Source organism: Anaerolinea thermolimosa (genome assembly GCF_001050195.2).
GTDB classification, from domain to species: domain Bacteria; phylum Chloroflexota; class Anaerolineae; order Anaerolineales; family Anaerolineaceae; genus Anaerolinea; species Anaerolinea thermolimosa.
Map to the genome: position 1 here is coordinate 798,515 of NZ_DF967965.1, position 115,343 is coordinate 913,857.

At 54.1% G+C, this 115,343-nt stretch carries 93 protein-coding genes, 1 tRNA gene, 1 other RNA gene and 1 riboswitch (1 of these 96 cut by a window edge); of the genes, 55 read left to right on the forward strand and 40 right to left on the reverse strand.

What is annotated here, in order from left to right; all coding sequences use genetic code 11:
- The 5 genes in view from ATHL_RS03725 to ATHL_RS03745 are tightly spaced (at most 34 nt apart) and all read right to left on the reverse strand, a layout consistent with a single transcriptional unit that may run on beyond the window.
- Positions 1 to 220, reverse strand: partial view of a class I SAM-dependent methyltransferase gene (locus ATHL_RS03725; protein WP_062189937.1) — the start only. The gene continues 533 nt to the left of window position 1, outside the view; 220 of the gene's 753 nt are visible here — the first part of the coding sequence; its start codon is at positions 218 to 220; its stop codon lies off the left edge, out of view.
- Entirely contained in the window at positions 217 to 1,389 is a 1,173-nt protein-coding gene (locus ATHL_RS03730) for a radical SAM protein (protein WP_062189938.1), read from the reverse strand. The genes ATHL_RS03725 and ATHL_RS03730 overlap by 4 nt, the downstream gene beginning before the upstream one ends.
- 13 nt (positions 1,390 to 1,402) lie before the next feature.
- Complete coding sequence (locus ATHL_RS03735) at positions 1,403 to 2,788, reverse strand: radical SAM/SPASM domain-containing protein (RefSeq protein WP_062189940.1); 1,386 nt, start codon at positions 2,786 to 2,788, stop codon at positions 1,403 to 1,405.
- A gap of 6 nt (positions 2,789 to 2,794) precedes the next feature.
- Complete coding sequence (locus ATHL_RS03740) at positions 2,795 to 4,486, reverse strand: hypothetical protein (protein WP_062189943.1); 1,692 nt, start codon at positions 4,484 to 4,486, stop codon at positions 2,795 to 2,797.
- Between the two features lie 34 nt (positions 4,487 to 4,520).
- A complete protein-coding gene (locus ATHL_RS03745) occupies positions 4,521 to 4,874 on the reverse strand; it encodes a hypothetical protein (RefSeq protein ID WP_062189944.1) in 354 nt (117 codons plus the stop codon).
- Between the two features lie 166 nt (positions 4,875 to 5,040).
- Here ATHL_RS03745 and ligA point away from each other — a divergent pair, with 166 nt between their 5' ends.
- From ligA to ATHL_RS03760, 3 genes are read left to right on the forward strand one after another with little or no spacing between them, the layout of a single operon-like run.
- Positions 5,041 to 7,077: an NAD-dependent DNA ligase LigA gene (ligA, locus tag ATHL_RS03750; RefSeq protein ID WP_062189946.1), complete on the forward strand. Its 2,037-nt coding sequence runs from the start codon at positions 5,041 to 5,043 to the stop codon at positions 7,075 to 7,077.
- On the forward strand, positions 7,074 to 8,273 hold the full coding sequence (locus tag ATHL_RS03755; protein ID WP_062189948.1) for a class I SAM-dependent rRNA methyltransferase: 1,200 nt from the start codon (positions 7,074 to 7,076) through the stop codon (positions 8,271 to 8,273). The genes ligA and ATHL_RS03755 overlap by 4 nt, the downstream gene beginning before the upstream one ends.
- A 14-nt stretch (positions 8,274 to 8,287) precedes the next feature.
- Positions 8,288 to 9,295, forward strand: a complete 1,008-nt coding sequence (locus tag ATHL_RS03760) for a pyruvate kinase (RefSeq protein ID WP_062189951.1) — start codon at positions 8,288 to 8,290, stop codon at positions 9,293 to 9,295.
- Positions 9,296 to 9,336: 41 nt separating this feature from the next.
- Here ATHL_RS03760 and ssrA read toward each other — a convergent pair.
- Positions 9,337 to 9,728: a transfer-messenger RNA gene (gene ssrA, locus ATHL_RS03765) on the reverse strand.
- A 187-nt stretch (positions 9,729 to 9,915) separates the two neighbouring features.
- On the opposite strand from ssrA, the gene ATHL_RS03770 reads away from it, so the two are divergent.
- Genes ATHL_RS03770 through ATHL_RS03785 form a run of 4 tightly spaced genes read left to right on the forward strand, consistent with a single transcriptional unit; the run spans position 9,916 to position 15,368 of the window.
- Positions 9,916 to 10,848 (forward strand): magnesium transporter CorA family protein, encoded by a 933-nt coding sequence (locus ATHL_RS03770; protein ID WP_062189953.1) that lies wholly within the window; start codon positions 9,916 to 9,918, stop codon positions 10,846 to 10,848.
- Positions 10,849 to 10,901: 53 nt separating this feature from the next.
- Positions 10,902 to 11,654: an ABC transporter ATP-binding protein gene (locus tag ATHL_RS03775; RefSeq protein ID WP_062190115.1), complete on the forward strand. Its 753-nt coding sequence runs from the start codon at positions 10,902 to 10,904 to the stop codon at positions 11,652 to 11,654.
- Positions 11,651 to 14,206 (forward strand): FtsX-like permease family protein, encoded by a 2,556-nt coding sequence (locus ATHL_RS03780; RefSeq protein WP_062189955.1) that lies wholly within the window; start codon positions 11,651 to 11,653, stop codon positions 14,204 to 14,206. The genes ATHL_RS03775 and ATHL_RS03780 overlap by 4 nt, the downstream gene beginning before the upstream one ends.
- A complete protein-coding gene (locus ATHL_RS03785; RefSeq protein ID WP_062189957.1) occupies positions 14,199 to 15,368 on the forward strand; it encodes a lipocalin-like domain-containing protein in 1,170 nt (389 codons plus the stop codon). The genes ATHL_RS03780 and ATHL_RS03785 overlap by 8 nt, the downstream gene beginning before the upstream one ends.
- Before the next feature lie 68 nt (positions 15,369 to 15,436).
- Here ATHL_RS03785 and ATHL_RS03790 read toward each other — a convergent pair whose 3' ends face one another.
- The 4 genes from ATHL_RS03790 to ATHL_RS03805 form a co-directional block, all read right to left on the reverse strand.
- Complete coding sequence (locus ATHL_RS03790; protein ID WP_062189959.1) at positions 15,437 to 16,048, reverse strand: class II aldolase/adducin family protein; 612 nt, start codon at positions 16,046 to 16,048, stop codon at positions 15,437 to 15,439.
- On the reverse strand, positions 16,045 to 17,838 hold the full coding sequence (locus ATHL_RS03795) for an aldehyde ferredoxin oxidoreductase family protein (protein ID WP_062189961.1): 1,794 nt from the start codon (positions 17,836 to 17,838) through the stop codon (positions 16,045 to 16,047). The genes ATHL_RS03790 and ATHL_RS03795 overlap by 4 nt, the downstream gene beginning before the upstream one ends.
- 147 nt (positions 17,839 to 17,985) lie before the next feature.
- The gene (locus tag ATHL_RS03800) at positions 17,986 to 19,908 is read right to left on the reverse strand and encodes a GGDEF domain-containing protein (protein WP_062189963.1); all 1,923 of its coding nucleotides are present in this window, start codon (positions 19,906 to 19,908) and stop codon (positions 17,986 to 17,988) included.
- A 93-nt stretch (positions 19,909 to 20,001) separates the two neighbouring features.
- On the reverse strand, positions 20,002 to 21,015 hold the full coding sequence (locus ATHL_RS03805) for a LacI family DNA-binding transcriptional regulator (protein ID WP_062189965.1): 1,014 nt from the start codon (positions 21,013 to 21,015) through the stop codon (positions 20,002 to 20,004).
- 186 nt (positions 21,016 to 21,201) lie between these two features.
- Between ATHL_RS03805 and ATHL_RS03810 the strand changes: the two genes are divergently transcribed.
- On the forward strand, positions 21,202 to 22,593 hold the full coding sequence (locus tag ATHL_RS03810) for a uroporphyrinogen decarboxylase family protein (RefSeq protein WP_062189967.1): 1,392 nt from the start codon (positions 21,202 to 21,204) through the stop codon (positions 22,591 to 22,593).
- The gene (locus ATHL_RS03815) at positions 22,590 to 23,660 is read left to right on the forward strand and encodes a GTP-binding protein (protein ID WP_062189969.1); all 1,071 of its coding nucleotides are present in this window, start codon (positions 22,590 to 22,592) and stop codon (positions 23,658 to 23,660) included. The genes ATHL_RS03810 and ATHL_RS03815 overlap by 4 nt, the downstream gene beginning before the upstream one ends.
- On the opposite strand, the gene ATHL_RS03820 is transcribed toward ATHL_RS03815, so the two are convergent.
- The 6 genes from ATHL_RS03820 to ATHL_RS03845 all read right to left on the reverse strand — a co-directional run bounded on the left by ATHL_RS03820 (position 23,657) and on the right by ATHL_RS03845 (position 29,499).
- Positions 23,657 to 24,691: a Gfo/Idh/MocA family protein gene (locus tag ATHL_RS03820; protein ID WP_201797928.1), complete on the reverse strand. Its 1,035-nt coding sequence runs from the start codon at positions 24,689 to 24,691 to the stop codon at positions 23,657 to 23,659. The genes ATHL_RS03815 and ATHL_RS03820 overlap by 4 nt on opposite strands.
- Before the next feature lie 43 nt (positions 24,692 to 24,734).
- Positions 24,735 to 25,439 carry a deoxyribose-phosphate aldolase gene (gene deoC, locus ATHL_RS03825; protein WP_062189973.1) on the reverse strand — a complete coding sequence of 235 codons (705 nt, stop codon included), beginning with the start codon at positions 25,437 to 25,439 and terminating at the stop codon, positions 24,735 to 24,737.
- 23 nt (positions 25,440 to 25,462) lie between these two features.
- Entirely contained in the window at positions 25,463 to 26,449 is a 987-nt protein-coding gene (locus ATHL_RS03830) for a glycoside hydrolase family 130 protein (protein ID WP_062189975.1), read from the reverse strand.
- A 181-nt stretch (positions 26,450 to 26,630) separates the two neighbouring features.
- Positions 26,631 to 27,653, reverse strand: a complete 1,023-nt coding sequence (locus ATHL_RS03835; RefSeq protein ID WP_062189977.1) for an SIS domain-containing protein — start codon at positions 27,651 to 27,653, stop codon at positions 26,631 to 26,633.
- An 11-nt stretch (positions 27,654 to 27,664) separates the two neighbouring features.
- Positions 27,665 to 28,705, reverse strand: a complete 1,041-nt coding sequence (locus tag ATHL_RS03840; RefSeq protein WP_062189979.1) for an amidohydrolase family protein — start codon at positions 28,703 to 28,705, stop codon at positions 27,665 to 27,667.
- A gap of 11 nt (positions 28,706 to 28,716) precedes the next feature.
- Positions 28,717 to 29,499, reverse strand: coding sequence for a DeoR/GlpR family DNA-binding transcription regulator (locus tag ATHL_RS03845; RefSeq protein ID WP_062189981.1), 783 nt, complete (start codon positions 29,497 to 29,499; stop codon positions 28,717 to 28,719).
- Between the two features lie 260 nt (positions 29,500 to 29,759).
- On the opposite strand from ATHL_RS03845, the gene ATHL_RS03850 reads away from it, so the two are divergent.
- Genes ATHL_RS03850 through ATHL_RS03875 form a run of 6 tightly spaced genes read left to right on the forward strand, consistent with a single transcriptional unit; the run spans position 29,760 to position 38,304 of the window.
- Positions 29,760 to 32,012: a sensor histidine kinase gene (locus tag ATHL_RS03850; RefSeq protein ID WP_062189982.1), complete on the forward strand. Its 2,253-nt coding sequence runs from the start codon at positions 29,760 to 29,762 to the stop codon at positions 32,010 to 32,012.
- Positions 32,009 to 33,067, forward strand: a complete 1,059-nt coding sequence (locus tag ATHL_RS03855; protein WP_084001154.1) for a response regulator — start codon at positions 32,009 to 32,011, stop codon at positions 33,065 to 33,067. The genes ATHL_RS03850 and ATHL_RS03855 overlap by 4 nt, the downstream gene beginning before the upstream one ends.
- 57 nt (positions 33,068 to 33,124) lie before the next feature.
- Positions 33,125 to 34,570 carry a tetratricopeptide repeat protein gene (locus ATHL_RS03860; RefSeq protein ID WP_062189987.1) on the forward strand — a complete coding sequence of 482 codons (1,446 nt, stop codon included), beginning with the start codon at positions 33,125 to 33,127 and terminating at the stop codon, positions 34,568 to 34,570.
- Positions 34,571 to 34,597: 27 nt separating this feature from the next.
- The gene (locus ATHL_RS03865) at positions 34,598 to 35,260 is read left to right on the forward strand and encodes a hypothetical protein (RefSeq protein ID WP_062189988.1); all 663 of its coding nucleotides are present in this window, start codon (positions 34,598 to 34,600) and stop codon (positions 35,258 to 35,260) included.
- A gap of 6 nt (positions 35,261 to 35,266) precedes the next feature.
- Entirely contained in the window at positions 35,267 to 36,541 is a 1,275-nt protein-coding gene (locus tag ATHL_RS03870; protein ID WP_062189990.1) for a MiaB/RimO family radical SAM methylthiotransferase, read from the forward strand.
- A 59-nt stretch (positions 36,542 to 36,600) separates the two neighbouring features.
- The gene (locus ATHL_RS03875) at positions 36,601 to 38,304 is read left to right on the forward strand and encodes an alpha-glucosidase (protein ID WP_062190117.1); all 1,704 of its coding nucleotides are present in this window, start codon (positions 36,601 to 36,603) and stop codon (positions 38,302 to 38,304) included.
- 86 nt (positions 38,305 to 38,390) lie between these two features.
- Here the strand turns inward: ATHL_RS03875 and ATHL_RS03880 are convergent, their stop codons facing one another.
- Together ATHL_RS03880 and ATHL_RS03885 are read right to left on the reverse strand one after the other, a co-directional pair.
- Complete coding sequence (locus ATHL_RS03880; RefSeq protein ID WP_062189992.1) at positions 38,391 to 39,350, reverse strand: L-lactate dehydrogenase; 960 nt, start codon at positions 39,348 to 39,350, stop codon at positions 38,391 to 38,393.
- Positions 39,351 to 39,392: 42 nt separating this feature from the next.
- A complete protein-coding gene (locus tag ATHL_RS03885; RefSeq protein ID WP_236822322.1) occupies positions 39,393 to 39,569 on the reverse strand; it encodes a twin-arginine translocase TatA/TatE family subunit in 177 nt (58 codons plus the stop codon).
- A 205-nt stretch (positions 39,570 to 39,774) separates the two neighbouring features.
- Between ATHL_RS03885 and ATHL_RS03890 the strand changes: the two genes are divergently transcribed.
- Entirely contained in the window at positions 39,775 to 40,764 is a 990-nt protein-coding gene (locus ATHL_RS03890) for an SDR family oxidoreductase (RefSeq protein WP_062189996.1), read from the forward strand.
- On the opposite strand, the gene ATHL_RS03895 is transcribed toward ATHL_RS03890, so the two are convergent.
- A complete protein-coding gene (locus ATHL_RS03895; protein WP_062189999.1) occupies positions 40,747 to 41,406 on the reverse strand; it encodes a TetR/AcrR family transcriptional regulator in 660 nt (219 codons plus the stop codon). The genes ATHL_RS03890 and ATHL_RS03895 overlap by 18 nt on opposite strands.
- 127 nt (positions 41,407 to 41,533) lie before the next feature.
- Here ATHL_RS03895 and ATHL_RS03900 point away from each other — a divergent pair, with 127 nt between their 5' ends.
- The 5 genes from ATHL_RS03900 to ATHL_RS03920 all read left to right on the forward strand — a co-directional run bounded on the left by ATHL_RS03900 (position 41,534) and on the right by ATHL_RS03920 (position 48,120).
- A complete protein-coding gene (locus tag ATHL_RS03900; RefSeq protein WP_062190001.1) occupies positions 41,534 to 42,259 on the forward strand; it encodes an ABC transporter ATP-binding protein in 726 nt (241 codons plus the stop codon).
- On the forward strand, positions 42,240 to 43,337 hold the full coding sequence (locus ATHL_RS03905) for an ABC transporter ATP-binding protein (RefSeq protein WP_084001155.1): 1,098 nt from the start codon (positions 42,240 to 42,242) through the stop codon (positions 43,335 to 43,337). The genes ATHL_RS03900 and ATHL_RS03905 overlap by 20 nt, the downstream gene beginning before the upstream one ends.
- Positions 43,334 to 45,742 (forward strand): ABC transporter permease, encoded by a 2,409-nt coding sequence (locus ATHL_RS03910; RefSeq protein WP_062190002.1) that lies wholly within the window; start codon positions 43,334 to 43,336, stop codon positions 45,740 to 45,742. The genes ATHL_RS03905 and ATHL_RS03910 overlap by 4 nt, the downstream gene beginning before the upstream one ends.
- Before the next feature lie 24 nt (positions 45,743 to 45,766).
- Entirely contained in the window at positions 45,767 to 46,951 is a 1,185-nt protein-coding gene (locus tag ATHL_RS03915; protein WP_062190004.1) for an HlyD family secretion protein, read from the forward strand.
- Positions 46,952 to 47,100: 149 nt separating this feature from the next.
- Entirely contained in the window at positions 47,101 to 48,120 is a 1,020-nt protein-coding gene (locus ATHL_RS03920) for a uroporphyrinogen decarboxylase family protein (protein WP_201797929.1), read from the forward strand.
- 102 nt (positions 48,121 to 48,222) lie between these two features.
- Here ATHL_RS03920 and ATHL_RS03925 read toward each other — a convergent pair whose 3' ends face one another.
- Positions 48,223 to 49,425, reverse strand: a complete 1,203-nt coding sequence (locus tag ATHL_RS03925) for a cupin domain-containing protein (protein WP_062190008.1) — start codon at positions 49,423 to 49,425, stop codon at positions 48,223 to 48,225.
- 235 nt (positions 49,426 to 49,660) lie between these two features.
- On the opposite strand from ATHL_RS03925, the gene ATHL_RS03930 reads away from it, so the two are divergent.
- Positions 49,661 to 50,572 (forward strand): DMT family transporter, encoded by a 912-nt coding sequence (locus tag ATHL_RS03930; RefSeq protein WP_084001156.1) that lies wholly within the window; start codon positions 49,661 to 49,663, stop codon positions 50,570 to 50,572.
- A 46-nt stretch (positions 50,573 to 50,618) separates the two neighbouring features.
- Complete coding sequence (gene rnhA / locus ATHL_RS03935; protein WP_162787565.1) at positions 50,619 to 51,101, forward strand: ribonuclease HI; 483 nt, start codon at positions 50,619 to 50,621, stop codon at positions 51,099 to 51,101.
- A 47-nt stretch (positions 51,102 to 51,148) separates the two neighbouring features.
- Here rnhA and ATHL_RS03940 read toward each other — a convergent pair whose 3' ends face one another.
- Both ATHL_RS03940 and metA read right to left on the reverse strand, forming a co-directional pair.
- Positions 51,149 to 52,441 carry an O-acetylhomoserine aminocarboxypropyltransferase/cysteine synthase family protein gene (locus tag ATHL_RS03940; protein WP_062190012.1) on the reverse strand — a complete coding sequence of 431 codons (1,293 nt, stop codon included), beginning with the start codon at positions 52,439 to 52,441 and terminating at the stop codon, positions 51,149 to 51,151.
- A gap of 13 nt (positions 52,442 to 52,454) precedes the next feature.
- On the reverse strand, positions 52,455 to 53,372 hold the full coding sequence (metA, locus tag ATHL_RS03945) for a homoserine O-acetyltransferase MetA (RefSeq protein WP_062190014.1): 918 nt from the start codon (positions 53,370 to 53,372) through the stop codon (positions 52,455 to 52,457).
- 112 nt (positions 53,373 to 53,484) lie between these two features.
- A riboswitch (SAM riboswitch) is annotated at positions 53,485 to 53,586 on the reverse strand.
- Between the two features lie 73 nt (positions 53,587 to 53,659).
- Between metA and ATHL_RS03950 the strand changes: the two genes are divergently transcribed.
- The 13 genes from ATHL_RS03950 (at position 53,660) to guaB (ending at position 72,358) form a co-directional block, all read left to right on the forward strand.
- Positions 53,660 to 54,733 carry a LacI family DNA-binding transcriptional regulator gene (locus ATHL_RS03950; RefSeq protein ID WP_062190016.1) on the forward strand — a complete coding sequence of 358 codons (1,074 nt, stop codon included), beginning with the start codon at positions 53,660 to 53,662 and terminating at the stop codon, positions 54,731 to 54,733.
- 180 nt (positions 54,734 to 54,913) lie between these two features.
- Positions 54,914 to 56,116: a glycoside hydrolase family 130 protein gene (locus tag ATHL_RS03955; RefSeq protein WP_062190018.1), complete on the forward strand. Its 1,203-nt coding sequence runs from the start codon at positions 54,914 to 54,916 to the stop codon at positions 56,114 to 56,116.
- Positions 56,094 to 58,499, forward strand: a complete 2,406-nt coding sequence (locus tag ATHL_RS03960; RefSeq protein ID WP_062190020.1) for an alpha-L-rhamnosidase-related protein — start codon at positions 56,094 to 56,096, stop codon at positions 58,497 to 58,499. Before ATHL_RS03955 ends, ATHL_RS03960 begins: the two co-directional genes overlap by 23 nt.
- Positions 58,500 to 58,690: 191 nt before the next feature.
- Positions 58,691 to 61,627 (forward strand): phosphoribosylformylglycinamidine synthase subunit PurL, encoded by a 2,937-nt coding sequence (gene purL / locus ATHL_RS03965; RefSeq protein ID WP_062190022.1) that lies wholly within the window; start codon positions 58,691 to 58,693, stop codon positions 61,625 to 61,627.
- Positions 61,624 to 62,397, forward strand: a complete 774-nt coding sequence (gene purQ / locus ATHL_RS03970) for a phosphoribosylformylglycinamidine synthase I (protein WP_062190024.1) — start codon at positions 61,624 to 61,626, stop codon at positions 62,395 to 62,397. Before purL ends, purQ begins: the two co-directional genes overlap by 4 nt.
- 16 nt (positions 62,398 to 62,413) lie before the next feature.
- Positions 62,414 to 63,412, forward strand: a complete 999-nt coding sequence (locus ATHL_RS03975) for a phosphoribosylaminoimidazolesuccinocarboxamide synthase (protein WP_084001157.1) — start codon at positions 62,414 to 62,416, stop codon at positions 63,410 to 63,412.
- On the forward strand, positions 63,409 to 63,900 hold the full coding sequence (gene purE, locus ATHL_RS03980) for a 5-(carboxyamino)imidazole ribonucleotide mutase (protein ID WP_062190025.1): 492 nt from the start codon (positions 63,409 to 63,411) through the stop codon (positions 63,898 to 63,900). Before ATHL_RS03975 ends, purE begins: the two co-directional genes overlap by 4 nt.
- The gene (locus ATHL_RS03985; RefSeq protein WP_084001158.1) at positions 63,897 to 65,045 is read left to right on the forward strand and encodes a 5-(carboxyamino)imidazole ribonucleotide synthase; all 1,149 of its coding nucleotides are present in this window, start codon (positions 63,897 to 63,899) and stop codon (positions 65,043 to 65,045) included. Before purE ends, ATHL_RS03985 begins: the two co-directional genes overlap by 4 nt.
- Positions 65,038 to 66,462 carry an amidophosphoribosyltransferase gene (gene purF, locus ATHL_RS03990; RefSeq protein ID WP_062190027.1) on the forward strand — a complete coding sequence of 475 codons (1,425 nt, stop codon included), beginning with the start codon at positions 65,038 to 65,040 and terminating at the stop codon, positions 66,460 to 66,462. The genes ATHL_RS03985 and purF overlap by 8 nt, the downstream gene beginning before the upstream one ends.
- Positions 66,463 to 66,475: 13 nt before the next feature.
- Positions 66,476 to 68,749: a phosphoribosylamine--glycine ligase gene (gene purD, locus ATHL_RS03995; protein ID WP_084001159.1), complete on the forward strand. Its 2,274-nt coding sequence runs from the start codon at positions 66,476 to 66,478 to the stop codon at positions 68,747 to 68,749.
- The gene (gene purN / locus ATHL_RS04000; RefSeq protein WP_062190029.1) at positions 68,746 to 69,372 is read left to right on the forward strand and encodes a phosphoribosylglycinamide formyltransferase; all 627 of its coding nucleotides are present in this window, start codon (positions 68,746 to 68,748) and stop codon (positions 69,370 to 69,372) included. Before purD ends, purN begins: the two co-directional genes overlap by 4 nt.
- Positions 69,365 to 70,864 carry a bifunctional phosphoribosylaminoimidazolecarboxamide formyltransferase/IMP cyclohydrolase gene (gene purH / locus ATHL_RS04005; RefSeq protein WP_062190031.1) on the forward strand — a complete coding sequence of 500 codons (1,500 nt, stop codon included), beginning with the start codon at positions 69,365 to 69,367 and terminating at the stop codon, positions 70,862 to 70,864. The genes purN and purH overlap by 8 nt, the downstream gene beginning before the upstream one ends.
- Before the next feature lie 12 nt (positions 70,865 to 70,876).
- A complete protein-coding gene (gene guaB, locus ATHL_RS04010) occupies positions 70,877 to 72,358 on the forward strand; it encodes an IMP dehydrogenase (RefSeq protein ID WP_062190033.1) in 1,482 nt (493 codons plus the stop codon).
- Here the strand turns inward: guaB and ATHL_RS04015 are convergent.
- The gene (locus ATHL_RS04015; RefSeq protein WP_062190035.1) at positions 72,355 to 73,671 is read right to left on the reverse strand and encodes a glycoside hydrolase family 140 protein; all 1,317 of its coding nucleotides are present in this window, start codon (positions 73,669 to 73,671) and stop codon (positions 72,355 to 72,357) included. The genes guaB and ATHL_RS04015 overlap by 4 nt on opposite strands.
- Before the next feature lie 108 nt (positions 73,672 to 73,779).
- Here ATHL_RS04015 and yqeC point away from each other — a divergent pair, with 108 nt between their 5' ends.
- On the forward strand, positions 73,780 to 75,138 hold the full coding sequence (gene yqeC / locus ATHL_RS04020) for a selenium cofactor biosynthesis protein YqeC (protein ID WP_084001160.1): 1,359 nt from the start codon (positions 73,780 to 73,782) through the stop codon (positions 75,136 to 75,138).
- A 75-nt stretch (positions 75,139 to 75,213) separates the two neighbouring features.
- Here yqeC and ATHL_RS04025 read toward each other — a convergent pair whose 3' ends face one another.
- The 10 genes from ATHL_RS04025 to ATHL_RS04070 all read right to left on the reverse strand — a co-directional run bounded on the left by ATHL_RS04025 (position 75,214) and on the right by ATHL_RS04070 (position 85,778).
- Positions 75,214 to 77,022 (reverse strand): M3 family oligoendopeptidase, encoded by a 1,809-nt coding sequence (locus tag ATHL_RS04025; RefSeq protein ID WP_062190039.1) that lies wholly within the window; start codon positions 77,020 to 77,022, stop codon positions 75,214 to 75,216.
- 15 nt (positions 77,023 to 77,037) lie between these two features.
- Positions 77,038 to 77,625: a TVP38/TMEM64 family protein gene (locus tag ATHL_RS04030; RefSeq protein WP_062190041.1), complete on the reverse strand. Its 588-nt coding sequence runs from the start codon at positions 77,623 to 77,625 to the stop codon at positions 77,038 to 77,040.
- Positions 77,626 to 77,785: 160 nt separating this feature from the next.
- Positions 77,786 to 78,889: a Gfo/Idh/MocA family protein gene (locus ATHL_RS04035; RefSeq protein WP_062190043.1), complete on the reverse strand. Its 1,104-nt coding sequence runs from the start codon at positions 78,887 to 78,889 to the stop codon at positions 77,786 to 77,788.
- A gap of 10 nt (positions 78,890 to 78,899) precedes the next feature.
- The gene (locus ATHL_RS04040) at positions 78,900 to 79,544 is read right to left on the reverse strand and encodes a ThuA domain-containing protein (RefSeq protein ID WP_062190045.1); all 645 of its coding nucleotides are present in this window, start codon (positions 79,542 to 79,544) and stop codon (positions 78,900 to 78,902) included.
- A complete protein-coding gene (locus ATHL_RS04045; RefSeq protein WP_062190047.1) occupies positions 79,541 to 80,284 on the reverse strand; it encodes a sugar phosphate isomerase/epimerase family protein in 744 nt (247 codons plus the stop codon). The genes ATHL_RS04040 and ATHL_RS04045 overlap by 4 nt, the downstream gene beginning before the upstream one ends.
- A gap of 77 nt (positions 80,285 to 80,361) precedes the next feature.
- Positions 80,362 to 81,552, reverse strand: a complete 1,191-nt coding sequence (locus ATHL_RS04050) for a Gfo/Idh/MocA family protein (RefSeq protein ID WP_062190049.1) — start codon at positions 81,550 to 81,552, stop codon at positions 80,362 to 80,364.
- Between the two features lie 45 nt (positions 81,553 to 81,597).
- Complete coding sequence (locus ATHL_RS04055; protein WP_062190051.1) at positions 81,598 to 82,599, reverse strand: sugar phosphate isomerase/epimerase family protein; 1,002 nt, start codon at positions 82,597 to 82,599, stop codon at positions 81,598 to 81,600.
- A gap of 39 nt (positions 82,600 to 82,638) precedes the next feature.
- The gene (locus tag ATHL_RS04060) at positions 82,639 to 83,367 is read right to left on the reverse strand and encodes a ThuA domain-containing protein (protein WP_062190053.1); all 729 of its coding nucleotides are present in this window, start codon (positions 83,365 to 83,367) and stop codon (positions 82,639 to 82,641) included.
- A gap of 35 nt (positions 83,368 to 83,402) precedes the next feature.
- On the reverse strand, positions 83,403 to 84,422 hold the full coding sequence (locus ATHL_RS04065; RefSeq protein ID WP_084001161.1) for a Gfo/Idh/MocA family protein: 1,020 nt from the start codon (positions 84,420 to 84,422) through the stop codon (positions 83,403 to 83,405).
- A 9-nt stretch (positions 84,423 to 84,431) separates the two neighbouring features.
- The gene (locus ATHL_RS04070) at positions 84,432 to 85,778 is read right to left on the reverse strand and encodes a GH1 family beta-glucosidase (RefSeq protein WP_062190055.1); all 1,347 of its coding nucleotides are present in this window, start codon (positions 85,776 to 85,778) and stop codon (positions 84,432 to 84,434) included.
- Between the two features lie 269 nt (positions 85,779 to 86,047).
- Between ATHL_RS04070 and ATHL_RS04075 the strand changes: the two genes are divergently transcribed.
- Positions 86,048 to 86,596 (forward strand): hypothetical protein, encoded by a 549-nt coding sequence (locus tag ATHL_RS04075; protein WP_062190057.1) that lies wholly within the window; start codon positions 86,048 to 86,050, stop codon positions 86,594 to 86,596.
- Positions 86,597 to 86,634: 38 nt separating this feature from the next.
- On the opposite strand, the gene dcd is transcribed toward ATHL_RS04075, so the two are convergent.
- From dcd to ftcD, 3 genes are read right to left on the reverse strand one after another with little or no spacing between them, the layout of a single operon-like run.
- On the reverse strand, positions 86,635 to 87,189 hold the full coding sequence (dcd, locus tag ATHL_RS04080; RefSeq protein WP_062190059.1) for a dCTP deaminase: 555 nt from the start codon (positions 87,187 to 87,189) through the stop codon (positions 86,635 to 86,637).
- A gap of 31 nt (positions 87,190 to 87,220) precedes the next feature.
- The gene (locus tag ATHL_RS04085) at positions 87,221 to 88,879 is read right to left on the reverse strand and encodes a CapA family protein (RefSeq protein ID WP_062190061.1); all 1,659 of its coding nucleotides are present in this window, start codon (positions 88,877 to 88,879) and stop codon (positions 87,221 to 87,223) included.
- 60 nt (positions 88,880 to 88,939) lie between these two features.
- Positions 88,940 to 90,481 carry a glutamate formimidoyltransferase gene (gene ftcD, locus ATHL_RS04090; RefSeq protein ID WP_084001163.1) on the reverse strand — a complete coding sequence of 514 codons (1,542 nt, stop codon included), beginning with the start codon at positions 90,479 to 90,481 and terminating at the stop codon, positions 88,940 to 88,942.
- A gap of 155 nt (positions 90,482 to 90,636) precedes the next feature.
- Here ftcD and ATHL_RS04095 point away from each other — a divergent pair, with 155 nt between their 5' ends.
- From ATHL_RS04095 to ATHL_RS04175, 17 genes are all read left to right on the forward strand, one after another.
- Positions 90,637 to 91,302 carry an SOS response-associated peptidase gene (locus ATHL_RS04095; RefSeq protein WP_062190063.1) on the forward strand — a complete coding sequence of 222 codons (666 nt, stop codon included), beginning with the start codon at positions 90,637 to 90,639 and terminating at the stop codon, positions 91,300 to 91,302.
- Positions 91,303 to 91,341: 39 nt separating this feature from the next.
- A complete protein-coding gene (locus ATHL_RS04100) occupies positions 91,342 to 96,798 on the forward strand; it encodes a PAS domain S-box protein (protein WP_062190065.1) in 5,457 nt (1,818 codons plus the stop codon).
- A 57-nt stretch (positions 96,799 to 96,855) separates the two neighbouring features.
- Positions 96,856 to 96,928: transfer RNA gene (locus tag ATHL_RS04105), tRNA-Glu, on the forward strand.
- A 214-nt stretch (positions 96,929 to 97,142) separates the two neighbouring features.
- A complete protein-coding gene (locus tag ATHL_RS04110; RefSeq protein WP_062190067.1) occupies positions 97,143 to 97,436 on the forward strand; it encodes an antibiotic biosynthesis monooxygenase in 294 nt (97 codons plus the stop codon).
- Positions 97,437 to 97,773: 337 nt separating this feature from the next.
- Positions 97,774 to 98,280, forward strand: coding sequence for a Na(+)/H(+) antiporter subunit B (locus tag ATHL_RS04115; RefSeq protein ID WP_062190069.1), 507 nt, complete (start codon positions 97,774 to 97,776; stop codon positions 98,278 to 98,280).
- Complete coding sequence (locus tag ATHL_RS04120) at positions 98,277 to 98,588, forward strand: NADH-quinone oxidoreductase subunit NuoK (RefSeq protein ID WP_062190071.1); 312 nt, start codon at positions 98,277 to 98,279, stop codon at positions 98,586 to 98,588. The genes ATHL_RS04115 and ATHL_RS04120 overlap by 4 nt, the downstream gene beginning before the upstream one ends.
- Before the next feature lie 3 nt (positions 98,589 to 98,591).
- Entirely contained in the window at positions 98,592 to 100,340 is a 1,749-nt protein-coding gene (locus tag ATHL_RS04125) for an NADH-quinone oxidoreductase subunit 5 family protein (RefSeq protein ID WP_062190073.1), read from the forward strand.
- Between the two features lie 4 nt (positions 100,341 to 100,344).
- Positions 100,345 to 101,856, forward strand: coding sequence for a complex I subunit 5 family protein (locus ATHL_RS04130; RefSeq protein ID WP_062190075.1), 1,512 nt, complete (start codon positions 100,345 to 100,347; stop codon positions 101,854 to 101,856).
- 11 nt (positions 101,857 to 101,867) lie between these two features.
- Positions 101,868 to 102,179, forward strand: coding sequence for an NADH-quinone oxidoreductase subunit A (gene ndhC / locus ATHL_RS04135; protein WP_062190077.1), 312 nt, complete (start codon positions 101,868 to 101,870; stop codon positions 102,177 to 102,179).
- Between the two features lie 24 nt (positions 102,180 to 102,203).
- The gene (locus tag ATHL_RS04140; RefSeq protein WP_084001164.1) at positions 102,204 to 102,704 is read left to right on the forward strand and encodes an NADH-quinone oxidoreductase subunit B family protein; all 501 of its coding nucleotides are present in this window, start codon (positions 102,204 to 102,206) and stop codon (positions 102,702 to 102,704) included.
- Positions 102,704 to 103,204, forward strand: a complete 501-nt coding sequence (locus ATHL_RS04145; RefSeq protein ID WP_062190079.1) for an NADH-quinone oxidoreductase subunit C — start codon at positions 102,704 to 102,706, stop codon at positions 103,202 to 103,204. Before ATHL_RS04140 ends, ATHL_RS04145 begins: the two co-directional genes overlap by 1 nt.
- Positions 103,188 to 104,366: a hydrogenase large subunit gene (locus tag ATHL_RS04150; RefSeq protein ID WP_062190081.1), complete on the forward strand. Its 1,179-nt coding sequence runs from the start codon at positions 103,188 to 103,190 to the stop codon at positions 104,364 to 104,366. Before ATHL_RS04145 ends, ATHL_RS04150 begins: the two co-directional genes overlap by 17 nt.
- Positions 104,363 to 105,283: a complex I subunit 1 family protein gene (locus ATHL_RS04155; protein WP_062190083.1), complete on the forward strand. Its 921-nt coding sequence runs from the start codon at positions 104,363 to 104,365 to the stop codon at positions 105,281 to 105,283. The genes ATHL_RS04150 and ATHL_RS04155 overlap by 4 nt, the downstream gene beginning before the upstream one ends.
- Before the next feature lie 12 nt (positions 105,284 to 105,295).
- Positions 105,296 to 105,733 (forward strand): 4Fe-4S binding protein, encoded by a 438-nt coding sequence (locus ATHL_RS04160; protein WP_062190086.1) that lies wholly within the window; start codon positions 105,296 to 105,298, stop codon positions 105,731 to 105,733.
- The gene (locus ATHL_RS04165) at positions 105,690 to 106,235 is read left to right on the forward strand and encodes a hydrogenase maturation protease (protein WP_062190088.1); all 546 of its coding nucleotides are present in this window, start codon (positions 105,690 to 105,692) and stop codon (positions 106,233 to 106,235) included. The genes ATHL_RS04160 and ATHL_RS04165 overlap by 44 nt, the downstream gene beginning before the upstream one ends.
- Before the next feature lie 111 nt (positions 106,236 to 106,346).
- The gene (locus ATHL_RS04170) at positions 106,347 to 107,252 is read left to right on the forward strand and encodes a cation diffusion facilitator family transporter (RefSeq protein WP_062190090.1); all 906 of its coding nucleotides are present in this window, start codon (positions 106,347 to 106,349) and stop codon (positions 107,250 to 107,252) included.
- 141 nt (positions 107,253 to 107,393) lie between these two features.
- On the forward strand, positions 107,394 to 108,290 hold the full coding sequence (locus ATHL_RS04175) for a cation diffusion facilitator family transporter (protein ID WP_062190092.1): 897 nt from the start codon (positions 107,394 to 107,396) through the stop codon (positions 108,288 to 108,290).
- A 38-nt stretch (positions 108,291 to 108,328) separates the two neighbouring features.
- On the opposite strand, the gene ATHL_RS04180 is transcribed toward ATHL_RS04175, so the two are convergent.
- The 4 genes from ATHL_RS04180 to ATHL_RS04195 form a co-directional block, all read right to left on the reverse strand.
- Positions 108,329 to 110,194 (reverse strand): S9 family peptidase, encoded by a 1,866-nt coding sequence (locus ATHL_RS04180; RefSeq protein WP_062190094.1) that lies wholly within the window; start codon positions 110,192 to 110,194, stop codon positions 108,329 to 108,331.
- A gap of 58 nt (positions 110,195 to 110,252) precedes the next feature.
- Positions 110,253 to 110,831: a SixA phosphatase family protein gene (locus ATHL_RS04185; RefSeq protein ID WP_062190096.1), complete on the reverse strand. Its 579-nt coding sequence runs from the start codon at positions 110,829 to 110,831 to the stop codon at positions 110,253 to 110,255.
- A 200-nt stretch (positions 110,832 to 111,031) separates the two neighbouring features.
- The gene (locus tag ATHL_RS04190) at positions 111,032 to 112,747 is read right to left on the reverse strand and encodes a NapC/NirT family cytochrome c (RefSeq protein WP_062190098.1); all 1,716 of its coding nucleotides are present in this window, start codon (positions 112,745 to 112,747) and stop codon (positions 111,032 to 111,034) included.
- A 160-nt stretch (positions 112,748 to 112,907) separates the two neighbouring features.
- Positions 112,908 to 115,106 (reverse strand): cytochrome c3 family protein, encoded by a 2,199-nt coding sequence (locus ATHL_RS04195; RefSeq protein WP_062190100.1) that lies wholly within the window; start codon positions 115,104 to 115,106, stop codon positions 112,908 to 112,910.
- Between the last annotated feature and the right edge of the window lie 237 nt (positions 115,107 to 115,343).

The window sequence follows — 115,343 nt, forward strand, 5'->3', positions numbered from 1 at the left end:
AAGCAAAGCGGGCTTTGGTTACCTCGATGTCAACGCCCACAAGCCGGGTGGGTTTCGCATAGGCGAGAAGGTCTTGAAGAATGACCCCTGTACCACAGCCCACTTCTAATACTGAGCGGGCCTCAGCCAGGTTGCATAGGTTGTACAGGTAGTTTCTCAGAGATTGTGTCCAGCCGGCCTGTTGGGTGTATCGCCGGTGCCAGTCTGGAAGAGAGATCATTCCTCCCTCTGCCGAACGTTTTTCCAGATCATTTCCCAGGAGTCGCGCAGGAGGTTGCCGAGCACCCCGGGTACCCCCTGACTCAACAATACATCTCCATCTGGTTCCACATAGATCCAGGCTTTTCCTGCACCATGAGGGATTTCGCCATTGGTCTGAGCGAGCTCCAGCGAAACAGGATTGAATCGCGAATAGGGGACGGGTAAATCCCAAACCAGGGTTAGGCCTCGTTCTGCAATGATCTGCCTTGCCGTGGGGAGCAAATCCAGCAGTTCTCTTGAACCTGCGCTGAGCGAAACTTTTTGAACCCCCATCGAGGCCAGCCGGTCTACGATGGATGCAAACCGAGGCTCATCCCGCGAGGTAAGGGTCAGGTGGACTGCAATGGCAAGGTCTTCAGCCAGGCAGTCGCGCAGGGCTTCCCATGAGGCTTCATCCACAGGATCAAGAATAAGCATCATGTGGTCCAGGCCGGCCTGCAGCATTCGATGGAGGTAGTCGCGTTCGGCAAAGCGCAGGCCATTGGTGATGACTCCGGTGACCATGCCAAGCTTACTTGCAAAACCAACCAGATCGGGTAAATCGGGGCGCAGGGTTGGCTCTCCGCCTGTGAAAACCACGTGAGGAATTCCGGCATCCCAGGCCTTTTGCAGAATGACTTGCCAGTCTGAGTGGGGAAGTTCGTCTTTGACTCGATCTACCGGTACATATTGCTGGTAACCAGAGTCGGGGAGGCGATAGGTGAGGGCACAATCCAGGCGGTATGGGGCGGAGATGGCGCCTGAGTAGGGTTCCTCACGGTCGAAGTCCAGATAGGTTACCGGATCGAGATCGGGCACTTCGATCAGGGCCCGCAGGCGTTCAACCAGATTCTGGTAATCAGCCAGAGCCCGGGTTTCTTGAATGTTATACCGTCTGGCGACCTGTGCGGCGACCTGTTCAGGCGGAGTGTTGTAAATGAGATGGTAGATATACTCTGCGGCGGTTTGATTGAGATGGATGACCGTACTCCCATTGAGGATGAGTACGCCCCAGCCATCGGGCTCGATGCGAAGGTGCAGCCGGTAAGGAAACTCAGCATCAGGGGGGGCGGTGTAGGTATATACCCCGGAAGGAAGGGGCCGGTGAGGCGGGAAAAAGCGTTCGACAAGGGTGCGAAAGGCGTTCATAGAACCTCGCAGATCAGCTGAATCTCAAAGAGGCTGGTTGTGAAACAGGGATGGACGAACGAGAAAGAGGACATCCACCCCCACACATCTCAAGAATACTGCATTCCTGGCAGGCAGCCGGGAGATTACGCCGTTCTCTCAGGCTGACCGCAAGCGGGTGATTCCAGATGCCCTCCCAGGGATCGTTGGGAAGATACCCCAGAGGCTGATAATAAGACTGGCAGGGCAGAACTGCGCCATCGGGTTCGATGCACATTGCATAAAGAGCAGCCGTGCATCCTTTCACCCCCAGATCGAGCAAAACTGGATCGAATTCACAATACCGGGTGGGGGTATACCAGATGAGGCGCTGACCGGTTTGGGCCACCCTTGCTCTGGCGGTTTGAAGCAGTGCGGGAAGGCTGGCTTCCGAAAGGCCGGTACCCACAGCGGCTCCCTTTCCAGAGTAAATCAGGGCATTTAACCCGATGGTAGGAACCCCCAGTTCGGCCAGGAAGGAGAGCGTTTGATTCAGGGTAGGACTGTTGTGGGTAAGCAGGGTGGTGTTGGTCATGACATAAAGCGGAGAGGCCAGTGCGTTGCGAATTCCCTGAACCGTCTCCTCCCAGGCTCCACGGGCGCAGACCATGGCGTCATGGATCTGTGGGTCGTGGCTTTCCAGGGTGATCTGGATGTGGTCAAGTCCGGCTTGAACCAGGGCGTGAACAAAGGCAGGGTCTTTCAATCGGCGTCCATTGGTGTTGACGCCGGTGATTTGCCCATTTTGTTCGGCATGGGCAATGAGTTCAGGCAGGTCGGCGCGTAGAGTTGGTTCACCCCCGGTAAAAACGATGTGGGGAATGCCGATCTGCCAGAGGAGATCCAGAATGCGCTTCCATTCTGTGGTGCTCAATTCAGGGAATTGGCGGGGCCGGGCATTGTAGCAGTGAGCACATTCATTATTGCAACGGTAAGTCAATGCCAGGTCCATACGGTAGGGCGCGAAAGGCGCGGACTGGAAGGGCATGGTGGTTTCCAGATCGAGTTCACAGAGGGGGCAATGCTCGCCTGGTTCTGTGAGGAGATCGATCCGGGTGGAGATCTGGGTGTAATCTTCCGTCAGAGTCTGGCGCGGCGCATGATACCAGTTCTGTAAGGTTTTCAATGCCTGCTGAAGGGGAACTTTTTTCAGCGCCAGGTACGCCATACGAGCGGCTGTAGGGTTGAGCTGGTAGGCGCGGCTGGCGTTCACCAGGAGCAAACCACGCCCATCAGGTTCAATACGTAAATGGATGCGAGCCTTGCCGGCAGGTGTATCCCTTTTGAAGTGATACACCCCACTGGCTGGCGGTAATATGGCCGGATGAGGAGAAAGCCAGCGCGTTAAGCGGGAGGAGATATGAGACAGTTTTCCTATCATGCTGGTTTATCGGCCACCACCGGCGCACGCGCAGGCACAGCCTGCACAGGCACAGGCGCAGGCACAGGAACGCCCACCCCCACCACCTCCGCCTTTCCAGGTGGAAGAAGTAGTTTGAGGAACAGGGTTGGTCTTATTGGTGATATTTCCTGTGAAACTGGTGAGGTCTCCAATGACCCCTGCAGAGAAGCTCTGCACGCCGCCGACGATCGAGGCGGCAAAATCTGCTCCGGGGAGGGTAGGCATCGAGGAAGACGCGGGTGCCTGTCCGACCTGGGCGGGCGCACGGCTTACAGGGGAACTTCCGGTGGAACGACCGAAACCCGGATCGTACCTTCCCCACCACATGGGGACGACGACAGGCCCACGGCTGAGCACTTCGCGTGAGCGATCGTCGAAACGGCGGTCGAGCATCGTCCAGTCCATATTTTCGTCAAAACGCTGCATGCGTACTTCGGGCGTGTCGGCGGCCTCTACCTGTTCCCAGGCTTTTTGCATGATGTCTTTATAATAGTCAACGGTTTCCTTCCGGCTGAAGCCACGCATTTTTTCAGAAACCGAGCGTACTAAAGCGATCATCATGTCCTGTAATTTCTGACGTCTTTCCCGCGGAGATTCCTCAGCCATGGCGGTGAGGAAGTCCTTTTCGTAAGATCTTAACTCGACTTCCGCAGGGAGTTCGTGGATTTGCAATTTCAGAGGGTCACGGCTGATGACCGTGGCGGCTCCCTTCTTGATCACTGAAAAGAGAATCATGCTGAGGATTTTATCCATCGGCTGTTCCATTAAGATGGCAGCCTCGACAGCGGTTAGGCCTCGCTTAATTCCGTTGCCTTCGAGAGATATTTTTGGTGGAAGGTACTGGAGCTTTCGCTTGCGGTTGGAGACAACGGAGGCCCAGATGACTAACCCCATAAAGCCGAAGAAACCAAGGCAGAACAGAGCTGGACACAGGCTATCCCAGACATCCTTCGTCACGATTGGTTCGGTCACCAGTGCGGCTGCGGGTACGGCACGTTGTGGGAAGGCGGCTCCAAAGATGTACTGCGTCTCGGTGTCCGCGTTATTGGCCTGCCAGCGGTAGAAGATCCGTCCTTCCTGGGTGAAACCCGAGGTGGGTTCTTCAGTACCCGGCCAGGATTGGGGAGTGAACCAGCGAGGTTCATCAGCGTTTAAACCAGGAGGCAGAATAAGAGAGACGGTTACGTCTGTTTTTCCGTGCACGAACTCACTTCCAAAGGAGTTTGGGGAAAACTGGAAGCTTGCGTACGGTTCGGGAGCGTTTTCTACTTTGTTGGTTTTATAGAGCATCTTCTGGATACCTGAGATGGTTATCCTGAAAGTGCCCTGGCCACCCGGTGGAATGGCACGTGAGCCCAACCCAATCGCAACGCCGGGTTTAACATAGGGGGATTCCTCGATGCTGGATACCGGTTGCCCATTGATATCAGCGGTGACATTGTTGAGGCTGTAACTGTAGGTCGGAAGGCCGATATCGATGTAATCAATTGGCGCCCCTGATGGATCATTCACAAACACATACAGGTAAGAGACCGTTGCCGATCCATCGGCTTCAATGAGGAGGGTGACTTCTTCACGCTCGACCTGAAAGCTCAGGTTCTGAGCCGAAGCTGGAGTGGTGACAGAAAACAGGATGAGTAAGGTGGCTAAAAAAAGCCAGATGCGTTTTAACAACATTTTCCCTCCCGGTGTTTTTATCCCGTGCGGCCCTTTACCACTTTGGGTCTTCGGTCAGTTGATAAACTGTATGGCAGTAAGGGCAGGTCACCATGGGTGCCCCATTCACCACCTTGATGTTCTCAGCGGTCAGAGTGCCCCCGCAGGATTTGCATTTGATCGTGTCCATTCCCACATTGCCGGGGAGGTCGATTTTCAATGTCACCTGAGTGCCGGCCTCAGCTTTGGCTTTTCGAGATATCAGGTAAAGGATTGTGAGTCCAATGCCGGCGCTGAGCACACCGACGACAATCCAGCCGGGTTGCGGGGTTGAGCCAAACGCCCCCCAGATGAATAAAACCCCGAAGAAAATAAGGATCGCTGCCACAATATAACCGATCGTTTTCATCCCTGACCTCCACGTTTGAAGATAGTGTAGCATCATCAAATAGGGAGTGCAATAAGGTGAGGCAGTGATGAACGTCATGGATTTATCAAGATTCGCCAGGAATGGTACAATTGTTCTGACAGATGGTCGAATCGGTGTATGATTTCAGGGGCTACGGGGAGGCAGCATGACCGAAGATTCAGAATTTGAAGAGCTTCAGCGGTTAAAGCGAGAAATCCATTTCCATAATTATCGTTATTACGTTCTGGATGCACCGATCATCAGCGATTATGAATATGACCGTCTCATGCAGCGCCTGAAGGAGATTGAAGCCAGGCACCCGGAATGGATTACTCCCGACTCTCCCAGCCAGAGGGTGGGTGCCGCCGCTGCGGAGAAATTCGTTAAAGTACGCCACCCTGCGCCAATCCTGAGCCTGGGAAACGCATATGGAGTGGATGAACTGAAAGCCTGGATCGAGCGTCTGATCAGGCTGGATGAGCGGGTTCGTTATGCAGATTTTGTGGTGGAACCAAAAATCGATGGTCTAACCGTGGTACTCACCTATCGGGATGGGGTGTTTGTGCAGGGAGCTACCCGTGGCGATGGTGAAGTGGGAGAAGATATTACTGCCAATTTACGTACTATCCGGGCGCTGCCGTTGCGCATACCGGTTGATCCTGAAGGCCCCCAACCCCCCGGTTTTTTAGTGGTTCGGGGTGAAGCATTCATGTATATTCGAGATTTTGAGGCTCTCAATCAAAGGCTGGAGGAGGTAGGTGAACGAACTTACCTCAACCCGCGAAACACTGCCGCCGGGTCACTGCGCCAGCTTGACCCGGCCCTCACAGCCAGCCGACCTCTGACCCTGTTAACCTACGCTATTGTTGCTGCCGATGGCCCCACTCCACAGACCCAGTGGGAATTGCTCCAGTATCTTCGCAGGCTGGGCCTGCCTGTCTCCTCTGACGTTGAATACTGTGCTAACCTGGATGAAGTGCTTGCCGCGGTAGAACGCTGGTGGGTAAAGCGTGATACGCTGCCTTATGAGGCGGATGGAATTGTCATTAAAATCAACGATTTAAAGCTTGCCGCCGAGCTGGGGTTTGTGGGGAAAGACCCACGCGGGGCACTGGCGTTCAAGTTCCCGGCGCGTGAAGTGACTACCAGGTTAATCGATATCGGCGTGAATGTAGGGCGCACAGGGGTGCTGACACCGTATGCCATTCTGGAACCGGTGGAAATTGGCGGGGTGGTCGTCAGGCAGGCAACGTTGCACAACTTCGATTACATTAAGGAGAAAGATATCCGGATCGGTGACCGGGTGTTGGTGAAACGGGCCGGGGAGGTCATTCCGTATGTGATTGGCCCGGTGGTAGAGGCACGCACCGGAGATGAAAAAGAATTTATTCCCCCTGCTACATGCCCTGCCTGTGGGCAACCGGTTGAACACCTGGAAGGAGAAGTGGCCTGGTATTGTGTAAACCTGGCGTGTCCGGCGCAGCTGGTTCGCAATCTGGAGCATTTTGTTTCGCGCGGCGCGATGGATATCGTAGGGTTGGGAATTAAGATTGTGGAACAGCTGGTGGAATCGGGGCTGGTTAAAAGCCCGGCAGATCTCTATACGCTGACGAAGGAAGCGCTTCTCAAGCTGGAAGGATTTGCCGATAAAAAGGCGGAAAATCTTTTGCAGGCGATTGAGGCTTCCAAGAGCCGACCGCTGGCACGGTTGATTAACGCGCTGGGAATTCGCGGGGTGGGAGAAGTGATGGCCGCCGATCTGGCGCGAGTATTCCCCGACCTGGAAACGTTATCCAGGGCAACCGTGGAAACGTTAATGACGATTGAAGGGGTTGGGCCGAATACAGCCCAATCTATCGTTGATTGGTTTGCCCGCCCCGGTAATCGGGAATTCATTCAGCGCTTGAAACAACTTGGAGTGTGGCCGGTGAGTCGAATGGAAGAGGAAGAAAAGGAACGGCCAAAGCCGCTGGCGGGGTTGACCTTTGTGGTGACTGGCACGTTACCCAGTTTTACCCGCGAGGGGATCAAGGAATTTATTCAACAACAGGGTGGTAAGGTGACTGACTCGGTGAGTAAAAATACCAGTTATCTGGTGGCAGGTGAGGCTGCTGGCTCCAAGCTGGATAAGGCACGTCAGCTAGGGGTGCCTGTAATTGATGAAGCGGGCTTCATGGCTCTGGTCGGGCAACGATCGAAATGAAGGCGACCACACCAGCGCTGATTTTAAAACCCGGCCGGGAAAAATCCCTTATCCAGCGGCATCCCTGGGTATTCTCGGGTGCAGTGGACAGGGTAGTGGGTGAGCCAGCGGCAGGGGTAACCGTTGCGGTGTACAGTGCAGGAGGGGAATTCTTAGCCTGGGCCGGGTACAGCCCTGTTTCTCAAATTCGGGCGCGAGTATGGTCATTCCAGAAGGAAGAGGAAATTGGCCCGGACTTGTTCCGTGAGCGGCTGAAATCTGCACTCCGATGGCGAGAAAAACTCATTTCTCCAGAAGAAACCAATGCCATGCGGCTGGTACACGGGGAATCGGATGGGCTGCCAGGGCTGGTGGTTGATCGATATGCGGATGTCCTGGTGGTACAGATTTTGAGCAGTGGGGCCGAATACTGGCGGAGAGATCTGGTGAGCTTGCTGGTGGAGTTAACCGGTATTGAAACGATCTTTGAGCGCTCGGATGTGGATGTGCGCGGTCTGGAGGGCCTGCCTGAGCGTACGGGACTGTTATCCGGCAGGAACGCCCCGGAGCGATTGATGATTTACGAGGAAGGTATTCGGTACGAGGTTAATGTGCAGACCGGGCAAAAAACCGGTTTTTACCTTGACCAGCGGCGCAACCGTGCTCGCCTTAAGGCTTATGCTGAGGGTAGAGAGGTGTTGAATTGTTTTTGCTACACCGGAGGATTCACTCTTTCGGCGCTGGCGGGAGGGGCCAGTCACGTCCTCTCGATTGACAGCTCCGGGGAGGCGCTTCTGGCAGGCCGGCAAAACCTGGCATTAAACGGCTTGCCGGAAGATCGGGCGGAATGGCTGGAAGGGGATGTTTTTCAGGTGTTGCGAAAATTCCGTGACCAGGCACGATCGTTTGACTTGATCGTGCTTGACCCGCCTAAATTTGCTCCCACTGTGGCTCAGGCTGAACGTGCTGCCCGTGGATATAAGGATATTAATCTGCTGGCGTGCAAACTTTTGCGGCCCGGCGGGGTGCTTTTCACTTTCTCCTGTTCGGGGGGGATTTCGCCGGCGTTGTTTCAAAAAATAGTGGCAGGCGCGGCGGTAGATGCCGGTGCTGAAATGATGGTTGTGGAACGGCTTGCCCAGGGGCCAGATCACCCGGTTAGCCTGTATTTCCCGGAAGGGGAATATCTTAAAGGCCTGGTGTGCGTGAAACAGTGACCGGGAAAGATGCGATGGATTATTCGATTGTAGCCACGCTGGGTCCGGCAAGTTCTTCTGAAGAAACCTGGCTGGCCATGGCGGAAGCAGGGGCCACGGCTTTTCGCCTGAATACTTCTCATCTTTCACTGGATGAGATTGACGCCTGGATGATAAGATTGGCTGCGTTTCGCCTGAAATTCGGGATATGGCTGCCCGTAGTCCTTGATTTGCAGGGGAGTAAATGGCGCCTGGGAGAGTTTCTGCCATTTGAGTTAAAGGAAGGAAAGCTAGTCCGAATTGTTCCTGCAACAAAGGCGCAGATCCCCGACGCCCTGCCTGTTCCTCATGCGGATTTCTTTCGCGCGGTGAGGTTTTCGGCGAAAGAAATCCTTCTTAATGATGCCCGATCCATTCTCCGAATATCCTCATGGGATGAGGACGAGGTAGTTGCCCGGGTTTTGCTGGGCGGATGGATTGAACCGCGAAAAGGAATTACCCTCTCAGGAGGAGACTTTCGCACAGAGGGATTATGTGAGAAAGACCGTGCGATTCTGCAGAGAATTCCATCGGAGGAATGGATTCACTTTGCCATCTCTTACATTAAAGATGCCATGGAGATGGAGGTTTACCGGTCTCTGATGGGAGAGGAACGTTACCTGATTGCCAAGCTGGAGCGCAAAAGCGCCGTGGAGGGGGCGAAGTCAATCTCTCAACATGCAGATGCTCTCTGGCTTTGCCGGGGTGACCTGGGAGCCGAACAGGGATTACCCGCCATGGCCGAGCTGGCCTATGGTTTTGAGATGAACCTGGGTGAGTTTAAAAAGCCCGTGTTTGTCGCCGGTCAGGTTCTGGAGCACCTTACACACCACACAACCCCAACGCGGGCGGAAGTAGTGGCCCTGTATCAGGCGATCAAAGCAGGGTATGCAGGATTGGTACTTTCCGATGAAACAGCTATCGGGAAGAATCCGGTGGAGGCCTGTCGGGCGGCGGCAATGTTTCGATCTTTTCAGCCCGCGACAGGCTCGAGGGATGGATAAAATGAAAAGCGGCGGATGATAACTCGAGTCCGCCGCTTGCAGAGTGGAGATGGCGGGAATTGAACCCGCGTCCGAAAGATTCGATCCGCAGACATCTACGAGCGTAGCTGCTCCTGAATCTCACCGGCATTCCCAGGAACAGCAGACAGGAACACCGGCCAGTCACTCAGGCCCGAAAGCCCTCTTTTGCCCGTTACGTGACACTCACGGGCAGCACCCTGACTTTGTCACGCCTGCTCGACCTCCGGCCAGGGAGCGGGGCCGGCAGACGTCACCCCGAGGGGTGATTTGCCACCGAAGGCTGGATTAAGCAGCCAGCGGGAGGGCGGAGTAAGTGCGGTTGGCACTTGATTTTTTGTACTGATTTTACGAGGTCGGTACCTCTCGGCTCGCAGTCTGGAATCAGCCTCTCCCGTCGAAGCCGATCATCCCCGGACACTTTGATTATATCATAACTCTACTCTGTCGGATCAACCGCAGGGCAACAAAATACTGAAGTGACACAGGTGGACCAAAAAAGGGAAAAACCGGTGAAATGGAAACAGGGGCAAAAAGGGGGTTATCAGGTAGAATCAGAATTTGCGCCGTGAGGCGTACATTTCTCAGGTGGGAGGGCGCTCATGATTACTATTTACAAAAACACTGAAACCGGCCTGGAAGTGATCCCCGAGGTGGTAACAGGTTGCTGGATCAATGTCATTGATCCAGCGTCATCCGAAATTGATGAACTGCTGGAGATGGGTATTCCGCGTGACTTTATCACCTACTCTCTCGACCTGGATGAGCGCTCGCGTACCGAAAGAGAGGATGACGGCACGCTTCTCATTCTTCTGCGGATTCCGTATTTTCAGGGAGTGAAAACCGATATTCCCTACACAACCATCCCGCTCGGAGTGGTTATGAGTAATCGGTTTGTGGTGACGATTTGTCGTATGCAAAACGACGTCACGACCGAGCTGAGTTCCGGGCGGCTCAAAGGGCTATCAACTGCCAAACGCAACCGATTTGCCCTGCGGATCCTGCTGGCAACCGCCAATCGCTACCTGGCCTATCTGCGAGAAATCAATCGTATTGTAGATACTCTTGAAGATCAGATCACGATTTCTCAGCGCAATCGTGAAATTCTCGAATTGTTGAAGTACCAGAAGAGTCTGGTGTATTTCAACACGGCGATCAAGTCAAACGAGGTGATGATGGAGCGCCTTCAGCGCTGGCAGATTTTCAAGGCGTTTCCTGAAGATGAAGATTTGCTGGAGGACGTGATTACTGAAAACCAGCAGGCGATTGAAATGGTGGGGATTTCGAGCAACATTCTCAGCTCGATGATGGATGCGTTTGCTTCAATCATTTCTAACAACCTCAACGTGGTGATGAAATTCTTAACCTCAATCACCATCGTGATGAGCATTCCGACCATTGTCACCAGCTATTTTGGCATGAATGTACACCTGCCTTTTGAGGATCATCCGCTGGCGGCGCTTTATGTAGTGTTGATCTTTCTGGCCTTTTCAGGCATTGTCATTTATCTCTTCATGAAGCGCGACTGGTTTTAGGTCGGATTATACAAAACTTGTCTGATTTGCATTCCGGCTGGTACAATGCGAGCATGAGCAGGCCTGTACCGGAAAAAATCACTCTAAGGGAACAACCACCCTCCATGGAGCCGTTGGATGCTCCCTATTTGTTGATTCGAGACCTATGTAAGCATTACCCTGAAGGTGCTCAGGTCCGTACTGTTTTGCAGGGGGCGAGTTTAGCCGTATGCAAGGGGGAGATGGTAGCTATTCTCGGGAAAAGCGGCAGCGGGAAGACCACCCTGCTGAACCTTATCAGTGGAGTTGATCGCGTAGACTGCGGGGAGATTTTCCTGGAGGGGGTTCGCCTGACCGGTATGGATGAAGCGGCGCGAACGATCTTCCGTCGACAGAGGATTGGGTTTGTCTTCCAGTTTTTTAACCTCATTCCCACTCTGACCGTTTGGGAAAATATCATCCTTCCACTGGAGTTGAACGACCTGACTTCAAATGCGGATTTCAACCGGGCGCGTGGATTGCTGGCTGAAGTTGGACTGGCAGGACGCGAGAAGGCTTTCCCGGATCGTTTATCGGGAGGGGAGCAGCAAAGGGTAGCGATTGCTCGTGCGCTGGTGCATAACCCCGCACTGGTGCTGGCGGATGAGCCTACGGGGAATCTGGATGAAGAAACCGGCCAGCAGGTGATGGCCTTGCTCGATCGTCTGACCCGTGGGTCAGGAAAGACCATGATTCTGGTGACACACTCGGCAGAGGCGGCTTCTTTTGCTGATCGGGTCTTTTCATTACACGAGGGCCGCCTGGTGGCGGTGAATGGACACAAATGAAGCTTGCAGGGCTTTTTCCGTCCGTGTTGTGGATGGTGGGGTTACGTTATCTCCTGCGCCATGCCCGGCAGAGCGCCTTGATGATCCTTGGAGTGGCCCTGGGTGTGTCCGTGGTCATTTCAATCGACCTGGCCAACGCCAGTGCAGCGCGGGCTTTTGAGCTCAGCACTGAAACCCTTACCGGTAAAGCCACTCACCAGATTGTCGGCGGCCCGCCGGGTGTGCCCGATGCGGTTTATACCAGGCTCAAGCTTTCGGGGTTTTCGTATCCGATAGCCCCCGTGATTACCGAGTATGTTTCTTCACCCCGGCTGGGAGGGTACCCTCTACAACTTCTGGGGATTGATCCGTTTGCGGACAGAGCTTTTCGCTCCTTTCTCGGCCAGGAAGGCAGCCTCTCACTGGATGCCCTGGCGGCTTTTCTGAGTCACCCCGGCGCAGTGATCCTTTCGCGGTCTCTGGCGGAGCGCTATGACGTGGCTATTGGACAAAAGCTCCCCCTGGCTGTGGGAGGGCAGATCCGGCAGGCGGAGGTGGTGGGCCTTCTGGACGCCGCCGATGATTTGAGCAGGCGTACCCTGGAGGGGGTCATTCTTGCTGATATTTCTACTGCTCAGGAATTAACCGGTAAAGTGGGCTTTCTATCCCGGGTAGACCTGATCCTTCCGTCGACGGAACTGCCCGAATTAAAAACACTGCCGAAGGGCCTGCTGGTTCTGCCGGCATCTTCTCGCAGTGCCACCCTGGAACAAATGACGGCGGCTTTTCGGGTCAACCTGACCGCGCTCAGTTTACTCGCGCTGGTGGTGGGGCTGTTTCTCATTTACAATACCATGACCTTTTCGGTGGTACAGCGACGGGACCTTTTTGGAACCCTGCGTTGTTTAGGAGTCAGCCGGAGAGAAATTTTCGGCATGGTAGTGCTTGAAGCTGTTGCTGTGGGCCTTGTTGGATCTCTGGCCGGGGTTGGATTGGGCATACTCCTTGGGAAGAGCACTGTTCAGCTTGTCTCTCAAACGATTAACGATTTGTATTTCACCACGACTGTCCGAGCGGAAGGAATAGCCGTAAGCAGCCTGGTTAAGGGAGCGCTGGCTGGTCTGCTGGCCACGGTGATTACTGCCGCAATTCCTGCATGGGAGGCCGCCTCAGTGCCGCCGCGGGTGGCTTTGCTTCGTTCTGGTTGGGAAAGCACAACCCGTGGGAGGGTGTGGTGGTCTGCTCTGGCTGGAGGAGGGTTGATCGGGGTTTCTGTGCTGGTATTTCGGGCTCAGGGCGGCGTGCTTACCGGGTTTGCTGGAACGCTGCTTGCGGTGCTTGGAGCCGCTTTATTGACCGGACTGGCGGTCATGTTACTCGTTAAACTTGTCTCCCCATTAACAGGACGCGTTTTCGGGCTGGTGGGGCGTGTAGCACCGCGGAGTTTACTGGCCTCGCTGAGCCGGATTTCGGTGACGGTCACGGCGCTTATGGTAGCGATTGCGGTGACCATAGGGGTTTCGATCATGATCGATAGCTTCCGCAAGACGGTGATTCTCTGGCTGGATGAGACCCTGCACAGTGATATTTATCTTTCAGGGCCTATCTACACCGCTGCCATGCCCATGTCGCCGGTTGCGCCGGAAGTCATAGACCGTTTACGCACCTGGCCAGGTGTGGAGCGTGTGGATACGTTGCGATCAACCAGTGTTCAATCGCGGGTGGGGGAAGTCAACCTGTCGGCCACGGATAATTCAACGGTAGGGTACGAACGGTTGTTTGTATTCCTGGATGGAAAGCGTGACCAGGTCTGGGAACGCCTGCTGGCGGGTGAGGTGTTGGTGTCAGAACCGCTGGCCAACCGACTGGGTATTCGAAACCCCGGTGAGGTCATTGAGGTTAACACTCCACAGGGCTGGCATTCGTTCCGGGTAATGGGGGTTTATTACGATTATGCCTCCAGCGAAGGAACCATGTTGATGGCCATGAAACCCTACCGTGAGCTCTGGCAGGATAAGGCGGTAACTTCGGTAGGATTGCGGCTGGCAAGCGGAATCGACGCCGACCAGGTGGTGCGAGATTTACAGGATGCCCTGGCCGCTGAACAGCCGCTGGTTATTCGGGCGAATCGTACCCTGCGCCGGGATGTATTAATGGTGTTCGATCGAACCTTTACCATCACGGTTGCCCTGCGGATTCAGGCCACTGTGGTCGCTTTTATCGGAGTGTTGAGCGCACTATTCCTGCTCCAGGTTGAAAAACAGCGCGAAACTGGTATTTACCACGCGCTGGGATTCACCCCTGCTCAGCTTCGGCGTATGGTGTTTTTAGAAACCGGACTGATGGGGTTGGCTGCTGGACTGCTGGCCATGCCGACGGGTTACGCGCTGGCGGTGATTCTCATCTATGTGATCAATAAACGTTCCTTCGGGTGGACACTTCAGCTCTCTGCCGAGCCAGCCGCCTTTTTACAGGGATTGCTTGTGGCACTGGTAGCGGCATTACTGGCAGGAGTCATCCCGGCGGTGCGATTCAGCCGGATGTCAGCGGCGGAGACGATCCGGTATGACTAGGCGATGGCTGCGCTGGTTCCTGGTGTTCTTGCTGGCAGGAGGGGTTCTGGGAATGGCCGGGCTGGCGTTTTCTCCTCGCCCTGGGACAGCCGAGGTGCGCGCGCGGCTGGAAGGGTTAAAAGCCAGCCCCGGCAATTTTATGCGTGCTGAAGGACCGCGCGCGTTTGTTTTTCCGCGCGATCATGGGGCACACGAGGCGTTCCAGACGGAATGGTGGTACTTCACTGGAAACCTGAGCACGACCGAAGGGCGCGTATTTGGTTTCCAGCTCACGTTTTTCCGGCGCGGGTTGCTTGCACCGGCTCAGCAGTTGCCGCGAGAGTCGGCATGGGCGACAGATCAGGTTTACATGGCGCACTTTGCCCTGGCAGATGAGAAAGGCCAGCGTTTTCAGTACTTTGAACGCTTTCAACGCGGGGCGGGAGGTTTGGCCGGTGCACAGGGAGAACCGGTTTTTCGGGTGTGGCTGGACGACTGGCAGGTTGAACAAACGATGGAGGGGAAATTCCACCTTGCAGCGAACGAGGGGGATCTTCGTCTTGCTCTTGAACTTGAGGATGTTAAAGGCCCCGTTTTACAGGGAGACAGAGGGTACAGCCAGAAGGGCGACGAAGCCGGAAATGCCTCCTATTACATCAGCCAGACTCGTCTGGTGAGCCGGGGTACACTGGAGGTGGGCGGTGTTCGATATACGGTGAGCGGACTGAGCTGGATGGATCATGAATTTGGTACCAGCGCGTTGAGTCAGGGGCAGGTAGGCTGGGACTGGTTTTCTATTCAACTACAGGACGGTTCAGAGTTAATGATGTATACGATCCGACGCCAGGATGGGGATGTTGACCCGTACTCGAGCGGCACAGTGATCCGCCAGGACGGCAGTACACGCCGATTGGGCGTGAAGGATTTTTCAATCAGGGTGGAGGACACCTGGAAGAGCCCCCATTCGGGCGGGGTGTATCCATCTGCATGGGTGATTGAGGTGCCTTCGGAGGGTCTCGTGCTTCGGGTTCGTCCCCGGCTTGCTGACCAGGAATTAAATGTGTCTTTTGTCTACTGGGAGGGGGCAGTCCTGGTTGAGGGGGAAAGGTCAGGGGAGCGTGTTGAGGGAAGTGGTTATGTGGAGCTGACAGGGTACGCGCAAAGCCTGGAAAATACATTCTGAGAGAGGCTGTTGGGATTGGATAAAAAAGGGCGGTCTGAACATACTCGTTCAGACCGCCCCCGGGTGACTCACCACCTGGTGTATCCCTGGCTCATTCCCCGGTATTCGATAAAGGGTTCGTTGATCAGTTTTGCCCAGAGGGCGATCTGACAGGACTCTTCCAGGGTAGTTGACCAGTGGAAGGCTTCGTCAAGGGTTTGACCAATGGCAAAACTACCATGCCCACGCAGCATGACAATTTTATAAGCGGTGAGAGCGTCGGCCAGTTTATTGGCCATCTCAGGCGTGCCTGAGGCAAACTCTTCAGTGATGACAGGGACTTTCTTCAGCAGATAGGAGGCTTCGTTATCAATGGGCACAATTTCATCGCGTGAAAGGGAAAAAGCGATGGCCGCACGGGGATGGCAGTGGACGATGGCCAGGGCAGGGGTGCGCATGTAGATGGTGCGGTGGGCTAAAAGCTCGGTGGATGCCAGGGCAACCCCCGAATCGTTTTTGAAAAGGCCAGTTTCGATCAGGTCATGGGGCTTGAGCCGTCCAAGCTGGGCACCTCGCCGCTTGATGATCACCCGGTCACCCACGCGGATGCTGATATTCCCACCGTGTGAACTGATCATCCCGGCGGTGTAGAGATCACGGCCAATCTCGCAGAACTGTTCATAAATACGCTCGTCGATCATGCGGCCACCTCCATCCATTCACTTAAACCAAGTTCTTCAAGCTTTGTGCGCAATGGGACGCCGTTTTCATCCCATCCTCGCGCGCGGTAATACTCTTTGAGCATGGGTTCGAGGTGATTGACCCACCCCTTGCTCGGACCATCGGGAATGGCCTCCTGCAACAGACGCGGCGGGAGGGTATCATCGGCGCGGGTAAATCCCTCGCGGAGGTTGTACAACCGTTCCAGGTTCCATACCCGTTCTCCGACACGAATCAGATCACCCGTGGCGTACTTGATCCCGGTGATGGCACTGAGTGCGCGGGCAAAATACTCCTCGGCCACACCCATATTCGTAAATTTACAGATCACCAGTGAATCGATTGCCGCCGCGGCGTTCTGGTGAAGGATGACATAGGATGATTTCCCCTGCACCTGGAAGCGGTCGATCAGTTTGGGGAGGCCAAGCACTTCCAGCCCGAGCATATTGCCGCGCATGTGGCAGGCTCCGCGATTGGAGGTGGCATAGAGGAGGCCCTGGCCCTGCATCCCGCGCGGGTCATAGGCGGGCATTTCGAGGCCTTTCACCGACATTGAGAGGTCAGGTCGTCCCACTTTGGTTGCAAGCCGCAGGCTGCCATCAGCCAGTTCTGCGCCTACATCGCGCCGGTATGCCATGGCTTCAAGAGTAGGGGCGAGAAGGTCTGCCCGCCCGAACCGGAGGTCGCTGTCGAGCAATCCCAGTTCGCTGAGTTCCATAGCACAGGCGATCGTTGATCCGGCAGAGATAGTATCCATGCCCAGATCATTGCAGAGGGTGTTGGCCTCAATGATGGCGGCGAGGTCGTTGATCCCGCATTGCGCTCCAAACGCCCAGGTCGTTTCGTATTCCGGTCCTTCGCCTTCCACTTTGTCGGTCTTGCTCACCCGGGTACAGCCGATGGGGCAGGCCCAGCAGGCCGTATTTTTAACCAGATACTTTTCTTTGAGGGTCTCTCCAGAAATATCTTCGGCGTGTTCAAATTGAGCCTGCCTGAAATTTCGGGTAGGGAGAGCTCCCACGGCATTGACAATGTTCATCATCACCACGGTGCCGAATTCGGGTAAGGCCTGGCTGGTAAGGGGGCTGGCTTTGAGGAGCTTACGAGTTTCGTACAGCATGAACTTGAACAGTTCCTGGTCGAGGACTTCGGGGCGGTCTTTACCCTCAACCACGATGGCTTTGAGATTCTTACTTCCCATGACAGCCCCTGGCCCACCCCGCGCCAGGCTTCGCTCGCCATCGTTCATAATGGCAGCGATGCGAGAGAGGTTCTCTCCGGCTGGCCCAATACAGAGTACATTGCGGCGGTTGTTGTTTTGCCCCAGCAGAGAAGTGGTCTCACGAACCCGTTTTCCCCAGAGACCAGAGGCATCTTTAATGTGTACTCCTGCGGGGGTAATTTCCAGGTACACAGGGCTGGGCGATTTACCACGTACGATGAGTCCATCAAAGCCGGTACGTTTGAACTGCATTCCCCAGTACCCGCCAGAGTTTGCATCCAGCACGGTGCCGGTGAGGGGGCTTTTTGTGCTGACCGAAAAGCGGTTGCTGGTTTGATAACCGGTGCCAGTGAGCGGCCCGGTGGTAAAAATGAGAACATTGCGCTCTGATAGCGGGTCGACATCTGGCCCGACCTCATCCCAGAGCAGTCGCGCTCCCAATCCGCGCCCGCCCAGATACTGCTGTGCCATTTCCATGTCCAGCGGTTTGATGGTTATTTCACCGCTGGTGAGGTTGACATCCAGGATTTTTCCCATCCAGCCACCCATGAGAGTTACCTCCTTCTGCTTATGGTTAAATCAAAAACACTCCGAGGGATTTTACGATTTCTATCTTATCATAATGTTTAGAAAGTGAATGAAATCATTTGAAAGTGAATTCTCACCCGGGGAGGATTCGCGGAGCCTTAGAAAAGGTCAATTGTGTGGAGGTTGGGGGTTATCGCGGCGAAGGGGCCCCGTGCCTTTTTTCCTGGCCTTGTCTTCGTACATCAGGTTGTCGGCTTCTTTCATCACGTCGACAAGGCGGCTTCCGGCCAGGCTGGTGGCTGCCCCGATAGCCAGACTGATCGGTAATCCCTGGGTGGCGGCATTCACGGCGTTGACCTTTTCATTGAGGCGACGTAAGATGGCCTGGGCGGTCTCCTGACCGGTGGCCGGAAGAAGGACGGCAAACTCGTCCCCCCCGATTCGGGCGATAATGTCTTCAGAGCGGAATGATTCTCGCATCACCTGAGCGATGGAGCGGAGCAGATCGTCACCGGCGGCATGGCCGTAAGTGTCGTTGGTGTTTTTCAGGTTGTTCACATCAATCATCACAATGGTCACCGGGTACAAACGACTGTTCTGCAGGCGTTCCAGCTCTGTTTCAAAAAATGCACGGTTGAAGAGGCCGGTGAGGGCATCATGGTTGCTGAGGAATTTCAATTGTTCTTCCGTGGCCTTCCGTTCGGTGATATCTGTCATGACCAGGATGATGGATGTAATCTGGCCTTCCTGGCGCACTGGCCCAAGGATCACTTCATAATAGACGAACCCTGATGGCTCGGGCAGTTCGAATTCCATGCGCTGGGGCTTGCCGCTTGAGAATACGGCATCTACGGCGCGGTGGAAGGCAGGCCTTACGCCAGGGGGGAGCAGAGAAAAGATATCCTTACCGATGATTTCGCCAGCGGTCTTGATGAAAGGCCGGTTCATCCAGCTGATGTGCCGGTGGAGGTCAATGGTCAGGATGATAATGGGCGCATTTTCTGCCAGGCCCCGCCAGCGCGCTTCGGAGTCTTTGAGGGCGGTTTCGGCAATTTTCCGGGAGGTAACGTCTTGAACGGCGCCGAAAATGTGGGTGACGCGCTGTTCTTCGTCACTCCAGATGGGTTGAAGATAGTCTCTCAACCAGATGATCTCACCATGTTTCGAAAGAATTCGGTACTCGATGACGACCGGCTGGTTGGAAAGGGCAAAGGTATAAGCCTCGACCGTCTTCAGGTGATCTTCGGGATGTTCCAGAGATCTCCAGCTCTTTCTGACCGCAGACAGTTCTTCAAATTGAAAGCCTGTAATTCGTTCGAACGCTCCGCTCACCCAATCAATTTGCACTTCATTGTTGGGATGGACTGTGGCGGAATAGATGAAATCGGAGGTGAGTTGAGAAATGATTCGGTGGCGTTGTTCACTTTCATACAGAGCCTGTTCGACTTTTTTCCGGTCGGTGATGTTGATAAAGGTTAATTGAAGCGCTGGATGACCGGCAAACGTCACCCGGCTGACGTATAACTCCAGCCAGAAGGTCATCCCACGCCGATTCAGCAGGCGTACTTCCCTGCGCACCGAGGGTGATTCCAGGTCTTCTGTCTGGAGAAGACGCCGGACATTTTCACGATCATCGGGATGAAAACACTGGCTGAAGCGGTTGCCATCCATTCCGTGAATTTGTTCGGGCGGCAGGCCGGTGAGGTAGCTGAGGGCGTGGTTTGAGAACACCAGATGCGCCTGTTGAAATACGGCCAGGCCCTGGGTGGAATTCTCTACAAACAGGCGATAAAGATCTTCAGAGCGTTGGGTTTGAATGAAAACCGGCTGGAGCCTCCAGATGGCCAGAAGTAAGATTATAGAGAAAAGTAAATGCCCCCATTCAAGGGTGGGTGAAAGGGGTTCACTCGAAGGAGGAAGCAGATAAACAACGACCTGAAGCCCTTTGAGCAGGGCAATCACTACAAAAACACCACAGAATATTCTCCATTCTTTCTGCCAGGAAGCAACAGGTATGAGGCGGAATGCCTGGTAGGCGACGACGGCCTGGATGATGGCTGAGATTGTGGTAATGATGATGGTTGGATCCATCCCCCTGAAACCCTTCTGCAGTTAGATTGCAGTAATAATTTGAAATATTATACGTGATATTGGGGTGGAATGTCTTAAGAAACTTGCAAAGAGTCAACGCGGTGGGGGAGCGGTTGACCCCCTCAATACCAGGGCTGAAGGGAGGATGATCTGATTGGAATCCAGAGCCTCGCCTTTGAGGATGCGGATCAAGGCTCGCGTGGCCGATTCGATCATTTCTTCCAGCGGCTGATGTACGGTGGTAAGGCCTGGCCAGATATTTTTGGACATGGCAAAATCGTCGTATCCGCAGATCGATAATTGATCGGGGATGCGCAGGCCAATTTCGTGAGCGGCGAAGATCACCCCGTAGGCGGCCTCATCGTTTCCAGCGAAGATCGCTGTGGGGGGAGAGGGCAGGTCCATCAACAGGCGGGTGGCCGTATACCCACCGTCAAAAGTAAATTCCGAATCCCGAATCAGGGTGGGATCAATCGGCAGGCCTGCGGCAAGCAGGGCGTTCTGGTACCCGGCCAGGCGGTCAAAGCTGGCGCGCATGTTGCGTGGGCCCATGAGAAAAGCAATGCGCCGATGCCCCAGGGAAAGCAGGTGCTCCGTCACCTGCCGGGCTCCGAGCACGTCATCTCCGGCCACGAAGGGAATGGTATCGGAACGGTGGAACGGATTGATTTGCACCAGCGGCACTTTATACGTACCGAGTAAATCGGCGACAAAATCCTCGGCATCACAGGGCGGGGTGGTGACAAATCCGTCGATGTGCTGTTCGCTGATCAGGCTGACGAGTTTACGTTTGGAGCGGGAATGGGTCGGGAAGTAGGGCTGGATCAGGATATCATAATTCTCTTCGTAGCCAATATCCATGACCCGGGAAAGAATAGCCGAAGAAGGCTGGAGGAGACCCGGGTAAAGCAGGATACAGATCATAAACGATTTGTTCTGGGCCAGCCTGCGGGCCGAGATATTTGGGGCATAACCCACCGCACGAATAGCTGCCTGAACGCGGGCGCGCGTCTCTTCAGAGACGTAAGGCTCTCCGTTGATGACTCTTGACACGGTTTTAATCGAGCACCCGGCCATGCGGGCTACGTCTTTGATTGTGGCTGGCATGGTGTATGGCTCCTCCCTCCTACCTACCAGAATTATAGTCGAAGAAAGCCCCCCTGTTGAGTTGAGAAGCGGGTGTTTGGGGATGAAAATCATCTGACAGCGATATCTTTTGTGATTGACAACGTTGTCAGTTTGGAATATAGTTGAGTCAGTAATTCGCCATCACCTCAATTTGGAGCCGTTCTCATGTCCAATTCCTCTCATCGCCCTCATGGAAAAGAATTATTGCTGGCTGCATTGCGCCATGAAGCTCCGGGTGCCATTCCCTGGGTGCCTTTCGCCGGAGTCCACGCCGGAAAGCTACGCGGGTTTTCTGCGCTGGAGGTGCTCCAGCAACCAGAAAAATTGCTTGAGGCTCTGCTGGCTGTGAACGAGCTTTATGACCCCGATGGTCAACCGGTGCTTTTTGACCTGCAAGTAGAGGCGGAAATTTTAGGATGCGAGCTGGCCTGGGCGCCGTTTGCGCCGCCAAGTGTGGTTTCTCATCCCCTCGAAACCCGCCTGGAGCTTCCCAAACACCTCCCGGAGCCCGATGAGGGGCGCCTCCCGATGATTCTGGAGACCATGCGAAAAATGAAGGAGATGGTTGGGGAGAAAACGGCGCTCTACGGGTTAATTTGCGGCCCGATGACGCTGGCTTCGCATCTCCGGGGAACCGAAATTTTCATGGATACCTTCGATCATCCGGATTTTCTGGAGGGGTTGATTGGCTATTGCCGCGATGTCAATTTGCGTATGGCTGAGCTATATCACCAGGCCGGGATGGATGTGATCGCGGTTGTTGACCCGGTGGTTTCACAGGTATCTCCGCGCCATTTTAAACAATACCTCCTTAAGCCCTTTACCGAGGTGTTCCGGGCGATCAGACAGATGGGGGCTTATTCTTCCTTTTTCGTCTGTGGAGATGCGACCAAAAACCTTGAGTGGATGTGCCAGACCGCGCCCGATTCTATTTCGGTGGATGAGAATATCCATTTACCGACAGCCAGAGAAATCACCGAGCGTTACAACATTGTGATCGGTGGGAATATCCCCCTGACGACCTGTATGTTGCTGGGTACGCAACAGGATAATATGAAATATGTCGTCGATTTGCTGGAACGGTTGGGGGCCATTGACGGGATAGACACGTTCAAGAACTTTATTCTTGCACCGGGCTGTGATATGCCCTACGATACTCCTGTTGAGAATACCGTGGCAGTGGTTCAGGCGGTGCGTGATCCTGCCACCACCCGACGCATGCTTGCCAATTATGAAAGCCACACTTTCGATCTGGAAGTGACTCTGCCCGATTACAGTCGTCTGGAAAAACCACTGGTTGAAGTGTTTACGCTGGACTCGGATACCTGCGCGGCCTGCGGGTATATGCTCAGTGCGGCCCGCCGGGCTGTAGAGTCGCTCAATGGGCAGGTGGATCTGGTGGAATATAAATTTACCCGACCAGAGAATGTAGCCCGGATTAAAAAAATGGGGGTCAAGAACCTTCCATCGCTTTATATTAACGGCGAATTGAAGTATTCATCGATCATTCCGGGAAACCGCGAACTTCTGGAGGCGATTCGACAGGTGATGCGATGAAACTACACCTGGTAGGTGGATTTTTAGGGAGCGGTAAGACGACAGCCATCATTCAGGCGTGTAAACGGTTGCTGCGAACCGGCCGAAGGGTAGGGGTGGTTACCAACGACCAGGGAAAATTCCTGGTGGATACGGCATTTTTCCGCCTGGAAGATGTGCCCGCCGTAGAAGTGGCCGGGGGATGCTTTTGTTGCCATTATGTTGACCTGGAGCAGAAACTGGGCGAATTGATGGGTAGCATTCGGCCAGACGTAATCTTTGCCGAAGCGGTGGGTTCGTGTGCCGACCTGGTGGCAACGGTTCTCAAGCCACTGGCGCAGTTTCGGGCGTCAGAGTTGGCTCCCACCAGTCTGAGTGTTTTTACTGACGCGCGATTACTGCTCCACTTTTTACGCGGAGATGCAATGCCCTTCAGTGACGAGGTCGTTTATATTTTCGAGAAGCAGATTGAAGAGGCTGGCCTGGTAGTGATTAATAAAATGGATTTACTTACACCGCAAGCCATGGTCGAGGTGCAAGGTTTATTCGGTCGAGCTTATCCTGAGAAGAATGCCATCATGCAAAATTCCCTGGCGGAAGATGGCGTGCAGGCCTGGCTTGATTGGCTGGACTTACAGGCTGAGCCCAGGATGGGTGCAACATTGGACATAGATTATCTGCGTTACGGTGAAGGGGAGGCCAGGCTTGCCTGGTATGATGCACAGGTGCATCTGGTTGTCTCGGATGGCGACGCGTCGGTTGGCGTAAAAACACTCATTGCGACGGTTCTGGAGGAGCTGGAAGCCTGCAAAGCCCGGGTGGGGCACCTTAAATGGATGATTGAGGGAGAGGCAGGGGGTGGTAAACTGAGTTTTCTGTCTCTTCCCGATCCAACCTGGGAACAAAGCCTGCCCGCCCGGATTGGCAGGCAGGCTCGTATTCTGATGAATGCGCGGGTTGAAATGAGCGCAGACGAATTACGCGCTCTATGCCGGAGGGCCTTCGAAAGATCAGGTGTTGCCGTGCAGGTGGAAGAAGAATCAGCGTTTCATCCTGGCCAACCCCGACCGACCCACCGCTTGATTTAGACCCTTATTTCTATTCGTTGCCCTGTTTCTGCCGATTCGATGGCGCTGAAGACCATGGCCAGGCTTTTAATGTTATCGGTGCAAATTGTCTCCGGGAGGCGGTTATTCTCAAGACACTCAAAGAAATCTCGAATTTGCCCCGCATGCCCCCCGGTTTTTTCTGTGGCGTTCCATGGAGCAGGTTCTACTTCTTCCCATTCAGAAAAGAACCCCCCGGTTTTCTTTACTCTTTGAACGCGGATGGTTTCTTCACCATCCCAGAGAATGGATCCCCGGGTGCCGATGATCCGCCAGGCCGCGTTCCATGAGGTGTTCAGCCCTTCGGCGCACCAGCTTCCATGATACCCGTAGTGAATGCCCTCGCTCATTTCGAAAATGGCATCCGCAGACGCGTCGTGATCATACCAGGAGCCAGCCGGGTTCCATTCATGGCAGAAAGCAGTCAGCGGGTCGGCTCCGGCGAGGAAACGGGCGGCATCAAAGGTGTGAATGGCCATATCGAGCAAAAGCACGTGGCGCATTCGGTCGCGGAACCCCCCAAAGTGGGCGCCGATGAAGAAATCGCTGTAGAGGGTGGTTATCTGGCCGATACTGCCGGTCTCAATGAGTTGGCGGACGCGTCGGATGTTGGCGTCATATCGCCGATTCTGGATCACTGCAAAAATTTTTCCGGCTTTTTGTGCGGCATCGACCATTTCGCGGGCGTGAGCCATGGTATCGGCGAGAGGTTTTTCTCCCAGTACATGGCACCCATGCTGTAAAGCTGTGAGGGTTACTGAATAATGGGCTTCGGGCACGGCGCAATCAAAGACGACATCGGGGGAGGTACGCTTCAGGGTGGCAGCGAGATCGTCCGAAAGAAGGGCAGTTTCCAGGCCGTATTCCTGAGCCCGCTTTTGCGCCGCTTCTGGATGGATATCTACCAGTCCGACGATTTTGATGTGAGGGAGGTTCTTCAGGGCATCGAGCCAGGCGCGGCTGATCCCCCCGCATCCGGCCAGAACGACTTTCCAGGTGGTGGGTGGCATCATGGGTACTCCGAAGTGAGGTGAAAGTTCCAGGGGTGGAATGAGCTTAATCAACGATCCCTTTACGGCGTTTGAAGTCTTCGAGAATGGTTGCGGTGGCGGTAGCCCCACAGCGGGTACAGCCGGCTTCCATCACTTCAAGGAGGGCATCGAGGGTGCGCACGCCGCCGGCAGCCTTTACCTGCACCTGAGGCCCGACGGAAGCCCGCATTAACCGCAGGTCGGCGAGGGTTGCGCCAGAAGGGGCAAAGCCGGTGGAAGTTTTCACCCAGTCGGCACCGGCCTCTTCGCAGAGGCGACAGGCCGTAACCTTTTGCTCGTCGGTGAGGTAGGCATTTTCGAGGATGACTTTCACTTTTACTCCCCGGGCATGAGCCACTTCCACCACGGCGCATATATCCTCCCGGACGAAATCCACGTGACCTGAACGGAGTTCACCAATATTGAGTACCATATCAAGTTCACGGGCGCCCTGCTCGATGGCCTGCCGGGCTTCAAAAACTTTCACGTCGGTGGTTTGACCGCCATGGGGAAAGCCGATGACCGTAGTGACGAGCACATTCGATCCCTGAAGAATGCGGGCCGCCAGTGCAACGTAGCATGGTTTAACGCACACGGTGGCTACCCGGTAACGACGAGCCAGTTCACAGCCAGCTATGGTCTCATCGGCGGTTAGTTCAGGTCTCAACAGTGAATGGTCAATCATCCCGGCGACCTGTTCATAGGAAAGGTTTTGAATGTCAAGGGCCATACTTTACCTCAAAGAATGTATCATCAGTCGCGTATTGCTTCAGTTTTTACCCAGTCTACGAGGTCGTCCACGTGGGTAAACGCCATAGCCGTTACCGTGTCAGCGGCACCATAGTAAATGGCCATTCGCCCTGTGGCTCCATCCACCAATGCGGCACATGGAAAGACAACGTTGGGTACATCACCCACACACTCATAAAGCATCTGGGGAGAGAGCAGATAGGGAGCGGCACGGTAGATTACCTTCCAGGGTTGTTCCAGGTCGAGGAGCACAGCGCTCATACTGTAAACAAACCCGTTACAGCTTGTAAGCACCCCATGATAGATCAAAAGCCAGCCTTCGCTGGTTTCGATAGGGGTAGGGCCAGCACCCACTTTGGTATAACACCAGGTGCCTGGCCCGAGCACCCAGCGATGATGTCCCCAGTGCACCATATCCGGGCTTTCGCTGTAATAGATATCTCCAAAGGGGGTGTGTCCGTTGTCACTGGGGCGGCTGAACATGGCGTATTTTCCACGAATCTTTCGCGGGAAAAGGACGCCATTCCGGTTGAATGGGAGGAAAGCGTTTTCGATCTGATAGAAAGCTTCAAAATCATAGGTGTAGCCAATGCCAATGGTTGGGCCATGATACCCGTTACACCAGGTCACCCAGTAACGGTCTTCGCACCAGCACACGCGGGGATCGTACCGGTACTGAAAACGGCCGATCTCGGGATCGTCGCATAGAAACTGGATGGGTTGATGGTCGATATTCCAGGCCAGCCCGTCTTTGGAGAAACCCCGGTAGATGTTCATCACCCGGCGGGTATCATCTATCCGGAATACACCTGCAAATTCCCCCCGGAATGGGATCACGGCGCTGTTGAAAATACTGTTGGCGCGCGGGATGAGATTTCGCGGGATGACCGGATTTTTGGAGTAACGCCAGATGACACTATTGCTTCCGGCGGGGGGCTCTTCCCAGGGCAGGTTGGGTATCGGAGGGAGGTTGGTGTATCGGGTTGGCATAGCTTTTCTCCTGGCAAACAGCTTGAGATTGAGGGGATATATCGGGTTGCGTCATCCATAGTTTACCAGCGTTTCTTTTTTTACAGTAACCCTGAGGAATTGAACGGAGAAAGAGAGCCCCCTGAAAAGATTACAGGCCGCTGGAAGGCGGCCTGTTGCAATGGGTAGAACGATAAAAAATCTAGGAAAGTCGGATAACGGCATCCAGATTATGCGGGCGATCGGGGTCAAGACCTTTAACCATGGATCGCCAGTAGGCGAACAGCTGACCAACCGGAAGGTAGAGGATATTACGGAGTGGTTCGGCTACGGAGGTGTTGAAGCGAACATCAGCGTCGGTGTTATCCATACACAAAATTTGGCCGCCGAGGGCTTTCATATCGTTGAGAACGGCCTGTTCGTAGGTGCGCTGTGACTCAGAGCGCAAGCCGATAATCAAAGATGATTCGGAGACCATAGATTTTGGGCCATGGCGGAATTCCATGAAGTGGAAAGGTTCGCTATGGCTGAGGGACATTTCCTTCATCTTCAGGCTCAATTCACAGGCTAAACCATACCGGGAACCAGAACCGAGGAAGTAAAACCGATCCAGCCCCATGTTGCTGGCGGTCTGCTCTGCCAGGGGGGCGAACTGATCGAGCAATTTCTGGCAGGTTTCTGGCAGCTGGTGAAGCTCATTCATGGAGTGCTTGAGGTCGCCCCATTGCAGGCAAAGCCAGGTGCTTGCCAGGTAAAGAGAAGTAAACGCACGAGTCTGGCAAAAGCTGGTCTCCTGCCCGGCGGGGAGAAGAATATTGACATCTCCCATGGTTGCGAGGGGGCTCTCTGGGACGTTCACCAGGGTGATGAGCTGGCCGGAGTGGTGTTTGCGAAATGCTTCGCAGGCGTGCAGGGTTTCGCTGGTTTCACCCGAACGGCTGACCGCAACGAGAAGCGTCCGCAATCCCTGCGGGTAGGCCTGTGCGGGGTTTAACCAGACCTCCGAGGCAGGCAGGGCACGCGCCAGACGACCCGTCAGTTCGGTGTAGAGAGCGGCAGCGGCCAGAGAAAGGTAGTAGGTAGAGCCGCAGCCGGTAAACAGAACCTGGTCATACTGCCGGGCATCGGGCAGATCGGTCACACTGCTCAGATCGGAGAGGGTTTTTTCCCAGGTTTCAGGTTGTGAAAGAATTTCTTGCAAGGTGTGGACGCCACGTTCGGTCATTGGAGTACTCCTTAGGGTAGTGTAGAAAGCTGGAATAAACGTAATGCATTCTGGTGGTAGACCTTTTTAAGTACATCATCCGGCAGATAGATTCCGTAAATATTCCAGCGCCCCTGCCCTGGAATATCCCCCGGATCATAGCGAAAATATTCGTCCTCGGTTTCCAGGAACCGATAATAGATGCGTGTCCCTTCGGGGTTGGGGCCGATATCTGTCCCAAAGAGAATGCGATCGGCATGTTTCAGGAAGAAACGGCGCGATGAATAGGGCTGACGGCCAAGTTCGCTGATGCGTGCGGCGATATCGACATAAAGGTTGGGGCAACGCTCGAGGAGCTGGCTGACCCAGGCAAGGTTTTCGGAATAACAACCCACATGGGCCCCGATGAAGGTCGTTCTGGGGTGGGCGGTTACCAGAGCGGCAAAGTCTTCAAGGATTGAGAGGAACGGTGGGAACGGCGGGCTGGTGAAAGCCCAATCAGGGTTTTGCTGAAGCTCTTCCCAGCGTTCGTTGGTTTCATCGATCGGATCGAAGAAGGCAACCGGATCGGCGACGTGAATCAAGACTGGTAACTGGTATTCAGCGGCGGTTTCCCAGAGAGGAGAAAGCCGCGGATCGTTCACCCGTACCCGTTCTCCATGCTGGTCTGTCACGTGCAGCCCAAAATTTTTCCAGATTTTTAACCCCTGCGCTCCCCATGCAACCTGCTGGCGGAAGCGAGCAGCTGCCCACTCACCGAATCGATCTCCATGTTCTGGCCATTGAGACCAGTCAACTCCGCCAAAATGAATAAACCGTTCCGGAGCAGTGGCTTTGTATCGGTCGAGATGCCGACGAAGAATTTCTTCTCCCCATCCGCCATCCAGGTCAACATAGACGCGAATATCCACCTCGTCCAGCTGATCGAGAATGGCAGAGACGGGCATACTCGCGAGGTGGGGGAAAAGATTATCCAGATGATTATGGGCATCGACCACGGGAAAACGTGGGCGCTGGGTGAGGGTTTGCGGAGTAACCAGTTTGGGAATCGGTTTATAATCCTGAAGTTGCATCGTTTCCTCTTTTACAGGGGGGCCACCTCAACCCGGAGGCCCTGATCACGCAGAGAAGCAAGGAACGAGGATGGGGTGGAAGCATCGGTAATTAAAAGATGAACGGCATCCAGGGATGCCACAAACGCGCCAGCAATGCGACCCATTTTGGTGTGATCTGCCAGGATAACAACCTGTTTACCGATGCGTAAAATGGCGCGGTCGGTAAGAGTCTCAGGAAGATAATCGTTGGTCAGGCCGTGTTGCAGGTCGATGGCGCGAATGCCCATAAAGACACGGTCAGCACGCACTTCAACCAGGGCCTGTTCGGTGATATGCCCGATGAAGGAAAGCTCTTCAGGCCGAAAACTACCCCCTAAAACAATCAGGTTGATGTGCGGTTCTCCGGCGAGGGTGTTGATGACAGGCAGAGAATTGGTGATCACCGTCAGGTGTCTTTCGTGGAGCTGTTCTGCCAGGCAGTGTACCGTTGTGCCACTGCCCAGGAAAATGGTTTCACCGTCCTGAATCAGACTGGCGGCGAGCCGGGCAATGGCCAATTTCTCTTCTCGTTGTTCGTTTGCCCGTGTGGGGAGGGGGAGTTCGCGCGGTGCACTTGGGGTGGCAATGGCTCCACCATGGACGCGCTGAACCAGATGCCTGTCAGCCAGAGATTCCAGGTCGCGGCGGGCAGTAGCCTCGCTCACCCCGAACAGCGATGCGATTTCGCCCACCGTGATACGCTGTTTTTGGGCGATCAGGTCCACAATCTGCAATTGGCGTTCGGTAATCGAGAGAGAATGGGCTTGATTCACGGTTGTACCAGTGATTGGAAGAGGTTATGAAAATTATATCATTAATTCAATCAAAGAATGTCAAAAACGAGCGTAATTTTATGCAATTTTTTGAGGGTTTGGTTTCCGAAAATACCCCGGATGGGGCATGGACGCATGCATGAGGTTTTTTTATAATGCCTGCAAGGTATCTTTATGTATTATAAATAAAGAAGAACCAGTCCAATCAGAAGTGTTTTTCAACCCGGAGTGGTTGGTTCGAGTGGATCGCTGGAATGGGCATGCAACCCGATGACTCTCTTTCTCGCTTTTCGGATGATGATCTGGAAACGCGCCTGCTGAATGCGCTTGCCAATCTCAACCGAATTGGCAGTACGATTAACCGTATTGGCAGTGGTAATGCGGTGGATGAACGCACTGCCCTTCGAATGATCGTTGAAGGCGCCACCCAGGTGGTGCCGGGAGCTTCGGCGGTAATCTATGCTTACGATAGCCGGATGCGGGTTTTTGTGCCCGAGTCCAGGGTATCGGCAGGCGAGCTGGCAAAGGGAGTGCCAGGTGAACAGCCCCGGCCGGATGGTATGGGCTGGCGGGCAATTCAACAACGGCAGCGCGTCCTTTCGTACGAAGAGCCTCATTTTGATATCGATCCGGTCAAGGCCAGGGCCGGTGCCCGGGTGGTGGCCTGCTTCCCGCTGGTAGTGGCTGAGGAACCCCTGGGAGTTCTGTACGTTTACCTGGCTGAAGAGCGCCCCTTTACTGGTATGGAATTGTTAATGCTGGAAAACTTTGTGAATCAGGCGGGGATGGCCATTTTCCAGATTCAACGCATGGCTGAAGTAAGCCGGTATTTGATGCGTAAGGAAGAGGAATTGGAACGCCTTCGACGCGCCGGATTGATTATTTCATCGCGGTTAGGGTTGAAAGAAACGCTGGAAGCTATCCTGGAAATGGCGCTGGAAGTCACTTCGGCACAATATGGGATTTTCCGCCTGCTTGAAGGCGGCGGCTCCCGGCTGGTGACTAAAGCGGTGGCCGGGGCTGGCCTGGGACACCCGTATACACAGACCCTGGCGATCGATTCGCCTTCGATCAGTATGTGGGTGGTGCAAAACCGTCAACCGGTTCTGATTTCTGACCTGACAGAAGAGCCATGGTCTTCCATTTATTTTCCGCTGGATGCCAATGTGAGGATGCAATCGGAGCTGGCAGTGCCTTTGATCAGCGCAAGCGGGCGGGTGCTGGGGGTACTCAATCTGGAAAGTCCCTATAAAAATGCATTTTCCGACGATGACCGAATCCTCCTGCAATCTTTCGCCACCCAGGCTGTCATCGCCATTCAGGAAGTCCGCCTGTTGGATGCCGTGCAGGAAATTCCGCAACTTTTACTGACCCGCACTCGCGATGAGGTGCTTGACCGCCTGGCTAGCCTGGCCTGCGATTTACTCAATGCGGCTTCTTCTGGAATCTGGCTGGTTGGAGAAAATGGTGCTGATCTGGTTGCCGGTGCGCGAAACGAGGCGGAAAATACCTTCCTCCACGCGAAGGAATGTTCTGAGTTACGGGCGTTTCTTACCGATGAGGTGGTCCTGATTCCACGCTGGCGATTACCAGAGTCACTGGCCAGGGGACTTTTTGAGGAAGGAAGCTGGAATTTTGTCTGGCTGGCTCCGCTTTCTTCTTCTCCTGATGATAAAAGCTGGGGATGGTTTGCCGTTTTTGTTCTGCTGGAGGATGCCAGCCAGGGGGGAGAATGGGAAAAGAAAGTCATGGGAATGCTTGCCCACTTCAGCGGGATGGCCATTCTGTATGCGTCTCATCTGGAAGAGCTGCGGAAAACGCAGGAACAGCGTGCCGTTGCCGAAATGTTCGCGGCAGTGGGAGACCTGGCGACCAATCTGTTACACCAGCTCAATAACAAAGTAGGGACTATCCCGGTGCGGGTGCAGGGAATTCAGGACAAATGTGCCGACCTGCTGGCTGAAGATCGTTACCTGGCCAGTAATCTGGCGGAAATCGAGCGGAGTGCAATGGAGGCCATGCTGGCCGTGCGTGAGCACCTGATTCACCTTCACCCCATGCAAATTTCGCTGGTAAACCTGAAAGCGTGTGTAGACATGGCGCTGGAGTCAGTTAACCTTGGGTCGGGAATCCAGGTTGAAGAAAAAGGCCTGGCAGAGCTGCCTCAAATACCGGCAGCCCAGCAAAGTCTGAAGCTGGTGTTCTCCAACCTGCTGGAGAACGCCGCGCGGGCTATGGGCGGAAAGGGAAAGATCCTCATTCATGGCCAGCTCAGGGATGACTCAGTGCGGGTGCTGGTCACTGATTCCGGGCCGGGTATTCCCCCTGAGATGCATGACCGTATTTTTGATCTCAGTTATTCCAGTGGTCAGGAAGCACATGCCGGAAAACTGGGTTTCGGTTTATGGTGGGTGCGGGCCTTAATGATGCGGCTGGGAGGAAGTATCCGGGTGGAAAGTGACGGGAAGACTGGCACCACTTTTATCTTGCAATTTCCAAAAGCGGGTCAATGATGATGAGAAAACCACGCGCTCTGGTAGTGGATGACGATCGTTCGTGGCAGGAAATTCTCCGGGAAATCCTGGAAGATTCCGGCTGTGAGGTAGACACTGCGGCCAGCCTGGATGAGGCTCAGAGACTGATGGCTGTGCCGCATCGGGTTGCCGTGGTCGATCTGGCGCTTCATGAGCGAGATCATCACAACCGGGATGGTTTGATGGTTTTAAAACTCCTTCGCGAACATGATCCGGGTTGTTCGGCGATACTTTTGACGGGGTATGCCACCGTGGAGCTTGCAGTCAGCGCCATTCGCCAGTATGGGGCGGAGAATGTTCTCCGAAAAGAGGTTTTCACCCGGGGTGAGCTTAAGAAATTGCTTCTGTCTATTTTCTCAGCCGAGGAGAAAAAGCCAGAAGACACGAAGCCCACTGTGACGCTCCCTCAACTGTTGAAGGTGAACCGCGAAGCCAGGATCCTGTTGGTCGAAGATGATCAGAGCTGGCAGGACATTCTTTCAGAACTGCTGGGTGAGAGTGGCTTTCAGGTGCGGGCGTGTCGGAGTTTTGGTGAGGCGCTCGGCTGTTTACGCCGTGAGCGGTATCAACTGGCTATTATTGATTTAAGCCTGAGCCATGCTTCAGGAGGGGGGGGAATTGGCGCTACACGCCCGGAAGACCTGGAAGGATATCGGCTGCTACTGGGTTTTCAGGGTGGAGGAACACCGGTCATCGTGTTAAGTGGAATGACAGATCCGGTGCTCATCGAACAAACCTTTGCCCGTCCTCAGGTCTTTGCGTATCTTGAAAAACAGTCTTTTCATCGAAAAGTCTTCCTCCGGACAGTTCACGAGGCGCTCCAGCAAAAGGGGCCACCGGCAGAGTTCGAGAAATTAACCGAACGTGAGCGCGAAGTATTGGAATTGCTGGCCGAAGGGAAAACGAATAAGGAAATAGCCGAAGCCCTGGTTATCACTACCAATACTGTGAAACGTCACTTGAAATCTATTTTTGCTAAATTAGAGATCCACACCCGGGCGGCAGCGGTGGCTCGCATTAAGGGTGAGACATAGGCGATCGTCCATTCGATCTTCAGCAATCGATCGAGGAACACACTATAATAAAACGCGATGGTAAGGGTATCGCGCTGGATGATGGGTTTAAAGATTCTCCTGCCTTTGTTATTTCTGGCGGGTATAAATCTGGCTCCTGTGGAGTTTGCCATCGCCGAGACTCTGGAACAGGCGCGGGTGGCTGAGGTCGACGATCAGCCTGTTCTGGCAATGATCCGCTACCGCGAGGCTCTCGAACGACACCCCTGGGAGAGAGACCTGTGGGAACATTTAGGGCGAATGGCGCTGATAGCAGGAGCCCCGGAGGAGGCCATTCACGCTTTTGAACAGGCTGACCGGTTGTTTCCATTATCTCCGGACACTCGAAAACTTCTTGCCGACGCTTACGAAAGCTGTGGCCGATATGAAGATGCCGCACGGCAGTGGGCAGAAGTGGCCGCGGTTCAACCCACAGCAGAAAATTATGCTCACCTCAGTGATGCCTGGCAAAAGGCAGGGAGGCTATCTGAGGCAGTGCAAGCCTTGAGGCGCTGGCGTGAGATAGACCCGAAGAACGGGCTCGCAGCTTACCGGCTGGCGCTGGATGTATCGATCTCCGATTTAGACGAAGCCCTTAATCTGGTTAAAGAAGCGGCCCGGCTGGATCAGGCTTTCCAGGAAGGAATGAAGGTGTTAGAGCGGGTTGGGTCGCTTTCCAGTTTAGACGATGATCCAGCGTATCGACTCACCTTGCTGGGCAGAGCGCTTGGGGAGTTGAACGAGTGGGCTCTGGCGGAACGGGCACTCACGGAGGCCGTGCATCAAAACCCGGATTATGCCGAAGCCTGGGCACTTTTAGGGGAGACACGGTACCATACCGGGGGCGATGGCAGGGTTGAGCTGGAAAAAGCTCTGGAGTTGAACCCTTCATCGGTGCTTGGGCGGGTGCTCATGGCGTTTTACTGGAGCCGAAAAGGCGACTGGCAACAGGCGATTGACCAGATGGCGATCGCCGCTCGTCTGGAACCAGCCCGGAGTATGTGGCGTGTGGAACTGGGAAATCTCTATGCCCAGAAAGGAGATTTACCTCAGGCTTTAATTGAATACCGCCGGGCGGTTGATCTTGACCCGAACAACCCTGCGGTGCTGGAGGCACTGGCGCAATTCTGCCTTACCTTTCAGGTGCAAGTGGAAGAAACTGGCCTGCCAGCCGCGCGGGAGGCCGTGAAACTGGATGATCAAAGTGCTCATGCGCGCGCGCTGTTAGGGGCACTGCTGGCAGCCACGGGGCATACGGAAGAAGCCGAAAAGGAGCTTGCCAGGGCGCTTGAGCTGGACGACCATCTGGCGGAGGCGCATTATTACCTGGGAAGCCTGTATCTGACCTGGCAGAGGATGGAACTGGCGCAGGAACACCTGTTTACTGCCAGTCGTCTTGATCCTCAGGGAAGATTCGGAATTCTGGCCAGCAGACTGCTCGCAAAGTATTTCCACGGAGAAGCGGATGAAAATGGATCTCCCTGAATGGAGAAACGGGCATAAGGTATGGGAATGTCACCATCCACACGCATGAGAGGTTGGAGCCTGGTGTGCATCTTCCTGGTGAGCTGTGGCTTTCCCTTATGGATGGCGGGGGAGGTTACCCCATCGCCGGTAGCAAAGGGAGAAATCCTGTTTGAGGATGATTTTAACCACGTTCCGTCAGGATGGGGGATCAGTGACTCGCCAGACGCGGTGGTTTCGTATGAACAGGGGGGACTGCGGTTGCTGGTTCGGGAAGCGGGCAAAAATATCTGGTCGGTTGCCGGCCAGCGGTTCTCTGACGTGCGGATAGAAGTGGCGATCAGACAGGTGGCCGGGCCGGAAGATAATCTGATGGGGATCATTTGCCGGTATCGAAATCGAGAGAATTTTTACATGATGTTTGTCAGCCGGGATGGGTATTATGGGATGGGTAAGGTGGTCGATTCTACCTATACCCTGTTAGGCGCAGAACAGTTACAATATAGCTCCATGCTTCAAAGCTCGAGCTGGCCCCTTCGGCTGGTGGCTGAGTGCTCAGGGCATCGGTTGTCTCTCTCTGCGGGGGACAAACTGTTGATGGCCGCAGAGGATGATACCTTCGATCGCGGTGATGTAGGGGTGATCGCTGGAGCTTACCGGGAGGGTGGCGTGGATGTTTTGTTCGATAACTTTGTGGTACGTCAACCTTAAGGGTATATGAAAGTTTTTCTGGATTCTATTGGCTGCCGCCTGAATCAGAGTGAGATTGAAAAATTTGCCATGCAATTGCGGGCAGCAGGACATACGATTGTGGGTAGCGCTGCCGAAGCTGACTGGGTGGTTGTCAACACCTGTGCGGTTACGGCAGAGGCTGCGTCAGATTCCCGTCAGAAAGTGCGCCAGGCGGCACGTGCTGGTGTGCGGGATATTACAGTAACGGGGTGCTGGGCTACACTGGAACCTCAGGCCGCACTGGCTTTGCCAGGTGTAAAGCAGGTGGTAACGAACGAGCGCAAAGAGCATCTGGTTGCGGAACGTCTGGGGGTGCCATTATCAAAGTTTGACCTGGAACCCCTTGCCAGGGAGCCATTGCCGGGATTGCGTCAGCGGACACGGGCTTTTCTTAAGGTGCAGGATGGCTGTGATAACCATTGCACTTTTTGCGTCACCCGTCTGGCAAGGGGAAAGGGGCGGAGTCGGGGTCTCGAAGAGGTCTTAACGGATGCCCGAATGGCACAGGCCGGAGGGGTGAAAGAGATTGTTCTTACGGGTGTGCACCTTGGATCCTGGGGTCAGGACTTTTCCCCTTCGCTTCACCTCTATGACCTGGTGAGTGCATTGCTGGTAGAAACGAATCTACCGCGCATTCGCCTCTCTTCGCTTGAACCCTGGGACCTGGACGAGCGCTTTTTTTCTTTATGGCAAAACCCTCGGCTCTGCCGCCATTTGCATCTACCCTTGCAATCAGGGTGTGCTGAAACCCTGCGGCGGATGGCGCGGAAGACCTCCCCCGATTCGTTCATGCATCTGGTTGAGATGGCGCGTAAGGCGGTTCCGGAGATAGCCATTACCACCGATGTGATCGTGGGCTTCCCCGGAGAAAGCGAAGCAGAATTTCAGGAGAGCCTGGCTTTTGTCAGAGAGGTAGGATTCGCGGGGGGGCATGTGTTCAATTATTCTGCCCGGCCAGGCACCCCGGCCGCCCGATTACCCGGGGCAGTGCCTTCGGATATTCGAAGATACCGGAGCACTCAAATGCGCGAGGTATTCCAGGAGGCCTCCAAAAAATATGCCACGCAATTTATCGGAAAAGTGGTAGAAGTGCTGTGGGAATCTACCGATGGGATTGGGCCGAACGGCTGGCAGCTGCACGGTATGACTGACCACGCCCTGCGATTAAGCGCCCGGCATGGTCAGCCATTGTGGAATGAAATCAGCCGTGTCAGGGTGACCGGTTGGGCGGAAGATGGTTTGTCGGGTGAAATCCTCTGACAGGGATGGTTCCTGCGGGCGAGGGTGAATTTTAAAAAAGGAGTTTCACAGTGAAATTGATGGATTTACCATGGTGGCAGAAAGCGGTCTTTTATCAGATTTATCCGCGTAGCTTTGCAGATGGTAATGGAGATGGGATCGGAGATTTTCAGGGGATTCTTGCTAAGCTCGATTACCTGAAACACCTTGGGATTGATGCAATCTGGCTTTCTCCGCATTATCCATCTCCCCTGTTTGATTGTGGCTACGATGTGGCGGATTATTGCAGCGTGGCTCCGGAATATGGAACGCTGGAACTTTTTGAGCAGTTCCTGGAAGAAGCTCATCGCCGTGATCTCCGGGTGATCCTTGATCTGGTACTCAATCATACCTCTGACCAGCATCCCTGGTTCCTTGAATCGCGTTCCAGCCGCGATCATCCCAGGCGCGACTGGTATATTTGGCGGGATGGAAAAAATGGGGGACCACCCAATAACTGGTATTCAACCTTTGGGGGTTCAGCCTGGGAATATGATCCGGCCACGGACCAATACTATTACCACTTTTTCTTCAAACAACAGCCCGATCTGAATTGGCGAAACCCCGAAGTAAAAGCGGCGATGTGGGACGCGGTGCGCTTCTGGTTGAAAATGGGGGTGGATGGATTCCGGTTGGATGCTGTGGGTACCATCTTTGAGGTGGAGGATTTACGTGGTCAGAAAGCGCCAGTCTCGCATGATGAATTGCTGGTGATGAGTTACAAGGCCAAAACGCGTGAAGAGCAGGCACAAACCGAGCGCCTCTGGCACAGCATGTTTAAATATCAGGTTGACCTTCCTGAGGTGCACGATTTGATGAAGGAATTACGCCGGGTGGTCGACGAATTCCCCGGGCGAGTGCTGGTGGGCGAGACCGAAGATATTCGTTTTTATGGGAATGGCAGGGATGAACTGCATCTGAATTTTAATTTTCCCTTGATGGAAACCCGGCGTATCACCCCGGCGTGGGTGCGAAGGAACCAGCGTCGGCGCCTGAGTCGTTTGCCAGATGGGGCATGGCCGTGTAATACGCTGGGAAACCACGACAGTCCCCGCATGCTCAGCCGTTTTGGAGATGGAGAACATGACCGGGAGATTGCCCGGGTCAATCTGGCGTTGATCCTTACTCTGAAAGGCACACCCTTTCTTTACAATGGTGAAGAAATAGGAATGAGTGATTATCTGTTCACGGATGTATCCAAATTCCGTGACCAGCTTGGCATTTTTTATTACAACCTGCTCAAGAGCCATCCGGATCTGGTCGATCCGGAAGAAGCGGCTCTGATTGCTGCCCGGGGTGGGCGCGATAAGTGCCGTACACCTTTACAGTGGGAAAATACAGTCAATGCGGGGTTCTCGCCAGAGGGTGTTGAGCCCTGGTTGCCGGTCAACCCGGATTATGCTCAGGGGGTCAATGTGGCTGATCAGGAAGCAGATCAGGGTTCTTTATTGAATTTCTATCGAACCATGCTGCGCATACGACGGGAAAATCCCGCTCTGATGGCCGGAGAATATGAACCCTTAGGCACGGATGCCGCGTGCCTTTCTTTTCTGCGCATAGCCGAAGAGCAGACCTTGCTGGTGGTTCTCAATATGAGTGAGAAAAAGCGGAGGTTGAATCTAAAAGTTCCGGGTCAGATGGAACTGGTGTTTTCATCTCACCGCTCTCAGGGCACCGAGATGGTCTTTGAACCGTTTGAAGTTTTTCTTGCCGAACTCCGCGGAGTGCCGGAGAATCAGGCGTAACTTGAGAACAACGCGTTTACTCCCCACTGAAAAACCACCCCGCAGGGTGGTTTTTCAGTCAGCGGAAACAATCAGACGAGACCTGTTTATAACTTAAGGTCATGGATGAGTTGCCTGAGTACGTTGGCTGAGTTTCGTAAGCCAATGATCTCTTCAGGAGCGAGTTCCAGCCTGAGGATGCGTTCTACACCCCCGGCGTCGATGATGGTGGGAAGGCTGAGGTAAACATCCTCGATGTCGTAGTAATTTTGGATGTAGCTGGAAACAGACATCACCGTACTTTGATCGCGCAAAATAGCTTCAACAATGCGCAACAATCCACTGGCGATGGCGTAATATGTGGCTCCCTTGCGTTCAATGATATGATAGGCTGCATCGCGAGTGCGACGGAAGATATCCTCAAGGTCTTCCTCGGCGCATCCCATATCATTCTGGGCGCAGTAGACCGGCAGGCGCATCCCGGCAATATTGGCTAACGACCAGACGGGCACCTCGCTGTCGCCGTGCTCTCCAATGATGTACGCATGTACACTGCGTGGATCTACTTTGAAATACTGGCTTAGCAGATAGCGGAACCGTGCCGTGTCCAGTACAGTTCCTGAGCCAAAGACGCGTTCTTTGGGGAGGCCGGAGAGCTTCCAGGCGGCGTATGAGAGGATGTCTACCGGGTTGGTGGCGATCAGAATAATGCCAGAGGGGTTGTGTTCAGCGACCCGGGGAATGATCGATTTGAAGATTTCTACATTACGGGTCGTGAGATCGAGGCGGGTTTCACCGGGCCGTTGAGCTGAACCGGCGGTTACCACAGTAACGGCAGCACCGGCGACGTCGGGGTAGTCCCCCGCCCAGACCCTGGCCGGGCGAGCAAGCGGGGCGGCATGGTTGAGGTCCATGGCCTCGCCTTCAGCACGGGCATGGTTGGCGTCAATAAGAACAATCTCTGAAGCCAGACCACTCTGTAACAGGGCGTAAGCAAATGTTGCCCCTACATTCCCCGCACCGATCACCGCAACTTTGGTGGGCCGATGGTACTCGTCAGCAGCCATAGAACTGTTTTCTAAATACAGGCAGGGTGATGATTCGGCGAACTATTCGGATTTTTCTTCTGCCTTGGGTTCTTCTTTGGTTTCTTTCTTTTCCTCAGGGCCTTTTAAGCCTTCACGGAAAGCACGGATACCTGCTCCCAGTTCGCCTGTGATTTTGCCGATGCGGCCAACGCCGAACAGCAAAATGATGATCACGAGAATGATCAGCAGTTCTGGCACACCCAGTCGGAATGGCATAGGTTTCTCTCCTTCTTGAAAGAAAATAAATCGGTTTGATTATACTCGATCATTCTTAGAATCTCCTGAGGAATTTTACGGTAAACAAAGTAAACCTTAGCACCGAATACATCGAAGCTGGGAGAGATGGGGTTTTGTGAAATGCCCCTATAATGAAAGTGAATCAAACTACCCTGTGGAGGAAAGCATGAAAGTATTGTTTATCGGCGGAACAGGTATTATCAGCTCTGCCTGCTCGAGCCTGGCTCTGGAACGGGGAATGGAGCTTTATCTGTTGAATCGGGGAAAATCCAGCCGGCCTGCACCCCCCGAGGCGCGGATTCTTTATGGCGATATTCGAGATGCGCAGTCGGTACTTACGGCCCTGGGCAACCAGACCTTTGATGTGGTGGTGGACTGGGTGGCTTTTACCACACAGCACATTGAAACTGATTTATCCCTCTTCCGGGGAAGGACGGCCCAGTATATTTTTATCAGTTCTGCGTCAGCCTATCAGACTCCACCTTCTTCTCTGCCGGTGACCGAGTCCACGGTACTGGATAATCCCTACTGGGAGTATTCGCGCAATAAAATCGCCTGTGAAGAGCGCCTGGTGAGAGCCTATCGCGAAGAAAAATTCCCCATCACTATCGTGCGGCCTTCACATACTTACGATCGCACGCTGTTGCCCATGGATGGGGGATACACGGTGGTAGACCGTATGCTGCGTGGAAAACCCGTGATTGTGCATGGAGACGGCACGTCTCTTTGGACCCTGACCCACCATGCCGACTTTGCCAGAGGGTTTGTGGGTTTACTGGGGAATTCGAAGGCAATCGGTGAAGCAGTTCATATTACGTCTGATGAGTGGTTGACCTGGAATCAGATTTTTGAGATTGTTGCTCACGCTGCCGGGGTGAAGGCAGAGCTGGTGCATGTGCCTTCTGAGGTAATTGCCCGGTATGATCCCCAATGGGGAGCTGGATTGCTGGGCGATAAAGCTCACAGCATGGTTTTTGATAACAGTAAAATCAAGCGGCTGGTGCCAGATTATGTGGCCTCTATTCCATTTTCACGCGGGGCTGAAGAAATTATGGCGTACTACCGGGAAGACCCGGCACGTTGCGTGGTGGACGAGTCGTTAAATCAACTTTATGACCGGATCATCGCGGCTCAGCGTTCAGCCAACCCCGCCTGAGGAGGTGGAACCACTGTTCAGAAGTTCTGAGCTACTGTTCAGGCCGCGAAGGCCGAATAGGAACAGCTGGGTGAAAAAACGTGAGGCTTCTTCTGGCGGGTAGGGTATGTCTTCTTCGAGCCACCAGGTCAGAAAACCCAATAAAGAGGCCGCAAAGTAACTGCTAACCGCTTTTAGAGGCACCGGGAATACCCCGGGATGGGGTAAATTACGTTCAAAAATGGGGAGGGCGGCTTCGCTCAGAAAGTTCAATATGGTATGCCGAACTTTAGAAGCCGCCCCACCTTTAAGGATGATGCGATAGAGTAAAGAATTCGCGGCGGCGTGCGTGAAGACCCGTTCAATGGCATGCAGCCCTTCCTGAGGAGAAGAAAGCCCTTGCAGGCCCTTTTCCGGGTAAATTTGCTGGTAGAGCTCCTGGGCGGTGGCTTCGATGCTCTCTAAAAGCAAATCTTCTTTATCGCGGTAATGCAGGTAAAAAGTGGTTCGGCCAAGCTCGGCGCGCTCTGTGATGTCTTCGATGGTCACCGCGTCATACCCCTTTTCCAGGATGAGTTGCATGAGGGCTTCGCGTAAATGACGGCGGGTGCGGGTGACGCGTCGGTCGAGACGGGGGGAGATTTTCTCGGTTTCTGTATTCATGTTCAGAATTGAACACTTAATTCTGGTTGCCAGTTGACAGTGTCGGCACAGGGATTATAATGTTGCATTGCATGTATGATTATAAACAAATTGTTTATAATTGCAAACAATGTTTAGAAATACAGAAATGAGCGCTTCATTGCAGGACAGATCTGAACCCCGGGGCGAGCCAGTTATCCGGGTGAAGGATGTGCGGAAAGCCTACCCGACGGCGGGCGGGTTGTTTTATGCATTGAAAGGGGTTTCTTTTGAGGTAAAACGAGGCGAATTCCTAGCCATCACCGGGAAATCCGGGGCCGGGAAGACAACCCTGGTTAACATGGTGACGGGCACTGACCAGCTGACGGCGGGTGAGGTCTGGGTTGGAGCGGTGAGTGTCCATCAACTGGATGAAGACCGCCGGGCCCGCTGGCGTGGAGAAAACGTCGGGGTGATTTATCAATCCTTCCATTTGATGCCCATGCTCACATTGCTGGAAAATGTGATGTTGCCCATGGATTTTTGCGGGCTGTTCCACCCCAGAGAAAGCCGGGAACGGGCGTATGAGTTGCTCAAACAGGTGGAACTGGCAGACCATGCGTATAAACTTCCCTCTGAAATTTCCGGTGGCCAACAACAGCGGGTGGCAATTGCGCGCGCGTTGGCCAATGACCCCATGATCATCGTGGCAGATGAGCCTACTGGCAGGCTGGATACCGTCACTGCCGGGGTTATTTTTGAAATTTTTCGAAAGCTTGCCGAGCAAGGGAAAACCATTCTCATGGTCACGCATGACCGTCAGATGGCAAGGCGCGTGGATCGGCTTTTGACTTTACACGATGGGGTTCTTGTAGATGGCAACCAACCGGCCTGATGCTCACAGGAATTTCAGTGCACCGTTGATTGAGGTGCAGGAGCTAAATAAAGTATTCCACACAGCCGCCGGAGAAGCCCGGGTGTTGAAGAATATTAGCCTGACCATCTCAGCAGGTGAATTTGTCAGTATTATCGGAAGGTCAGGCAGTGGCAAGTCTACCCTGATTAATATGCTGACGGGGATTGATCATCCAACCTCGGGTGAAGTTCGAATAGAGGGGGTGTCGCTTCACGGTATGGATGAAGGTCAGCTTGCCAAATGGCGTGGGCGTACCCTGGGGATCGTTTTCCAATTTTTTCAACTCCTGCCCATGTTAACGCTGCTTGAAAATGTACTGTTACCGATGGATTTCTGCGATTTCTTTCCACCAGAAAAACGAGAGGAGCGAGCCCTTCAGTTGCTTGATATGGTGGGACTGAAAGACCTGGCCCATCGGTTGCCCGGGGCGGTCTCCGGGGGGCAACAACAATGCGCGGCTGTAGCCCGTGCTTTGGCTAACGATGCTCCAATTATTATGGCCGACGAACCCACCGGTAATCTGGATTCTGCATCGGCGGAGCAGGTGATGAGTTTGTTTGAAGACCTAGTGAGGCAGGGAAAGACCATCCTCATGGTGACTCACGATCGTGAGCTGGCACGGCGCGCCAACCGTACCCTCTTGATCTCTGATGGAGAGTTGGTGCACGAGGCGATTACCCATGCTTTCCGCGGGCTGCCAGATGAGGTTCTGCTTCAGCTTTCTCGGTCTGCGGTGCAGGAGACGTATGAACCCGGGGCATGGATTGCCGGTGTGGATGGAAAAATGAGCGATGTGCTTGTAGTGGAGCGCGGAGAGTTGTTAATCACTGAGGAACGTGGAGGACGGTTCAATGGGGATGTCCTTCGAGTGCTCCCAGGGCAGTGGGTTGACCTGCGATGGTTTGTGGGGGGCAGGGGGAAGAGCCGCAGGGTGCGCGCCGGGCTTGATGGAGGTGCCTGGCTATTAAGATTGAATGGCAGTCTGGTTGATCAGCTTACCCCTGGCCATACTCTGGAACCTAATCCCTTTTCGCCGGGAGCAGGAGGAAGAGGATGATGCGACCGAGGTGGCGAAAAGTTCTGGCTGATTTGACCGGCAACCCGGTTCGTACCCTGCTGGTGGTTCTCTCGATTGCGGTGGGGTTGATGGCAGTAGGAATGATCATCATTCTCCACCATGGTATTGGCGAAGATATGCATCAGGGGTACGCAGCGGTCAACCCGGCCAATATTCAGATTCGTGTTCCGGCTGTGGAACGTGATTATATTGATCACTTGAAGAAGCTCAACGGGGTTCGAGATGTAGAGGGCGTGCGGGTCTTTGAGTTGCGCATAAGGGCGTTGGGCAACCAGTACAAACCGATTAAGATCAAGGCGTATACCAGTGGTGACCGTTCGGTGATCAATCAGGTGCGTTTGCTGGAAGGGCGCTGGCCCCCAAAGAAGAACGAGATTGTGCTGGAAGCCAACCGCCTGGGTGATACCCGCTACCGCCTGGGCGAAGAAGTGGAAATTAAACTTCCTAATGGCGACCTGCGCTATTTGAAACTGGTCGGCATTGTCAACGATCAGACCATCGGAGCAGATGCAGGGGGAGCAGGGTTCTTTCTGGCACCGATCCAGGGATATATTCTGGAAGATACGCTCTCTTTCCTGAACCAACCGGAGGAGGCCAATCTTCTGCTGGTTACTGTCGATGGTGATGCGAATGACCTTACATACATCCGTGAGGTGGCGGACAGGATTCTGGATGACCTGGACAGGAATGGCATTGAAACTTTCGGCACGGTCACCCGGCGTTCGATTGACCATCCAAACGCAGTATATGTGGACGCGATGACAGCGATCCTTTATTTACTGGGCTTTCTGGTGATCTTCCTGAGCGGATTTTTGATCATTAATACTCTGTCGGCCCTGTTGAATCAACAGCTGGTGCAGATTGGCGTGATGAAAACCTTTGGAGCAACCCGTCTGCAGTTGATTGCCATTTATCTGACGCTGGTGGTGATTTTCAGCCTGCTTGGATTGATTGTTTCTATCCCGCTGGCCAACCTGGTGGCTTATTTTGAATTTAATGCCCTGGCGCCAAAATTGAACTACATTTCCCGTGGACTGCGGTTTGTGCCTCAATCCGTCCTGATTCAGGCCGTTATTGCCATGATCGTACCGCAGATGGCGGCCCTTATTCCTGTGGTGCGCGGAACCCGATTGCCCATTCAACAGGCCTTAAGCGGCATCAGCGGATCACAGGAACAACAATTGAGTCGGTTTTCGGTCTGGCTGACTCGCATCCGCGGGTTATCGCGTCCAGCGGCCATTTCTCTACGGAATACCTTCAGGCAACGGGTAAGGCTGGCACTCACCCTGGTCACACTGGCGTTAGGCGGGGCGATCTTTATTGGCACGTTCAACATGCGTGCCTCTCTGGAAAATTACATTGCTCGTCTGGCGCGTTATCATATCGCGGATGTCAATTTAAGTTTCACCGAACCCTATCGCATCGATGAGCTCTCGCGGGTCATTCTTGGGGTGCCTGGAGTAAAGGCCGTAGAGGGTTGGGCAACGGCTCTGGCCCAAACGGTGCAGCCCGATGGTCGTAGTGGGGAGACGGTTCTTGTCCAGGGGCCGCCAGATGATACCGTCCTGGTGGAACCAATTATGATCAAAGGCCGCTGGCTGCTGCCGGGTGACTACCGCGCCGTGGTTCTGAGCGAGGTTTTTCTCGAGCACTACCCTGGTCTGAAGCCCGGGGATAGGTTGCGTTTGAAAATTGCTGGAAAAGAGCAGGACTGGACGATTGTCGGATTTTACCGATTCGCCGGGAAAAATATCGGGTTGACGGCCTTTACCCGTTACGAGAGTCTGGCCGAGGCCACACACACATACAACCGCTCGGCTGATTTCCGGGTTGTTGCTGAGCAAAACGCTATGAGCTTGCAAGACCAGGAAGCACTTGCCGAGCGGTTGGAGCAGACTCTGGCCGATAAAGGGTATAAAGTGCAGGAAGCACGGGCAGGTAAATCGCTGAAGCAGCGCACAACCAGCGGATTGGATACCCTGACGAACTTTTTACTTTTCCTGGCCATGCTCATGGCGATTGTCGGGAGTATTGGTCTTACCGGGACGATGAGCCTGAATGTTCTGGAACGAACGCGCGAAATTGGAGTGATGCGTACTATTGGGGCATCCAATCGCGACATCATGCGCATCGTGATTACAGAAGGGGTTTTAATCGGTTTGATCAGCTGGGTGATCAGCGTGGTGGCGGCACTTCCGGTCAGCCAGGCGTTATCCCGGGCCATCGGTGAGGCTATTTTTGGGGGGGCTTTCCCACTGGAATATGTGCTTACCGGGCCGCTTATCTGGTTTGGCGTGATCCTGGTTTTCTCAACGGTGGCCAGTATTCTGCCGGCCCGGAATGCCGCCCGGTTGACCATTCGAGAAATCCTGGCTTATGAATGATTTCAATGGAAAGGCAGGTGTGCCATGAATGGAGTCAAAAGATGGTGGAAATGGTTGTTCTTTATGCTGGCCGTGTTAGCGCTGGCGGGTTGTTCTCAGGTCTCTGATCTGTTCTCAGGTTCTGAAACGCAATCCCCCTCTCTGCCGGTGGTTACTCCAAAAGCTTCGGTGATGGCTGAGGGGCGGGTGGTGCCTGAGCGTTATGTCAACCTGGCGTTTTTAACATCGGGCCGATTGGAATCATTGCCTGCCGAAGAGGGGACACTGGTAGAGGCCAATGCTTTGCTGGCCAGTCTGGGCCCGCTGGAGGTCGCTCAGGCAGAGGTACGCAAGGCTGAACTGGAGCTGGAAGATGCCCAGCAGGCGCTCGACCAGTTGAACGAGGATGCGACTCTGGCAAAGGCCAGGGCTGAGGCGGCAGTTGCCCAGGCACGTCAGGCACTGGTGGATGCGCAAAAAGCTTATGATGATACCCAGACACGGAGTTTCCGTGATCAACTGGACGATAAGGAAGAAGCCCTTCAAAACCGAAAGAAAGACCTGGATGATGCCCGGGAAACCCTGGATAAATATCTCAATCTGGATGTTAATAACCCGACCCGGGTGAATGCCCAGAATGATGTCGATGCGCGTCAGGAAGATTATCAGAAGGCACTTTTTGAGCGCGATCAGCTGGCCAGCAGGCAAGAAGTGGCTCAGGCCAATCTTGAAGCCGCCCGCGAAGCCCTGAAAAAAGCAGAAAAGGATGCGGCAGATCTGGCCAATGGCCCCGACCCTGATCAGAAAGCGCTGGCTGAGAAGCGTGTAGCAGCCGCTCAGGCTCAGCTTGAGGCTGCAAAACGCAGGCTGGCCGATCTGGAATTACGGGCTCCCTTCCAGGGGGTAATCGCGGAGGTCAAGCCGTTGGCGGCAGGTGCCTGGTTGAATGCGGGTCAGGTGGTGGTCACCCTGATTGATCCATCAGCCTGGTATGTGGAAACCACGGATTTAACCGAACGTGATGTGATTTCTATCAAAGAAGGTGAGCAGGCCCGGATTACCTTTGATGCATTATCCGACGTGGAAGTGCGGGGCACGGTCACCGCAATCTCACAGGCGTATACAGAGAAAAGCGGTGATATCCTGTACCGCGTGCGCCTCCGTCTGGATAAAATTCCTGAAGGCCTGCGCTGGGGCATGACTGCCAGTGTGGCGTTCGGTGAGAAGTAGTTTATAATTTGAGGAGATGGAACGAGGTGAGTGTCCGGGGAATTTTTCAGGCGCTCACCTCTTTGTCTCTTGAATGATCTTTTTACCCTGAGCGGACAAGGAGAGGTGCTGTGTCATATCAGGATGGGTGGGCTGCAATCCATTTGGAAATGCCGTCGAGAGTGCCACATACCGAATATTCACTGGAGAGTCACTGGGAAGTCGTGCGAAGATCCACCGGGATTTACGTCACTGCCGAAAGCCCCGAAGGTCGGAAACACGAAGCCTCTCTGGCGCTGATGAAAGCCTGGAATTATGATTTCCGCTGGGCCACCCTGGTGGGAAATGAGGTTTTTGGCTCTCTACGAACGGATATGGGGCATGCGGAATACCAGGAAGGGGGCAAAGATCGGCGCGAGGTTGGAAAGTGCCCTTTTGAAACCCCGGAAGAGGCATTGTCGCTGGACTTTATAGAGACCTATGGAACCATCGACCGGCAGGAGTGGGCCCGGAAATTTGAGCAGGATTATCTCAAACGTTGTGTGGAAACTCCCGATATGGTCAATATGACGGGGATCTACGTTACGCTGGTTTCGGGGCTGGTGGAAATTTTTGGCTGGGAGATGCTTCTGCTGGCCGCCGGAAGTGACCCCCGGGCCTTTGGCCAATTGTGCAATCGATACACCGATTGGGTACTTCAATACTTTCTGGCGCTGGCTGAGGCCAGAGTTCCGGTTGTGATGGTGCATGATGATATGGTGTGGACATCGGGGCCGATTTTCTCCCCCCAGTGGTACCGGCAGTTTATTTTTCCCAATTATCGGCGGCTGCTTTCGCCCCTGGTAGAAGCGGGAAAGAAGATCATGTTTACATCAGACGGCAACTTTACTCGTTTCATTGATGATATTGCCGCCTGTGGGATTCATGGGTTTGTGATTGAGCCCTGTACGGACCTGGCCGAAATTGCCGAAAAATACGGGAAGACTCACGTAATCATTGGGAATGCAGATACCCGCATTTTACTCAATGGAAACCGTGAGGAAATTCGGGCAGAAGTGGCACGTTGTATGAGTATCGGTAAATCCTGCCCGGGGTACTTCCTGGCGGTTGGAAATCACATTCCTGCGAATACCCCGGCCGAGAATGTCCTGTTTTACAGGGACGTGTACGAAGAACTCTCCCGTCGATAAAAAGGGGCTGCCCTTTTTACTCCGTTCCTCAGGGGAGAACCCGTACCCTCTGCTGGAGCGTGTAGTTTCTTCAGGGCAGCCCGGACAGGTGTTCGGTAACGTTTATCCCTGCCAGATGCCTGGTCCGTAGGTTTTTAAAATGACAAGTGGGTCGGATGGGCTGGGGTTGACATAAGTTATGCCAGAAGACGCCGCCTCTGCGGATACGAAAAATTCATCATGGGTGAGTTGCCCAAATCGGATCAGAACCGGAGCTTCTATCTCCCAGACGCCCATTTTCCCATGCCCCTGGATCGCAATTGCGCTGAACGCCCCTGGTTCCTGGAGGGTGACCGTGCGGCCGGGGAGGATGGTCAACTCGCGTGAGGAGAAGAGCGGGCTGTTATACACCACCCATCGTTCGATGTAACCCTCGGCGCGCATTTCCTCTTCCGGGCGGACGGGTACGGGCAAGAGTTGCCGGTGAGCCTTGAAGTCGGGATCGGTGTTGAGTTCCCAGTCGATCAGAGAGACGATAAAATCAAGGTCCTGTTTTTTATCCTCCGGGACAAATTTGGTCAGCATCTCCCAATCAAAGGGCACGTCGTTTACCAGGGACTGGAACATGGCGGCAATGTCACTGGACCACTGGGGTTCATAGGTGCAGAGGCTTCCCGGAGCATGAAGAATACCGGCGGGCACGTCCCAGCCAGTGCCCAGTTCAAGGCGATACGCTCGGGAGAGATTAAGAATGCCATTGTCTCCACGGTACCAGTTCTCAAGGCAACGGCGTACATCACCCGGGGTGACGCCAGGCTCCAGGCCAAAAAAGGTATACGGGAAATCGCCCCCATAATTATTAAGCTGCGGAGGGAAGTAGTAGGCTTCGGGTTTGGCGCGCAACCCGACCAGCTCGGCATGTTGCTGGCGATGGTGTAAATGATGCGGCAGAGCACCTTTGTTATCAAAAAATTTGGCGTAAACAGGCCAATCCTGGTAATGATCCCAGATCGTTGCACCGATCAAACGTGCCTGTAACTCCTGAACCACATCTCGAAAGAGGACTTTCTTAACGTCCTGTCCAATCCCGCAGGCAACGTAACTCAATCCTTCATCGGGAAGGGTCAGGGGGCCGTTATCGGCGTGGGTGGTGGAAGCAAACCAGCGTTCGTCAATACCGCCGCGGTGAGAACCGTAAGCGTAAAGGTCATCCGGGTGAAGTTTCAGGCGCCTGCCGGGAATACAGAAAGAGCGCGGAACCCAGTTAGGCACCATGCGGAGAATCCCTTCACCTTGCTGGAAAGCCTGTTCTGCCAGAGAGGACATATACGACTCCTTGAGATCGAGAATCTTGAGCGTTGTTTGCAAAGGCCAGGTTAACCCGGAAACGACGAAGAGAGTGGTTGAGCCTCTCCATGATTGTAGTGATCCTCAGAGATTACGTCAATCAAAACAGGTTTAAAAAAAGAGAGATTTTCTCGATTCGACAGGGATAGACAGGGAAGAGAGAGAAGGCTTCCGGGTATAATTGGCTCATTCAAAAGACTGAAAGTACGGCTCAATGAAGCATAGCGTTCACGAATCGATCCTGCCCCGGTTTTTATTGCTCTTATTTGGAGTCATGTGCGGCGCAACTGCCGTGATCATGATCAAGGCCAGCGATGAACACCCCTTTCTGGTGGCATCTTATCGTCTGATTATCGCCTCGGTGGTATTGTTCCCGTTCTTTTTGCGTGATTTACAGACGTATGAAGGCAAGTACGGATGGCGGCAGATCAGCTGGGCGGTACTGCCTGCCATAGCCCTTGCGGTGCATTTTATGAGCTGGGTGGTGGGGGCACGCATGACCCAGGTGGCCAACGCCAGTCTGATTGCCAACCTCACCCCGGTGGCCATGCCATTTTTTGTATGGCTGTTTTTCGCCGAGCGGGTTAACCGCCAGGAAATTATAGGAACTTTATTCACTCTGGCGGGGCTGGTTGTCCTTACGGGCAGCAATTTTCAACTGGATAAAACGCATTTCACAGGTGATTTGATCTGTTTTGGGTCCATGCTTGCTTTTGCAATGTACCTTGCCCTTGGACGGAAGAATGGGGGACGGTTAAGCCTGTGGCTGTATATGGTTCCCCTTTATTTTATGGCAGGTATGTTCAGCCTGATAGGGGCCCTGTTTGTGGTCAATCCCATCAAGCCGTACTCACTTCACAATCTTCTCTATATTCTGGGGTTGGGAATCATCCCCACGGTTTTCGGGCATACTATTCTCAATTATTCCCTGAAATTTTTTCGCGGTCAGGTGGTCAGTGTGACCAACCTCAGCCAGCCTCTGTTTGCCGGAATCATGGGCTTTCTGTTTTTTGGCGAAAAACCCCGCCCCATTTTTTACCTTGCCGCGGGGTTAATTCTGGTGGGAATCTGGATTGTTTTAAACGCCAGCCGGTTGCACTATCAGGCATCCAGGGTGCGCTCCTGATTGGAAGGTGGGATTGGAAATAGCCCGGGGTTTGAAAAAGGTAACGATGTACACGGATGGGGCCTGCCTGGGCAACCCTGGGCCGGGCGGGTATGGTGTGGTGCTGATGTACGATGGGCACCGTAAGGAGTTGAGCGGAGGATTCCGGCTGACCACCAACAACCGCATGGAGTTGATGGCGGCAATTGTCGGACTGGAAGCGCTCACAGACCCCTGCCAGGTGCGTCTCTATTCCGATTCACGCTATGTGGTCGAGAACTACAACACGGGTGCTGTTCGGCGCTGGCAGGCCAATGGTTGGAAGCGGAGCAAGAAACTGGCGGCTCAGAACGTCGATCTGTGGGAGCGGTTGCTTCGACAATGCCAGAAACACCGGGTGGAGATGATCTGGGTTGAAGGGCATGCAGGGAACCCGGAAAATGAGCGATGTGATGTGCTTTCTAACCAGGCAGCGCGCCGGAAGGACCTTCCACCGGATGAAGCCTATGAACAGGGTATAACCCGCGATTCATCGACGAGGTTGTTTTAGTTTTTGAGGGGGCTCACGTGTAGAGCCCCCTCAAAGTCAGGTGAATCTCAGGCGGCGTTAAGCGCCTGGTCGAGATCCCAGAGAATATCTTCAATATCCTCGATGCCGATGCTCAGGCGGATAAAATCGGGGGTTACCCCGGCGCTGCGTTGTTCTTCTTCGTTCAACTGGCTGTGGGTGGTGCTGGCCGGATGAATGGCCAGGCTCTTGGCATCTCCGACATTGGCCAGATGGCTGAAGAGTTTCAGGTTGTTGATGAACTTTCGCCCCGCTTCGAGGCCACCCTGTACACCAAAGCCGAGGATAGCCCCGGGCCCTTTGGGAAGGTATTTCTTTGCGCGTTCGTAATCAGGATGACTGGAAAGACCAGGGTAAGAGACCCAGGTCACTCTGGGGTGATTCTGAAGAAATTCGGCCACTTTTTGGGCATTGCTCACGTGGCGATCCATGCGGAGGCTGAGGGTTTCGAGACCCTGAATAAAAAGCCAGGAGTTGAAAGGTGACTGGCAAGCCCCAATGTCTCGCAGAATCTGCACCCGCGCTTTGAGGATGAAGGCTGGAGCGCCAAGATCGGCGTAGACCAGGCCGTGATAACTCTCATCGGGGGTATTGAAATTAGGGAAGCGGGGATTGTTTGCCCAGGTGAAGTTTCCTCCATCTACAATCATCCCGCCGATGCTGGTGCCATGCCCGCCGATAAATTTGGTGGTGGAATGGACAATAATGTTCGCGCCCCATTCAAAGGGACGGCATAAGTACGGGGTAGCAAAGGTATTATCGATCATTAGGGGAATGCCGTATTCCCTGCCAATGGCCGCCACCTCTTCCAGGGGGAAAACGTTGATGCGCGGGTTGCCAAGCGTTTCTCCGTAGAGGATTTTCGTGTTATCCCGAATGGCACGGCGGAAGTTTTCAGGATCGGATGGGTCGACGAAGGTTACCTCGATGCCCAGACGGGGAAAGGTGTAAGCGAACTGGTTATAGGTGCCACCGTAAAGAGTCGATGCAGAAACGATGTGGTCTCCCTGTCCGCACAGGGTGAGGATAGCCATGGTCTGGGCGGCGTGTCCGGAACTGGCCGCAAGTGCGCCTATCCCCCCTTCCAGATCAGCCACACGTTGTTCGAACACATCACTGGTGGGGTTCATGATGCGGGTATAAATGTTACCAGATTCCTGCAGGGCAAAGAGGCGGGCGGCGTGGTCGGTATCGTTGAACACATACGATGTGGTCTGATAAATGGGAACGGCGCGAGCGTGGGTGGTAGGGTCAGGCGTCTGGCCGGCATGGAGCTGGCGGGTGGTGAAGCCAAAGGTGCGTTGGGCAGGATCTACAGACATGATGAAATACCTCCTAATGGATTTCGTCCAGGTTATAAGGGGTTACCTGATACACATAATAATTCAGCCAGTTGGCGAACAAGAGGCTGGAATGCCCGCGCCAGCGCACCACGGGTGCGCAGGTGGGGTCATCATTGGGATAGTAATTTTCGGGCACATGGATGGGCAAACCGAGGGCCACGTCTCGCTCGTATTCGTATTTCAACGTGAGCGGGTCATACTCAGAATGACCGGTGACGAAAATTTGCCTGCCATCGCGCCGCGCTACAATATACACCCCCGCACGGGGAGATTCGGAGAGAATCTCCAGATCGGGAATGCGGAGAATATCTTCCCGGCGGATTTCGGTATGACGGGAATGAGGCGCGTAAAATACGTCGTCAAACCCACGTAAAAGGGGGACGTTACGGCGGGAAAAGGTGTGCTCAAAAACACCGAACATCTTTTGGGGAAGGGGATATTTAGGAATGCCGTATTGGTGGTACAGGGCGGCCTGAGCCCCCCAGCAAATGAAAAAGGTGGAGTAAACGTTTTGTTTGCTCCATTCGATGATCTCCTGAAGCTCGTTCCAGTAATCCACTTCTTCAAAGGGGAGGTGCTCAACAGGCGCCCCGGTTACGATAAATCCGTCATATTTTTCATGCTTCATCTCCTCAAAAGTTCGATAAAAAGTCTGCAGGTGCTCTTCCGGGGTGTTTTTACTCTGGTGCGAACCGGTGCGCATGAGAGCAATTTCTACCTGCAGGGGAGTGTTTCCCAGCAGTCGAAGGAGCTGGGTCTCGGTGGCGATTTTCGTCGGCATGAGGTTGAGAATGGCAATGCGTAAAGGACGAATATCCTGGTGAATGGCACGATCCTCGTCCATGACGAAAATGTTCTCGCTGGTCAGGATTTCTCTGGCGGGAAGGGCGTTGGGTATCTTAATAGGCATTCTACCTCCTGAGGTTCAGGCTACTCTTAACAGATAGGTTGATCAGGAAGGGGGTTCTGGAAAAGAAAACCCTCTTCTGTTCAATAAGAAGAGGGTCACTGTTGACGGTCTCCTCTTATCTCTCAGAATTTCTTCCGCGGGAATTGGCACCATGCCCGTAGGGCTGGTTGTCGAGGTATCACAGGGCCCGTCCCTCCACCTCTCTGGATAAGAGCGCAGTATTTAGTTGATGGGCATTATCATAACAAGTTTGATCGTAAAAATCAATACCCAATTTTCATGGATTTATGATACATTGGATTAAAATCCTGGAAACAGATTGCGAAGAGGCGCGAGTGGGCACCAAACAACCAACCTTGCACGATGTTGCCAGACTGGCACAGGTTTCTCATCAGACAGTGTCCCGGGTGATTAACAACAGCCCCAACGTGGCGTTCGCCACACGTGAGCGGGTGATGAATGCCATTCGCAGTTTGAACTATCGCCCCAACCGGGCGGCCAGAAGTTTAATTACCGGGCGCTCGCAAACCTTGCAGGTGATTGACTTTGATCCCAACTACGTTACCCCTATTCCACCCCTTATCACCATCGCGGGAGAACATGGATACCATGTGGGCGTTTCCATTGTGAGACAGACAGACACGATCACGGAACTGCATCAGCTGTTTGATGACCTGACCTCGCGGATTGTGGATGGTTTTCTCCTATTTGCAATGGACGTGGCGATGGATGCACGCCTGATTAAAGAACTGTGCCGGGGAATACCATTCATTCAGCTTGGGGCAAACCCGGCCCCAGAGGTTCCGGCGGTGGTGTTTGACCAGCGCTATGGGATGGAAAGATTGATGAATCATCTCTTTGAGCTGGGGCACCGGCAAATTGCCGAGATTACCGGCCTGTTCACCCAAAACGACGGACGGGTGCGTCATGAAGTATACATGGAGATGATGCAGGCACGGGGTTTAGACAACAGCTGCTGGCTGGAGGGAGATTTCACAGCTAAAAGTGGTTATCACCAGACGCGAAAATTGCTCGAGCAAAAGAGGGCATTTACGGCGCTGGTTTGCGGGAATGATGAGATGGCTCTGGGGGCCTTGCATGCATTACATGAGGCGGGTTTGCGCGTCCCGGAGGATGTATCAGTTGTGGGTTTCGACGATCACCCTCTGGGTGGCTATTATGAACCTCCCCTGACGACAATCCGCCAGGACTACGTGGAACAGGCTCGTCAGAGTATTGACTACCTGCTTAAACTGATTGAATACCCGGAAACTCCTGTAACCCACCTGGTGATTTGCCCGGAACTTGTCGTTAGGCAAAGTACCGGACCGGCCTGTGAGAGTTCTCGGACCTCCGGGTGATTGACTTCCTTTCCCTTTTAAGGTGTAGATGGATACGATGATGCAGGGAAAAAGACTCCTGTTGGTGTGAAGCGTACCTTGTTTTCTCGGGTTATACTATTCACGGGTATGGATGGGTGATGGTTTTGCCTCACGCCATGCCAGTGATTTTTATACCATCCTGCTCCCCGGAGTTGCCTTATGAATTTCAGAGAGAGACTGGAATACCTGCAAAAAGAGCACGATGCACTGCTCAGCCGAAAAAACGAAGTGGATCCGCGCTGGTCCAATGGCTGGTTTGAGCGCTACCGTTACCCGGTGGTCACTGCCGCCCATACCCCTCTGTTCTGGAGGTATGATTTTGATGAACACACCAATCCATTCCTGATGGAACGGATGGGAATCAATGCCACTTTCAATGTGGGCGCCATTGAGTTAAACGGGAAAATTTACCTGATGGTGCGGGTAGAGGGAGTGGATCGAAAGTCTTTCTTTGCGGTAGCGGAGAGTGAAAGCCCGGTGGATGGTTTCCGCTTCTGGGATTACCCGGTGGTGATGCCAGAAACGGATGATCCGGATACCAATGTGTATGATATGCGTCTGACAAAGCATGAGGATGGCTGGATCTACGGAATTTTCTGCACGGAACGCAAAGACCCCAATGCGCCACCGGGAGATTTATCCAGCGCTATTGCTCAGGCGGGCATTGCCCGTACGCGAGACCTGGTAACCTGGGAACGTCTTCCGGATCTCAAAACGACTTCGCCCCAGCAACGAAACGTGGTTCTTCATCCAGAATTTGTCCATGGAAAATACGCTTTTTATACCCGTCCACAGGATTCCTTTATAGAAGCCGGGCGAGGAGGTGGCATTGGTTGGGGTTTGTGCGATGATATCACCCACGCGGTCATCGAAGACGAGTGGATCATTGACGAGCGGCAATATCACACTATCAAAGAGTCAAAGAACGGGGCAGGGGCAACCCCGATCAAGACCCCGGCAGGGTGGTTGCACATTGCCCACGGAGTCCGTGGGACGGCTGCCGGGTTACGTTATGTGCTGTACGCCTTCCTGTGTGACTTGCATGAGCCCTGGAAGGTCATTGCTCGGCCGGGAGGGTATTTCCTGGCGCCTAAATTCGAGGAACAGGTGGGGGATGTCTCCAATGTGGTATTTTGCAACGGGGCTGTGGCGCGAGAAGATGGGAGTCTCTATATCTATTATGGTTCATCGGACACTCGCACGCATGTGGCTTCTACCTCCATTGAGCGCATGATTGATTATGTTCGTAATACCCCCCCTGATGGATTGCGTTCTTATGCCTGCGTGGAACAACGCATGGCGTTGATCCAAAAGAACCTTGCTCTGGGAGCCCGATCGGATGCGCGTCCAGATATCCGCTGACCCATTTCTTGAAAGGAACGCAGGGAAACCCTGGCGTGAACAGGGTTGCTGGCCAGCCGGGTGGGTGGGCTGCCGGGAGGCGCTCCAACCGCCTTTTGTGGCGGCGTTCAGGTTGAAATTCAACGCTGAGCGTCAAGACTCTGTGCGCTTCCATGTCAGTGCTGATGAGCGTTATGAATTGTATCTGGATGGTGAACGCCTCGGCCGGGGGCCAGAGCGCGGCGCCCCGGATAACTGGTTTTTTGAGACATACGAGCTCACCCTGAAGCGTGGCCGCCATGTCCTCGTTGCGAAGGTGTGGGCGCTGGGTGAGCTGGCTCCGGACGCTCAGATGAGTTCACGCCCTGGATTCCTTCTGGCTGCTGAGGGAGTATGGGGAGAACGACTGAGCACTGGCGTTGCAAACTGGCAGGCGAAACCTCTGACCGGGTTTTCTTTCCACCGGGCTGATCTCATGCCATGGCGTGGGGTGCGGGTGGCTATTCATGGTGAGGTTTTCCCGTGGGGGTTTGAAGCGGGTACGGGGCGTGGCTGGCTGGATGTGATTCCCCTCGGCCCGGCCCGTGGACGATGGACGGATTGGTCTTTTTATCGTGATCATCTCCTGAAACCGGCAGGGCTTCCTCCCATGCAGGAGGGGTTGTTGCCCGTCGGGCAGGTGCGGCATGTGCAGGCTCTTCTGGGGGATCGTGACACGCGGAGAAAGGAACCTGTGCGTGCTCGCGATCATCTAAGTGGTGAGGCAGAAGCCTGGATGACCCTCTGGGCCGGGCGGGGGAGGGTCGTGATTCCTCCGCATACGGGGCGGAGGATCATCCTTGAACTGGCGGATTACTCCATCGCTTACCCCCAGCTCAAGGTATCAGGTGGGCGGGGAAGTACAATCGAGGTGCAGTGGGCGGAGGCATTAAAACTCACACCACAACCGACGAGTCACGAAAAAGGACATCGTGGAGAGATCGAAGGAAAGTATTTTATCGGGAATGGAGATTGCTTTTACCCGGACGGGGGAGAAAACCGTCTCTTCGAACCGTTATGGTGGATGGCGGGGCGCTTCGTGGAAATTTATCTTGAAACCATGGATGAACCGCTGGAGATCCAGGCGATTCAGTTCCTTGAACGGCGTTATCCGTTGAGCATGGTCAGTGATTTCGATTGCAGTGATCCACGTTTGGTAGAGGTCGTTCCCATTCTACTGCGTGGGATGCAGATGTGCTCGAATGAGACTTTTTTTGACTGCCCCTACTATGAAGAGATGATGTACACCGGCGATACTCGTCTGGAGAGCCTGGTGACTTTTCTTATTTCAGAGGATGATCGTCTGGTGCGTAAAGCTCTGCGCCTTTTCGATGCCTCACGACTGGCCAGTGGATTGACTCAATCTCGATTTCCCTGCCGGCCCACCCAGGTGATCTCGACGTTTGCCCTCTGGTGGATAGGGATGGTGCACGACTTCTTATACTGGAGGGATGACCTCGACCTGGTGAAGGAATTATTACCGGGGGTGCGTGCTACCGTTCAGGGATTCCAGCGCTGGATTGGGCGTGATCATTTGCTCCGCGGGCCAGAGGGCTGGAATACCATCGACTGGGTTCCGGCCTGGGATCGGGATGCAGGGGTTCCACCCGATGGACATTCTGGTATTTCGGGCGTGCTGAACTGGCAATACATCTATACACTTGCCCTGTATGAAGACCTTGAAAACCGCGTTGGCGATCCGGAAATGGCGGCATGGGCTCTGCGGTCACGGCTGAAGGCCTCAAAAGCCGCGACGGAGGCCTTCTGGGATGAAGAGCGCGGCCTTCTGGCCGATGACCTTGCTAAAAAGCATTTTTCAGAACACAGCCAGGTTTTAGCGCTTTTAAGTGGCTCTTTACCCAGAGAGAAAGAATCCCGCCTGGTTGAAGGGCTTTTTTCAGACCCGGAGCTTGAACGCACAACGATTTACTTCAGCCATTATTATTTTGAGGTTTGCCGAAAATATGATCGCATGGATGCGTTCTTTGAACGCATGAAGCTCTGGTTCTACCTCAAGGAAATGGGATTTAAAACTCCAGTGGAGTCACCGGAACCCAGCCGTTCCGATTGTCATGCCTGGAGTTCACACCCGCTTTTTCACTATTTTGCCACCCTTTTAGGCGTGAGGCCGGCGGCACCCGGCTTTAGAGAGGTGGAAATTTCTCCCCATCTGGGTCCTTTGCGGTGGGCCAAAGGGAGCTTCCCTCATCCGGCAGGTGGGAAGATCAATGTAGAATGTGAGGTGGTCGGAAACCACCTGAGAGCCCGGGTGGAAATCCCCGAAGGGTTGAGCGCAGTATTCATCTGGAGAGGGAATCGGCGCATCTTAAACGCGCCGAGAGATGAAGTAATCCTGGATGGATAATCCAAACCGGTGGAGGGTTTGCTGGTCTGAGAGCTGGAGGGCTGAGTGTGGAGGGTCTGCTCCAGAGGCCACATCCAGAATCACGATCCGTCTACCTTGATGAAATGTTCCCCCGGATGAGTTGACTAGACAAGAGAGCGGGTGTAGAATTTGCCCATTCCACCTCTGGCGAGTTAGAAAGTACACACTTCATGACGCAAGAACACTCCGGGGTTTATCGTTTTGTTGTTTACCCGCTGACCGAGCCGGATGCCCGATCCATGGGATACCTGGCCGATGCTCACGCCCTGGGTTTTACCGGGGTTGAATCGATCCGGGTGCATGACCTGTATTTTATAGAAGGCGATCTTGATCGGTCTGCTCTGATGAGACTGGGGGAGGAACTTCTCAGTGATCCCGCTGTACAAACCTTTACCTGCCATCGGCTGGATGAGGAGGCAGCCTCTCCCGCCGGGATAAAGGTGGTAGAAGTGGCCCTGCGTGCCGGGGTCACAGATCCTGTGGCTGAACAGATTGTTCGGGCAGCGCAGGTGATGAATATCCGGGGGGTAAAGCGCGCCTCTACAGGGCAGCGCTTTTTGATTAAAGGGGATGATCTGGAAGAACCTCAGCTTCATTTGCTGGTAAAGCGTTTGCTTGCTAATCCTGTCATCCAGCGGTATGAACTGGGTCTGGTGCAACCTGCGTTCCCATCAGAGGTAAGTGGGTCAGCTCAGGTGGAGAGGTTAAAGATTCGCGGGGTGGATCTCCCCGGGCTGATGGCGCTCTCGGCCGAGCGCCGGGCTGCACTGGATGAGGCAGAAATGCTCGCTATTCAAGGGTATTGTGAGCGCGAAGGCCGAGACCTGACGGATGTTGAGTTCGAAATGATTGCCCAGACCTGGAGCGAGCACTGTGTGCATAAGACCTTCAAGGCACTGGTGGAAATTGAGAACTACGCGGAATTGCCTGAAGAGCTTCAGAAGGCGTACCCCGATGGTCGGGTGAATAACCTCATGCGGACGTTTCTCAAATCCGCCACCGACCGGATTGGGGCAGAATGGGTACGTTCGGCTTTTGTGGACAACGCCGGTATCCTCGACCTGGATGGATTCCATGAAGTTTCCTTCAAAGTGGAAACCCACAATCATCCTTCAGCCATTGAGCCGTTTGGCGGAGCCAATACCGGAGTGGGAGGGGTCATACGGGATGTCCTTGGCGTCTCTGCCAGACCGGTTGCGGCCACCGATGTACTGTGTTTTGGTCCGCAGCGCTGGCCTTTTGAACGCCTTCCTGAAGGTGTCCTGCATCCCCGGCGAATTTTTTCCGGTGTGGTAGCGGGTGTGCAGGATTATGGGAATAAAATTGGAATTCCTACGGTCAATGGGGCGATTCTCTTTGACCCGGGATATGTAGCCAACCCTCTGGTGTTTTGCGGTTGTGTGGGGATTGCCCCCCGTGACAGCCATCCCCGGAACCCATTACCAGGTGACCGGGTGGTGGTCATTGGCGGGCGCACGGGGAGGGATGGGTTGCGCGGTGCCACTTTTTCTTCGATGACCATGGACGCCCAGACGGGAGAAGTCTCAGGGGCTTCGGTGCAGATTGGAGCACCGATCACCGAAAAAGGGTTAATTGAGGTGGTGGTGCGGGCGCGCGATGCGGGTCTTTACCATGCGATCACCGATTGTGGCGCGGGTGGGCTCTCTTCGGCAGTTGGAGAGATGGCCGCCGATACAGGTGCCACAGTGGAACTGGATCGGGTGCGCCTGAAGTATCCTGGCCTGGCTCCCTGGGAAATCTGGCTCTCAGAGGCACAGGAGCGGATGGTTTTGGCCATTCCGCCGGAAAAGATAGAAGAATTTCAGCGCATCTGTGATCTCTTTGCTGTCGAAATGACGGATATCGGGCAATTTGAACCCTCCGGTCGGCTGGTAGTCCGGTATGGGGGGCAGGTGGTGCTCGATCTGGATAACCATTTTTTACACCATGGTATTCCTCAACGCCGCCTGAAAGCCCGCATCAACATGGCGTCTAATTGCGCCCAGAAGAAGGACTGTTGCCGGGGAGTGTACACTGAGGGGGTTGATTGCCAGGCGGTTCTGCTCGATCTGCTTTCTCATCCTAACATTGCGTCCAAGGCGCAGGTGGTGCATCTTTACGATCATGAGGTGCAGGGCGGAACAGTGATCAAACCGCTGATCGGTGTGCTCCACGATGCCCCTGCGGATGCGGCGGTGTTGCGCCCTGCGGAGAGTATGGGCGAAGTTGCCATTGTGCTGGCCAGCGGAATCAACCCGGAATATGGGAAGGTAGATGCCTATCGGATGGCAGCCAGTGTGATCGATGAAGCGATTCGGAATGCCGTGGCGGTTGGCGCTGACCCGGCGCGTATTGCCCTGCTGGATAATTTTTGCTGGGGCGATCCCAAAAGACCCGAGACTCTGGGGAGCCTGCTGGAGGCGGCGCGCGCCTGTCACGACACAGCTCTGATCTTCGGTGCTCCGTTTATTTCTGGAAAAGACTCCCTCAATAACGAATATGTGGGAATGGATGGAATGAGGCATGCCATTCCACCTACCCTGTTGATTTCGGTGCTTGGGCTGATGGAGGATTTCAGGCTGGCCACAACCAGTGACCTGAAGCAAGCCGGTGATGCTCTTTATCTCGTTGGGGCATTCAATCCACGGCTGGGGGCGAGCCATTACCGCCTGGTTGAGCAACCCGACGAAGTTTTTGACGGGGAAGTGCCTCCACTGGCTGAAGAGACCCCCGAAGTGTACCATGCCCTCCATCGAGCGATGAAAGAAGGGTTGGTACGTGCCTGTCACGACCTCTCGGAGGGCGGTCTGGCAGTAGCGGCCGCTGAAATGTGCATCGGTGGCCGCCTGGGGCTCGATCTGGAGGGTGGAATGGGAGAAACGGTATGTGCTCTGTTTGGAGAAAGCAACGGTTGTTTGCTGGTGGAGGTGAAGTCAGGGGAGGAAGATCGCTTTGAGCAGACCATGCATGGCTTGCCTTTCCGTCGGGCAGGGAGGGTGCGTGCAGATGACTGGTTCTGTGTGAGGATGGATGGACGTCTGTTGATCGAACTCCCTGTGGTTTCTCTGGTGCGGGCGTGGCAGCACCCCATTCAGGAGGGGCGATGAATCCCAGGGCACTCATCCTTCATGCGACGGGTACCAACCGTGATCGAGATGTGGCCCGTGCCATCGAGCTGGCGGGTGGGAGCCCGGATATTCGACACATCCATGAGCTTCTTCACCGGCGGGTGGTGTGGGGTGAGTATCAGATGCTGGTGGTGCCGGGAGGGTTTTCTTACGCTGATGCGCTTGGTGCGGGCCGTTTGCTGGCCCTTGATCTGGAGGCTTATTTTGCCGATCAGGTGCACGCGTTTGTGGCGGCTGGAAAACCCGTGATCGGCATCTGCAATGGATTTCAGGCACTGGTCAGGGCTGGCATTTTACCCGGAATTGCCAATGTCAGGGCGACCCTGACGTTTAATCAGAGCGGTCATTTTGAGTGCCGCTGGGTGACCTTGCGGGCTGTTTCGTCCCAATGCGTGTGGACGCAGGGGTTGAGTGATTTGATCGATTGCCCGGTAGCACACGGAGAGGGGAGGTTCCTGATTTCTCCCAAAGAAGGATGGATGGAGTTACAGCAAAACGATCAGATCGCGCTCGTTTATACCAGCAGAGAAGGTGAACCCGCCGGCGGAGCTTACCCGGAGAACCCGAACGGCTCACCGGGTGATGTGGCCGGGGTGTGCAACCCCCAGGGGAATGTTCTCGGGTTAATGCCGCACCCTGAAAATCATATCTTCTATTGGCAACATCCACGCTGGACGCGCGGTTTTCGAGGGCGGCTTGGACTGCGGCTCTTCGAAAACGGGGTACGTTATGCCAGCCAGATTAACTGATTGATTGGGAATGATTATGCCTGACCAGACCGATTTGATCACGTTATTGTCCCACTCGTTTCTGTCAACCCATTTGCCTTTGCCCGGAAAACAGAGCGGCAAGGTTCGCGACTGGTACAGGCTGCCGGGCGAGCGACGGCTGATCATTACTACGGATCGCCTTTCTGCATTTGACCGCGTGCTGGGGTGTGTGCCTTACAAAGGGCAGGTGCTCAATCAATTAACCAACTGGTGGATGGAGCAAACCCGGGATATTCTCCCGAATCACCTGGTCTCTGAACCCGATCCGAACGCGGTCGTCGTTCGGGAACTGCGTCCTCTCCAGGTGGAGGTGGTGGTGCGCGGCTACATCACCGGGGTGACATCCACAGCTCTGTGGTATCGATATATGCTTGGCGAGCGAGATATTTATGGATATCGTTTTCCGGAAGGGCTGAAAAAGAACCAGGCGTTACCTCAGCCTATTTTAACGCCGACCACTAAAGGGGGGCCAACCGGCCACGATGAACGATTGACCTGTGCGGAGGTGGTAGAACGTGGCCTGGTGGATGCGGATATCTGGGAACAGGTGCAGAGCCATGCGCTGGCACTGTTCCGGCGTGGACAGGAGATTGCCCATCGAGCGGGGTTAATTCTGGTGGATACCAAATATGAGTTTGGGTTGGATGAAGCGGGATTGGTAACCCTCATGGATGAAGTGCACACCCCGGATTCGTCGCGTTTCTGGCTGGAAGAGACCTACCGGGAACGGCTGGAGCAGGGTGAAGAACCTGAAAATTTCGATAAAGAATTTATCCGATTGGAATTTGCCAGGAAAGGGTATCGTGGAGAAGGTGAGCCCCCTGTGATGCCAGAGACTCTGTGGGTGGCAGCCAGCCAGCGATATATCGCCATTTACGAAAAGTTGACTGGTCAAGCGTTTGTGCCGGGGAGTTATCCGGTGGAATCGCGGCTTGTAGAAAATTTGCGCAGAGCGGGGATTCTCCCCGAGTTCGGGCAGGAGGAATGGAGATGAATCCACTGGTGGGTGTGATCATGGGCTCGAAGTCAGACTGGGAAACCATGCAACATGCAGTGGCGATCCTGGAAACGCTGGGAATTTCATATGAAGTGAAGATCGTCTCAGCCCATCGCACCCCTGAGTGGATGTTTGAGTATGCCAGCAGGGCCGAAGAGCGCGGCCTGGAGGTGATCATAGCGGGCGCGGGGGGGGCGGCTCATCTGCCGGGTATGGTGGCGGCTAAAACCTGTCTCCCGGTGCTGGGGGTACCGGTTCAATCGAAAGCTCTGAATGGACTGGACTCGCTCCTTTCTATTGTGCAGATGCCGGCCGGTGTTCCAGTGGGAACGCTGGCGATCGGGCGGGCGGGGGCAGGGAATGCTGCTCTTCTGGCTGCGGCTATTCTGGCACTCAAATATGATGATATCCGGCAGGCGTTGAAGGTCTATCGCGAACAGCAGACCCAAAAAGTACTTCAGGAAAGCGACCCGAGGGAAGGATGACCACGATTGGCGTTCTCGGTGCTGGACAACTGGGCTGGATGCTGGCACTTGCAGGGTATCCGTTAGGGTTTCGCTTTCATTTTCTCGATCCCGTGCCGGGCTCACCGGCTTCCTGCCTGGCCCCTCAAAAAGTGGCCGATTATGCCGATCAGGCAGCCCTGGCTTATTTTGCCCGGGGGGTTGACCTGGTCACGTATGAATTTGAAAATGTGCCGGTTGAGTCGGCCCGCTTCCTGGAAAGGCGACTCCCCGTATACCCTCCACCCCTTGCCCTGGAAAAAGCGCAGGATCGACTGATTGAGAAAGACTTCTTCCGTTCTCTGGGGATTCCCACAGTTGCTTACAGAGCGGTTCAATCTCTCGAAGACCTCCGCGTTGGGGTGGAGGAAATTGGCCTGCCAGCCCTTTTGAAAACCCGCCGCATGGGATACGACGGCAAAGGTCAGGTGATGATTGCTGATGAGGCCATGATCGATTCGGCCTGGGAAACTCTGAAGGGAGCGCCATTGATTCTGGAGGCTTTTACGAAGTTCCGGCGTGAGCTGTCTGTGCTGGCCGTTCGTAGTGCTTCGGGTCAGTGCGTGTTCTACCCGTTGGTAGAAAATCATCATCGAGAGGGTATTCTGCGCCTCTCGCTTGCGCCTGTTCCTGATCTGGAAGTCAAGCTTCAAAACACGGCTGAAATGTACGCCGCTCGGGTCATGGAAGCGCTGGATTACGTTGGGGTGCTGGCCATTGAGTTCTTTCAAACTGATGAGGGTTTGCTGGCGAATGAGATGGCGCCCCGTGTCCATAATTCGGGTCACTGGACAATCGAAGGGGCGGTTACGTCACAGTTCGAGAATCATCTCCGGGCCATCACTGGCTACCCTCTGGGAGCGGTAGCTGTGAACGGCTGGTGTGCGATGATTAATCTGATCGGTTCGGTGCCGGAGTTTCCCGATCTTTTATCTATACCGGGTGTGCACCTGCACTGGTATCACAAGACGGCAAGGCCGAATCGGAAACTGGGTCATTTAACGATGGTGGTGTCAGATCCAGAAGCCTTAAACGCCATGTTAAGGCAGGTTGGTGAAAAGTTGCTTCTCCATCCAAACAATGGCGGATGGGGAGCCTGGGTGAAGGAGTTATTGTTCCATGAGTGATTGGTTGAACGGGGAAGATGCCCCGAGAGAAGAATGCGGGGTGATTGGGATTTTTGCCCCCAGTGAAGATGTGGCTCGTATGGCCTTTTTTGGCCTTTTTGCCCTCCAACACCGGGGTCAGGAAGCGGCGGGGATAGCCGTTTCGGATGGGCGTTCGATGCGCTTGCATAAGGATACCGGTCTGGTGTCACAGGTATTCAGGCCCGAAAGCCTGGCCCCTTTGCGTGGCGATTATGCTATCGGGCACACCCGTTACTCAACGACCGGCTCCAGTGTGCTGCGAAATGCTCAGCCGTTTATGATCGAAACCCGTTATGGGCCGGTGGCTGTGGCGCATAATGGCAATCTGACCAACTCAGCAGAATTACGGCAGGATTTACTCAGGCGAGGGGTGGGGCTGCAATCTTCGTCAGATACTGAGGTCATTACCCTGATGCTGGCTGGAGCCGAAGGCTCTACCTGGATGGAACGTATTCACGGACTGATGTACCGGTGGCAGGGAGCGTACTCGCTGGTTATCCTTACCCTGAACGGGGTGTTTGCGGTACGTGATCCGTGGGGTTTCCGCCCCTTGAGTGTGGGAATTTTACCCGGTGGGGGGCACGTTTGCGCTTCGGAGACCGGTGCATTACGCACGCTGGGTTGCCAGGCGATCCGTGAGGTGAAACCCGGGGAAATTATTTCCTTGAGTAATAATGCACTTACGGTGAAACAGGCCCTCCCCCCCGCTCAGCCCACTGCCCTGTGCACCTTCGAGCACATTTACTTCTCGCGCCCGGATTCTTTCTGGGATGGGCGCAGTGTGCATGAGGTGCGGCAAAAGCTGGGCCGAGAGTTGGCCCGTGAAAATGGGGTTTCGGCAGATGTCGTAATCCCCGTGCCCGATTCTTCCATCCCGGCGGCCATCGGATATGCGATGGAATCAGGAATCCCGTACAACGATGGGTTTATCAAGAATCGTTACATCGGGCGGACGTTCATCGAACCAACCGATTCGTTGCGCAGGCAGGGGGTGGCTCTCAAGTTTAATGTCATCAATGAAAATGTGCTGGGGAAGCGGGTGGTGATGATTGATGACAGTATTGTGCGTGGGAACACTACCGGTCCGCTGGTACGATTGTTGCGAGAAGCCGGTGCGCGTGAGGTACACGTTCGTATTACCTGCCCACCGATCAGTCATCCCTGTTTTATGGGGGTGGATATGGGCACGTACGAGGAATTGATTGCTCACCGCATGAGTGTGGCGGAAATTTGTGAATGGGTCGGTGCTGATTCCTTACATTTCCTGTCGTTGGAAGGCATGATGCGCGCCATTGGTCGAAATGAGGGGTATTGTAATGCCTGCTTTACCGGACATTACCCCCTGGATGTGCATTTCTCGGGTGTGAAAACGGGGTTTGAGAAGGCGCTGGTTTGAAGAGGGAGGGCGAATGAATGTTCTGATAGTGGGGTCAGGGGGGCGTGAGCATGCTATTGCGTGGAAGGTAGCATCCTCGCCGCGTCTGACCAGGCTTTTTATTGCGCCAGGAAACCCCGGAAGCGCATCCTGTGCTGTGAACCTGCCTCTATCGGCATCTGACCAGGCCGGGCTGGTTTCCTTCTGTCTCTCGCAAAACGTTGACCTGGTGATCATTGGGCCGGAGGCGCCTCTGGCAGAGGGGCTTGCGGATGCTCTGCGTGATGCCGGGGTGAAGGTGTTTGGCCCTTCGGCAGCAGCGGCGGAGATTGAGTCCTCCAAGGCTTTTGCCAAGGCTTTTATGCAACGACACGCAATTCCCTCGGCGCGTTTTGCGGTCTTCACGGAATATCAACCCGCTGTAGAGCACCTTTCTTGTACACCCTACCCGGTGGTGATTAAGGCATCTGGACTGGCGGCTGGTAAGGGGGTGTTTTTACCCGAGAACCCTGAAGAGGCGCAACGCTACCTGAAAGAAATTATGGTGGAAAGGGCGCTGGGAGATGCAGGCCAGGAAGTGGTGATCGAGGAGCGCTTAAGCGGGCCAGAAGTCTCCCTGCTGGCGTTTACCGACGGGAAAACTGTGCGTCCTATGCTTCCGGCGCAGGATCATAAACGCCTTCTGGATGGAGACCGGGGGCCTAACACGGGAGGAATGGGGGCATACGCTCCGGTATCGAGCCTTTCGCAGGCATGGGTGGATGAGGTGGTGAACACTATTCTCCAGCCAGCGGTGGATGGACTGCGAGAAGAAGGAAGGCCATTCATCGGGGTGTTGTATGCTGGCCTGATGCTCACCGAAGATGGCCCAAAAGTACTGGAATTCAACTGTCGTTTTGGTGACCCTGAAACCCAGGCTTTGTTGCCCCTGTTAAAAAGTGACTTGCTGGAAGTGGCTCTGGCCTGTACCGAAGGTCGGCTGGAGGAGGTGGCGGTGGAGTGGTATCCGGGCAGTGCGGTCTGTGTGGTACTGGCGGCCCGTGGATACCCGGCGAAGCCAGAATCCGGGCAACCGATCGTCATTCCTGAGAATTTGCCGGAAAATGTAGTGGTGTTTCATGCTGGAACAGCGATGAAGAACGGCAGACTGGTCACGGCTGGGGGGCGGGTGCTGGGTGTGACAGGTTGGGGAGATGACCTGGAAAGTGCTTTGTGCCAAACGTACCGGGCAGTGGAACAAATTCAGTTCGATGGAATGCAATGCCGCCGGGACATTGCCAGCCATGCACGCCAGGCATATACACAGGCAGGGGTGAACATTGATGCGGGAAACCGGGCGGTTGCTCTGATGCGTGAGTCCGTGAAGTCCACTTACAACCCTCGTGTGCTGGCAGGGATTGGAGCCTTCGGGGGATTGTATGATGCGGTATTCCTTAAAGAATACCGCCACCCGGTTCTGGTGGCTTCAACGGATGGGGTGGGTACCAAAGTAGCCCTTGCGGCACAGGTTGGAAAATACCGTTCGATTGGTCTGGATATTGTCAATCACTGTATCAATGATATTTTGGTACAGGGAGCACGTCCGCTGTTTTTCCTGGACTATTTTGCCACTGCACGGTTAAAACCGGAGATCACGGCAGAAATTGTGCAGGGGATGTCAGAAGCCTGCAGAGATGCGGGTTGTGTCTTGCTTGGCGGGGAAACCGCTGAGATGCCGGGGGTGTACACTCCAGAAGCGTTTGATGTGGCCGGTACCATGGTTGGGGTGGTCGAACGAGACGCCATCCTGCCGCGTACTGCGGATCTTTCGCCGGGAGATGTTCTTCTGGGGCTGCGCTCCTCGGGTCCCCATACCAACGGATATTCTCTTATCCGCAAGATATGCCAGAACCTGGCTCTTGACCGGGTGATCGAAGGAATGGAGACTTCTCTGCAGGAGGCACTGCTGGCTCCTCACCGGTCTTACCTGCCCTTACTGGCTCCAATCCTTGACCATCCCGACTCTCCGATCCGGGCGCTGGCACACCTCACTGGAGGTGGATTTATTGAAAATATTCCCCGGGTGTTGCCCGTTGGGTTAGGGGCAATCGTCAGGCGGGGAGCATGGCCGGTTCCGCCGCTCTTTCAGTGGATTCAGCACACGGGCAGAGTGGCTGAAGATGAGATGTACCGTGTTTTCAATATGGGAATTGGAATGGTTGCAGTGATCGGGCAAGGGGATGTGTCCCGGGTTCAACAGGCTCTCGGAGAAGAAACCTGGGTCATCGGAGAACTGGTCAGGGGTGAACGAAAGGTGACCCTGGTATGAATACAAGACTGGCCAGGCTGGTGGTGCTTATTTCGGGGAATGGGTCTAACCTGCAGGCCATTTTAGATGCCTGCGATGACGGTACTTTACCGGCTCGGGTTGTGGCGGTTATCTCCAACCGCGCCGAAGCCTACGGGCTGGAACGGGCCCGCCGGGCAGGCGTGGAGGCGGTCTATTTTCCCAAACCGAAAGAGGAAGACCGTCAGAAGTATGATCAACGGCTGGCCACAAGGGTGGCAATTTACCAGCCCGACTGGGTTGTTTTAGCTGGCTGGATGCGCATTTTATCCAATGAATTTTTAAGCCGTTTTCCCATGCGGGTGATTAATCTTCATCCGGCGTTGCCGGGGTGTTTTCCTGGGAAGAATGCTATTGAGCGGGCTTATGCGGCCTTTCGGGAGGGAAAAATTACCCGAACGGGAGTCATGGTTCACCTGGTGCCTGATGAAGGGGTAGATTGCGGCCCGGTGCTGGGGCAGGTAGAAGTACCTTTGCTGGAGGGCGAGTCACTGGAAAACCTTGAAGCACGCATGCATGAGGTAGAGCATACGCTCCTGGTGCAAACCCTCCGTAACCTTCTTCTCGATCCTGAATTGATTAAGGGAGTTAAAAAGGATGCCTAAAGCAATACTATCGGTCTATGACAAGCAGGGCCTGCTGGATTTTGCCAGAGGGTTAGCGGAATTAGGATGGGATTTGATAGCCTCCGGAGGTACCGCGCGCGTTCTACGTGAAGCAGGGTTGCCGGTTACTGAGGTCAGTGCTTTTACCGGGTCTCCAGAAATTCTGGGGGGCAGGGTGAAGACCCTGCATCCGGCGATTCACGGGGGGTTGCTGGCACGCAACCGGGAAGCCGACCTGAGTGAATTACGTAGCCTGGGCTGGAGCCCGATTGATCTGGTGGTGGTCAACCTTTATCCGTTTGAACAGACCATTGCTCGCCCCGGAGCCACCCTGGAGGATGCGGTAGAAAATATTGACATTGGCGGGGTGACTCTCATCCGGGCGGCGGCCAAGAATTTTGAACGGGTGACTCTGGTGTGCGACCCGGTTGACTACCCTGGTGTGCTGGAAGAACTGCGGCAGGGTGGAACCTCTGCTGAAACCCGCCGTCGGCTGGCGGTGAAGGGGTTTGCGTTGACCACTCGTTATGATCAGGCGATCGCGGCGTATCTATCAGGAGAAGGTGCTCTTTCGCTCAATTTGTATCCTGTGCAGAACCTGCGATATGGTGAAAACCCGCACCAGAAGGCTCGATTGCTGGCCTATCAACCGGGGATGGGGCCGCTGGGAGGAAAAGTGTTGCAGGGAAAGGAACTATCGTACAACAACCTGCTTGATCTGGATGCTGCCTGGCGGGCTGTGGTGAGTTTTGAGCGGGTGGCGGTAGTCATTGTGAAACATTTATCACCCTGCGGGATTGCCTGCGGTGAAACAGTGGAGGAAGCCTACCGCCTGGCCCTGGCCTCTGATCCGGTTTCGGCTTTTGGCGGGATCATTGCCAGCAACCGTCCCATTGATGCACCGGCAGCCCTGGCGATAAAAGAACTCTTTGTGGAGTGCATCATTGCCCCCGGGTTCACAGAGGAAAGTGTGGGCATTCTTTCCGTAAAAAAGAACGTACGCCTGGTAGAAATGCCAGATTTGAAAATCGATCCCGATTTTGAGCTTCGTTCGGTCAATCGAGGCGTCTTGATGCAATCGGTTGACCTGGGAGATCCCGAATCTGCGGAGTGGAAGGTGGTGTCTCAAAGGGCGCCCACAGATGAGGAGTGGAAGGCTTTGCGCTTTGCCTGGAAGGCCTGCCAGCACGTCAAATCTAACGCGATTGTCCTTGCTCAAGGGAATGCTACTGTTGGCATTGGTGGAGGTCAGCCCAACCGGGTAGATTGCGTTCGCATCGCAGTCCAGCGGGCGGGGGAGCGTAGCCGGGGAGCTGTGATGGCTTCAGATGCCTTTTTCCCCTTTGCGGACTCGGTACAGGTGGCGGCTGAGGCCGGGGTGACGGCGGTGATTCACCCGGGCGGGTCGGTACGCGACCAGGAATCCATTGCTGCGGCAGATGCGGCGGGAATGGCAATGGTGCTGACGGGGGTGAGGCACTTCAGACATTAAAAAAGAGGTGAGATGAACGAAGAACTGTTTCAGGGGCATCAGGCCCTTACGTTTGACGATTGCCTGATTGTGCCGGGGTATTCAGAGATTCTCCCGAGCGAAACGGATGTGCGTGCCCGGTTGACGCGGGAAATTCAACTCAACATCCCTCTGCTTTCGGCAGCCATGGATACGGTGACTGAGTCGCGCCTGGCGATAGCACTGGCGCGTGAAGGAGGCATTGGAATCATTCATCGGAATATGTCTCCTGAAGCTCAGGCGAGCGAGGTTGATAAAGTGAAACGTTCGGAGGCCGGGATGATTACCAACCCGGTCACGCTGGGGCCAGAAGCCTCACTGGCAGAAGCTGAAGCCATCATGGGCAGGTTTCATATCAGTGGGGTGCCCATCGTTGATCCGGATGGGATTCTGGTGGGGATTCTCACCAATCGGGATATCCGCTTCGCAGAAGGTGACGATTTCGCACGCCCGGTCAGGGATTTTATGACCAGCGAAGGACTGGTGACCGCCCGGGTAGGGACAACGCTGGAGCAGGCCAAGCGAATCTTACAGCAACACCGCATTGAAAAACTTCCTCTGGTGGATGAGCATGGCCGCTTGCAGGGGTTAATCACGGTCAAGGACATTCAGAAAAAACGCGATTACCCAAACGCCGCCACCGACAGTCAGGGAAGGCTTTTGTGTGGAGCAGCTGTGGGGGTGGGAAACGACCTGGAGACGCGGGTTGATCTGATGGTGAAAGCCGGGGTGGATGTGGTGGTGGTAGACACCTCTCACGGGCATTCTGCGGGGGTGATTCGCGCCATCCGCCGGATTAAAAGCGCCTGGCCAGGCCTGCCAGTGATTGCGGGAAATGTGGTCACGGAGGAGGGTACGCTGGCTTTGATCGAGGCGGGGGTTGATGCGGTAAAAGTGGGCATTGGAGCCGGATCGATTTGTACCACACGTATTGTTTCTGGGGCGGGGATGCCCCAGATGAGCGCCATTTTCCACTGCGCCAGAGCCGCCGCCAGGCACGATGTTCCAGTCATTGCAGATGGAGGAATTAAATATTCCGGTGATATCGTGAAGGCGATCGTAGCCGGAGCAGAAACCGTAATGCTCGGCAGTTTACTGGCCGGGTTGGAAGAGTCGCCCGGGGAGGTGATTCTGTTTGAGGGCCGGCAATACAAGAGTTATCGCGGAATGGGCAGCCTGGGGGCGATGCAGGGATATGGCCGCGATCGTTATGCGAGTGGGCAAAGTACTGGCCGAAAACTGGTGCCAGAGGGTGTGGAAGGAATGGTACCCTACAAAGGAACGCTGGCTGATTTTGTATATCAGCTGGTGGGTGGTTTACGTTCTGGCATGGGGTACGCCGGTGCGCGAAATCTGGATGATCTGCGCCAGCGTACCCGCCTGGTGGTTATATCCAACGCCGGTTTGATTGAAAGCCACCCCCACAGTGTGACCATTACCCGTGAAGCGCCCAATTATCAGCGCGGCAATGATTAAGCGCCAACCTTCCCCGGAGGGGGGTAATCGGCATCAGCATCATCGAGAATAAGGACGCAATCGGGCATTTCGGAAGGTGAAGTAAAAGACATGGCGCGGCGGATGGGTTCTTCTCCCTGAAGCCGCGCTTCACCATTGCAGGGGTCGTACCACCAGACCCTCACTTTTGAACCCAGGAAGGGTTCTAAGTGGAATCCTGCAGTGAGCCCTCCCTGAGGGAAATAGGCCATGGCATAAGTGAAATTCTGATCTCTGGTCACGCAGATATACTGTTCGGGGTGAGTGTGTTCGGTGAGGAGCAGGTCTTGCCCGGGGACGCGTTCGAAAAAGGGGCGTGAAAGCATCAGGTTTTTCAGGTGAACCATCTGGAATGCGCCGGGACGGTCGAGAGCTTCACGCCAGGTGAAAAGTGGATCAAGCACCGGCTGATGGCGCTGGTCATACATTTGCCAGACGCTGTTGTGCCCGTAGGTTACTCCAAACCCGCCTGCAAAGACTGAGCGATAGGCCTGTCGACGAACGTGGTAATCGTTAAAATAACCGTTGCGTACATTAAAGCCGATGGGAATATCTTCATAATTGGGTTCGCCATCCAGGACGGGGCGGACGGGGTGAAGTTTGTAATCGGCAGCGATCATCTCCCAGGTGGGCATACAGAGCCGCCCGTGTCCCGATTGAATCATGTGGAAGTCAATCCAATCTTCATGATGGAGCCATTCGGAGGATGAATGTTCACCGAAAGGGTGGTAGGTTTTCAGACCGTGGTGGCCAGCTCCATCGTCAATGCCTTTCGCAAGGGCACGCCAGATTTCTTCAACTCCTTCTGCCGAGCGGTCACCGCCCAGAATCCAGATGATGTTGGTGTCGGCTGCAAAACGAGTGCCCAGATAATGCCCGTAAGCGTAGGCATTCTGGGGGTTGAAGATTTCCTGTTCACCGCCCCACATGCGTTTAACCTTGTCGGCCCAGGTGGTGACCAGCCCTACATAAAGGCCGCGTTCGTCAGCCGCGCGAATGACCTGCGCGATGTAGTCAAAATAGGCATCCTCAGGCTGGGTTGGATCGAGATTGCGGAAGGGCAGATGACCGTAACGATTGGCTTGAGACAGTCCCTCCAGTTCAGGAACGGCAACTGCCTGAATGAGGTTAAACCCTTTGGCACGGCGATTATCCAGATAAAATACGGCCTCCTCAAAGGTGAGGCGATGAAACAACTCCCAGGCAGTATCGCCCAGCCAGAAAAAGGGTTCTCCCAGTTCGGTCTCAAGGAAACGATGATTGGAACTAACGCGGAGTCGAGGAAGGGTGCTCATCGCTTTGCTCCGTACTGTCAGGAATAGACGCAGATCAGGGTTTGAGAGATCAATCCCTATTATTTTATCAAACTTCAATTCAGGTTCGATGGTCGGTATAATGACACTATGGATCTCGCTCTCATCGTTGAAGCCCTTTCATTGCGTACGAAACGCTGTATTGCCCTTTGTGGTGCAGGTGGAAAAACCTCAGCGATGTTTCGGCTGGGGCGTGCTCTTAGCGGAGGGGTGATCCTCAGCAATACCGCGCATCTTGCACTGGCGCAGTGTTCTCTGGCCGATCGGGTATACTTTGCAGCACAGGTGGAAGACGTTCCTGCGTTCAAGCACGCATTACCTGACGGGCTAACCCTGATTACCGGCCCGGTAGGGGAGAAGGAACGTACCCGGGGCCTCTCTGGCGAGGTTTTCCAGCAGGTATTGGGCCTGGCGGTTCAATGGAAGGTGCCATTTCTGGTTGAAGCAGATGGGGCACGCGGACTACCGCTTAAAGCACCGGCTGCCTGGGAGCCACCTATCCCCGAAGAAGCGGATGTGGTCATGGTGGTGGCCGGGCTGAGCGGGCTGGGCAAACCTCTCACGGATGCCTGGGTGTATCGGCCTGAGGATTTTGGTCGGCTGGCGAACCTTCAACCGGGTGAACCCATCCATGAGGCGGCGCTGGCCAGGGTTCTGGTGCACCCTGAAGGCGGGCGGAAAAACATTCCGGCAGGTGCTGGAAAGCTGGTGTTGCTGAACCAGAGAGACGCTTTTACCATGGGGGCCGCAGAACTTAATGGACTGGTTAGACGGTTGCTCGGAGCATTTGATGGGGTAGTGGTAGCGTCTTTGCATGGGGCTGGCGCGGATGGCCGACCGGCTGAGATTGTATCGTTTCACCGGCCAGTGGCCGGGGTGGTGCTGGCGGCAGGGGCCGGTGAACGGTTGGGAAAGCCAAAGCAATTATTGCCCTGGGAAGGTGTGCCTCTGGTGCGGAGAGCTGTAGAATCTGCCCTGCATGCGGGGCTTGATCCCGTAATTGTGGTCTGTGGGGCGTATTCAGGCGAGGTGGCCGGGGCATTGCAGGGTTTGCCGGTTAAGATCGTAAGAAATGATCGCTGGCAGGATGGACAGGGCACCTCAGTCAGCGCCGGGGTGCGTGAATTATTGAAGGAAGATCGTTGTGGTGGAGCGATCTTCTTACTGGCCGATCAGCCCTTTGTCAATCAGGATGTCATTCAGGCGCTTGTTCACCGGCACGCCACTACCCTTGAAGCAGTGATTGCGCCGCGGGTAAAGGGCCAGAGGACAAACCCGGTGCTCTTTGATCGGCGGACTTTTTCAGATCTTGGTGCGTTGACGGGAAAGGCCGGTGGGCGACAGGTGATGGATCGGTGGCCTCCCACTTTTGTAGAATGGGAGGATGAGCGCCTGCTGATTGATATTGACACCCTGGATGATTATCAAAAATATCAGCCCATGGGGTAATCCTGGGGTGTGGAAAAGAAAAAACCGCAAGGGCTTCAACCCCTGCGGTTTGGTTCTAAAAAAGGGAGGCCTTCTCTACTTAATGGCTATGTACCGCTCGATCCGCTCTCCAATGATAGCGAGGCTGTTTTCCCAGAAGGATCGCTGGCGGATATCGATCCCAAAGCGTTTGGCCAGGTCGGCGGCAGAGGCTTCTCCAGTGGAAGCCAGCAGGTTCTGGTAATCCGGGATGAAATCTGCTCCGCGCTGGCGGTAAATGGCATACAACCCGACGCCGAAGAGCAACCCGAAGGCATAAGGAAAGTTATAGAAAGAGATATCGGTAAAGTAGTAATGGGGTTTCCATGTCCACATATATTTGTGGAGATAGCGTTCATCCAGCCCATCGCCATAGGTTGCTTTTTGAGCGCGTTCCATGATCTCACACAATTCATCAGGGCTGAGTTCAGCTTTTTCGCGCCGTTCGAAAACTTCTTTCTCAAAAAGATAGCGTGAGTAAATATCCACGATAACCTGGGAATCGCTGATGAGAGAAGTTTCCAGAATGGAAAGCTCTTCCTGAGGGCTGGCGGCCTGTTTAAGGGCGGCATCCACCACAATCGTCTCGCAGAGAATGGAGGCGGTTTCAGCCAGGGTCATGGGCAGTTCGCTTTGTAAAATGGTTTTTCCTGCGCGGAAAAGGCATTCATTGTGGTAGGCATGCCCCAGTTCATGGGCAATGGTAGAGACCTGATCGAGCGAGCCATCAAAATTGCACAGGACACGCGACTCTTTGACACCAGGGATAGCCATGCAGAACGCCCCGCCGCGTTTACCGGGCCGTTGTTCTGCGTCGATCCAGCTCTGATCGAATGCCCGGCGCGCAAAGGCTTCAAGATCGGGAGAAAACTGCGAGAAGTTGGTGAGGATGAAAGAACGGGCATCTTCGAAGGTGTAGGTGCGATCTGTTTTACCCATGGGGGCAAAAAGATCCCACCAGGCAAGCTTTTCTTTACCCAGGCGGGCGGCTTTGGCCCTGAAATATCGCCGAAAGACGGGGAAGGAATCGGCCATGGCTGAGAGCATTGCCTCAAGTGTGGCCCGGTCGATCCGGGCAGCGTCGATTGCCCCATGCAGGGCATCTTCGCGCCCACGGCGTTTATTGAGGGTAATTGCCCATCCTTTCACTCCATTCATCGCCGCCGCCAGTGGCGCTTCGATGCTCTTCCAGGCTTCCATTTCAGCTTCGTACGCCCTGCGGCGAACGGATTCGTCGGGGTGGGAGTGGAGGTTGATCAGAGCGGGCATGGGAAGGGTTTGGATTTTGCCGTCCAGCTCAAACTCCACGGTTTTCTGTGAGGTAACGGTGCCCTGTAATTTCGACCAGGCGTTGGAACCGCTGAGAGAAAGCTCGGTAGCCAGGGCTTCCATTTCGGGCGGCATGAGATAACGGCTCTGCCGATAGGTTTCCTGCAAGAAGAACCGGTGGCTTTCAAGAACGGGGTTGAGTGGAATGATTTCTTCCAGCCGTTCGCCAAGGGCGCGCACCCAGAGGGCAAACTGTGTGATGGCATTCTGCCCGATCACCTGGGTCTTTTCAAATTGAGAAGTCAGGCGCATTGCCTGTTGATTGAAAGAATCGGTGCTGACAAATGCATAGAGATATGCCTGGATGGTGCCCGTTAGCTCAAAAGTGGCATTGGCTTTCTCAATGACCTGTCCTGTGACTTCCGCCAGGGTGGCTGAGGGGGTCCGGGCGGGATCGGCAGGCAGGGCCTGGATCATGGCCGCAAGAGCCTGCACCTGTTCGTTTGCCTGAGCCATGGCCTGACTCAATTCTTGAGATTCCAGGCCGGGAAAAATGTTGGAAACATTCCAGCGAGGAGGTTGATGGGGTGATGTCATGCTGATCTCCTTGAATTAATGGGTTTGAAATAGGCTGGCAAGGCCGAAGCCACCGAAGGCAAAAATAGCTGCCCCCAGGGCGGTGGGAATGGCGGTTGTCCACAGGTAGCGCCCCAGCGGCACATGATAGACACCGCCTAAAAAGCTCACCAGTTTGGGTCCGGCGCCGGGAACCATGCGTCCGAGGATGAGAAAGAGCGGGGAATCTACCGGGAGTTTCCCAAGGCCAAGAGGTAATTTGTGCTTGTTTTCGATGAACCCTGTTGCATGTCCCACTTTTCTTCCAATGTAATATTCCACCAGGGCGGCAAGAATATTCCCAAAGGTAGCCACCAGGGTGGCAATCCATGGACCGAAGAGAGCGCCAATGAGCACGGTGAGGGGTTCTGAGGGAATCAGAGATGCTCCCAGAATTCCATATACCAGAAAGGCTACAAACAGGCCGCTTATGGCATGCTGCTGGATATAATCCTGGATTTTTGTGAAATCTTTTGAGACCAGAAAGGCCAGTGCCGCCATGATCAACAGGCTGAACACCAGGTTACGGATAACTTTGTATCTTCCCCTGCCTTCCAGGCGTTGAATTTCATTGTTTTCAATCACGTGTTTCTACCCGCCTGTGTGTTGATACCGGTAAGGACTGCATAAAGCCAATTATAAGCGAGAATGACAGAACTCTGGCTGAGAATGCTCCAGTGCAGGGTTTCGCCTTGAGAGGCAGTTCCCTGCACTGGATGATGAGATCAATCGAAAGGTGAAAGCACTACGCGTCCAGCTGGCCGGGTGGCAGGTCAGCTGGCAGAGGAGCGGGCCTTTCGCAGGTGGATTCAATCAGAATTGCCCGGTTTTCACGAGAAGCATCTAACACGGCATGCATTACGTCCAGAACATGGTAAGCCATCTGGCCGTTGGCCCGGTGGGGCCGCCCGGTGCGCAACGCATACGCCATATCAGCCACACCGATGCTGCGGCTGTTTTGAGAGCGTAAATTCAAGAGGGGAACATTTTCCCATTGGCGCTTCTCGGGTTTCCAGATCTGGACCTGCCCACCGAATCCGTTGGGGTCGGGTACAGTAAGAGAGCCGCTGGCGCCGTGCACCTCGATGTTGGGCAGGTGATGTGCCCAGACATCAAAACTGGTGACCAGGGTGACTACCGCGCCGTTATGGAAATCGAGTGTGGCCGAGAGATGGGTGGGGGTGTCCACGGTGATTACGGTGCCAGCTTTGGGCTGGCTGGTAATCGTGCGGGTGGGGAAGCTGATCCTGGCTGAGCCGCTGACACGCCTGACCGGCCCAAGCATGGAAATGAGGGCAGTCAGGTAATAGGGGCCCATGTCAAAGAGCGGGCCGCCGCCCACTTTGTAATAAAACTCAGGGTCAGGATGCCAGCTTTCATGCCCGTGGCACATCATAAACGCAGTTGCGGCCACCGGCTCACCAATTTCTCCCCGGTTGATCAGATGAACACAGGTCTGAATCCCAGCTCCCAGGAAAGTATCGGGAGCGGCGCCTACCAGCAATCCCTTTTCTCTGGCCAGGGACAGGATTTTCTGCCCTTCCTCGCGGGTGATCGCCAGGGGTTTCTCGTTGTAAACGGATTTCCCGGCCTCTAAAGCCGCCAGTGCCACTGAGGCATGGGCTTTGGGAATGGTCAGATTAACTACAATCTCGATCTCTGGGTCAGCCAGCAATTCTTCCACAGTCAGTGCACGGGGAATGTGGTATTTCTGAGCCTGCGCCTGGGCGCGCTCCGGGATCAAATCAGCGCAGGCAACCGGTTCCAGAATATCGAAGGTCTGGCTCTGTTCCAGATAAATCCCGCTAATGTTTCCACAGCCAACGATGCCGATTTTTACCTTTTTCATAGATTCACCTCTACCGCGATGCCCACAGCATGCCCCGGCGGACGATTTCACGCGCTTCGGGAACGTTGAAATCGCTGGCTACATGTCCCAGTGAACAGTAGAATACTTTGCCTTTTCCCCAGAGGCGCTTCCAGGCCACCGGCATGACAGTTCCGGAAATCCAGGGGTGAAACTGGTCATTGAAGGTGGTCGTTGCCAGCACATGGTTTGACGGATCGACGTGCATGTAATATTGTTCGGAATGCATGGCAAAGTCTTTCAGCCCTGCTGTAATCGGATCGATGTGGTCTGTGATTTGGACGGTATAGTCAATCACTCCTCCGGGGTGCGCAACCCACTGACCGCCGATCATAAACTGATAATCGGTGCTTTCGCGGAAGGAATCCCCCAGGCCTCCGTGCCAGCCAGCCAGGCCAACCCCGCTGGCGACTGCCTCCTGCAGGCCTTTCAGTTGTTCCGCGCTAATTTTTCCCATCGTCCAGACCTGCACGATCAGGTCTTTGGATAATAAATTTTCTCGTTGAAGATAGGCATCAAGCGTATCGCTGATCTCTACCTCAAAGCCTTCACTGGCAAGAATGGGAGCGAAAATTTCGACGCATTGTCTGGGTTCATGTCCCTCCCAGCCACCCCAGACGAAGAGGACTTTTTTCATTGCAGAAGACCTTTCATAAAATGAATACTTTTCTCAACAGCTTCGAGCGGGTCGCCATTGACCCGGTCAGCTTCCATAATCCACCATTCGGTAGCAGAGCTTCCGGCATCCCGAATGGAAGCGAAATCCATGATGCCCTCCCCCAGGGCAGTCTGGGGTTCATCACGAACCCCGGGGCCATCCTTGATGTGAAGCAGGGGGGCACGTTTGCCCAGCTGGCGTACACGTTCTGCCGGATCGACCCCGGCGACTTTGATCCAGTATGTATCCAGCTCAAAAAGAATCGCCGGATCAAGCAAGTCGATCATAATATCGGCGATGAGCCTGTCATCCATTCGGGCATATTCCCACCAGTGATTGTGAATGGCCAGAGTCATCCCATGCGCTCTGGCCACTTCCTGGCTCTGATTTAAGCGATCACATAACTTTCGGATGGCATCCATATCTTTGACATCCTCACGCCCGATGTGAGGCGTGACCAGATAACGGCAACCGAAAAGAAGGGCGTTATCGATCACTTCGTGTTGATGCTCTCCGAGCGGCATGGGGGCATGCAAACCGACCACTTCCAGGCCGAGGGAGTCCAGAAGGTGTCTGGCGGCGTTGGGGGTGCTATTGCCAAAGCCCGCCGTTTCAACTCCCTCATAACCCATGGCGGCTACTTTTCTTACCACACCTTCAAAGTCATGGCTGGTAAGATCACGTAACGTGTACAATTGCAATGCCATTTTGGGGCGCATAGATGGGTTCCTCTTAGGTAAACGAAGGTTAATCCCTCTCACCGGGGGGCATCTGCCCCCCGGTGAGAGGGCAAGGGTTAATAACGAATGGTAATCGTCTTCTCTTTTTCTGCCGATTCTAAGATGGCATCGCAGATGACTGCATTCTTATAGCCGTCGAGAAAGTCGGCGCCGTAGGGGGCGATTGTTTTCTTGTTGACGATGGCATCCAGCAGGTGGGCGATTTCGTGAACGAAAGTGTGCTCCCAGCCGATGATATGCCCCTGAGGCCACCAGTGCTCCCAGAAGGGATGATAGGACTCACTGACCAGCACATTGTGGAAACCCTGGGTTTCACGGGGCTGTTCATCTTTCCAGAAGACCTGTAACTCGTTGAGCCGTTCCAGGTCAAAGACGATGGAGCCATTGGCGCCATTGATTTCCAGTACCTGGTGGTTTTTCCGACCGGCACAGAAGCGTGAAGCCTCCAGTGTGCCGACTGCGCCGTTTTCAAATTCGACCAGCGAAACGAAAGCATCATCCACGGTGACTTCGGCGGAACCGCCACCTGGCAATGGGCGCTGCTTGATGAAGGTTTTTGCCATTGCCGAAACTTTGCGGGGTTCGCCCACCAGGAAGCGGGCCAGGTCAATGATGTGTGAACCGAGGTCCCCCAACGCCCCTGACCCGGAGACTTTCCTGTCCAACCTCCAGACAAAGGGAAAATCGGGATCCATAATCCATTCCTGCAGGTATACTGCACGGAAGTGGTAGATTTGACCGAGTTTTCCCGACTCGATCAGGTTACGCGCCAGGCGAATGGCTGGTACAAAACGATAGTTGTGCGCCACCATGTGCACGACACCAGCTTTTTCTACGGCTTCGAGCATCTCAGCGGCTTCTTTAGCATTGCGCGCCAGAGGCTTTTCGCATAAGATGTGCTTCCCGGCTCTGGCGGCCGCAATGCATGGCTCGGCGTGAGCATCATTAGGCCCGCCGTTATCGAAGAGCTGGATGCGATCATCGCTGATCAGTTGTTTCCAGTCGGTGTAATAAGTAGCGTAGCCGTAGCGTTTTGCGGCTTCTTTGACCGATTCTTCATTACGCCCCGCAATGGCGATGAGTTTAGGTATGGCAGGCGGGGGGTAGACCATGTAGGGGAGTTTCTTAAAGGCATTGGTATGAGCCTTGCCCATAAAGGCATAGCCCATCATCCCTACCCCAATTTCAGGCGCCTCGCCGGTGGCTTTGGCTCCGGCCATAGTGATAAAACCAACTTCATCAGGCATGGTTTTCCTCCTCAAGAAAGAGAATTACACCGGTACTGAATGGGCTTACTTCCGCTCGAAGGCCGCATCAAAAGCAATGGCCGAGGGGGCGAAGTCAATTCGCCGAACAAACGCGCAGGCTTCTTTGGCGCCAAACTCGCGGTCCATGCCTCCATCCTCCCATTCGACCGAAAGCGGCCCCTGGTAATGGATGGCATTAAGGGCGCGGATGATCTCCTCAAAGTTAATGCGCCCCCGGCCTAAAGAGCGAAAATCCCAAAAACGACGTCGATCACCAAAATTCAAATGTCCTCCAAACACTCCTGCCTCGGTCGGGTGGTCAGACCAGTAGACGTCTTTCATGTGAACATGGTAGATGCGGTCACCAAAGCGGGTGATGAAGGCTATATAATCCACGCCCTGATATCCAAAGTGGCTTGGATCATAGTTAAACCCGAAAGCCGGACGGCCCTTGACTGCCTGAACAGCCATTTCCGCTGAGGCGATATCAAAGGCAATTTCTGTGGGGTGGGCTTCCAGGGCAAAACGCACCCCCACCTCGTCAAACACATCCAGGATAGGGTTCCACATTTCAGCAAAGAAGGCAAAACCCTTTTCCACCAGGTCTGGCGGGTTGGGTGGGAAGGAATAAAGATACGGCCAGATGGACGAACCGGTAAACCCGGGTACCACCTTCACGCCCAGTTTGGCTGCCGCCCGGGCGGTCATTTTCATTTCCTCTGCGGCGCGGCGGCGGACGCCGTCTTCCTTTCCATCACCCCAGACGCGCGGCGGAAGGATGCTTTGGTGCCGTTCATCGATGCGGTCACAGACGGCCTGCCCAACCAGGTGGTTACTGATGGCAAAGCATTGCAGGCCGTGTTTTTCAAGGATGTCGCGGCGGGAACGCAAATAAGCATCACTGCTCAATACCTTTTCAACGTCCAGATGATCGCCCCAGCAGGCGATTTCGATACCATCATAGCCAAAGCTCTTCGCTTTGGCGCAGATGGTTTCAAACGGCAAGTCGGCCCACTGGCCGGTGAATAGAGTGACAGGTCGGCCCATAGGTATACTCCTTATCAACCAGAACTGAGACTGAACGCTTTACCCAAGTTTCTCCAGAGGTTCGGGTTTATGCCAGAAGGTAATTTTCGGCAGGTCACCTGGTGCAGCCCATCGGACAGCATTAATGAGAACCTGTTGAACTTCCTTCTGGTAGTAGGTGGGGAAGGTCTCGTGGCCGGGACGGAAGTAGAAAATTTTCCCCAGGCCGCGGTTCCAGCAACAACCGGAGCGGAACACTTCGCCACCCTGGAACCAGCTCACGAGAACGAGCTGATCAGGAGCCGGCACGTCGAAGAATTCTCCGTACATTTCTTCATGAGGGAGTTCAAAATACTCCGGTAAGCCAGCCACGATGGGATGAGAGGGATCAACAACCCACAGTCGTTCTTTTTCTCCGGCTTCGCGCCATTTCAGTGCTCCGGTCGTCCCCATGAGTTTGAGGAATGGTTTGGACATGTGCCCGGAATGCAAAACGATTAATCCCATACCTTCCAGGACGCGTTTGGCCACGCGATTGACAATCTCATCGCTGACATCCTGATGCGCCATGTGCCCCCACCAGGTGAGTACATCTGTTTCGGCTAAAACTTTTTCGGTCAGACCATGTTCAGGCTCATCGAGGGTGGCAGTGCGGGCCTCAAATCCGGCTCCCCGGAAGGCTTCGGCCAGTACTGTGTGAATGCCGTGAGGATAAACCCGGCGCACTTCTTCGTGGGTCTTTTCGTGACGACCTTCGTTCCAGACAGTTACTCGTAGGGTAGATGACATAGTTAGCTCCTTGGATTGAACTGTAGATTAATGATTTATGGAGTGAGAGGTTCCATGGTACCACAGCGCACGGGCTTTCCACCCTGTGCGGCTGATTCTCTGATTGCATCGTAGAGCAAGGCCATGCGCAGACCTACTTCTGGGGGGCAGGGGTTGGCCATGGCTCCGCTCCGCACGGCAAGGAATTGCTCCCAGACGCCCAAGCTGGCAGGCACAGGGATCTTTCGAAAGGTCTGCCTGCCAGCTTTCTGAATCTCCAGATATTCGCCCCAGATGCCAGTGCGCAGGATGGCCTGCCGGGTAAATACATAAATTGTAGAACTGCAGGAAGGAATGGCCTCTCCACATCCATGTAATGAGACCAACCCGCCCGATTTTAACCTGCCGATGACCACCCCCAGGGTTTCGACCGGGCGTCCGTAGTTGTCCAGGAAGGCACAGACTTCGCTGAACTCTTCTCCGGCGAGGTCGACCACGGTGTTCAACATGTGAGCGCCGGTATCGAACAGGAACCCACCCCCAGAGATGGCGGGTTGCTGGCGCCAGGTACCGGCGGTTCCAGGCCCCCAATTTTGCCAGACAGTAGCGCTGATGGATAGCAATTCTCCCACTGTTCCATTATGGAGCAGGTCATGTGCCCGGCGAATTTGCGGTGAAAGGCTACCCGGAAAAGCCACCACCAGTAAGCGCCCGGTGCGATTGCGCACTTCGATCAGCGAACGGGCTTCATCGGCATTCATGACCATGGGTTTTTCGAGTAAAACGTCGACCCCGGCTTCAAGGCAGGCTTTCGCCTGCTCATAGTGATAAGCATGAGGGGTAATGATGAAGGCGGTATCTGGCTGATAAGTGACCAGCAATTTTTCCAGATCGGGCTGGTTGGGGGGTGGGTTTTGCCCGTTTACCGTAAAAATTGCCGCGGAGAGGCGAGCTTGCTCTTCCGAAGGCTCACAAAGGGCCACAATCTCGGTGGTTTCGGTTTGTTTGAGCATCTGACGCAGATGATGGCGAGCCATGCCACCTGCGCCGATGATGGCAACGCGTGTTCGGCTCATGATCAGCTCCTATAGAGTGACTGCATTGGCCTGAATCACTCCGGCATACCAGTGAGCGCTCAACTTGGGGATACGTTTCTGGGTGGCGTAGTCAACCCGCACAATACCAAAGCGCGGTCGGTATCCCGAAGCCCATTCGAAATTATCCATTAAGCTCCAGATGAAATACCCCTGAAGGTTGACTCCCGCCTGAAGGGCATCATGGGCGGCGATCAGATGAAGGCGAAGGTATGCAATTCGCTCGTAATCTTTCACAAAGCCATCAGAATCGGGTTCATCGTGTGCGGCGCATCCGTTCTCGGTAATATATATCGGCAACCCTCCGGCAAACTGATGCGCTTTGTGAAGCATGGCGGTCAGACCGGCAGGATACACGCCCCAACCGACCTCCGTCTGCCCCCACATAGGCAGGGTTTTCATGCTCATGGTAGATTTTAACAACCCTCCATGTGGATGGTGGCTTACAAGCGCGGTGAAATAATGATTCACTCCCAGAAAATCAATCGGTTGATGGATGAGCTCAAGGTCGCCAGGCTGGGGTTGAGGCGCCAGTGCGCCTAACCATTCGGAAAGGTAGGCCGGGTAACGTCCCCGGAAAATGGGTCCCAGATAAAGGTCGTGGGCATTTTCGGTGACGCGCTGTGCGGCCAGATGGTCGGCTTCTGAATCGGAGGCAGGAATGAAGTTCTGAAGGTCAAGGACGATGCCGATTTTCCCGCGGTAATTGCCCTGACGGAAGACCTGCACAGCCTTTCCATGTGCCAGATTCAAATGATGAACCACCCGGTACGCCTGTGAAGCGTCGGCCAGCCCGGGTGCCATTACCCCTTGAGCGTAGCCAGACGCGACCACCGCAGGTTCGTTATGGGTAGCCCAGAGTGCAACACGGTCCCCAAAGCGATCAAATACGATACGGGCGTAATCGGCAAACCAGTCGGTGCAATCCCGATTGGCCCAACCGCCAAGATCCTGAAGAGCCTGGGGTAAATCCCAATGGTTCAGGGTAACGTTCGCCTGAATACCAGCCTTATGCAATTCATCAAGCAGGCGATCGTAAAAATCCAGCCCTTTTGAATTTACCGTTCCCCGACCTGCAGGCAATATTCGCGTCCAGGCAAGGGAGAACCGATAGGCACGCAGACCGAGCTGCTTCATCAAGGCCACATCTTCAGGCGCGCGATGGTAATGGTCACAGGCGACATCGCCTGTATCTCCATTTTCAATGCGATAGGGCTGATGGCTGAAATGATCCCAAATACTTTCGCCTTTTCCGTCGGCGTTCCAGGCGCCTTCAATCTGGTAAGCAGCGGTGGAGGCTCCCCAGAGAAATCCTTCCGGGAATTGCCTGATGAGCATACAATCCTCCTTAACAATGATTGAGCCTTGGGTATGATAAAGTCTGCAATTGATAAAGACCGTTACCTCATCATCATTATAGTATGATTTGGCGAGATGACTTGTGGAATTTCACGTAGATGCGAGCAGGGTCGTGGGGGTGGGGTTTTCGGGTGAACGGGATCCCTCTCTTCCGAAGAATACCCCGCCGCATCTCTGAGATGGTAAACGGGTTATGTCTGGCAAGAGCGGTATAATCAACCGGGGAGAACCAGAAAGGACCTTCTACCATGGGGTATTTACCAGTCGGGCTTTGTGTGTTCAGCCTTTTCGGCCTGTTCCTTCTGGGAAAAAGCCTGGATCAGTTCAGAGAAAACTGGAGCGGCCTCTTCAAGCTTGTTGGGGAGAAACGCGTTCGTCTGATATTGCTCGGGTTGTCTTCTGTGCCTGTTCTGATTCTGGTGAGCCTGGGGTTTTTATTCGTTTTCTTTTATCGAGAGGATCGTCCGGTGCGGTGGGCACATGGAATTTTCATCCTTGGGCTGTGGTTTGTATTAACGTTCTCTTTCATCCTTCTGGTGTCCATTACCCGGCTGGGAAACCGTCCGGCTTTTTCTACCCTGGCAGCTCCGGTGCTGGTGGTTCCCCTTGTGGCCTACCTTACCCCACTCTGGCGGTTTAAAGAGACTTTTACTGAGGGAACGTTCCCCTGGGCGGGGGTCACTGGAATCATCCTGGTTGTGGTGTGTTATGTCTATTTGTCCGCTGTATGGCGTGAGTGGATTGGCCGCCGACCTCAGAAGATCTCACGGGAATCGAACCGGGTTCACATGCCTTAACAGGTGAACCCGGAGAAAGGGATCAGCAAAAAAGGGGGTTAAATTTTTGGTAATTCGATGGATTGCTGGTACTGATATTTCCCTTTTTTATCGGCGTAGGATAATTCGCATTCTTCATCCCCTTCGAAGAACAACACCTGGGCGATTCCCTCATTGGCGTAAATTTTGGCTGGAAGGGGCGTAGTGTTAGAGATCTCCAGGGTAACGAATCCTTCCCATTCTGGCTCGAAGGGGGTCACATTAACAATGATGCCGCATCGGGCATACGTGGACTTGCCCACACAAAGCGTGAGTACGCCGCGAGGAATGCGGAAATACTCCACCGTGCGGGCCAGCGCGAACGAGTTGGGGGGAATGACGCATATTGGGCCTTTGAAATCAACCATGGAGGCGGGGTCAAACTTCTTCGGATCCACTACAGCGGAATATACATTGGTAAAGATTTTGAATTCATCTGCGACGCGAATATCATAACCGTATGAGGAGACCCCGAAGGAGATGACCCCGTCCCGTACCTGGTGATCGACGAACGGCTCGATCATTCGTTGCTCCAGCGCCATTTTTCGTATCCAGTGATCAGGTTTAATGCCCATAAAACAGCCCCTTATCTTTCAAGAATTCGGTTTATTTTACCTGAGAATCGCGCACCCACCCGCTGGCAGCAAAGATTGTTTGCAAGAGAGAAGCTCTTTCTGCCGGAGTCATGGGGCGGGAGCGGGCGTAATCGACGAATCGAATGGTGAGGATCTCGATGCTTATCAGTCGCCCGTCAAAAAACACGTATCGGTCGATGAATGCCTGATCAGTGCCCTGCTGGCTGTATACCTGGTCAAAAAACAGGTTTCCTAACCCGTAATGCAGGAAGGCGTCGCCTGCAAATTCCATGGCCTGTGGCTGATGAGCCTGGCTTCCGCTGACGATCACCGCTCCGGCCCGGGCAGCGCGCCGAAAATCTTCCTGCAGAGCTGGCCTGGCTTTATATTCGTAATATTCCTGGTGCTGGAAGGTTATGATGGGGAGATAGCCTTTGGCTTTGACGTCAAGAATCGCTGGCTCGAGCCAGTTCCAGTCGCAATGGATAGCCCCTGGAGAGTCTGGCCCGGCGGTGGCATAGGCTTTTTCCTTGGCATTGCATCCCAGAAAGGCGATTCGGTTGCCGTTAACCTCGAAGAGGGCCGGGCGCTGGGCGAGGGATTCATTTTCTCCTCCGCCGTAAACCTGCCATCCGCGCTGGCGGTAGAGTTGCAGGGTGTATAGCATGGCCGGTTTACCCCAGTCCGCAAAGTGATCGCCTGCCAGGTCAATCACATCGGTGCCGATGTCTTCCAATAATTGAATGGTGCGTGGCTGGCTACAAAAGGCCAATCCCTGCCAGTTGTTGGGATTGGGACAATTTTCTGCGAAGGCAACTTCGTTGCTGATATGCAAAATATCTGCCTGCTGGAGCCAGGGAAGGATGTCCCGGGCGGGGTAATCCATTCCAAATTGTCCCATCAGCGCGGCAGTTCCTCTCACCAGGGCTGTCACACCGGTGAGCACCACAGTGGCCATTTTTGAGGTTGGCCGGTTGGTCGGTGGAAGAAGGGGCTGGTCTGAAGCGGCCCCGCAACACCGTTCGAGTTCGCCAATGAGCGCGGAGTCACCCTCAAACCCAAGAGACACAGTGAGGGGATATTGATCGGGGCGAAAGTCTTTGTGCAGTGGGTTCTGCCCGTCGACGGCGATGACTTTCCATCGTGGCTGGAGTTCTTCAAATGGCAGGATGGCCCAGGCTGACTGCTGATCCCAGGCGCTCTGAAGAAGCTCACCTGACGGGATGATTTTGACACCGGGTGAGGGCTTTCCCCAGAGTGCCTCCAGAAGAGTGAGGGTTTCGGGGGAGACAAGCAGGGTAGTGGGGCCACCTTCAGGGATGCTCCCGTCGGTCCAGAGGTCGAGCAGGGACTGGAAAGAGAGTTGATCAGCAACGGTCGGAAAGGGCGCTACCAGGACATAGACCCATTGAGCAAGCGGGTGGAGGGTTGAAACTGTGAGGGTAATTTCAGCATGTTGAGGTGAAGAAGTCAATTCCCAGCCAGGGGGGAGGTGGATGGACTCAAGGATCGAAGGGGGAAGGCCGGGCGAGACCCTCAGGGAATGAGCAGATGGAGAGGGAGTGGACAGTAAGGCAGGTGTTTCAACCAGGGTGGGCTCAGGGGCAGAGGGGGAGATACTGCCTGTGGGGGTTGGGAAGGGTTGGCACCCACCCCAGAGCACGCTCAGAAGGAGGAGGCAGCAGATCATTCGCGCACGAATCATAAGTTGTTGCCCCGAAGACGCGTCCCCGTTTCGAATGGGAAGATTTCAGAGTTCCAGCCCGCCTCGCTCCGTCAGGACGCGGCGCATTTGCTCATCCAGATCGGCGGCCCGTTCTTCAAGCGTTCGAATTTCAGCGATGAAGGCATTTACACTGGCCGGGTCATCCAGATTCTTGCAGTTGATGCGCACATTCAATCCGGCGGCATGGAGGGCTGCGCGTGCCAGTGCTGCTGCGCTTCCAGCATCAGAGATGGCGTTCAGATTGCCTGCTCCGGCAGCTTCCACTGCCAGCCCGAGCACTTCCAGTGCCAGCCGGGCTACTTTGAGAGGCACCAGAATAGCTCCCCTGGTGGCATCCTGAAGGGCCTGATGGCGGGCCTGCTCCTGTTCGGGTGTGTCCTTGGGAAGACGATTAGCGGTCAGATAGGCCTGGAAGGCCGCAGCATCTTCCTCGATGGCAGCCGTCAATTGCTGGCGCAGATTCTCTGCCTGCTCAATCAGGCTCCACATTTGAGTTTCTACGGCAGCGTATTTCTTTTTTCCAACCGTCAATCGGGCGACCATGGCCACCAGGGCAGCGGCAGCCGCTGCGCTAAAGGCCGCCGCCGAACCCCCTCCCGGGGTGGGTGTGGCGCGCGCCAGATCATCCAGAAAACTGCTCTGGCTGGCAGACGAGGGAGGTGGGGTGTCTGCAATTTGCGCCATGCGGTGTTCGAGCACCTGCTCTGGCTCGAATTGATCCAGCTGTAAATACCAGACAGCCGAATCGATCAGGGCTTCCTGAGGGATTAACCCAACCAGCTCACTGTGATGAATGCCTACCCCGTATCGCTCAGCCTCCCGGCGGATCATCTCGACCACCCGGTGCACCGGCGTCTGGCGGAAGTTTGTTAAATTCATGGATACCTGGGCGCGGCCTTCCACGAGGACGCCCATGGCTTTAACAAAGCGTAATCCGCCATTAGAGAACCGCACAGCGCGGGCAATCTTATTTGCAATGGCTACATCACCGGTGGTGAGGTACACATTGAAGGCGATGAGGGGTTGGCGGGCACCGATAACCGTTGCCCCGGCAGGGCCGATGGCCGAGGGGCCATAATCGGGTTTGCGGTCAGGATGGGTTGCGATCTCTTCTTTTAGGGCCTCGTATTCACCCCTGCGGATATCCTCCAGGTTTTTTCGGGAAGGAGATGTAGCCGCTTCTTCGTATAGGTAAACGGGGATGTGGAGCGTTTCTCCCACGCGTTGACCAAGCCGGCGTGCCATTTCAACGCATTCCTGCATGGTAATGTCACGGATAGGCACGAAAGGAACGACATCGGTGGCACCAATACGCGGGTGTTCGCCAGTATGATGATTAAGGTCAATTAATCGGGCTGCCTGTTCAATGGCTCGGAAGGCGGCCTCTTTGATGGCCTGAGGTGGGCCGATCATCGTGATCACCGTGCGGTTATGATCCAGGTCGGAATGACGATCGAGGACGCTGACCTGTGGAACCGAGGTGATAGCCTGAAGGATCGATTCGATGACTTCGGGGCGGCGAGCTTCAGAGAAATTGGGGATACACTCAACGAGTGGGGTAGACATGAGCAGAGCACCTTTCCCTGAGGGGTGATGGGGGTATTATACATCACAACCTGCCAGCTTCCTGAAGGGCAGGAGTTGCCAGAGGTGTTAAAATAGTATCAAGGATGGGTGTACATCCGTTGGAGAGAGGATCTCTCCAGGAAGGATACAGGCCTATGTGTGGGCGTTTTTCTCTGTTCCTGGACGCTGAGACGCTTCAGCGAGAATTCAACCTGACGGCGATACCGGCGGACTACTTTCCCAGATATAACATTGCGCCGGGGGCGTCCCTGCTGGTGGTGACAGATGCTCAGGCACGCCAGGCTGAGTGGATGCGCTGGGGATTGATTCCATCCTGGGCTAAAGATCCCACGATCGGGAATCGGATGATCAATGCCAGGGCAGAGACCCTGTTAGAAAAGCCGGCTTTTCGGAATGCGTTTCGGCGCCGCCGCTGCCTGATCCTGGGGGATGGTTTCTTCGAGTGGAAACGAGCTGATGGAAAAATGGCCACGCCGTATTATTTTCGACTGGCAGATGGCCGACCCTTTGCCTTTGCTGGCCTGTGGGAATCCTGGCGTTCACCGGAGGGGGAAGATGTGCGTACCTGTACGATCATTACCTGTGAACCCAATGCGTTGATTGCTTCGATTCATAACCGCATGCCGGTGATTCTCCCACCGGAGCGATGTTATGCCTGGCTGGAAGATTGGGAGGCTGAGGTGCTTCAGGCTTTCCTTAAACCCCTGGAAGCTGACCGGTTGACTTTCTATGAAGTTTCGAAGGCAGTCAACCACCCTGAAAATGATCAACCGGAGATCATCTTACCGGTGGCGAGGTGACACCTTGAATGGGGGCATGAGATTGTTGATTGATGGGGTATGTCGGTAAAAATTAAAACTTCCCTGCTGACCATGATTACCCTGCTCGTAATGGGAGCAGGGGTGTTTCTCATGTCTCAGGATATTCTACTGGCTCATTTTGCTCAGCTGGAAAGAACGATCCATTACAAGGATGTCAGCCAGATCGTGAAAAGCGTGGATCGGATTTACAGCGAAATAGGAAGCCTGGCGGTAGACTGGGCCTACTGGGATAGCACCGATGCCTACCTGAGAGGGCAAAACCCTGCTTTTCCCGAAGAGAACCTTATGCCCGCGGTTTATTCCAGCCTGGGGATCGATCTTGTAGCTCTGGGGGGGGTTGATGGTAAGGTGTTGTTTGCCGAGCGTTATGATCGCACCTCAGGAAAGGTCAACCAGGCCACAGCAGTGATAGAACCATTGTTCATGCCAGAAACCGCGTTCTGGAAAACCCTCTCTGAAAGTGGTGCAGCGAATAGTTTTGTTCAGATTGACGGGCGATCTTATTTTGTGACTGCGCGTAAGGTCTACCCAACCAGTGCTACAGGAGATTCAGCTGGTTTTCTGGTGTTTGGAAGGGCGTTGGATGAAAACGTGCTGGACACGCTCCGGGTGGAGACCGGAATCGAAACGATATCTTATTACCCGATTTCCAGCCTTCCCGAGGAGTTACGACCGTACCTGTCTCAATTGAAGGAAGATCAATCTCTTTTTCTGGACTCTTCCAGTGAGGACAGTTTGCTGGGAATTGTCCCTCTCAGAGGTCTGGATGGGGAACTGACAGGGCTTCTGGTCAGCCAGATGGCACGAGACGTTTATCGTGAGGGGCAGGTAGCCACGCGTTATTTACTGTATGGTTTGATTTTGATCGGAGCAGTTGCGCTGTTAGCCAATTTGCTCGTATCTAACTATATGCTGTTTCGGCCGCTGGAAATTCTCGCAGGCCGGGTAAGGGAAGCCGGAAACCTTCAGGAGCAGATCCAGGTGCTGGCACAGAATCCGATTGAACTGGAGACGCTCAACGAGCCACTGCAGACCGTTCTCCAGAAGGCACAAGAGGCACATCAGGAGAGCCGTAATCGTCAGGAGCTTTACACCCATCTCTTTGAACAGGCCCGGGAGGGGTTCGCTATTCTGGACGGGCAAGGGCTAACCATTCTTGAGGGAAATGAAGTATTTACCCGAATGCTTGGTTGGAACCGGAGCCAGAGCGAATCTGTCACCCTGATTGACCTTCTTTCTGGAATGGTGAATGAGGAGACCCTGAGCCGCGTTCGCTCAGTAATAGGAAAGGTCGCCGAAGAGAATGCCAGTGAGCAGTCGATCGAGGTGTGGCTTAAAGGCGGAGGGCAGGTCTTTGATGTCAGCTTCAGTCCGATTCAAATTGAGGGGAACCGGTTCTTTTATGTTCTTCTTCGAGATATTCGAGAGAGAAAACAACTCGAGCAGTCTCTGAAGGATCGACTACGAGAAACCACCTTACTCAATCAGATTGTTGCCGTAACCACCTCGAATCTGGAACCGATCACGGTTTTTGCTACAGTTTGCCGGGAACTGGCAGTGAACCTGGGGTTGCCTCAGTCGGCGCTGGCTCTGTTGAATGAGTCGCGCTCGGCGCTGGAAATCGTAGCGGAATATTCTTCGCAAACCATACCATCGATCATCGGGAAAGTGATTTCGCTGAATGATCGCCTGTTTGAACTGGCTACGAGTCATGCAGAACCCTACCAGGTTCATCCCGGGGAAGAAAGTGCCTTTTCGCGCGCTTTTCGTCCGATTCTGGAAAGCCGCGGTACACGTTCGGCGTTGCTGGTTCCGCTTATCGTGCGCGAAGAGGTGATCGGCTGGCTGGGGCTGGAAGACCGTAGAGAGAGGGTTTTCTCGCCGGAAGAAATACGTCTTGCTCAGAGTATGGCCCTTGCAGCCAGCCGGGCGTTTGAAGTGACCTCACTTTATCACGATTTGCAAAGAGAGCTTGAGAAACGCCAGCAAGCCGAGGAAGACCTTGACCGACGGAAACGGTATCTTGAGGCTCTGGTGCAGGTTCTCTTTGATCTGTTGAGTCTGGAAAACAGCGCGGGTCTGTATGATATTGTGCTGCCGATGCTTGGCGAAACAACCCGGGCTGACCGGGTCAGTGTGTTTGAACTATTCCAAAGCGCGGATCGAGGTCCTTATTTCCGGCGAATGGGAGGCTGGGTATCTGGCGCATCTGGTGATCATCTTTCTTTCACGCCGCAGGAAAATTTGCTTCTTTCGGGCGAATTAATGGATATTCTGCCAGAATTGGAAAAAGGGCAACCTGTTGCCAGGCTCACTGAGGATTTACCTCCCGCGTTGAAGGAGCGCCTGGAAGCGCATGGGTTCAGATCGGCTTTCATTCTGCCCATGTTTTTCAAAGACCAGCTTGGGGGGATCATACTGTTTGATTCCTTTGAGGAAAAAATAACCGGAGATGCTCTGGAAGTGGCGCTTCTTCAGGTTGCCGTTGCCTCCATGGCAATGACTCGGGAGCGGATTCAGGTCAATGAAGCCATGCGAGCGAGTGAAGGGCATTACCGCCTGGTGGTTGAAAATGCCCGGGATGTAATCTTCCAGATTGATCTGACCGGGCGTTTCACCTTCTTGAACCCGGCGTGGGAGACAGTAACCGGTTTGAAGGTAGAAGATGCCATTGGGCTGCCGTTCTGGAAGGTTGTACCCGAGGGAATGCTTCGGGAACTGGGGGCCGGGTTCCGCATTTTAAGGGAGAAAGTAACGGACCGATATCACCAGACAATCACCATCTCCAATATTTATGGGAAAACCGTCTGGCTGGACATGCATATCCGGCTGGTGCCCGATGTGAGCGGCGAGGGTGAAATGATCGCCGGTACGATGGTGGATATCACATCCTACAAACGCATGGAGTACATCCTGCGGCGAAACGAAGAGGCATTGCGTTCGCTTTATGACATCACTTCCTCCCTCTCGTTGTCCATGGAAAATAAATTAGACCATCTATTAAGGCTGGGAACGCAGACTTTTGACATGGAACGAGGGTATCTTGGGCAGGTTCAGGGGGATGTGGTCTTTTTAAGAAATGTTTATCCGCCCGATGATGAGGCAATTAAGCAGAGGGTTGATATTCAGCGTACTTTTGCCCGTGAAACCTTACGCGCCAATGAACCTGTTGGCATCGAGAATGTGGCATCTTCTGACTGGGCAGACCACGAGGCATTTGTATCCAACCGGATTCAATCGTTTATTGGCACACCCGTTCTGGTTGGAAAAGAACTTTATGGGGTGATTGCCTTCTACAGTAGCCAGCCGCGGCAGGGTTCCTTCTCGCTGGCAGATAAAGAGTTCATCCGGTTAATGGCTCAATGGATCGGCTCTGAATTTGAGCGCGAGAGGTACACCGCTCAATTGAGAGCCTATAACGAAGAAATTGCACAGAAGAGCTTGGAACTGGCCGAAGCCCGAGACCAGGCCCTGGAGGCATCGCGCTTAAAATCAGAATTCCTGGCGACGATGAGCCATGAGATCCGCACACCCCTGAATGCCGTCATTGGGATGGCAGAGTTATTGATGGAAACCCATCTGGACGACGAACAGAGTGATTTTGTACGTATCATTCGCGATTCGGGCCGTGGATTGCTGGGAATTATTAATGATATTCTGGATTTTTCCAAAATTGAAGCTGGCCGGATGAGCCTGGAAATGGTTCCTTTTGAGCTCCTTCCACTGGTGGAAGGTGTGCTGGAAATGTTTGCGCAGGCGGCGCAAGAAAAGAAAATCGGGCTGATGGGATACGTTTCGCCAGAGATTCCATCCATATTAATAGGAGATCCGCTCCGGTTGCGCCAGATTTTAACCAACCTGGTCAGTAACGGGGTTAAGTTCACCGAGAATGGTGAAGTGGTAGTGCGGGTTGACCTGGTCAGCCGGGAAGATGGGCACGTCCGTTTACGGTTTAAAGTAAGTGATACAGGGATTGGTCTTTCAGAAGTCGCTCGAAGAAGGCTATTTACTCCCTTTACTCAGGCAGATGGGAGCACAACCCGGAAATATGGCGGAACCGGCCTGGGATTGGTGATCTCAAAGCGCCTGGTGGAATTAATGGGGGGAGAAATCGATGTAAAAAGTGTTGAAGGGGTCGGTTCGGTTTTTCAGTTTACGATTGGGTTGCACACCTCATCCGAGCCGACTACACCCTCCCGGCAATATCAAGCTGGAATGAGAGGGGTGCATTGCCTGATACTTTCTGAGGATCCTGCCTTACGACGAATTCTGTGTGCATTTCTCCGTTCCCAGGGAATAGGAAGGATCGTTGAGATCTGGGATAATCTGACTCTGGAAAAAACCTTACAAATTGAGGGTGATGGCCACGAAGGCTCTCATTTCTTGATCTGTGATCTCGACTCTGAAAATCTTCATCTCGAAGAGCCAATTTTGACTTTTCGGCGGCAAGCCCCTCAAAACCGGGTCTTTATCCTCTACCTGGCGGGGTTCTCGAAGCGCGATCAGGCAGAGCGTCTGGCAGCTTACCCGGGTGCGGCTTATTTACTCAAACCCATCAAACAATCAGCTTTTACCGGGCTTCTGGTAGAGGTATTTGGCGAGGGCCAAGGCCAGAAACCTGCCGTACCTCAGCCCGTTGAAAAGGAAGTTCGGGCAGAAGTGGCTTCTGTTGAATCTACAGTAATACAGATTGGCGAGGGGGTGATCTTGCTTGCAGAAGACAATCCGGCCAATCAACGCCTGGCTACGGTGCAGTTAAAGAGGTTGGGATACGAGGTGGATCTGGTCACCAACGGAGCGCAGGCCCTGGAAGCGTATGAGCTGTATCCGGATCGATACGCTGTTATTCTGATGGACTGCCAGATGCCAGTGATGGATGGTTTTGAGGCCACGCGGCGGATTCGGGTTTTAGAGGAGGCCACTCACCGACATATTCCCATTGTGGCTATGACGGCCAATGCCATGCAGGGCGACCGCGAGGCATGTTTGGCGGCTGGAATGGATGATTACATCAGTAAGCCAGTGTCACTGGATAGCCTCCGTAATATTCTGAGCCAATTATGCGAAGCAGTGTCAACAAAAACCGGGAATTTGCCAGGTTTGCAAAGCGAGAAAACTGTTTCCTACAATCCGATTGATCCAAGTGTGATCCAGGGGTTGCGTGAATTGCAGGAGGAGGACGAACCTGATTTTCTCACCGAGCTGATTGATATCTATCTTGAGGATGCGGCGGTGCTTGTCTCGGAAATTGAGGAAAAAACCCGGAGCGGTGATCTGGGTGGGGTTCGACAGGCCGCGCATACCCTCAAGGGCAGCAGTGGAAATCTGGGAGCGCTGGTACTCTCAAAAATTTGTTACGAAATGGAGCTTTGTGCAAAGAATGGTGATCTCGCCGGAGCGCAGAAGGTGCTGCCGCGCCTGGTGGAGGAATTCGAAATGGTGACCACTCAGCTGCGTAAGGAGAGGAAGATATAATTTTATCCTTCGGATTGCTTGACCAGAGAGGAAGGGTCTGGTAGAATCACGCTCGTTGCCCCCATCGTCTAGGGGACCAGGACGCAGCCCTTTCAAGGCTAAAACGGGGGTTCGAATCCCCCTGGGGGCACAGGAGGAAAGCCGCTCGAATGGGCGGCTTTTGGGTTTAAAACGGTGGTCCCCAGGGAGGGGATGCTATTCGAATCCCCCTGGGGGCGCAGGAGGAAAGCCGCTCGAATGGGCGGCTTTTGGGGTTAAAAGGTCTGTAAGTGGGATGTATCAGCTCTTGATCGGTGCTGTATAATGAAATAGGGGGTCATCCTCTCTTCAAAAAGGAGGTGGATATGTACGTGACAATCTTGCAAGGACAGGTTGCCCAGGAAAATTGGGGTGAATTGCAACGCCAGTATGAGATTGCCTGCAAAGCAACTCCCGAAGGGCTGTTACAAACTTTCCTGGTGCAGGACGACGAGCAGAAAACGCACTGGCAGATCATCACCTTCTGGAAGAATGAGGAGGCATATCATAAGGCCCACGAGGAAAAGAAAACCGAAACCTGCGTTTTACTGTTTTGCAATGCTGGCACAGTCCCGGAACGTCGGCATTTCCACGTACGCCGGGGCCATCAGCGGGTATAACTCGTTGCCAGCCGCCAGGCTTTTCATGGGCGTTCTATGGATTCTTAAAAGAGGAATCGCTATTTTGCCAATATAACCGGGTACCAGGTTGTTTTTCTAACTTAGGTTACTTTCACAGGATGGGTGAGGATTGCCCATCCGAAGAAAACTGGTGAACCATCCCTTTGTGCAAGTCATCAATAGGTCTGTTTTTTACTCCCCAGACACAAATCCGATTTGTCAATCGCATTTGTGACGAATTGCCCCAATAACACAGATACCCTACACGTGACAAAGAGCCATTTCATGTGTATAAGCGTTAAGGTTATTCTTTGCCCCACAGGCATGGAGAGTCAACATGATTAATTTTCTGATTGCAGTGGGTATTCTGACCTGTGCCCTGCTGGCAATTAGAGAGAACCGGCTGCTCATTTCGGCATTATGGCTTGCCCTGACGAGTGCGCTGGTTGCCTTTCTGATGTACCAGCTTGGCGCGGCTGAGGTTGGTGCAGTGGAATTGAGTGTGGGAGCAGGACTGGTTACAGTCCTCTTCGTCTTTGCCATTAATATCACCGGCGGTGATGAAATCGAAGGGCGGATTCCCATCCCACGGCCGGCGGCCTGGATTGTGGTGGTGGTTACCCTTTTACTCTTGTCCTGGATGATCCTTCCCTCCCTTCAACTGGAACGATATTTTCATACACTCGCCCGGCAAGTTGAAATTGCCGGGTTGTTTCGTTCCATCCTGTGGGGAGACCGCCAGGTTGATATTCTCCTGCAGATTGTGTTGATCTTTGCCGGGGTACTGGCGGTGCTGGGTTTGATCGGCGACATCCATGAAAAGGAGAAGGAGAAGGGAAAATGACCTTCCATCTATTAAATATTGCGATTGTGGTAGTACTTTCTTTGATCGGGATTGGGCTTTATGGCCTGATGATTGCCCGGAACCTGATCAAAGTGGTGGTAGGCCTGCAAATTGCCACCAAGGGGGCCATTTTGGCCTTTGTGCTTGCTGGAAGACTTGCTTCTCAGGTAGATGTGGGTCAAAGCCTGGCATTGACTGTGATTGTTGCCGACACTATTGTTGCGGTGGTGGCACTGGCGCTGGCCGTTCAGGTACGGCAAAAATTTGGCACGCTCAATATTGAAGCCCTGAAAACATTGCGGAGGTAACGCATGGTTTCTAACCTGATTCTTCTCGTGATCGGGCTTCCATGGATCGGGGCACTCTTTGTCTGGTGGGTAGGCGATCATCAGCCACGCTGGCAACATTATCTGGCGATCGGGTTTTCGGTGGCAGCTGGAATCGCCGCCCTGGCGTTGCTCCCGCTCTATTCGTCTCAACCCGGATTAATCCTCTCCGTCGGTGGAGTGTTTGGTGATTTCTCTTTTGTCCCCGATGGCCTTGGGGTCATGCTGGCGGCCATCGCGACCGTGATCGGAAGTCTTGCAGTTATTTTTTCGAAAGATTACATGCACGGTGAAGCGCAGCTTGGCCGTTATTATGCGCTGGTATTATTTTTTATTGGTTCGATGGCCGGGCTGGTTCTCACCAGCAATCTTTTCCTCATGTTCCTGTTCTGGGAAATTACAGCTCTTTGCTCTTATGCGCTCATTTCGTTTTACAATGATGACCCGAAAGCTGTGGCTGGCGGAATTAAAGCGCTGGTAATTACCCAACTGGGCGGGATTGGCCTGCTGGTGGCCGCTGTACTGGCATACAGTTACCTGGGTAGTTTTGACCTTTCTGTATTATTAAAAGATGCCAACCGATTACCGGCAAATGTGCTGGGAATTTTAGCCTTTGGTAGCCTGATCGCCGCGGCGGCAAAAAGCGCCCAGTTCCCTTTTCAGACCTGGTTGCCCGACGCGATGGAAGCCCCGACGCCAGTGAGCGCATTGATCCATGCGGCAACGATGGTGAATGCCGGGGTCTACCTGCTGGCGCGTCTTTATCCGGCCTTTGAGAGTGTTCCCTTCTGGCGTGATGCGGTCATGCTGGTTGGGGTTCTATCGGCGTTGATGGCGGCCTTGATGGCCCTGGTGGCTACCGACCTCAAGCGAGTGCTGGCCTATTCCACCGTGAGTCAGCTGGGATATATGGTGTATGCGGTGGGGGCCGGTGGTGTGCTTGCCAGCCAGTTTCATCTTCTAAGCCATGCTATCTTCAAGGCTCTTCTCTTCCTGGGGGCAGGGGCGGTTATCCACAGCGTGGGGACACGCGATTTGCGTCAAATGGGTGGATTGAAAAAACAACTGCCTTTTGTCTGGCTGGTGTTTGGGGTGGGGGCTCTGGCTCTGGCCGGTTTGCCGGTTCTCAACGGGTTCTGGAGTAAAGAACTGATCCTGGAGGCAGGGTTGAACGGAGGGCCGCAGTGGATGTTCGGGGTGATGGTGTTCAGCGCAGGTCTAACCGCCCTGTATACTTTTCGGTGCGTATGGCTGGTGTTCTATGGTGAGCCGCGCAGTCATCTCCATGCGCATGATGCCGGGACGGCGATGAAGGCGGCACTGGCTCCTCTGGCTGTAGGAGCCCTGCTTTCCTGGCTTCTGGTGGGTGGGTTGAGTGAAATGCTGGCAGTTACCTTGCCCTACCACGAGATTCATTCCCTCACTATTGGTGAAATGGCGCTGGAAATATTCACTGCACCGGCTACCTGGATAGCCCTGGGGGTGATTGCTCTGGGGCTGGCAGCCTGGTGGTGGCGGAGCCGGTTACAGTTGTTCACCGAGGCACTCCAGGGGGTTGGCCGTGCGGCTGAACAAAGCTTTGGTTTTGAGGCGATCAATCGTGCGGTACTCGCCCTGACCGCTCAGGCAGCTGAAGATTTGCGTGGGCTGCAAACAGGCCTGTTAAATTGGAACATCCTGGCAATTGTTACCGCTCTGGCGGTGGTGATTGCTCTACTAGCACTGGGAGCATAAACACATGGAAGCAAAAACAGCCTTAACTCTGCTTTTGGCTTTACCGCTAATCGCTTCGCCTGTGATTTACATCCTGGGCCGGGTAGAGTACCGATTCCTGTACAGGCGGATTGTGGCAGCCCGCTGGCTTTGCTTGCTGGTTTTGGGGGTAACCTGGTTTCCTCTGTTGCAATTACGGGTGCCAGTTCTCGAGGAAGGTGCGGTTCTGTGGCCCATAGGACGAATTGTTTTACAACTGGATGGACTGGGCTTTTTCCTGGCGGTTACTGTTCTTGGCCTGGCGACCCTGGTAACCATTTTCTCTTTCCAGTATGTGAAGGGTGAACCTGACGAAGAAAAGTATTATGCACTGCTGTTGGCGATGACAGCTTCGATGATTGGCCTGGGGTGCACACGCGATCTTTTCAACCTTTGGGTCTGGTTCGAAGCTATGGCTATTACAAGCTATCTGCTGGTCGCCTTCCATCATGAACAGAAAAGCTCGCTTGAGGCGGCAGTCAAATACCTGGTACAGTCGGCTGTTGGTTCGTTACTGGTGCTCCTGGGTATTGCCCTGGTCTTTATGCTGACATCTACCCTGGATCTGGAGTCGATTCGCCCGTTGATGGCCAATTCGGGAGCTGTTGGGCTGGCGGCCGGTGGACTGGTCATTGTTGGTTTTGGAGTAAAAACCGCCATGGTGCCCATGCACACCTGGTTGCCTGATGCTCACTCCCAGGCGCCAAGTGGAATCAGCGCCATGCTCTCTGGAGTCGTGATCGAGTGTGGGCTGGTGGCAATGCTTCGGGCCCTGGGTGGCCTTGCCGAAGCCAGCCTGGCCTGGGGAGCGTTATTGCTCTTTTTTGCGGCGCTCAACATGCTGGTTGGCAACCTGATGGCCCTGCGGCAGACCGAGGTCAAGCGGATGCTGGCCTATTCCAGTGTGGCGCAGGTAGGGTATATGTTGTTCGGTTTCGGGGTGGCCATTTCTTATGGCGTGTCCGACGGTGCCGCGGGCGGGTTCTTTCATCTATTCAACCACGCGATGATGAAAGGACTGGCCTTTCTGGCTGCGGGGGCCTTGCTTTATGCGCTGCATCTTTCTCAAGGCAGGCACCAACCGCTGGTGCTGGATGATCTGAATGGCGCCGCCCGGCGTTACCCGATCACTGCGTTTGCGCTGAGTGTTGCACTGCTTGGCTTGGGTGGGTTGCCGCCACTGGCAGGCTTCATGTCTAAATGGCAGATTTTTGTCTCCGGGGCTGAGGTGCGCAGTACCCCGCTGCTCTGGCTGGTGATTTTTGCCGGGTTGAACAGCGTGCTCTCGCTTGGATATTACGCTCCGCTGGTTAATCGTCTCTACCGGCGCGAGCCATCCTCAGTGGTGCTTCAGGGGCGCCCCATTGCCATTTTGATGGGGGTGCCTCTGCTGTTGATGAGCCTTGGAAGTGTGGCTGTAGGAGTCTGGCCAAAGTTACTGTCCTGGGTTACCTACCCGGCGGCGCTGGCATTGTTGCGTTCATTTGGCTTTCATTAGGAGGGTAGATAATGGACTTTCTGGTTTCTCCTCCGGTTGCGTTTCTGATTTACATTCCTCTGGTGCTGTTGATTGTGTGGTTTGGCAAGCAACTCGCTGGCCCCGAAAAGCCTTCTCCTGAGAAGAGCCAAATTTACAGCTCTGGAGAGGAGGCACCCAGTTATATCGCTGCTCCTGGCTACATGCCTTTTTTCCTGGTGGCGCTTTTTTTTGCCATTCTTCATCTGGGTACGCTGGTGGTGGGGTTGAGTGATTTTTCGGCAAGTTCGGTGATCTTTGCCGTGGGCTTGTTCATCGGCTTAATCGCCTTATTATTGGGGTAAGTAGAGGCTAAACTGGAGGAATAAATGGAATTTTCCCCTGATACTCCATGGCAGAAGGTGTTGGATGCGGTTCGCCGCTGGGCAAGGATCAATTCACCCTGGGCGATTCACTATAATAGTGGGTCGTGTAATGGATGCGATATTGAAATTCTGGCCACGTTGACTCCACGTTACGATCTGGAACGGTTCGGGGTGAAATTGCAGGGGAGCCCTCGCCACGCAGATATTCTGATCTGCACCGGGCCGGTTACGCGGCAGTCTCGTGAGAGGTTATTGCGCATATATGAGCAGATGCCCGACCCGAAATTTGTGGTCGCAGTGGGATCGTGTGGGCTTTCTGGGGGGGCCTTCCGGGGGTGTTACAACATTGTGGGTGATATCAGCGAGGTAGTACCGGTGGATGTCTTTATTCCGGGCTGTCCACCACGTCCGGAGGCGATTATCTTTGGCATGGTGAAACTGCTCGAGAGTCTCAAGAAAGGGAAGGCTGAGGTTGCCACCGTCAGCGAAGGAGCGCATGCCTGATGGACTCAGAAGAATTAATTCAAACCGCAATGGAATTGCTGGTCCCATGGGCGCTCAAAGTAAATCGGCCTGAAGGGAACCGGCTGGATGTTTTCGTCGAGCCCCATCACTTAAAAGAAGCGGTTAAGGCGCTGGTTGAGACCCAGTGGGGGTATTTTTCCGCGTTGACCGGGCTGGATCAGCCTCCTGCTGAAGACGGAGCAACTGAAGGGCATATTGAAGCGCTTTATCATTTCTGCCGCGGACCGGTGGTACTCTCAATTCGAACGAGCGTGCCTTATTCAAACCCGGTTATCGAGAGCATCTGTGATGTCATTCCTTCTGCAACCCTGTATGAAAGAGAGCTGATGGAGATGTTCGGGGTGGTGATGCCGGGAACCCCAAGCACGGATCGGCTTTTGTTGGCCGATGACTGGCCGGAGGGGGTTTATCCTCTACGTAAGTCATTTACAGGTCTTGGGGAGCAGAAACTGGAGGAGACGGATGGAAACGCAGCGTAAATTTATTGTGCCGATCGGGCCGCAGCACCCGGCATTGAAAGAACCGGGGCATTTCCAGTTTACGGTGGATGGCGAAATTGTCACCGATGCTTCGGTACGCCTTGGATATGTACATCGAGGGATCGAAAAGGGAGCCGAAAACCGGAACTGGACTCAGAACCTGTACCTTTTTGAGCGTATCTGTGGTATCTGTTCGCATGTTCATGCTACCGCGCTGGCGATTGGTGTGGAAAGACTCGCCGGTGTACAGGCTCCTCCACGTGCTCAGGCAATTCGGATTCTGATGGCAGAACTGGAGCGTATTCACAGCCATCTGCTCTGGCTGGGTGTGGCCGCCCACGAAGGAGGTTTTGATACGCTGTTCATGTATTCCTGGCGCGATCGGGAGATCGTGATGGACCTGCTGGAGAGTCTGAGCGGAAACCGGGTGAACTATTCGGTTAACCTCATCGGCGGCGTGAAATTTGACGTGGAAGATAAGCATCGAGATGCCATTCTGCGCGGTCTGGATACTCTGGAAGAACGTACTCGGCATTACCTCAATGTGGTGACGACCGATCGAACTTTTCTGGCGCGGACCCGCGGTGTGGGAACGATGAGCCGTAACCAGGCGGAACTGTTTGGAACAGTTGGACCAACAGCCAGGGCATCGGGTGTGGCGCGGGATGTGCGTGTGGATGCTCCGTATGAGGCATATACGCTCTTTCCGGTCAACCTGGTTACTGATGAAGGCGGAGATTTAATGGCGCGCTTTGTGGTACGCACTAAAGAATTGTTCGAAAGCTACCGCCTGATTCGGGAAATTCTCGATCATCTGCCTTCGGGTGAGCTTACGGTGCGTGTTCCCCGAAAAATTCCCGCAGGAGAAACGGTGAGCCGTGTCGAGGCTCCCCGTGGAGAGTTGTTTTATTTTATCAAGAGCAACGGTGGAGAAAAACCAGAGCGCATTAAAGTGCGTACTCCCAGCCTGTGCAACTGGGCTTCGGTCATGCAGGTTGCCGTTGGGCATAAACTGGCTGATATGCCGATGATTCTTTCCGGGATTGACCCGTGTTTTTCGTGTAATGACCGGATGGTTCTCATCAATCGGGGTTCCAGCTCACAGGTCTGGAGCTGGGACGAACTGCGGCGATATGGGATTGAGTATTATAAAAAGCTATGAATAACCTCACCGTGCATCCTCTCATTGCTCTTTTACTCTTCCCAGGGGGGCTGTTCTTGCTGGGAGGAGGATTGCTCTACGAATGGATTGATCGGAAGCTGGTCGCTCGCTTCCAGAACCGCCTTGGGCCGCGGTGGTTTCAACCTCTGGCTGACCTTGTAAAACTGCTAGCTAAAGAAGAAATTACTCCGCAGGGAGTCAACCGGGCGCTCTTTTTCATCCTGCCGGTGATTGCTCTTGCAAGTGCATTGACGTCTGCGTTATATGTGCCGATTGCCGGGTTTGTGCCGGCGTCTTCCTTCCGCGGAGATTTGATCGTTACACTGTACTTACTCTCCGTGTTAACGCTTTGCCTTGGGTTGGCGGGCGCCAACACGATGAACCGTTTTGCTTTGATTGGAGCTACCCGAACGCTAACCCAGCTTTTCTCGTATGAAGCGCCTTTCTTACTGGCACTCCTGGGGCCGGCGATTGTGACCAAGTCGTGGCAGATCATGACGATTAATTATTATGCCCAGCAACATACGTGGATGGCCATCACACAACCCATTGGCTTTGTGGTGGCTCTGGTAGGGTTGATGGGAAAACTGGAGCTGCCTCCGTTCGATGCTCCGGAAGCCGAGACTGAAATTGTCGCCGGGGCTATGACGGAATATTCTGGCCGGGGATTGGCGCTTTTCCATCTGGGAAAAAATGTCGAATTGTTTATTGGTCTGACGATGGTGGCGGCCTTCTATCTGGGGGGGCTGGCCAACCCTCTGGAGTTCCTTGCGAAGACTCTCGGGTTGCTGGTGGTACTGACGGTTCTGCAGTCGCTCTTTGCCCGCTTACGCATTGATCAAACCGTGGGGCTATGGTGGCGAGCCGGGGCACTCCTGGCTTTGGTTCAATTAGTGGTAGTTTTCCTTTTGCGCTAAGGGAGGTAAAAAATGAAGTTTAAACTCGGGACGATGCTGGGTGATGTCATTCGTTCTGCCTTTAAATCGCCTGCCACAGAACGATACCCGTTTGTGCGCAAAGAAGCTCCAGAAAGGCTCCGTGGAAAACTTTTCTGGGATCCGGCAAAGTGCACCGGTTGCCAGTTATGTGTGAGAGATTGCCCTTCAGAAGCCATTGAGCTGATTGTTCTTGACCGGGTAAGCAAACGTTTTGTCTTGCGTTATCACCCCGATCGATGCACGTACTGTGCTCAATGTGTGGTCAATTGTCGGTTCAATTGTTTAAATATGTCCAGTGAAGAGTGGGAACTGGCGGCAACCGGGAAAGAACCTTTTACGGTATATTATGGCAGAGATGAAGATATCCAATTTCTCCTGGAGAAAATTGCTCGCGAAAACGCTGGAGAACGCGTGGAGTGCCCGGAATGAGCGGGCACGGATTGCTGTTGTTGGGATAGGGAATGAGTTCAATGGGGATGATGCCGCCGGAGTTCTGGTGGTGAAAATGCTCCGCCGTGAATTGGCCCGCGTTGTGGGCCGCGAGAGCCGGGCAAGTGAGATGGACAGCCCGGTTTTTCGTTTGGATAACGCTGTTCTTATCGAGGCAGCAACTGCGCCGGAAAATTTCACCGGTCTTTTACGGCAAGAGCAACCCGCACACATTTTGCTCCTGGATGCTACCTGGCTGGATGCTTCACCGGGGACGATCGCGGTGATGAAAGCACATGTGGCTGGAGGAATGGGAGCCTCGACTCACCTTCAACCTCTGGCTACCCTGGCGGGTTTTCTGGAACGTGAGCTTGCTTGCGATGTTACTCTGGTGGGGGTTCAGCCGTTAAATTTAGGCTTTGATGCGCCAGTATCTCCTGCTGTAAGGCGAGCTTGCCGTTCACTGGCCACCTTTTTTGCACGTGTTCTAACCCGGATGTGACAAAAATCATTCTGCGATGGGTAGTTTTTGCGCTTGAGTGTCATCAGGAACGGCCTACAATTCTAGGCTATGCTTTTTAATCAAACTGACAAGAGGAAAGAGGATTAAAGGATGACCATGGAATTGACCGCCCAGGCCGACCTGGAGAAAAAGAATGCCGCGTTAAGCTCGGTGGTAGCTGCGGTCATTTTAACCACCTTTAAAATCATTGTAGGAGTCCTGACGGGCAGTCTTGGAATCCTGGCTGAAGCCGCTCATTCCAGCCTCGACCTGATCGCTGCCCTGGTGACCTTCCTGGCGGTTCGGTTGTCTGGGAAACCGGCAGATGCAGAGCACCGGTACGGGCATGGAAAGATCGAGAACCTCTCGGCGCTGTTCGAGACCCTTTTGCTGTTGGGCACGTGTGTTTGGATTATTTCCGAAGCGGTGCAACGGTTATTCTTTAAGACCGTCGATATTGAAGTATCTGTATGGTCTTTTCTGGTGATGGCGGTTTCGATTGTGATTGACTTTACGCGTTCACGTGTCTTGTATCAGGCAGCAAAAAAACATAACAGTCAGGCATTAGAAGCCGATGCCCTGCATTTCAGCACGGATATCTGGTCTTCAAGTGTGGTCATCCTTGGTCTGATTGGTGTCCTGATCAGCGAGCGCATTGGTGGGTTGGGGTTCCTCAAGCAGGCCGATGCAGTGGCTGCACTGGGTGTGGCGCTCATCGTGGTGTATGTGAGCATCGAACTGGGAATCCGAACCGTGAGGGCATTGCTGGACACCGCCCCTCAGGGTGCTGTCGAAAAGATCAAGGCGGTGGTCGAGAGTGTCCCGGGTGTGATCGATTGTCACCATATTCGTATTCGTCCATCGGGTCCCTCATACTTTATTGATGTGCATATTCTGGTGGATGGTTCCTGGACGCTTGATCAGGTTCATCATCTGACGGAACAGATCGAAGAGAAGATTCAATTACAGATGCCCGATACGGATATCACGGTTCATCCGGAGCCCGTCACCACATAATTAATCAACGGTAGAGAGTCATGGTGGCCCGGTAGAATAATCTGCCGGGCCATTTTATTCGAAAGGATGTTTGAACCCCGGGTTGACGAAAGAGGCCCGGTCTTACTTTCCTTATGGTAAACTTTTCCAAGAGGTAAGAATATGCGATGGATTCGTGAAATAACCCCTCAACCAGAGCAGAACCGTCTTTACCGGCAAGCTCTGGTTTTAACTCTGGGCGGGAATGTTTTTCTGGCGCTTATGAAAGCGTTGGTGGCGTATATAAGCGGGAGTGTGGCCCTTTATTCGGATGCGGCGAACTCCATTTCGGATGTAGTGTATTCGTTGTTCATGGTTTTTGGCCTGTGGTATGCCCAACGCCCACCCGATTTATCCCATCCCCAGGGACACAGCCGGTTTGAACCGCTAATCGGCCTGATGGTTACGGTCTCTATGGCGTTTGCCGGGTATGAGGCGGCCCGCGCATCGATTCAACGCTTCCTGGCAGGAGGCCTGGCTGTTGAACCGGGTTTACCGGCGCTCGTGCTTTTCGTTAGCGCGGCAGTTAAAGTGGGAATGTTTTACCGGATTCGTTCCTTAAGTAAAAAGCTTGCCAGCCCCACGCTTGCGACCACTGCGCGGGATAATTTGAGTGATGTTTTAACCTCAGGGGCGGCGCTGGTGGGAGCAGTCGGGTCTAAATGGATTCACCCACTGACCGATCCTATCGGGGGTGTACTGGTATCATTATGGATCTTTCGCACGGTTTTCAAAGCAGTGCGAGAAAACCTGGGTTTCCTCACCGGGCAGGGGGCCGATGAAGCGTTGCGGCAACAACTGGTGAAAGTGGCTGAGGGGATTGAAGGCGTGCAAAGGGTGCACCACCTGATGAGTGAATATACGGGGCCTCGTCTGGTGGTTGATTTACACATCAATGTGGATGGAGAGATGAGTGTGCATCGGGCGCATGAAATTGCCGACGAAGTCATTCGTCGGCTGGAAGAGTTTCCAGAGGTTGACCGGGTTTATGTGCATATTGAGCCGGATGGGGTCGAGTGACCACCGCGAGGGCTGGCTTCGTTTCTTAAAAATAATAATCAAGGTGAGAAGAGTACGTGTTGCATGAGGAAGCGCTCGGTCTGGTGCAGGTAGCGAGCGATATTTTCACTTTTTCTAAAACCATGCCCTTCTCCTTCAAATACCACATACTCATGGGGTACTCTTGTGCGGTTTAATGCTGCAACAATCTCTTCGGATTGAGCCGGTGGAACGACCCGGTCCTCTGAACCCTGGAAAATGATCAGGGGGTCGCGGATCTTCTCTGCATGAAAGGCTGGCGACCAGGCATGGTAGCGGCCAGCGGCCTCGGGGAGAGGTCCGACCAGGCTATGGGTGTAATGCTGTTCGAATTTATGGGTGTCCATATCAAGGGTAAAGAGGTTACTCACACCATACAGGCATACCCCGGTTTTAAAGACACCCGGATAACGCGCCAGAGCATTAAGCACAGTATAGCCCCCTGCACTTCCCCCTTTGATGACACACCGGGATGGATCGGCCAGAGAGGCTTTACCCAGTGCTTCTACACAGCTAATGGCATCCAGCACATCGGCATCTCCCCAGCGTTGGTGCAGGGCATTGCGGTAGGCATGCCCGTAGCCGGTGCTGCCCCGGTAATTGACTTCAACATAGGCGTATCCGCGGGTGGTAAAGTAAGCGGCTTCGGCGGAGAAGCTGACGACTGCCTGAGAGGTTGGGCCGCCGTGGATATTGAGTATGGCAGGGGGAAGGCCGTCACCTGAGAAGTCAGGATGAGTGGGAGGATAATAGAGGCCATAGGCTTCGGAGCCGTCCGGCGTTGGCCAGTGTAGTAGTTGAGGGGCAGGAAAGAATTCAGGCGAGATCGACTCACTGCCGGAGCGGGCAGCGATTTCAAAGGTATGCCCGTTCCAGACGATGATTCGAGGGGGAATAGAAGGAGCCGAAGCGATCATGGCGAGCAAACCGCCGGGAGATACTGCGAGTTGAGAGAGCCAGGTGTAAGGTGCGGTTGGAATGGTTTGCAGGGTTCCATCGAGCTGGATTGAATGCAAGCTGGCAAAACCCCGTGAGTTCTGGATGAAATAGAGCATACGGGAGTCCGGGCTCCATCCAAGATGACGCTGCCCCTGCTTCCAGGCTGGAAGGCCAATATGAGCTTCCCTTCCTTCAAACAGCAGGCGGCGTTGATGCTGGTGAAGATCATAAAGAATGAGGTTGTCCCATTCCTCCCCTGATTCAATAAAAGCCAGCCAGCGGCCATCGGGAGAAAAGGCGGGCTGTGTGGCAGTGTGATCCATGAGACTAATAGTGTGGGCCTGGGTTATTTGGGGAATAGAGCCATCCAGGTGAGCCAGCTGGATGCGTGTGGTGTCCCAGGGCATATTGGGATGGTTCCACTCAACCCAGGCGAGCATCCTGCCTGAGGGATGCCAGGCTGGTTGCATGTAAAAATCGGCTCCCCGCGCCAGTTTTACTGGCCATTCCAGGCCGTCAGATCTGACCAGAGCCAGGCAATCCTCAATGCCATCGCTGAAGACATACGCTACCCATTGACCATCGGGTGAGAGGGCAGGTGAGGCCACCCCTCCGAAGGCGGGGGTGATTGCAGTTGGCTCAGCATATTCCAGCGAATGACGAACCAGGCGGCCGGATTTTTCGGCGAAGATGAGCGTTCCATGGTGCAGGGTAAACTCACCTCCCCCGTAGCCAACACCCCCTCGAGGAATGAGGTTGTCCAGCAGATCACGCGGGGCATCTTGCCCTGAACGGGCTACAAGCATGGATCGATCGGAACGCCCTTCTAGCCAGACGAGTGTATCACTGCTGGAATCCCATTGAACTTCTTCAAGGCGGTTTCTTTGACCGACAGACTCAGCCGAGATAGGACTGGGCCAGGTTCCGTAGGGTTTTTGTTTTTTCATACAGGGACTCTTTCGGAGAGGGTAGAAAGAATTCGGGCGCTTTGCGCCCGGGATATCGTTATTTCTTTTTCTTCTTTTTCTCTTTTTCTTTCTCTTTACTTTTTTCTTTTTCTTTGGGGTGGGGCTCTTCTTCCTCTTCTTCAGCCTCTCGCAGTTCTTTGGGTCTCCAGATCTGCACCAGTTCACCCACGGATTCGCCGTTAATCTCTTCCCAGTGAGAAATTGGGAGACTGATATAGGCCACTACGCCTGTGGGTAAGGCTTCGATTCGCCCGGTGATCAACTGTAAGAGCGATTCTAACCCCGGGTTATGACCAATAACCATGACCCGTTCGTAATCGTCAGAAAGCCGTTTTAATTCATGGAGGTACGCCTCGGCCTCGGCCAGATAGAGAGAATCCAGAGCGAGGATTTCACCCTGGTATCCGGTTTCTTCGCTAAAGATTTGAGCGGTCTGGGTGGTACGTACAGAGGAAGATACAAGGATGACCTGAGGAATCAACTCTTTTTCCTGAATGATATCGGCCATCATCCGTGAATCGCGCAAGCCGCGTTTCGATAAGGGGCGTTCGTGATCCTCAAGATCTTTATGTTTCCAGCTGGATTTTCCATGCCGCATGATCAGGAGTGTTTTCATACGCTATGTCCCGTGAAAATGGAGAACCAGGATTTTCGTTAAGCGAAGTATATCACAGCAGAATGTTAACAAAGGTTAATGGTGTCACTGAACAATTCGATTGAATGGAGGCGACTAAAAAAACACGGTATCTGGTATGAAAATGAAAAGAACCCCTCCAGGTTGAATGAGGGGTTCTCATGGCTTTTTTATAGAGGTTTTTATTTTTCCGGCGCGCCTGCCTTGATCCAGTCGATAACGATCTGTAATTCGCTGGCAGATAACTGGATGAAATGCGGTTTGGTCTGGCTTTGCGCAGTAACCAGCAGGCTTTGTTCCGGTTCACCCGGAACGACCAGAGCGCCATCTTTGCCACCAGCCATAATGGAGGCATAACTGGTGAGGTTGACTCCTTTTTGCCCGCCGGAAGCATGGCATCCGGAGCATTTTTTCAGAAGAGGGGCAATATCTCTTTCATAGGTAGGATTGCTGGCAACAGGAGCAGGCTCTTCGATTGGGCTTTCATCTTCGGCTGGCACCGGGGTTGGCGCCGGCGTGGGGGTGATGTTAAGCCCGAGGATTTCGCGCACTTTGGGGGCATCAAACCCTGCGAATTTCCAGCTAGTACCGTGACAGACGCTATTGGAACAGAAGGATGTGTTGCTCACTCCGCCAGCATCTTCCACTGTATGACAGCTGGCACAGGACTCATCAAAGGCTGAACGATGGCGGTTAATCCAGTTGCTATCCTGGTGGCTGGATGGTTCGGGGCCACGGCTGATCTCAATGCGGGTGGCCAATTCGTTTTGAGTTGAAACAACCGGGATAGAATGGCAAAGGTTGCACTCCAGACGGATAGCTTCATTGTCTTTTGTGAGGTGTTTGCCGTCATGACAGCGGAAGCACCCCGGAGAGTCTACATGCTGGGCATTATCGGGATGAGTTTGCCAGTTAACCTTTTGATCGGGAAAATTAGTACGCTGGTATGCCGTTTGCAGAGCGGTAATAGCTGATTTGACCTGTTCCATATCGGCCCGAGTGTTCTGGTAGAACTGTTCCAGGCTCGCTATGGCGTCGAGGGCTTCTTTTTCAGAAGGATAGGAAACGCTCAGGATTTCTACAGCTTTCTTCTTGATCCCGGGAATCTCTGGAGAGATCTGACCGCGCGCCAGCATAGAATCTACCAGGCTCTGCGGGTTTTCGATCCGGTGGGCGGTGCGGTTGTGACAGGTAATGCAATCCATCTGTATCAGTTGACCCGATGGGATGGAGGCCGGGTCGAAATCGGATTCGACATCCACGTATTCAGTCCGCGTACCGTCTTTGTTTTCTACCACCACGTACGGAATGTCTTGCTGCTCTTGGTCTGACGCGTAATAATAAACCGGGTTTTCGATATGCCAGTGAATGCCATACCCCAGGCCTTCGCGGCTGGTACCTCCGCCGGTTTTAACGACCAGGTAGGTGTAGGTAAGGGTATTGGCCTCATCTTCAGCGTAATGTTTGATTTCTACCAGAGAATCCTTTGAAAAGGTTTCAGGTTTGTGGCAATTTTCGCAGGCCTGACGGGCAGGGGCCATATTTTTTGCCACGATGGGATATTCATAGGTGTTAAAAAGCATGGCGGTGCCAGTTTGCCAGGAATAACGCACCTTACGCCCAATCATTACATAAAGGCGGTCGCGTCCCATGTGGCAGTCTTCGCAAGAGACGATGGCGTGAACGGAATCCTGGTGGGTAGTGTACTCTGGGGGCATGGTGTGACAGGTGAGCCCACAAAAAGCAGTGGAATTGCTTTCCTCCCAGGCATAATTGGCGATAACGAAGAGAAGAATGATCAGGAAGGCAACTGTAATCAGGGGGAGGATTCGAAGTATGACTTTGGAATCAGCAGGAGGGAAGAAAAAGCGTTTCAATGCCTGGAGAAAACGTTTCATGATGCAGATTCACCTCGATGAAAGGAACTTTACTTCTTGGTAAATTTTATCACTAATCCGTTTTTAATGTTGAAAAGTGATCTGATTTCTCGCTTTACAATCGCGTTACAAAAAGAACACCCCGGTCATTCCGGGGTGTTCAAGTGCGAAAGATTCCAGGTTACGGGCGTTTAGCCTTGGTCAGGTCGACAGGCACCTTGGTGCCCAGATCCTGGATTGAGTCGTATAGCGCCTGAAGCACATACTTGGCGTTGTGGACATACGCTCCCGGGTCTTTTTGAACGTACTGGTAGTTGTACGCTGCTTTGAGCAGGCGCGGGGTGAAGGCGTTGTAGGCAATGGGGCCATTATCACCCACATCTGCTTTACCATCGCCATCGGCGTCGACGAAGAAATAGGGGTAAGCCGCCGGGTTGTAGACGATACCCTTGCCAGCCACATCTTTGGCGTAGGCCTGAATGGCGCTGTAGAGCATCTCGGCCATGGTGTCAACCTCGCCCTTGAGGCCTTCGGTGACGTCGCCGTCACCGTCGTAATCCTCTTTCGAGTTCATCCTGATCTTGGCCGGGTCATCAACCCCATGGCAACCGGTGCAGGCATCCACTTTTGGAGCGAGCTGGTGGGCATCGTGGCAGGAGGTGCAGGTGTTGAGGTTACCCTCGTGCTGGAAGCGACCGGCGTATTCCTTGCCAGCATACTGATAGATACCCTGAGCCTCACTACCGAAGAGCGTTGCACCTGCGGCGAAGTAATGTACGTTGCGGAAGCGGATAGCTTCGCTGGGAGTATCGGCTGCAGCGTCACCCAGAGCTTTGTTCACTGAGACAGTGGACTCGCGCCCCTGATGGCAGGCCAGGCAAAGATTGGAGGCATTGCCCTCACCGAAGGTGAGTTTCGCGCCGCTGGGGAAGGTTACATCGTTGACCACGTAGTTGGCTGGCCATTCAGCTTCGTTGTGGCAGGTGGAGCACATAAAGCCATTCGAGGCTTTATTGGTGATATTGACTCCCTCTTTAATAAACTGAGGCAGCCCAGTGGCCGTGTGGCACTTTGCACAGGTACCGGGGACGTTGCCTTCCTCGGCATCCCAGTGGCGGAAGGCCTCAGTATTCCCTGCGAAATGCCCGGCGTCATCGCGGTGCATCTTGCTCATGTCGATCGGCTGGCTGAGCTTGATGTTCAGGTCAGCGAGTGAATCATAGAGCAACTGGACGATGTATTTATTGCCGTGGGCAAATGCGCCTGGATCTTTCACGGAGACCTGGTAGTTATAGGCCGCCTTGAGCAAGCGTGGGGTCCAGGTGGAGTAAGCTACCGGGCCGTTGTCGCTGGTATCCGGTTTACCGTCACCGTCAGCATCGGCAAAGAAGTAAGGATAGGTTGCCGGATCGTAGGTAATGCCAGTACCAGCCACTTCTTTGGCATAAGCCTGAATACCGCTGTAAAGGGCAGCCTGCAGGCCTTCAATTTCACCCGCCATGCCTTCGGTCACGTTACCATCACCATCATAGTCAGGGGCGGAGGAAACCATGCGTACCTTCTTCAGGTCATCCACGGTTTTTACACCCTCATGGCAGAGGGCGCATTCCTGAACCTTGACTTCCAGGGTGTGAGGGTTATGGCAGCCAACGCAGGTGTTGTACCCCTCGACATGGTCGTTCTTGGCGTCGTAGGCCTGGCCGTCGTACTGGTAGCCACCCTTGACCTCGGTACCATAAAGGGTGATGGCAGCGGCGAAGTAGTGAACGTTGATGAAGCCGAAGCGCACTTCCTGATCGCCCTGTTTAATGGGGGCAACCACGGCGTCGGGATCGGTCGCGTTGAATTTTGCGATCTGATCATCGACCTGAACTTTGGTAGCGCGGCCCTGGTGGCAGACCATGCAGCGCGCTTCAGGCCCGAGACCAGAAATGGTGACTCCCGAAAGGAAAGAAACGCTCGAAAGCTTTGCCGTGGCTTCGTTATGGCAGGCAGTGCAGGTAATGGTTGTGCCGATAGGAGCGGGTTTGTCCACTTTACCGGCTTCACTACCATCGGCACCCAGGAAATCGAGGTAACCGGTGGTGCTATGGCAGGTAGCACAGGCAACTGGAACCGACTTGTCTTCGGTGTTATCCCAGTGCTTGAAGGCTTCGGAGTCTGCCGCGTTGTGTGGTGAGGCAGCCCATTCTGCCTGGAAGGGGGCCTCGGGGCCGGCTTCCGGGGTTGGGCAGGGCTGCGGCGCGGGGCAGGTTGGGGCCGGGGCCTGGGTAGGTTGCTCGGTGGCGCTGGGAGTAGCAGTTGTGCAACCCGCAACAAGCAGGCTCAGACCGGCAAGCAACAAAAGTAGATAAAGTATTTTGTTTGACCGATATTGCATAATGTATTCTCCTCGTCAAATGGTCCTTGGGAAATAAGAAAAAGCCAGTTGTTCTACCCGATAAATATCACCTCCAATCTGATACCATGTAACTCGAATTTTAAGACCGTTTTCATTTTATATGATAACCGAGATGAGAGCAAGTTAAAAATGTCACAATTTCCATAAGCAGACAGGCTGGTGAGAGAGGGGAGAGCAGAACGTTGGGCACTTAAAAAGGAATCAATCCTTATTTTT

Coding starts and splice junctions, on each gene's coding strand:
- ATHL_RS03730 (WP_062189938.1), bottom strand. CDS start 1,389: ATGAACGCCTTTCGCACCCTTGTCGAACGCTTTTTCCCGCCTCACCGG.
- ATHL_RS03735 (WP_062189940.1), bottom strand. CDS start 2,788: ATGATAGGAAAACTGTCTCATATCTCCTCCCGCTTAACGCGCTGGCTT.
- ATHL_RS03740 (WP_062189943.1), bottom strand. CDS start 4,486: ATGTTGTTAAAACGCATCTGGCTTTTTTTAGCCACCTTACTCATCCTG.
- ATHL_RS03745 (WP_062189944.1), bottom strand. CDS start 4,874: ATGAAAACGATCGGTTATATTGTGGCAGCGATCCTTATTTTCTTCGGG.
- ligA (WP_062189946.1), top strand. CDS start 5,041: ATGACCGAAGATTCAGAATTTGAAGAGCTTCAGCGGTTAAAGCGAGAA.
- ATHL_RS03755 (WP_062189948.1), top strand. CDS start 7,074: ATGAAGGCGACCACACCAGCGCTGATTTTAAAACCCGGCCGGGAAAAA.
- ATHL_RS03760 (WP_062189951.1), top strand. CDS start 8,288: ATGGATTATTCGATTGTAGCCACGCTGGGTCCGGCAAGTTCTTCTGAA.
- ATHL_RS03770 (WP_062189953.1), top strand. CDS start 9,916: ATGATTACTATTTACAAAAACACTGAAACCGGCCTGGAAGTGATCCCC.
- ATHL_RS03775 (WP_062190115.1), top strand. CDS start 10,902: ATGAGCAGGCCTGTACCGGAAAAAATCACTCTAAGGGAACAACCACCC.
- ATHL_RS03780 (WP_062189955.1), top strand. CDS start 11,651: ATGAAGCTTGCAGGGCTTTTTCCGTCCGTGTTGTGGATGGTGGGGTTA.
- ATHL_RS03785 (WP_062189957.1), top strand. CDS start 14,199: ATGACTAGGCGATGGCTGCGCTGGTTCCTGGTGTTCTTGCTGGCAGGA.
- ATHL_RS03790 (WP_062189959.1), bottom strand. CDS start 16,048: ATGATCGACGAGCGTATTTATGAACAGTTCTGCGAGATTGGCCGTGAT.
- ATHL_RS03795 (WP_062189961.1), bottom strand. CDS start 17,838: ATGGGTGGCTGGATGGGAAAAATCCTGGATGTCAACCTCACCAGCGGT.
- ATHL_RS03800 (WP_062189963.1), bottom strand. CDS start 19,908: ATGGATCCAACCATCATCATTACCACAATCTCAGCCATCATCCAGGCC.
- ATHL_RS03805 (WP_062189965.1), bottom strand. CDS start 21,015: ATGCCAGCCACAATCAAAGACGTAGCCCGCATGGCCGGGTGCTCGATT.
- ATHL_RS03810 (WP_062189967.1), top strand. CDS start 21,202: ATGTCCAATTCCTCTCATCGCCCTCATGGAAAAGAATTATTGCTGGCT.
- ATHL_RS03815 (WP_062189969.1), top strand. CDS start 22,590: ATGAAACTACACCTGGTAGGTGGATTTTTAGGGAGCGGTAAGACGACA.
- ATHL_RS03820 (WP_201797928.1), bottom strand. CDS start 24,691: ATGATGCCACCCACCACCTGGAAAGTCGTTCTGGCCGGATGCGGGGGG.
- deoC (WP_062189973.1), bottom strand. CDS start 25,439: ATGGCCCTTGACATTCAAAACCTTTCCTATGAACAGGTCGCCGGGATG.
- ATHL_RS03830 (WP_062189975.1), bottom strand. CDS start 26,449: ATGCCAACCCGATACACCAACCTCCCTCCGATACCCAACCTGCCCTGG.
- ATHL_RS03835 (WP_062189977.1), bottom strand. CDS start 27,653: ATGACCGAACGTGGCGTCCACACCTTGCAAGAAATTCTTTCACAACCT.
- ATHL_RS03840 (WP_062189979.1), bottom strand. CDS start 28,705: ATGCAACTTCAGGATTATAAACCGATTCCCAAACTGGTTACTCCGCAA.
- ATHL_RS03850 (WP_062189982.1), top strand. CDS start 29,760: ATGCAACCCGATGACTCTCTTTCTCGCTTTTCGGATGATGATCTGGAA.
- ATHL_RS03855 (WP_084001154.1), top strand. CDS start 32,009: ATGATGATGAGAAAACCACGCGCTCTGGTAGTGGATGACGATCGTTCG.
- ATHL_RS03860 (WP_062189987.1), top strand. CDS start 33,125: ATGGTAAGGGTATCGCGCTGGATGATGGGTTTAAAGATTCTCCTGCCT.
- ATHL_RS03865 (WP_062189988.1), top strand. CDS start 34,598: ATGTCACCATCCACACGCATGAGAGGTTGGAGCCTGGTGTGCATCTTC.
- ATHL_RS03870 (WP_062189990.1), top strand. CDS start 35,267: ATGAAAGTTTTTCTGGATTCTATTGGCTGCCGCCTGAATCAGAGTGAG.
- ATHL_RS03875 (WP_062190117.1), top strand. CDS start 36,601: ATGGATTTACCATGGTGGCAGAAAGCGGTCTTTTATCAGATTTATCCG.
- ATHL_RS03880 (WP_062189992.1), bottom strand. CDS start 39,350: ATGGCTGCTGACGAGTACCATCGGCCCACCAAAGTTGCGGTGATCGGT.
- ATHL_RS03890 (WP_062189996.1), top strand. CDS start 39,775: ATGAAAGTATTGTTTATCGGCGGAACAGGTATTATCAGCTCTGCCTGC.
- ATHL_RS03895 (WP_062189999.1), bottom strand. CDS start 41,406: ATGAATACAGAAACCGAGAAAATCTCCCCCCGTCTCGACCGACGCGTC.
- ATHL_RS03900 (WP_062190001.1), top strand. CDS start 41,534: ATGAGCGCTTCATTGCAGGACAGATCTGAACCCCGGGGCGAGCCAGTT.
- ATHL_RS03905 (WP_084001155.1), top strand. CDS start 42,240: ATGGCAACCAACCGGCCTGATGCTCACAGGAATTTCAGTGCACCGTTG.
- ATHL_RS03910 (WP_062190002.1), top strand. CDS start 43,334: ATGATGCGACCGAGGTGGCGAAAAGTTCTGGCTGATTTGACCGGCAAC.
- ATHL_RS03915 (WP_062190004.1), top strand. CDS start 45,767: ATGAATGGAGTCAAAAGATGGTGGAAATGGTTGTTCTTTATGCTGGCC.
- ATHL_RS03920 (WP_201797929.1), top strand. CDS start 47,101: ATGCCGTCGAGAGTGCCACATACCGAATATTCACTGGAGAGTCACTGG.
- ATHL_RS03925 (WP_062190008.1), bottom strand. CDS start 49,425: ATGTCCTCTCTGGCAGAACAGGCTTTCCAGCAAGGTGAAGGGATTCTC.
- ATHL_RS03930 (WP_084001156.1), top strand. CDS start 49,661: ATGAAGCATAGCGTTCACGAATCGATCCTGCCCCGGTTTTTATTGCTC.
- rnhA (WP_162787565.1), top strand. CDS start 50,619: ATGTACACGGATGGGGCCTGCCTGGGCAACCCTGGGCCGGGCGGGTAT.
- ATHL_RS03940 (WP_062190012.1), bottom strand. CDS start 52,441: ATGTCTGTAGATCCTGCCCAACGCACCTTTGGCTTCACCACCCGCCAG.
- metA (WP_062190014.1), bottom strand. CDS start 53,372: ATGCCTATTAAGATACCCAACGCCCTTCCCGCCAGAGAAATCCTGACC.
- ATHL_RS03950 (WP_062190016.1), top strand. CDS start 53,660: ATGATACATTGGATTAAAATCCTGGAAACAGATTGCGAAGAGGCGCGA.
- ATHL_RS03955 (WP_062190018.1), top strand. CDS start 54,914: ATGAATTTCAGAGAGAGACTGGAATACCTGCAAAAAGAGCACGATGCA.
- ATHL_RS03960 (WP_062190020.1), top strand. CDS start 56,094: ATGCGCGTCCAGATATCCGCTGACCCATTTCTTGAAAGGAACGCAGGG.
- purL (WP_062190022.1), top strand. CDS start 58,691: ATGACGCAAGAACACTCCGGGGTTTATCGTTTTGTTGTTTACCCGCTG.
- purQ (WP_062190024.1), top strand. CDS start 61,624: ATGAATCCCAGGGCACTCATCCTTCATGCGACGGGTACCAACCGTGAT.
- ATHL_RS03975 (WP_084001157.1), top strand. CDS start 62,414: ATGCCTGACCAGACCGATTTGATCACGTTATTGTCCCACTCGTTTCTG.
- purE (WP_062190025.1), top strand. CDS start 63,409: ATGAATCCACTGGTGGGTGTGATCATGGGCTCGAAGTCAGACTGGGAA.
- ATHL_RS03985 (WP_084001158.1), top strand. CDS start 63,897: ATGACCACGATTGGCGTTCTCGGTGCTGGACAACTGGGCTGGATGCTG.
- purF (WP_062190027.1), top strand. CDS start 65,038: ATGAGTGATTGGTTGAACGGGGAAGATGCCCCGAGAGAAGAATGCGGG.
- purD (WP_084001159.1), top strand. CDS start 66,476: ATGAATGTTCTGATAGTGGGGTCAGGGGGGCGTGAGCATGCTATTGCG.
- purN (WP_062190029.1), top strand. CDS start 68,746: ATGAATACAAGACTGGCCAGGCTGGTGGTGCTTATTTCGGGGAATGGG.
- purH (WP_062190031.1), top strand. CDS start 69,365: ATGCCTAAAGCAATACTATCGGTCTATGACAAGCAGGGCCTGCTGGAT.
- guaB (WP_062190033.1), top strand. CDS start 70,877: ATGAACGAAGAACTGTTTCAGGGGCATCAGGCCCTTACGTTTGACGAT.
- ATHL_RS04015 (WP_062190035.1), bottom strand. CDS start 73,671: ATGAGCACCCTTCCTCGACTCCGCGTTAGTTCCAATCATCGTTTCCTT.
- yqeC (WP_084001160.1), top strand. CDS start 73,780: ATGGATCTCGCTCTCATCGTTGAAGCCCTTTCATTGCGTACGAAACGC.
- ATHL_RS04025 (WP_062190039.1), bottom strand. CDS start 77,022: ATGACATCACCCCATCAACCTCCTCGCTGGAATGTTTCCAACATTTTT.
- ATHL_RS04035 (WP_062190043.1), bottom strand. CDS start 78,889: ATGAAAAAGGTAAAAATCGGCATCGTTGGCTGTGGAAACATTAGCGGG.
- ATHL_RS04040 (WP_062190045.1), bottom strand. CDS start 79,544: ATGAAAAAAGTCCTCTTCGTCTGGGGTGGCTGGGAGGGACATGAACCC.
- ATHL_RS04045 (WP_062190047.1), bottom strand. CDS start 80,284: ATGCGCCCCAAAATGGCATTGCAATTGTACACGTTACGTGATCTTACC.
- ATHL_RS04050 (WP_062190049.1), bottom strand. CDS start 81,552: ATGCCTGATGAAGTTGGTTTTATCACTATGGCCGGAGCCAAAGCCACC.
- ATHL_RS04055 (WP_062190051.1), bottom strand. CDS start 82,599: ATGGGCCGACCTGTCACTCTATTCACCGGCCAGTGGGCCGACTTGCCG.
- ATHL_RS04060 (WP_062190053.1), bottom strand. CDS start 83,367: ATGTCATCTACCCTACGAGTAACTGTCTGGAACGAAGGTCGTCACGAA.
- ATHL_RS04065 (WP_084001161.1), bottom strand. CDS start 84,422: ATGAGCCGAACACGCGTTGCCATCATCGGCGCAGGTGGCATGGCTCGC.
- ATHL_RS04070 (WP_062190055.1), bottom strand. CDS start 85,778: ATGCTCATCAGGCAATTCCCGGAAGGATTTCTCTGGGGAGCCTCCACC.
- ATHL_RS04075 (WP_062190057.1), top strand. CDS start 86,048: ATGGGGTATTTACCAGTCGGGCTTTGTGTGTTCAGCCTTTTCGGCCTG.
- dcd (WP_062190059.1), bottom strand. CDS start 87,189: ATGGGCATTAAACCTGATCACTGGATACGAAAAATGGCGCTGGAGCAA.
- ATHL_RS04085 (WP_062190061.1), bottom strand. CDS start 88,879: ATGATCTGCTGCCTCCTCCTTCTGAGCGTGCTCTGGGGTGGGTGCCAA.
- ftcD (WP_084001163.1), bottom strand. CDS start 90,481: ATGTCTACCCCACTCGTTGAGTGTATCCCCAATTTCTCTGAAGCTCGC.
- ATHL_RS04095 (WP_062190063.1), top strand. CDS start 90,637: ATGTGTGGGCGTTTTTCTCTGTTCCTGGACGCTGAGACGCTTCAGCGA.
- ATHL_RS04100 (WP_062190065.1), top strand. CDS start 91,342: ATGTCGGTAAAAATTAAAACTTCCCTGCTGACCATGATTACCCTGCTC.
- ATHL_RS04110 (WP_062190067.1), top strand. CDS start 97,143: ATGTACGTGACAATCTTGCAAGGACAGGTTGCCCAGGAAAATTGGGGT.
- ATHL_RS04115 (WP_062190069.1), top strand. CDS start 97,774: ATGATTAATTTTCTGATTGCAGTGGGTATTCTGACCTGTGCCCTGCTG.
- ATHL_RS04120 (WP_062190071.1), top strand. CDS start 98,277: ATGACCTTCCATCTATTAAATATTGCGATTGTGGTAGTACTTTCTTTG.
- ATHL_RS04125 (WP_062190073.1), top strand. CDS start 98,592: ATGGTTTCTAACCTGATTCTTCTCGTGATCGGGCTTCCATGGATCGGG.
- ATHL_RS04130 (WP_062190075.1), top strand. CDS start 100,345: ATGGAAGCAAAAACAGCCTTAACTCTGCTTTTGGCTTTACCGCTAATC.
- ndhC (WP_062190077.1), top strand. CDS start 101,868: ATGGACTTTCTGGTTTCTCCTCCGGTTGCGTTTCTGATTTACATTCCT.
- ATHL_RS04140 (WP_084001164.1), top strand. CDS start 102,204: ATGGAATTTTCCCCTGATACTCCATGGCAGAAGGTGTTGGATGCGGTT.
- ATHL_RS04145 (WP_062190079.1), top strand. CDS start 102,704: ATGGACTCAGAAGAATTAATTCAAACCGCAATGGAATTGCTGGTCCCA.
- ATHL_RS04150 (WP_062190081.1), top strand. CDS start 103,188: ATGGAAACGCAGCGTAAATTTATTGTGCCGATCGGGCCGCAGCACCCG.
- ATHL_RS04155 (WP_062190083.1), top strand. CDS start 104,363: ATGAATAACCTCACCGTGCATCCTCTCATTGCTCTTTTACTCTTCCCA.
- ATHL_RS04160 (WP_062190086.1), top strand. CDS start 105,296: ATGAAGTTTAAACTCGGGACGATGCTGGGTGATGTCATTCGTTCTGCC.
- ATHL_RS04170 (WP_062190090.1), top strand. CDS start 106,347: ATGACCATGGAATTGACCGCCCAGGCCGACCTGGAGAAAAAGAATGCC.
- ATHL_RS04175 (WP_062190092.1), top strand. CDS start 107,394: ATGCGATGGATTCGTGAAATAACCCCTCAACCAGAGCAGAACCGTCTT.
- ATHL_RS04180 (WP_062190094.1), bottom strand. CDS start 110,194: ATGAAAAAACAAAAACCCTACGGAACCTGGCCCAGTCCTATCTCGGCT.
- ATHL_RS04185 (WP_062190096.1), bottom strand. CDS start 110,831: ATGAAAACACTCCTGATCATGCGGCATGGAAAATCCAGCTGGAAACAT.
- ATHL_RS04190 (WP_062190098.1), bottom strand. CDS start 112,747: ATGAAACGTTTTCTCCAGGCATTGAAACGCTTTTTCTTCCCTCCTGCT.
- ATHL_RS04195 (WP_062190100.1), bottom strand. CDS start 115,106: ATGCAATATCGGTCAAACAAAATACTTTATCTACTTTTGTTGCTTGCC.